This window comes from Nisaea sp., from assembly GCF_034670185.1.
In the GTDB taxonomy this organism is placed as follows: Bacteria; Pseudomonadota; Alphaproteobacteria; order Thalassobaculales; family Thalassobaculaceae; genus Nisaea.
Genome location: NZ_JAXMNY010000003.1, coordinates 517,438 through 607,064, shown reverse-complemented (window position 1 = coordinate 607,064; position 89,627 = coordinate 517,438). Strand labels below are relative to the sequence as shown.

At 60.7% G+C, this 89,627-nt stretch carries 80 protein-coding genes and 1 tRNA gene (1 of these 81 running past the window's edge); 35 read left to right on the top strand and 46 right to left on the bottom strand.

The window, feature by feature from the left end; genetic code table 11:
- The first annotated feature begins 525 nt into the window (after positions 1-525).
- A complete protein-coding gene (locus VOI22_RS16355; protein WP_323797516.1) occupies positions 526-1,029 on the top strand; it encodes a hypothetical protein in 504 nt (167 codons plus the stop codon).
- Between the two features lie 28 nt (positions 1,030-1,057).
- On the opposite strand, the gene VOI22_RS16350 is transcribed toward VOI22_RS16355, so the two are convergent.
- The 15 genes from VOI22_RS16350 to VOI22_RS16280 all read right to left on the bottom strand — a co-directional run bounded on the left by VOI22_RS16350 (position 1,058) and on the right by VOI22_RS16280 (position 15,996).
- Complete coding sequence (locus tag VOI22_RS16350; protein ID WP_323797515.1) at positions 1,058-1,501, bottom strand: DUF1489 domain-containing protein; 444 nt, start codon at positions 1,499-1,501, stop codon at positions 1,058-1,060.
- A gap of 49 nt (positions 1,502-1,550) precedes the next feature.
- On the bottom strand, positions 1,551-2,945 hold the full coding sequence (locus VOI22_RS16345; protein WP_323797514.1) for an SLC13 family permease: 1,395 nt from the start codon (positions 2,943-2,945) through the stop codon (positions 1,551-1,553).
- Between the two features lie 53 nt (positions 2,946-2,998).
- Complete coding sequence (locus VOI22_RS16340) at positions 2,999-5,020, bottom strand: acetyl-CoA carboxylase biotin carboxylase subunit (RefSeq protein ID WP_323797513.1); 2,022 nt, start codon at positions 5,018-5,020, stop codon at positions 2,999-3,001.
- A complete protein-coding gene (locus VOI22_RS16335) occupies positions 5,020-5,826 on the bottom strand; it encodes an enoyl-CoA hydratase/isomerase family protein (RefSeq protein WP_323797512.1) in 807 nt (268 codons plus the stop codon). Before VOI22_RS16335 ends, VOI22_RS16340 begins: the two co-directional genes overlap by 1 nt.
- 3 nt (positions 5,827-5,829) lie before the next feature.
- Entirely contained in the window at positions 5,830-7,437 is a 1,608-nt protein-coding gene (locus VOI22_RS16330) for a carboxyl transferase domain-containing protein (protein WP_323797511.1), read from the bottom strand.
- Between the two features lie 10 nt (positions 7,438-7,447).
- Positions 7,448-8,068: a 2-hydroxychromene-2-carboxylate isomerase gene (locus VOI22_RS16325; RefSeq protein ID WP_323797510.1), complete on the bottom strand. Its 621-nt coding sequence runs from the start codon at positions 8,066-8,068 to the stop codon at positions 7,448-7,450.
- 28 nt (positions 8,069-8,096) lie between these two features.
- Positions 8,097-8,771 (bottom strand): SDR family oxidoreductase, encoded by a 675-nt coding sequence (locus VOI22_RS16320; RefSeq protein ID WP_323797509.1) that lies wholly within the window; start codon positions 8,769-8,771, stop codon positions 8,097-8,099.
- An 11-nt stretch (positions 8,772-8,782) separates the two neighbouring features.
- Complete coding sequence (locus VOI22_RS16315; RefSeq protein WP_323797508.1) at positions 8,783-9,184, bottom strand: RidA family protein; 402 nt, start codon at positions 9,182-9,184, stop codon at positions 8,783-8,785.
- A 32-nt stretch (positions 9,185-9,216) separates the two neighbouring features.
- Positions 9,217-9,828, bottom strand: a complete 612-nt coding sequence (locus VOI22_RS16310; RefSeq protein ID WP_323797507.1) for a DNA-3-methyladenine glycosylase I — start codon at positions 9,826-9,828, stop codon at positions 9,217-9,219.
- A gap of 14 nt (positions 9,829-9,842) precedes the next feature.
- Positions 9,843-11,015 carry an isovaleryl-CoA dehydrogenase gene (locus VOI22_RS16305; RefSeq protein WP_323797506.1) on the bottom strand — a complete coding sequence of 391 codons (1,173 nt, stop codon included), beginning with the start codon at positions 11,013-11,015 and terminating at the stop codon, positions 9,843-9,845.
- A gap of 32 nt (positions 11,016-11,047) precedes the next feature.
- Complete coding sequence (locus VOI22_RS16300) at positions 11,048-11,509, bottom strand: PaaI family thioesterase (protein WP_323797505.1); 462 nt, start codon at positions 11,507-11,509, stop codon at positions 11,048-11,050.
- A 22-nt stretch (positions 11,510-11,531) separates the two neighbouring features.
- On the bottom strand, positions 11,532-11,924 hold the full coding sequence (locus tag VOI22_RS16295; protein WP_323797504.1) for a MerR family DNA-binding transcriptional regulator: 393 nt from the start codon (positions 11,922-11,924) through the stop codon (positions 11,532-11,534).
- A 44-nt stretch (positions 11,925-11,968) separates the two neighbouring features.
- Positions 11,969-13,501 carry a magnesium transporter gene (gene mgtE, locus VOI22_RS16290; protein WP_323797503.1) on the bottom strand — a complete coding sequence of 511 codons (1,533 nt, stop codon included), beginning with the start codon at positions 13,499-13,501 and terminating at the stop codon, positions 11,969-11,971.
- A gap of 4 nt (positions 13,502-13,505) precedes the next feature.
- On the bottom strand, positions 13,506-15,794 hold the full coding sequence (locus tag VOI22_RS16285) for an NADP-dependent malic enzyme (RefSeq protein ID WP_323797502.1): 2,289 nt from the start codon (positions 15,792-15,794) through the stop codon (positions 13,506-13,508).
- Between the two features lie 115 nt (positions 15,795-15,909).
- Positions 15,910-15,996: transfer RNA gene (locus VOI22_RS16280), tRNA-Leu, on the bottom strand.
- Between the two features lie 156 nt (positions 15,997-16,152).
- Here VOI22_RS16280 and lipB point away from each other — a divergent pair.
- A complete protein-coding gene (gene lipB / locus VOI22_RS16275; protein ID WP_416366257.1) occupies positions 16,153-16,836 on the top strand; it encodes a lipoyl(octanoyl) transferase LipB in 684 nt (227 codons plus the stop codon).
- A gap of 117 nt (positions 16,837-16,953) precedes the next feature.
- Complete coding sequence (locus VOI22_RS16270; protein ID WP_323797501.1) at positions 16,954-17,235, top strand: hypothetical protein; 282 nt, start codon at positions 16,954-16,956, stop codon at positions 17,233-17,235.
- 18 nt (positions 17,236-17,253) lie between these two features.
- Here the strand turns inward: VOI22_RS16270 and VOI22_RS16265 are convergent, their stop codons facing one another.
- Both VOI22_RS16265 and VOI22_RS16260 read right to left on the bottom strand, forming a co-directional pair.
- Complete coding sequence (locus VOI22_RS16265; protein ID WP_323797500.1) at positions 17,254-17,676, bottom strand: hypothetical protein; 423 nt, start codon at positions 17,674-17,676, stop codon at positions 17,254-17,256.
- A gap of 7 nt (positions 17,677-17,683) precedes the next feature.
- Positions 17,684-17,980, bottom strand: coding sequence for an acylphosphatase (locus VOI22_RS16260; RefSeq protein ID WP_323797499.1), 297 nt, complete (start codon positions 17,978-17,980; stop codon positions 17,684-17,686).
- Between the two features lie 267 nt (positions 17,981-18,247).
- On the opposite strand from VOI22_RS16260, the gene VOI22_RS16255 reads away from it, so the two are divergent.
- From VOI22_RS16255 to rpmG, 8 genes are all read left to right on the top strand, one after another.
- Entirely contained in the window at positions 18,248-19,231 is a 984-nt protein-coding gene (locus VOI22_RS16255; RefSeq protein WP_323797498.1) for an aspartate carbamoyltransferase catalytic subunit, read from the top strand.
- On the top strand, positions 19,228-20,556 hold the full coding sequence (gene pyrC, locus VOI22_RS16250; RefSeq protein ID WP_323797497.1) for a dihydroorotase: 1,329 nt from the start codon (positions 19,228-19,230) through the stop codon (positions 20,554-20,556). The genes VOI22_RS16255 and pyrC overlap by 4 nt, the downstream gene beginning before the upstream one ends.
- A complete protein-coding gene (gene plsY, locus VOI22_RS16245; RefSeq protein WP_323797496.1) occupies positions 20,549-21,178 on the top strand; it encodes a glycerol-3-phosphate 1-O-acyltransferase PlsY in 630 nt (209 codons plus the stop codon). The genes pyrC and plsY overlap by 8 nt, the downstream gene beginning before the upstream one ends.
- A 61-nt stretch (positions 21,179-21,239) precedes the next feature.
- The gene (gene dprA, locus VOI22_RS16240; protein WP_323797495.1) at positions 21,240-22,382 is read left to right on the top strand and encodes a DNA-processing protein DprA; all 1,143 of its coding nucleotides are present in this window, start codon (positions 21,240-21,242) and stop codon (positions 22,380-22,382) included.
- Positions 22,383-22,444: 62 nt separating this feature from the next.
- Positions 22,445-25,120 carry a type I DNA topoisomerase gene (gene topA, locus VOI22_RS16235; RefSeq protein WP_323797494.1) on the top strand — a complete coding sequence of 892 codons (2,676 nt, stop codon included), beginning with the start codon at positions 22,445-22,447 and terminating at the stop codon, positions 25,118-25,120.
- 13 nt (positions 25,121-25,133) lie between these two features.
- Positions 25,134-27,398: a ribonuclease R gene (gene rnr, locus VOI22_RS16230; RefSeq protein ID WP_323797493.1), complete on the top strand. Its 2,265-nt coding sequence runs from the start codon at positions 25,134-25,136 to the stop codon at positions 27,396-27,398.
- Between the two features lie 178 nt (positions 27,399-27,576).
- Positions 27,577-29,058, top strand: a complete 1,482-nt coding sequence (locus VOI22_RS16225) for a S41 family peptidase (RefSeq protein WP_323797492.1) — start codon at positions 27,577-27,579, stop codon at positions 29,056-29,058.
- Between the two features lie 98 nt (positions 29,059-29,156).
- Positions 29,157-29,324 (top strand): 50S ribosomal protein L33, encoded by a 168-nt coding sequence (gene rpmG / locus VOI22_RS16220; protein ID WP_028467442.1) that lies wholly within the window; start codon positions 29,157-29,159, stop codon positions 29,322-29,324.
- An 81-nt stretch (positions 29,325-29,405) separates the two neighbouring features.
- Here the strand turns inward: rpmG and VOI22_RS16215 are convergent, their stop codons facing one another.
- Positions 29,406-30,803, bottom strand: coding sequence for a PleD family two-component system response regulator (locus VOI22_RS16215; RefSeq protein ID WP_323797491.1), 1,398 nt, complete (start codon positions 30,801-30,803; stop codon positions 29,406-29,408).
- Between the two features lie 6 nt (positions 30,804-30,809).
- Positions 30,810-31,193, bottom strand: coding sequence for a response regulator (locus VOI22_RS16210; RefSeq protein WP_281169439.1), 384 nt, complete (start codon positions 31,191-31,193; stop codon positions 30,810-30,812).
- A 147-nt stretch (positions 31,194-31,340) separates the two neighbouring features.
- Here VOI22_RS16210 and VOI22_RS16205 point away from each other — a divergent pair, with 147 nt between their 5' ends.
- Entirely contained in the window at positions 31,341-32,267 is a 927-nt protein-coding gene (locus tag VOI22_RS16205; RefSeq protein ID WP_323797490.1) for an ROK family protein, read from the top strand.
- A 39-nt stretch (positions 32,268-32,306) separates the two neighbouring features.
- Positions 32,307-33,653 carry a DNA polymerase IV gene (locus VOI22_RS16200; RefSeq protein WP_323797489.1) on the top strand — a complete coding sequence of 449 codons (1,347 nt, stop codon included), beginning with the start codon at positions 32,307-32,309 and terminating at the stop codon, positions 33,651-33,653.
- Positions 33,654-33,673: 20 nt separating this feature from the next.
- Here VOI22_RS16200 and VOI22_RS16195 read toward each other — a convergent pair whose 3' ends face one another.
- Positions 33,674-34,483: an EipB family protein gene (locus VOI22_RS16195; protein WP_323797488.1), complete on the bottom strand. Its 810-nt coding sequence runs from the start codon at positions 34,481-34,483 to the stop codon at positions 33,674-33,676.
- A gap of 240 nt (positions 34,484-34,723) precedes the next feature.
- On the opposite strand from VOI22_RS16195, the gene VOI22_RS16190 reads away from it, so the two are divergent.
- Together VOI22_RS16190 and VOI22_RS16185 are read left to right on the top strand one after the other, a co-directional pair.
- Positions 34,724-35,455 (top strand): GGDEF domain-containing protein, encoded by a 732-nt coding sequence (locus VOI22_RS16190; RefSeq protein ID WP_323797487.1) that lies wholly within the window; start codon positions 34,724-34,726, stop codon positions 35,453-35,455.
- 228 nt (positions 35,456-35,683) lie between these two features.
- Positions 35,684-36,013: a DMT family transporter gene (locus tag VOI22_RS16185; protein WP_028467437.1), complete on the top strand. Its 330-nt coding sequence runs from the start codon at positions 35,684-35,686 to the stop codon at positions 36,011-36,013.
- Positions 36,014-36,079: 66 nt separating this feature from the next.
- Here VOI22_RS16185 and VOI22_RS16180 read toward each other — a convergent pair whose 3' ends face one another.
- A complete protein-coding gene (locus VOI22_RS16180) occupies positions 36,080-37,045 on the bottom strand; it encodes an SPOR domain-containing protein (RefSeq protein WP_323797486.1) in 966 nt (321 codons plus the stop codon).
- Between the two features lie 189 nt (positions 37,046-37,234).
- On the opposite strand from VOI22_RS16180, the gene rnd reads away from it, so the two are divergent.
- A complete protein-coding gene (gene rnd, locus VOI22_RS16175; protein WP_323797485.1) occupies positions 37,235-38,383 on the top strand; it encodes a ribonuclease D in 1,149 nt (382 codons plus the stop codon).
- 17 nt (positions 38,384-38,400) lie between these two features.
- Here the strand turns inward: rnd and VOI22_RS16170 are convergent, their stop codons facing one another.
- The 6 genes from VOI22_RS16170 to VOI22_RS16145 all read right to left on the bottom strand — a co-directional run bounded on the left by VOI22_RS16170 (position 38,401) and on the right by VOI22_RS16145 (position 46,225).
- Positions 38,401-39,930: a Ppx/GppA family phosphatase gene (locus VOI22_RS16170; RefSeq protein ID WP_323797484.1), complete on the bottom strand. Its 1,530-nt coding sequence runs from the start codon at positions 39,928-39,930 to the stop codon at positions 38,401-38,403.
- Between the two features lie 3 nt (positions 39,931-39,933).
- Positions 39,934-42,078: an RNA degradosome polyphosphate kinase gene (locus tag VOI22_RS16165; RefSeq protein ID WP_323797483.1), complete on the bottom strand. Its 2,145-nt coding sequence runs from the start codon at positions 42,076-42,078 to the stop codon at positions 39,934-39,936.
- A gap of 176 nt (positions 42,079-42,254) precedes the next feature.
- Positions 42,255-43,037: an SDR family oxidoreductase gene (locus tag VOI22_RS16160; protein WP_323797482.1), complete on the bottom strand. Its 783-nt coding sequence runs from the start codon at positions 43,035-43,037 to the stop codon at positions 42,255-42,257.
- Positions 43,038-43,081: 44 nt separating this feature from the next.
- Entirely contained in the window at positions 43,082-43,798 is a 717-nt protein-coding gene (locus tag VOI22_RS16155; RefSeq protein WP_323797481.1) for an HdaA/DnaA family protein, read from the bottom strand.
- Positions 43,799-43,828: 30 nt separating this feature from the next.
- The gene (locus VOI22_RS16150) at positions 43,829-44,908 is read right to left on the bottom strand and encodes an AI-2E family transporter (RefSeq protein WP_323797480.1); all 1,080 of its coding nucleotides are present in this window, start codon (positions 44,906-44,908) and stop codon (positions 43,829-43,831) included.
- Positions 44,909-44,956: 48 nt separating this feature from the next.
- The gene (locus VOI22_RS16145; protein ID WP_323797479.1) at positions 44,957-46,225 is read right to left on the bottom strand and encodes a DUF2066 domain-containing protein; all 1,269 of its coding nucleotides are present in this window, start codon (positions 46,223-46,225) and stop codon (positions 44,957-44,959) included.
- A gap of 143 nt (positions 46,226-46,368) precedes the next feature.
- Between VOI22_RS16145 and purM the strand changes: the two genes are divergently transcribed.
- The 3 genes from purM (at position 46,369) to VOI22_RS16130 (ending at position 48,348) form a co-directional block, all read left to right on the top strand.
- Positions 46,369-47,451 carry a phosphoribosylformylglycinamidine cyclo-ligase gene (gene purM / locus VOI22_RS16140; protein WP_323797523.1) on the top strand — a complete coding sequence of 361 codons (1,083 nt, stop codon included), beginning with the start codon at positions 46,369-46,371 and terminating at the stop codon, positions 47,449-47,451.
- Positions 47,448-48,116: a phosphoribosylglycinamide formyltransferase gene (gene purN / locus VOI22_RS16135; RefSeq protein ID WP_323797478.1), complete on the top strand. Its 669-nt coding sequence runs from the start codon at positions 47,448-47,450 to the stop codon at positions 48,114-48,116. The genes purM and purN overlap by 4 nt, the downstream gene beginning before the upstream one ends.
- Before the next feature lie 94 nt (positions 48,117-48,210).
- Positions 48,211-48,348: an aa3-type cytochrome c oxidase subunit IV gene (locus VOI22_RS16130; protein ID WP_084608429.1), complete on the top strand. Its 138-nt coding sequence runs from the start codon at positions 48,211-48,213 to the stop codon at positions 48,346-48,348.
- A gap of 101 nt (positions 48,349-48,449) precedes the next feature.
- Here VOI22_RS16130 and ndk read toward each other — a convergent pair whose 3' ends face one another.
- The 4 genes from ndk to VOI22_RS16110 form a co-directional block, all read right to left on the bottom strand.
- Positions 48,450-48,872 (bottom strand): nucleoside-diphosphate kinase, encoded by a 423-nt coding sequence (ndk, locus tag VOI22_RS16125; RefSeq protein ID WP_323797477.1) that lies wholly within the window; start codon positions 48,870-48,872, stop codon positions 48,450-48,452.
- Between the two features lie 169 nt (positions 48,873-49,041).
- Positions 49,042-50,259: a MalY/PatB family protein gene (locus tag VOI22_RS16120; RefSeq protein ID WP_323797476.1), complete on the bottom strand. Its 1,218-nt coding sequence runs from the start codon at positions 50,257-50,259 to the stop codon at positions 49,042-49,044.
- A gap of 40 nt (positions 50,260-50,299) precedes the next feature.
- The gene (locus tag VOI22_RS16115) at positions 50,300-50,749 is read right to left on the bottom strand and encodes a DNA polymerase III subunit chi (RefSeq protein ID WP_323797475.1); all 450 of its coding nucleotides are present in this window, start codon (positions 50,747-50,749) and stop codon (positions 50,300-50,302) included.
- A 20-nt stretch (positions 50,750-50,769) separates the two neighbouring features.
- Positions 50,770-52,257: a leucyl aminopeptidase gene (locus tag VOI22_RS16110; protein WP_323797474.1), complete on the bottom strand. Its 1,488-nt coding sequence runs from the start codon at positions 52,255-52,257 to the stop codon at positions 50,770-50,772.
- A 240-nt stretch (positions 52,258-52,497) separates the two neighbouring features.
- Between VOI22_RS16110 and lptF the strand changes: the two genes are divergently transcribed.
- Genes lptF through rsmA form a run of 6 tightly spaced genes read left to right on the top strand, consistent with a single transcriptional unit; the run spans position 52,498 to position 60,150 of the window.
- Positions 52,498-53,622, top strand: a complete 1,125-nt coding sequence (gene lptF, locus VOI22_RS16105; protein WP_323797473.1) for an LPS export ABC transporter permease LptF — start codon at positions 52,498-52,500, stop codon at positions 53,620-53,622.
- Complete coding sequence (lptG, locus tag VOI22_RS16100; protein ID WP_323797472.1) at positions 53,619-54,713, top strand: LPS export ABC transporter permease LptG; 1,095 nt, start codon at positions 53,619-53,621, stop codon at positions 54,711-54,713. The genes lptF and lptG overlap by 4 nt, the downstream gene beginning before the upstream one ends.
- A gap of 3 nt (positions 54,714-54,716) precedes the next feature.
- Positions 54,717-56,933, top strand: a complete 2,217-nt coding sequence (locus VOI22_RS16095) for an LPS-assembly protein LptD (protein WP_323797471.1) — start codon at positions 54,717-54,719, stop codon at positions 56,931-56,933.
- 57 nt (positions 56,934-56,990) lie between these two features.
- Positions 56,991-58,274 carry a peptidylprolyl isomerase gene (locus VOI22_RS16090; protein WP_323797470.1) on the top strand — a complete coding sequence of 428 codons (1,284 nt, stop codon included), beginning with the start codon at positions 56,991-56,993 and terminating at the stop codon, positions 58,272-58,274.
- Positions 58,275-58,283: 9 nt separating this feature from the next.
- A complete protein-coding gene (gene pdxA, locus VOI22_RS16085) occupies positions 58,284-59,312 on the top strand; it encodes a 4-hydroxythreonine-4-phosphate dehydrogenase PdxA (protein ID WP_323797469.1) in 1,029 nt (342 codons plus the stop codon).
- Positions 59,305-60,150 (top strand): 16S rRNA (adenine(1518)-N(6)/adenine(1519)-N(6))-dimethyltransferase RsmA, encoded by an 846-nt coding sequence (gene rsmA, locus VOI22_RS16080; protein WP_323797468.1) that lies wholly within the window; start codon positions 59,305-59,307, stop codon positions 60,148-60,150. Before pdxA ends, rsmA begins: the two co-directional genes overlap by 8 nt.
- A gap of 71 nt (positions 60,151-60,221) precedes the next feature.
- On the opposite strand, the gene VOI22_RS16075 is transcribed toward rsmA, so the two are convergent.
- Positions 60,222-62,870: an Rne/Rng family ribonuclease gene (locus VOI22_RS16075; RefSeq protein ID WP_323797467.1), complete on the bottom strand. Its 2,649-nt coding sequence runs from the start codon at positions 62,868-62,870 to the stop codon at positions 60,222-60,224.
- A gap of 581 nt (positions 62,871-63,451) precedes the next feature.
- On the opposite strand from VOI22_RS16075, the gene VOI22_RS16070 reads away from it, so the two are divergent.
- The 4 genes from VOI22_RS16070 to VOI22_RS16055 all read left to right on the top strand — a co-directional run bounded on the left by VOI22_RS16070 (position 63,452) and on the right by VOI22_RS16055 (position 69,212).
- The gene (locus VOI22_RS16070; protein ID WP_416366256.1) at positions 63,452-64,693 is read left to right on the top strand and encodes an N-acetylmuramoyl-L-alanine amidase; all 1,242 of its coding nucleotides are present in this window, start codon (positions 63,452-63,454) and stop codon (positions 64,691-64,693) included.
- Between the two features lie 133 nt (positions 64,694-64,826).
- On the top strand, positions 64,827-67,268 hold the full coding sequence (locus VOI22_RS16065; protein ID WP_323797465.1) for a penicillin-binding protein 1A: 2,442 nt from the start codon (positions 64,827-64,829) through the stop codon (positions 67,266-67,268).
- A 43-nt stretch (positions 67,269-67,311) separates the two neighbouring features.
- Positions 67,312-68,434, top strand: a protein-coding gene (gene prfB, locus VOI22_RS16060; RefSeq protein ID WP_323797463.1) for a peptide chain release factor 2 whose coding sequence is annotated in 2 segments (ribosomal slippage) — positions 67,312-67,380 and positions 67,382-68,434 — 1,122 coding nt in all. Because the reading frame shifts where the segments join, the coding sequence is not laid out codon by codon here.
- A gap of 52 nt (positions 68,435-68,486) precedes the next feature.
- Positions 68,487-69,212, top strand: coding sequence for a spermidine synthase (locus VOI22_RS16055; protein WP_323797462.1), 726 nt, complete (start codon positions 68,487-68,489; stop codon positions 69,210-69,212).
- Positions 69,213-69,222: 10 nt separating this feature from the next.
- On the opposite strand, the gene VOI22_RS16050 is transcribed toward VOI22_RS16055, so the two are convergent.
- Genes VOI22_RS16050 through VOI22_RS16040 form a run of 3 tightly spaced genes read right to left on the bottom strand, consistent with a single transcriptional unit; the run spans position 69,223 to position 72,019 of the window.
- Positions 69,223-70,092, bottom strand: a complete 870-nt coding sequence (locus tag VOI22_RS16050) for a phosphatidylcholine/phosphatidylserine synthase (protein WP_323797461.1) — start codon at positions 70,090-70,092, stop codon at positions 69,223-69,225.
- A gap of 40 nt (positions 70,093-70,132) precedes the next feature.
- Positions 70,133-70,843, bottom strand: a complete 711-nt coding sequence (locus VOI22_RS16045) for a phosphatidylserine decarboxylase (RefSeq protein WP_323797460.1) — start codon at positions 70,841-70,843, stop codon at positions 70,133-70,135.
- Positions 70,844-70,858: 15 nt separating this feature from the next.
- Positions 70,859-72,019 carry a LysM peptidoglycan-binding domain-containing protein gene (locus tag VOI22_RS16040; RefSeq protein WP_323797459.1) on the bottom strand — a complete coding sequence of 387 codons (1,161 nt, stop codon included), beginning with the start codon at positions 72,017-72,019 and terminating at the stop codon, positions 70,859-70,861.
- A 123-nt stretch (positions 72,020-72,142) separates the two neighbouring features.
- Between VOI22_RS16040 and VOI22_RS16035 the strand changes: the two genes are divergently transcribed.
- From VOI22_RS16035 to VOI22_RS16020, 4 genes are all read left to right on the top strand, one after another.
- Positions 72,143-72,727: a TIGR00730 family Rossman fold protein gene (locus VOI22_RS16035; RefSeq protein WP_323797458.1), complete on the top strand. Its 585-nt coding sequence runs from the start codon at positions 72,143-72,145 to the stop codon at positions 72,725-72,727.
- Positions 72,728-72,857: 130 nt separating this feature from the next.
- A complete protein-coding gene (locus tag VOI22_RS16030; RefSeq protein ID WP_323797457.1) occupies positions 72,858-74,072 on the top strand; it encodes an NADP-dependent isocitrate dehydrogenase in 1,215 nt (404 codons plus the stop codon).
- Positions 74,073-74,194: 122 nt separating this feature from the next.
- Positions 74,195-74,545, top strand: a complete 351-nt coding sequence (locus tag VOI22_RS16025) for a DUF6614 family protein (RefSeq protein ID WP_323797456.1) — start codon at positions 74,195-74,197, stop codon at positions 74,543-74,545.
- Positions 74,546-74,547: 2 nt separating this feature from the next.
- On the top strand, positions 74,548-75,288 hold the full coding sequence (locus VOI22_RS16020; protein ID WP_323797455.1) for a sulfite exporter TauE/SafE family protein: 741 nt from the start codon (positions 74,548-74,550) through the stop codon (positions 75,286-75,288).
- Here the strand turns inward: VOI22_RS16020 and VOI22_RS16015 are convergent.
- Positions 75,285-75,710, bottom strand: coding sequence for a VOC family protein (locus VOI22_RS16015; RefSeq protein ID WP_323797454.1), 426 nt, complete (start codon positions 75,708-75,710; stop codon positions 75,285-75,287). The genes VOI22_RS16020 and VOI22_RS16015 overlap by 4 nt on opposite strands.
- A gap of 69 nt (positions 75,711-75,779) precedes the next feature.
- Here VOI22_RS16015 and VOI22_RS16010 point away from each other — a divergent pair, with 69 nt between their 5' ends.
- Entirely contained in the window at positions 75,780-76,388 is a 609-nt protein-coding gene (locus VOI22_RS16010) for a TetR/AcrR family transcriptional regulator (protein ID WP_323797453.1), read from the top strand.
- Positions 76,389-76,402: 14 nt separating this feature from the next.
- On the opposite strand, the gene VOI22_RS16005 is transcribed toward VOI22_RS16010, so the two are convergent.
- The 5 genes from VOI22_RS16005 to VOI22_RS15985 all read right to left on the bottom strand — a co-directional run bounded on the left by VOI22_RS16005 (position 76,403) and on the right by VOI22_RS15985 (position 83,536).
- Positions 76,403-76,993 carry a putative glycolipid-binding domain-containing protein gene (locus VOI22_RS16005; RefSeq protein WP_323797452.1) on the bottom strand — a complete coding sequence of 197 codons (591 nt, stop codon included), beginning with the start codon at positions 76,991-76,993 and terminating at the stop codon, positions 76,403-76,405.
- A gap of 46 nt (positions 76,994-77,039) precedes the next feature.
- Positions 77,040-80,378: an error-prone DNA polymerase gene (locus tag VOI22_RS16000; RefSeq protein ID WP_323797451.1), complete on the bottom strand. Its 3,339-nt coding sequence runs from the start codon at positions 80,376-80,378 to the stop codon at positions 77,040-77,042.
- 15 nt (positions 80,379-80,393) lie between these two features.
- The gene (locus VOI22_RS15995) at positions 80,394-82,001 is read right to left on the bottom strand and encodes a DUF6504 family protein (protein WP_323797450.1); all 1,608 of its coding nucleotides are present in this window, start codon (positions 81,999-82,001) and stop codon (positions 80,394-80,396) included.
- A 91-nt stretch (positions 82,002-82,092) separates the two neighbouring features.
- The gene (locus VOI22_RS15990; RefSeq protein ID WP_323797449.1) at positions 82,093-82,575 is read right to left on the bottom strand and encodes a PilZ domain-containing protein; all 483 of its coding nucleotides are present in this window, start codon (positions 82,573-82,575) and stop codon (positions 82,093-82,095) included.
- 154 nt (positions 82,576-82,729) lie between these two features.
- The gene (locus tag VOI22_RS15985) at positions 82,730-83,536 is read right to left on the bottom strand and encodes a hypothetical protein (RefSeq protein ID WP_323797448.1); all 807 of its coding nucleotides are present in this window, start codon (positions 83,534-83,536) and stop codon (positions 82,730-82,732) included.
- 45 nt (positions 83,537-83,581) lie between these two features.
- Between VOI22_RS15985 and VOI22_RS15980 the strand changes: the two genes are divergently transcribed.
- Complete coding sequence (locus VOI22_RS15980) at positions 83,582-84,028, top strand: PaaI family thioesterase (protein WP_323797447.1); 447 nt, start codon at positions 83,582-83,584, stop codon at positions 84,026-84,028.
- A gap of 105 nt (positions 84,029-84,133) precedes the next feature.
- On the opposite strand, the gene VOI22_RS15975 is transcribed toward VOI22_RS15980, so the two are convergent.
- From VOI22_RS15975 to VOI22_RS15955, 5 genes are all read right to left on the bottom strand, one after another.
- Positions 84,134-85,786 carry an ABC transporter ATP-binding protein gene (locus VOI22_RS15975; protein ID WP_323797446.1) on the bottom strand — a complete coding sequence of 551 codons (1,653 nt, stop codon included), beginning with the start codon at positions 85,784-85,786 and terminating at the stop codon, positions 84,134-84,136.
- Positions 85,783-86,676, bottom strand: coding sequence for an ABC transporter permease (locus VOI22_RS15970; protein WP_323797445.1), 894 nt, complete (start codon positions 86,674-86,676; stop codon positions 85,783-85,785). Before VOI22_RS15970 ends, VOI22_RS15975 begins: the two co-directional genes overlap by 4 nt.
- The gene (locus VOI22_RS15965; protein ID WP_323797444.1) at positions 86,676-87,620 is read right to left on the bottom strand and encodes an ABC transporter permease; all 945 of its coding nucleotides are present in this window, start codon (positions 87,618-87,620) and stop codon (positions 86,676-86,678) included. The genes VOI22_RS15970 and VOI22_RS15965 overlap by 1 nt, the downstream gene beginning before the upstream one ends.
- Positions 87,621-87,738: 118 nt before the next feature.
- The gene (locus tag VOI22_RS15960) at positions 87,739-89,319 is read right to left on the bottom strand and encodes an ABC transporter substrate-binding protein (RefSeq protein WP_323797443.1); all 1,581 of its coding nucleotides are present in this window, start codon (positions 89,317-89,319) and stop codon (positions 87,739-87,741) included.
- A 176-nt stretch (positions 89,320-89,495) separates the two neighbouring features.
- Positions 89,496-89,627 carry the 3' portion of a cation transporter gene (locus VOI22_RS15955; protein WP_028467399.1) on the bottom strand. Its footprint extends 498 nt past the window's final position, so 132 of the gene's 630 nt are visible here — the last part of the coding sequence; its start codon lies beyond the right edge, outside the window — the gene reads right to left on this strand; it ends in the stop codon at positions 89,496-89,498.

Below are 89,627 nucleotides of genomic sequence, written 5' to 3'. Positions count from 1 at the left end.
GCACAAGAGCTTCTGTGTTAACTTTAGCTCAGGATGCTCAAGATCAATCATTATGATCGAAAACCGGCAAACCAATTCAGGCCCGCCGCCTGCGCATCCCTTTCCTATATCTACAATGTCAAAGAGCATCCCCTCCGAAGAGGAGAGACAACGAAACCCTGTTCCGCCTAACCGGCGGCCCGGATATTCCCCGTCTGTGGAAGCCGCGAAGACGATCAACGTTTCGCGAAACCTGAATGTAGGCGAGGCCGCTGCTGGATGCAAGCCCCTTTTTCGAGAGGCGTGTCAGCGCTGCGGCGCCGCGAAGTGGGCCGGTGTATAGGACCTCGGGCCGGGGCGTGTCAACAGCGAAAAAGCCTGACAGCCTCCGAAATTGATGGCACTATATATAGCATAAATATGGCGCAAAAAAACATTCTATAGGGTGTTTCGAGGAAAATAAGCGCCATAACTCGGGTTTCTGAACTGGATAAAACTGAGATGCAGAGACAGCGTCGCGGCGGAAGAATAAATTCTGCGCTTCCAATGGCTGTAATTGTCACCACATTGGCGCTCAGCGCCTGTGTTCCACAGGGATTCGCCTCATTCGGACAGTCGACGAAAACCGGCGCGCCGTCTGACAAGGATGCGGGACAGCCCGGCGCTCAGACCCAGGATCGCAGTAACGGCCCGCAATTCGCCGAATTCAGGGATGTGCCGATTCCGGCCAATGCCGAGATCGACTTCGATAATCTTCTGGTTCTCGGTGCCGAGGATGGATGGATCGGCCGGTTGGCCCTGACGTCCGGCTACAAGATGCCGGACATGTATGCCTTCTATGAGCGGGAAATGCCGCGTTTCGGCTGGATCAAGATCACCAGTGTCCGCTCGGCGATAAGCACCATGACCTATTCCCGCGGCGAGCGGATCGCGACCGTAACCCTGCATAGCCGGACCATAGGCGGCACTGCGATCGACTTTACGGTGGCACCGGCCAATCCGCTTGCGAACAGGGGCGGTCTCCCCACCATAGGCAGCGCCAAAAACTGATATCGAGACCCGAAATTCACAAAATATCTTAGAGAATACCGAGTCGCCGGAGTTCAGCCTGCATTTCATCCGGCATGGCGGCGTCAATATCACCGCCCGCCTCATAAAGATCCTGCGGCGCACTCGCCTGTTCCAGATAGCGCCAGCCCTGAAAAGCGCGGTGTGGGCGCGGCACAACCCGGACAACATTAGGATCGAGGACGATGCCGCAGTGCGGTCGCCCCCCTTCCGCCATTTCGACCTCGTCCAGGCGCTCGATCCGCTGCCGGGCCCGGACTTGCCCCTTGATGACCCAATAGAGCGAGCCGCCTTCCAGAATCTCTTCCGCCCGGCGCGGAAAGGATCGCGTGCGGTGTATGCTGACCGGCTCCACACTGGACGCTTCCGCCTGCCGGACTTGCTCGGCGCGATATTGCTCCAGCTGCTCCACCGTCTCTATCCCAACGCAGAGCTTAATCAGATTAAGGGGCATGGCTGTCGTCCGCTGGGTCCGGGCCTCGGTGTGCGACGGTCATATCGACCTAACCAAACATACCGAGCAGCCACCACCAAGCGAAGTCCAGCGGCAGGATAAGGCCAAGCGATGCAATGGCCAGAAGGCCACAGGCACGCGCACCGACCCGAATCGGCACGTCTCCTAGCTGCATACCGATAATGAATGGCGGCACCTGGTACGGCAGGATCACGGTCGAGAAACCGACCACGATCAGATTGAGCACGAGAAATACCGGAAGGCCGCTTGCCTCTGCCACCTGGTCCGCGAGCGGGGCCAGGACAGCCGGCACGGCCGGCATGGTCGAGATCATGCCCATCAGGGTGCCGATACCGGCAATGGTCGCGAAATTCTGCGCCGATTGCCCAGGTGCTAACCCAGCTGTCGCGATCAGCTTTTCGCCAATCCAGCTCCCGAGTCCCGACTGCGAGACGAGTGCCCCGACAGCGAGAATACCGGCGATATAAATCAACGGATTAAGAGATATCTTCTGCCGGTAGACCTCGGCCGAAACCAACCCCGCCCCAGGCATCAGGCAAAGCACTCCTACCCCCAGCGAAACCCAGGCGGCCGAAACACCGTGAACTGCATCCGTCGCCCAGAAAACCAATGCGGCCGCGAGATAGAGCGCCATCTTCCGCTCCGCAATGCTCATGCCCGACCAGTTACCGCGTGTGTCTTCAAGCTCCGCCGCATCGGCATGGCCCGGCTCCCTGAACATCCAGGTCAGCAACACCGCGATCACCACCGCCTTCACGGCGCCAAGCACCGGGAAATGCAGCAGCAGGTAGTCGAAATAGCGGATATGCACCCCGTGGGCGGTCTCCGCCGCGCCAACCAGCACATTGTTCGGCACGTTCGCCGGAAGCACCCCGACGGAACAGAGGTACGAGGTCAGGATCATCGCCAGCACCATGCCGTTCCGTCCCTTGCTGCCCGCCGGATAGCCCAGGCGATCCGCCAGAGCCGTCATGATCGGCATCAGCAGGACGATTCGCGACAGGGTCGACGGCATCAGGAAGATCAGCGCAACGGAGACGATGACGATCCCGGTAATCACCGATCCATATCCGCCGGAGATCCGCGCGGTAATGGATCGGGCCAGGCGCTTACCAAGCCCCGTGACGTCAACAGCAGCCCCGATGATCAGACCACCGAGAACAAGCCAGAAAGCACCTGAGGCAAAGCCGGAAAATACGACATCCGGCGGCGCCACGGAAAACACCATGGCGAGGAAGAAAAGCAGCATTGCCACCAGATGCTCAGTGATCGCTCCGGTCGCCCAGAGCCCGATACACAACACAACCAGAGCACCGGCAGGCGCCGCACCGTCCGGCATTCCCTCAGGCGGGAGCAGGGCCAGCCAACCCGCGAGGGCGAAAACCGGCAGGAGAATCAGGTGGCGGGGCTGCAAATGCGACATTGGAACAAACTCTTCAACTCAACAGGCGAGAAAGCGATCAAACGGCCAGCCGGTCAATCAGCGATACGCGTCTCGAAGAGCAGCAAGTCCGCTCCCTCCTCAACCTGATCGCCGGGTCCGTAATGCAATGCCGCGATAACGCCGTCATCCGGGGCCCTGATCACATGCTCCATCTTCATGGCTTCGAGCACCATCAATGGATCGCCCTTGGCGACTTCCGCACCTTCGGCAACATGGACCGCGATCAGTTTGCCGGGCATCGGCGCGGCGACGTGACCTGAATTTTCTCCGGCCTCGGCTCCGGAAGCCAGTGCCGTTTTCAAAACATAGCGATGCGCCGTACCACCGTAAAAGACGGTAATGGCGTCACCTTCGAAAGCGGCCTCGGCATGAATGGAAATCCCGTCCAGCCGTGCATCCAGACGCCCGTCTGCATGAAGCGAGACGCCAATCCGGACCTGCTTTTCCTCTTGTTCGAAGACATAAGTCCCGGCCTCAAGGCGGTAGGGCAGTAACAGCTCGTCCGCACCGCGCAACAGCGTCAGCCTATGCTGGGGATTGTCATTCAGGCGCCAGCCATACGCCATTGCCCAGGGTGAATAGGGGTCGCCGCCAAGGCGGGCTTGCCGCACCACGTCCAGACGCTCCGCTTCCAGAAGAGCTGCAGCGGCCAGCAGCGGCATGCTTGCCGCCTCCCCGGCGCCACCGGAGGCAAGATCCGCGCGATAGGTCTCGATAAACCGCGTATCGACCCCGCCCGCGATAAAAGCCCGATGTTCAACGATTCGCTTCAGGTAAGGGACATTGTTCGCCAGTCCGGCAATCCGGACCTCCCCGAGAGCCCGCGACATGCGACGCAACGCTTCGGCCCGGTCCCGGCCATGGGTGATCAGCTTGGCGATCATCGGATCGTAATGAACGCTGACCGAATCGCCCTCGACCACGCCGGTGTCGATGCGCACCCCGTCCATATCCTCAGGAAAGGCCAGACGGCTCAACCGTCCGGTCTGCGGCAGGAATTCACGCTCCGGGTCCTCAGCATAGATCCGCACCTCAAGTGCGTGGCCCGACGCAGAAATCTGATCCTGCGTGAGCGGCAGTGTTCCACCTTCGGCCACCCGGATCTGCCAGGCGACGAGATCCTCGCCGGTGATAGCCTCGGTCACCGGATGCTCGACCTGCAGGCGCGTATTCATCTCCATGAAATAAAAGGCACCGTCCTCGTCCATGATGAACTCGACAGTGCCGGCGCCGACGTAGTCGATGGCTTTCGCCGCATCGATCGCCGCTTTCGCCATGGATGTGCGCACAGTCTCGTCGAGCCCAGGCGCCGGAGCTTCTTCGACGACCTTCTGGTGACGGCGCTGAACCGAGCAATCCCGCTCGAAGAGATGCACAGCGTTGCCGTGCCGATCCGCGAAAACCTGAACTTCCACATGACGCGGCCGGGTCAGGTATTTTTCGATCAGCAGCCGGTCGTCACCGAAAGCAGCGGCGGCCTCGCGCTTGGCGCCGGCGATACCGTCTGCCAGATCCTCCGCCCGCTCGACCACGCGCATGCCCTTGCCGCCACCGCCGGCACTCGCCTTCAGCAGCACCGGAAAGCCGATATTCTCTGCGGCTTTTTCCAGCGTATCCGCGCCCTGGTCCGCGCCGTGATAGCCCGGCACAAGAGGAACGCCGGCTTTCGCCATGATATCCTTGGCGGCCGCTTTCGAACCCATCGCCTCGATTGCCGGAACGTCTGGGCCGATGAAGAGGATATTCGCTTCGGTACAAGCTCTTGCCAGCTCAGGGTTCTCGGAGAGAAAGCCATAGCCCGGATGAATGGCGTCCGCCCCCGTCGCCTTGGCCGCCTCAATCAGCCGGTCGATCCGAAGGTAGGAGTCCGCAGCCGGCGCCGGGCCGATTGGACAAGCCGTATCGGCGGCAGCCACATGCAAAGCGGCCGCGTCCGCTTCCGAATAAACCGCGACAGTGCGGATGCCCAGCGAACGGGCCGTGCGGATGATCCGGCAGGCAATCTCGCCCCTGTTGGCAATCAATAACGTTCGGATAGTGCGCATCTCCGTCATCAGGCGATCCAGTCCGGCTTGCGTTTTTCCAGGAATGCCGACAGCCCTTCCCGACCTTCCCGCGTGGCCCGTTGACCGGCAATCCGTTGGGCAGTCTCCCGCCGGGTCGTGTCGTCAAGCTGGCGTCCGGCGACCTCCCGCAGCAGGGTTTTCGAGGCCCGGATAGCGTCCGGGCTGCCTTTCTTCAACTCGCGCAGGATGGCGTCGACCGCCTCCTCCAGCGCGTCGGGAGCACAGACCGCGTGCAGCAATCCCATGCGCAAAGCCTCCGCAGCGACGAACCGCTCACCGGTCTGGAACCAACGGTGCGATTCCCGGATACCGATGGCCTGGATAACATAAGGGCTGATCACGCCCGGAATGATGCCGAGACGGACTTCGGACAAGGCGAATTGCGCAGGATCCGCCGCCACGGCGATATCGCAGCAGGCGCAGAGCCCGAGCCCGCCGCCCATCGCCGTGCCGTTGACCTTGGCGATCGTGGTCATCGGCAATGCGTAGAGCGCATCCATCATGTTCGAAAGCCGCATCGCGTCCTCGAAATTAGCGTGCTGCGTATGGTCTGCCGCCCGCTTCATCCAGTTGAGATCCGCTCCGGCGGAAAAGCTCTCGCCGGCACCGGTCAAGACAACGGCAAGAAGATCCGCCCGATCCGACAGCGAGCGAAACAAGCGGTGCAGATCATCGATCAGGATCTCGTCGAAGGCATTGTGGACGTCCGGCCGGTTCAGCGTGACGGTGAGGATACCGTCCGCGTCCTCGACAATCAGGCTTTCCGGGCGTTTTGGTGTGTATTCACTGTGCATCTGTTACATCCGGAAAATGCCGAATTTCGTCGGCTCGATGTCGCGGTTGAGCGAAGCGGAAATGGAGAGGCCCAGAACGGTGCGCGTATCGGCGGGATCGATGATTCCGTCGTCCCAGAGCCTTGCGCTGGCGTAATAAGGGTGCCCTTGTGTCTCGTATTGATCGCGGATCGGCGCCTTGAAGGCCTCCTCCTCGTCTTCAGGCCAGCTTTCGCCGCGTGCTTCCAGACCGTCCCGGCGCACCTGGGCCAGAACGCTCGCCGCCTGCTCACCGCCCATCACTGAAATCCTGGAGTTCGGCCACATGTAGAGCATGCGGGGACCGTAGGCGCGGCCGCACATACCGTAATTCCCGGCACCGAACGAGCCGCCGATAATGACCGTGAATTTGGGCACTCGGGCTGAGGCAACCGCTGTCACCAGCTTGGCCCCGTCCTTGGCGATACCGCCAGACTCGTACTTCCGGCCCACCATGAAGCCGGTGATGTTTTGCAGGAACACGAGCGGAATGCCGCGCTGGCAGCAGAGCTCGATGAAATGAGCGCCTTTCAGCGAGGACTCAGAGAACAGAATCCCGTTGTTGGCGATGATGCCGACCGGATAGCCCCAAAGATGGGCAAAACCGGTGACCAGTGTGGTGCCGTAGAGCGGCTTGAATTCATCAAACTCGGAACCATCGACAATGCGGGCGATGATCTCCCGCACGTCATAGGGCGTCCGGGTATCCTCCGGCACAACGCCATAGATCTCTTCCGCATCGTAAAGCGGCTCTACCGGCTCGCGCATGGCGAGGGTTGGCCGCTTCACACGATTAAGATTGCCGACGATCCGGCGCGCAAGCCCGAGCGCGTGGGTGTCGTCCCGGGCGATATGGTCGGTCACGCCCGAGATACGGGAATGCACATCCGCGCCGCCCAGATCCTCTGCGCTGACGACTTCACCAGTTGCCGCTTTCACGAGCGGCGGGCCGCCGAGGAAGATGGTGCCCTGCTCCTTGACGATGATGCTTTCGTCAGACATGGCAGGCACATAGGCGCCCCCAGCCGTGCAGGAGCCCATCACCACCGCGATCTGCGGGATACCGTCCGCCGACATGTTGGCCTGATTGTAGAAGATCCGCCCGAAATGATCCCGGTCGGGAAAGACTTCATCCTGCTCCGGCAGGAAGGCTCCACCGGAATCCACCAGATAGATGCAGGGCAATCCGTTCTGCCAGGCGATTTCCTGAGCCCGGAGATGCTTCTTCACGGTAATCGGAAAATAGGTTCCGCCCTTCACCGTCGCATCGTTGGCAATGACCATGACTTCCTGGCCCATCACCCGGCCTATGCCGGTCAATAAGCCGCCGGAGGAGATGTCACCGCCATACATGCCGTGGGCCGCGAGCTGGGAGAATTCGAGCCACGGCGCACCCGGATCGAGCAAGGTCCGGACCCTGTCTCGCGGCAGTAACTTTCCGCGGCTGACATGCCGTTCCTGGCTGCGAGCACCGCCGCCCAGCTTGACGCCGGCAACCTGCTCCTGCAGATCCGCGACAAGCGCTCGCATCCGGTCTGCATTGCGCCGGAAAGTTTCGTCTCGGCCCGCGAGGGCGGTCTTGATAACCGTCATTGGAAAACCCTTACCAGCCGCCGGTGCTGAGCCACCGCTCGACATGATCCAGCCGGTCGGCGCCCCAGAACGGCTCGCCATCGACAATAATGAACGGTGCGCCACAGACCCCGGCCTCAATCGAGGCATCGACCTCGGTCTTCAGCTTTTCCTTTACGTCCGCATCGTTGAGAGCAGCGCGAAGCTCGTCAGGATCCACACCGTTCGCGGCGGCAATCTCGATAACCGCCTCGGCATTGTTGATCGCTTTCATCTCCTGAAAGGCCGCATTGAAGAAAGCCAATGCAACTTTCTGCGCGAGGGCCTCGTCCTTGCCTTTCAGCCACCAGGTTGCGCGCGCCGCCGCTACGGAAAGAAACGGGAAGCTCTCCGGAAAGCTCAGAGGAAGCCCCATCAGACGGGCACAGCGATCAAGGTCGCGGCGGGAATACGCACCCTTCAGCGGTTGATCCATCAGCGGTGCATTGCCATTCAGCTTGAAGACCGCGCCGAGCAAAGTCGGACGCCAATCGACAGTACGGCCATAAAGCTTGGCCAGATCGTTGATCTTGTGTGCCGCCAGATAGGCGAATGGCGAGGAATAGTCGTAATAGAAAATAATCGGACTACCGTCCGCACCGTTCTCGGTCATTGTTTTGCTCCCTTAACTCCGTGGCCGGTCACCACGGCAATTCCGTTCCGTCGTAGTTAAAGAACCGCCCATTGTCAGACGGACTCAACCCGTCGATCACCGATTTGATACCGGTTGCACTTTCCACCGGCAGAACCGGGGCCGACGCGCCGCCCATATCCGTGCGCACATGGCCCGGATGGAACATCACTGCGGTGAGCCCGTTTCCGGCGAATTCCAGAGACAGGCATTTGACGGCCATGTTGAGGGCGGCCTTGGAGGACCGGTAAATATAGGACCCGCCGGTACATTCCGCGAGCGAGCCCATCTTCGAGCTGATGAAGGCCATCTGTTTGCGGTCACTGGACAGCACATTGTCTTTCATCGCCTCGGCGATACGGATCGGTCCGAAGAGGTTGGTTTGCATCGTGTCGGCCCAGGCCGCGTAATCGATCTCGGCCAGCATGCCGCGCCCGCCAATGATCCCGGCATTATTCAGCAAGACATCGACCGGACGGCCCTTATAGCGTTCCGCCATGGCCGCTATGCTGGCCGCGTCGTTCACATCCAGTGGGCAAAGCTCAACACCCTCAATGGCCGCGAGATCCGTGGCCCCGTCCGGATTGCGGCAGGCGCCGATCACAGACCATCCATCCGTCGCGTAAGCACGCGCCAACTCCAGACCTATTCCCCGGTTTGCCCCGGTAATCAGAACTGTCGGCATTTTCGCCTCCCTCAGCGTTCGTTGCCAGGCCGCACCATGGCTTTCGCCGTCACCTCGACCTCGACACGCATCTGCTCTTCGGCAAGATCGCAGATGATCGTCGTGTTCGCCGGACGGGCGGCATCGCAATATTTCTTGATGATCGGCTTGATCCGGTCGAACTCTTCCCGGCTGGCGACAAAGACCCGGACGCGGAGCATGTTTTCAAGGTTGCTGCGCGCCTGAAGCAGCGCCCGCTGAATGTTCAGGAAACAGAGCTCGGCCTGTTCCTCGACCGAATCCGGGAAGCTCATGCTCTCCGGATTGAAGCCCGTCGTGCCGGAGACATAGACCATATCGCCATCGACAACGGCACGGGCATATCCGGCCATTTCCTCGAACGGCGATCCTGAATAGATGCGCTTTCCGATCATAATTCCTCCTTCCGGCTCCTCTTGGTCGCCCCTTACCGTCGTTCCCCGACAGTAACGTGACAACCCTCGACATGATCATCGACCATGCCCATGGCCTGCATGAAAGCGTAGCACGTGGTCGGGCCGACGAAGCTCCAGCCGCGTTTTTTCAGATCTTTGGAAAGCCCCGTCGATTCCGGTGTGGTTGCCATGGTCTGCAGTGTCGCAAAGTCGAGCCGCTCCGGTCCGCGATGCTCCGCTCTGAAACCCCAGACATAGTCTGAGAGGGAGCCTTCCTTCTCGATCAGCTCAATGGCCCGCTTTGCGTTGTTGATCGTCGAGACGATCTTGCCCCGGTGCCGGACGATCCCGGCATCCTGCAGGCAGCGCTCGATATCCGCATCGGTGAAGGCGGCAACCTTCTCGATCTCGAAATCAGCAAAGGCCGCGCGGAAGTTCTCCCGCTTGCGGAGGATCGTCAGCCAGGAAAGTCCGGACTGGAAGCCCTCAAGACAGATTTTCTCAAACAGCGTGCGGTCGTCCCGCGCCCGCTGCCCCCACTCGGTGTCGTGATAGTGCCGATAGAGATCGTCTCCGGCGCACCACCAGCAGCGCGGTTTACCGTCAGCCTCATGGATCAGGCCGTTTTCATGGTCGATGGCCACGGTGGCACTCCCGGTCAGGCAGTTTCCTTGAAAAGCTCGCGGCCGATCAGCATCCGGCGAATCTCGCTGGTACCGGCACCGATCTCGTAGAGCTTGGCATCCCGCAGCAGCCGACCCGTCGCGGTGTCGTTGATATAGCCGTTGCCGCCGAGGCATTGAATCGCTTCGAGCGCCATCCAGGTTGCCTTTTCGGCAGCGTAGAGAATTGCGCCGGCGGCGTCCTTCCGGGTGACCTCTCCCCGGTCGCAGGCCTTGGCCACGGCATAGACATAAGCCTTGGCCGAATTCATCGTTACATACATGTCGGCGATCTTGCCCTGCATGAGCTGGAACTCGCCGATCGACTTGCCGAACTGTTTACGCTCATGAATGTAGGGCACAACGATATCCATGCAGGCCTGCATGATACCGAGCGATCCGGCGGCCAGCACGGCGCGCTCGTAATCGAGCCCACTCATCAGCACCCGGGCACCGCCATTCAGTTGGCCGAGCACATTCTCCTCCGGCACCTCGCAGTTCTCGAACACCAACTCGCAGGTGTTCGAGCCGCGCATACCGAGCTTGTCCAGCTTCTGCGCTGTCGAGAATCCCTTGAAGCTCTTCTCGATCAGGAAAGCGGTGATGCCATGCTGGTGCGCCTCGGGATCGGTCTTGGCATAGACCACCAGCGTATCCGCGTCCGGGCCGTTGGTGATCCACATCTTGGTGCCATTCAGGACGTAACGGTCACCCTTCTTTTCCGCCCGCAGTTTCATTGAAACGACGTCGGAGCCGGCACCGGGTTCGCTCATGGCCAGCGCGCCGACATGCTCCCCGGAGATCAGCTTCGGCAGATATTTCTGCCGCTGTTCCTCTGTCCCGTTCAGCCGGATCTGGTTCACACAGAGATTGGAATGGGCGCCGTAGCTCAGCCCCACCGATGCGGATGCCCGGCTGATTTCTTCCATGGCGACAGAATGTTCGAGATACCCCATCCCGGCACCGCCGTACTTTTCGTCCACCGTAACGCCGAGCACACCGAGAGCGCCAAGCTTTGGCCAGAGATCCATCGGGAATTCGTTCGACCGGTCGATCTCCGCCGCACGCGGCGCGATCTCGTCCGCCGAGAAAGAACGCACCGCATCGCGCAGCATGTCCGCGGTCTCGCCCAGATCGTAGTTCAGCGAGGGGATATCATTCGGGATCATTCTCGTTTCCTCCGCTTTGCATTTTCACGGCGTCAGTTGCCGCTCCGGTCGTCTTCGCGACCATGCATGAGCATCATTGTGGCAAGCGCTGTCGCCGCCAGTTTTTCCGTATCGTTCTTCACCGCAATAACATCGCACCGGCAGACCACGAGCGAGCGCCCGGGCCGCACGACTTCAGCCCTGGCAACCAGCCGTTCCCCGTCACCGGGCGAGACGATATTCATCTTGTATTCGACGGTCAGGATGCTGGCATCCGCCGGCGCCAGCGTAAAGGCGGCATAGCCGCAGGCATTGTCCGCAAGCGTGCCAATAATGCCGCCATGGAAGAAACCATGCTGCTGTGTCAGCTCCTCCCTGTAGGGAAGACCGATCTCGCAGCGCCCAGGCGCGACTTCGGAAAGCACGGCGCCGATATGCGTCATGAAGGCCTGCCGGGCAAAGCTTTCTCGCACACGGCCGGCAAAATCGAGGTTGGGTGTCTGAAATCTGGGCATCGGACTTTCATTGACGTTCACGTCAATCATTCCCGTCTTTGGCAAGATCCGTCAACGACTCAATGCAACTCGCCTCGACGGCATCGAGCTCGTCCAGGATCAGGGTCATCTCCCGGACCTGTTCCTGCAGCTTCGAACGCCGCGCCCGGAGCTTTCCCAGAAGCAACAGGATCTGCCGCTCTTCGCCACGTTCGGCATCATAGAGGTCAATGATTTCACGAATTTCTTCGAGAGAAAGGCCGAGCCTCCGGCCTCGCGCGATGAGACCGACGCGCACCTTGTCCCGTAGGCTGAAAATCCGTGTCCGGCCGCGCCGGGCCGGGCAGATCAGACCCAATGCCTCATAGTGCCGGATTGCCCGCGTTGTCAGATCGTATTCGCGGGCAAGATCCGCCGTGGTGATTTCCTTCAGCATCGAAAAAGGAAATCACCGATTGACGCGTACGTCAATCAATCCAGTTACATCAGGAACAGCGCGGCAAGCCCGAGGAAGGTGAAAAAGCCGACCACATCCGTCACTGTGGTGAGAAACACCGTGGAGGCGACGGCCGGGTCGATCTTGAACCGCTCGAGCGTGATCGGGATCAAGGTCCCTGAAAGACCGGCAACAAACAGGTTGATCATCATCGCCGACGCCATCACTGCAGCGATCTGCGGATCCCCGAACCAGGCCCAACAGGCGCCGGCGGCAATCAACGCAAACATTATCCCGTTCAGCGAGCCCACCGTCATTTCCTTCATCACGAACTTGAAGGCATTGGTGGAACTCAGCTCGCGCATAGACAGCGCCCGCACGGCGACGGTCAAAGTCTGGGTTCCTGCATTGCCGCCCATGGAGGCGACAATCGGCATCAGCACCGCGAGGGCAACGATCTTCTCGATCGTGGTCTCGAAGGCACCGATCACGCCAGAGGCGACAATCGCCGTCACCAGGTTGACCGCCAGCCAGGAGAACCGGCTGCGGGTGGTGCTCAACAGACTGCCATGCAGATCATCATTCGCCACACCGCCGAGACGCAGGATGTCTTCCTCCGCCTCCTCGTTCATGACATCGACCACGTCATCCACCGTGATCATACCGATCAGCCGCTCGTCAGCGTCCACTACCGGCGCGGAAACAAGCCCGTATTGCCGGAACATCATGGCGACGTCTTCCTGGTCCATCACGAGCGGCACCTTGTGGAAATCCGTACTCATGACGTCAGCTACCCGCACCGGACGCTTGCTCCGCAGCAAGCGGCTGAGCGACAGTTTCCCAAAAGGATGATGAGCCGGGTCGACAACATAGATATCGTAAAAATAATTCGGCAGCTGTTCCGTGGTGCGCAGGAAGTCAATGGTTTGGCCGACAGTCCAGTGCTCCGGAACCGTCACCATCTCACGCTGCATGAGACGACCGGCACTGGCCTCGTCGTAGGCCAGCCCCTCCTCGACCATCGCGCGTTCGCGATCGGGCATGGTGTCAAGCAGACGCGCCTGTTCGTCGTCGTCCAATTCCCCCAGAATCTCGACAGCATCGTCGGATTCCAGCATGTGCATGGCGTTCCTGAGAACCTCCTCGTCAAGCAGAGGAATCACTTCCTCACGCACCTTGTCGTCGAGGTAGGTCAGGGTCTCGGGGTCGAAATAGCGCCCCAGAACGACAACCAGCGCTTCCCGGTTACGTCCCGAATAACGCTCGATCAGGTCGGCATGGTCGGCGGCGTGCAGCGGACGCACGAGCCGGTAGAGCTGGCGCGGGTTATCTCCAGCCAGCGCCTGCGCGACTTCCTTTTCCAGCTCCGGCGTAAGCCCATAAAGCTTCGAGGCAGCAACGCTGTCATAAACGGCGAGCTCTTTCTCCAGAGACCGGATCCGCCGCTTCAGCTTCTTCTTTTTCCGCTTGGCCCGCGCCTTGCGCTGGATGACCGCCGCTTCATCGCCGGGAAGCTTCTCGGCGCCGACAGACTCCACTGGCTCCTGCACTGGATCGTTGGGACCATCGACGCTCACCGGCTCACCCCTTTTTGGCACGGATGCGGTGATGCTCCTGTGCGTCGACAACAGCAACGGCCGCCATGTTGATGATGCCGCGTACGGTAACCGACGACGTCAGGATATGCATCGGATACGCCGTGCCGAGCAGGATCGGCCCGACCGACAGGCCGCGACCGAGCGTCTTCAGCAGATTGAAGGAGATATTGGCAGAATCGATCCCCGGCATGACCAGCAGGTTCGCGGCCCCGGTAAGGCCTGCGCCCGGGAAAGCCCGGTCACGAGTCGCCTCGCTGAGCGCCGCATCGGCATGCATCTCCCCCTCGATCTCGATATCTGGATAGGCCTTTTTCAGCGCGGGAATCGACTCCCTCATCCGGACTGCAGACTCCAGATTTGATGAGCCGAAGTTGGAATGCGACAACAGGGCGACCTTCGGCTCGATGCCAAAGCTGCGTACTTCCGTCGTTGCAAGCCCGACCATTTCCACCAGATCCGAGGCACTCGGCGTCGGGTTTACGTGGGTGTCGAGAATGAAGATCGGTCCCTGCGGCATGATCAGAAGACTGAGAGCCGTGCAGCGATGCACACCCGCACGCGGGCCGATGATATCAATGACTTCGACCAGATGATCGCGCCAGCGGCCAATCGCGCCGCAGATACCGGCATCCGCCTCACCCTGACACACCATGATCGACGAGATCGCGGTCGGCCTGTTGCGCATGATCTGCCGCGCCCGGTCCGGCGCAACCCCGCGCCGGGCCATCATCTTGTGATAGGTCGCAGCGAAGGAATCGAGCCGATCGTCATTCTGCATATCAACGATCTCGATATCCTCGTCCGGCTTCAAGCGGAGATGCAGATCCTCGATCTTTCCGGCGATTACATCGCGCCGGCCAATCAGCAACGGACGTGCAATGCCTTCATCCACGATGCTCTGGGCGGCGCGCAGGATCCGGTCCTGCTCGCCTTCCGCAAAGGCAATACGTTTCGGGTCCTGCTTGGCGGATAGCACCACCGGGCGCATCACCTGACCGGAGCGGTAGACGAACTGGCTCAGCTTCTCGTGATACCAGTCGAAATCCTCCATCGGCATGGTGGCGACGCCGCTGTCCATCGCGGCCTTGGCGACGCGCGGCGCAATCTCCAGGATGAGGCGTGGATCGAACGGCTTCGGAATCAGATATTCCGGACCAAAGGAAGGAGCCTCTCCGCCATAAGCGCTCGCGACAACGTCGGAGGCTTCCTGCTGGGCCAGATCGGCGATGGCTTCGACCGCGGCGATCTTCATTTCCTCGTTGATCGTCGTCGCCCCGACATCAAGCGCGCCACGGAAAATATACGGGAAGCAGAGAACGTTGTTCACCTGGTTCGGATAATCCGAACGGCCGGTACAGATCAGCGCATCGGGGCGAACCGCGCGCACATCTTCCGGCGTGATTTCCGGGTCCGGATTGGCAAGAGCGAGAACCAGCGGGTCCTTCGCCATCTTCTTGACCATGTCCTGCTTCAGCACGCCCGGCGCGGAAAGACCAAGGAAGACGTCGGCACTATCGATGACCTCTCCCAGAGTGCGGGCATCGGTTTCCTGGGCAAACGCTTCCAGGTGCGGGTTCATCGCGGCGCGGCCCTTGTAGACCACACCATCAATGTCCGTGACGGTAACGTTCTCGTACTTCACACCCATTGAGACAAGCAGCTTCAGGCAGGCAAGCGCCGCAGCGCCGGCACCGGAGGTGACCAGTTTGATGTCTTCCAGCTTCTTGTCGACGCAGCGAAGACCGCTGAGGATTGCCGCCGCGACAATAATGGCCGTGCCGTGCTGGTCGTCATGGAAAACCGGGATGTTCATCCTGGCGCGAAGCTTTTCCTCGATTTCAAAGCATTCCGGCGCCTTGATATCTTCGAGATTGATACCGCCGAAAGTCGGCTCCAGTGAGGCTACGACATCGCAGAACTTGTCGACATCGAGCTCATCGACCTCAAGGTCGAACACGTCGATATAAGCGAACTTCTTGAAGAGGACGGCCTTGCCTTCCATCACCGGCTTGGAGGCGAGCGGTCCGATATTGCCAAGGCCAAGTACCGCGGTCCCGTTCGTGATCACGCCGACGAGGTTTCCGCGGGCCGTCATGTTCCGGACTTCGTTCGGATCTTCCACGATGGCCATGCAGGCGTAGGCAACGCCCGGAGAATAGGCAAGAGAGAGATCACGCTGGGTCGCAAGCGGCTTGGTCGCTTCGACCGTCAGCTTCCCCGGCCTCGGGTACTTGTGAAAATAAAGTGCCGCTTCCTTCAGTTCGTCAGCCACGATGGCTCTCCCCGATCACATCCGCATCCGGTCATTGGATAGACCGCATAGCCCTATAACGCCACAGCAGATGTGGCGCCGAGAGGCAATTAAGTCATTATGATACTGAGAGAGATGGTGCGGTCGAGAAGACTCGAACTTCCACCCTGTTTCCAGGACAGCGACCTCAACGCTGCGCGTCTACCAATTCCGCCACGACCGCACATGTGGTGACATCTGAAGGCTTGCGCCTTCGGGATGCGGGGGAGTAGCAAATCCCTTTAACGGGATCAAGTAGCATTGTGCGGAAAAGAGCATGGATGCGAAAAAACTTTGACCCGGCCAGGAGAGAGATGACGATGCCAGGAACAAAATCACCATGACGGTTGAATGGCGGATATCCGATAAACCGGTCGCCTATCCGGACGCGCTTGCTGAAATGGACGCCCGCGCGGCGGCCATTCGCGACGGGACTGCGCCGGAACTCGTCTGGCTTCTGGAACACCCTCCCCTCTATACAGCCGGCACCAGCGCGAACCCGGACGATCTGCTGGAAACCGACCGTTTTCCGATCTTCCAGACCGGCCGCGGCGGCCAATACACCTATCATGGCCCCGGTCAGCGAGTGGCCTATGTCCTGCTCGATCTGAAATCACGCAAACAGGATATCCGTGCTTACGTCTGCGCCCTGGAAGACTGGATCATCCGCACGCTCTCGGCCTTCAACGTCAAGGGAGAGCGGCGCGACGGCCGGGTCGGTATCTGGGTGACACGTGGCGATATCGGCGCCCCCCTGCGGGAGGACAAGATCGCCGCCATAGGCGTGCGCCTGAAACGCTGGGTTTCCATGCACGGCGTTTCGATCAACGTAGAGCCGGAGCTCTCCCATTTCGAGGGGATCGTACCCTGCGGCATCAGTGAGCACGGCGTCACCAGCCTGCACGACATGGGTCAATTGGTTTCAATGGCGGAAGCTGACATCGAACTGCGCGCCGCGTTTGAGACCGTTTTTGGGCCGGGACAACAATTCTGCCGTCAGGACGAAACCGGCTCCGTCGCATAAAGCAAAAGCTCGAAAACGCACAATCGGTAAAATGTATTTTAAAGAAATTTCGCATTAACTTAACGGTATTGAGTCGATACTATATGGAGACATTCATCTGAACGATCTGGTTTTCGAATGACGCGCCACCAGACCAACATAGCCGAAACCGTTCGTACAATGTCGCCGGACGAGTGTGAGGTATTCGACCTGATTTTGGACGGTTACAATCCGTCGAAACCGGAAGATGTCGGAGAATTTGTTGCCCGCATCGACACCCCGATTGCAGATCTTCTTCTCGGTCTTCTCGAAAAACGCCTGCTGCAGAAAATAGAGATCAAGGGCCGTATGTCTCTGCAGGCGAACCCTGCTGCCGTCTGGTTCCTCGCCGAGCCGGAATATCGCACCTTTTCGCGATAGGGCTCTCACGCCGCCCGGCTAAAGTGCCGTCACCGCTTTCACCATAAGCCCGATTGCGCGGCGTGCTTCCTGCTCAAGAAGCCGGCCATCCTGCTGCAGATCCGCAACAGTCACGGCCGGACGCGGATCGTCCGCGTGGAGAAGATGATTCCGCCGATTACGCAGCCAGAGATAGTCGGCTCCGAACCGAGCCTCGTTCTGAACCAGCCCGTCAACGTCCCCCTGATACAATTCAGCATCCAGCGCCGCCTGTGCGAGCACGAGTGCCGCCAACCAGGCTCCGGCAGCAAAGCACCGGCTCATCTCGTCAAAAAGCGCCTCGGCCTGCGGCGAGAGATCCAGCCCCTCGCCATCGCTCTCCCGATCAATCAGCCCTCGGATCCAGTCAAGTCTACGGAGCATCTCGCTGGAAGATGGCAAAGCCTGTCCGAAAGTCTGCATTTTGATCTCAGAGAGTCGGCCGCTGATGGAAGCCGGAATGGCCGGGCGGATCGGCATCGTCGAAACACTCAATGCCGGACACCTTGGCTGCAGGCGGACCGCTGCGGCAGGCTTCGATCATCGCATTCACACTATCGGACGAGCCGGAAAAGACCGCTTCGACCGTACCGTCGCTCCGGTTCCGCACCCAGCCGTCAAGGCCGGCCCCGCTCGCCTCGCTCACAGTCCACCCGCGATACCAGACACCCTGGACGCGACCGGAAATCACGACCCGTATCGTTGTCCGCGGAACATGTTCGCTCATCAATGGCCGCCCGTCAGTTGGCGATGGATCTCCTGGAACAGAGTTAGCCAATGCATCGGCAATTGTATAGGGTGGGAACCGCCTGGCCGCCCCCAATCACACCCGATTCCCTCGCACGGTCAGGAGCGCAATACCTCCGGCACACTTAAATCTCCAGACACGCACACTGTTGTTCGACAGGAGATCCGCCGCCTCCACGCTAAAAGACAAAAGTCCACACGATCGTCCTTGCCGGGTCAGGGGGGCGATGCGTATAACGGGCCTTTAATGACTAGCACTCAGCCCACGCCCCAAAGTGACGCGCCCACGCTCCGACTCCGACACCTGCTCGGCATCGAAGGCCTATCGCGCCCCGACATTGAAGCGCTCCTGGATCTTTCCGACCGCTATGTCGACATCAACCGCCGCGCGGACAAGAAAATGTCGAGCCTGCGCGGCCGCACAATCATCAACCTTTTCTTCGAGAACTCGACCCGAACGCGCACCAGCTTCGAGCTGGCAGGCAAGCGGCTCGGCGCCGATGTGCTCAATATGTCGGTCGGCACCAGTTCGGTGAAAAAAGGGGAAACCCTGATCGACACAGCCGTCACTTTGAACGCCATGCACCCGGATGTGCTGACCATCCGGCACGGCGACTCAGGCGCCGTGCACCTGCTGGCGCAAAAGGTGAACTGCGGCGTCATCAATGCCGGAGACGGCACCCACGAGCACCCGACCCAGGCCCTGCTCGATGCGCTGACGATCCGGCGCCGAAAAGGCGATCTGACGGGCCTGCAGGTCGCCATCTGCGGCGACGTCGCCCACAGCCGGGTTGCCCGCTCCAATATCCATCTGCTCTCGATCATGGGCGCCCGGGTCCGGGTCTGCGCTCCGCCGACCCTGATCCCGCCGGGCCTCGAACGTCTTGGTGTCGAAATACATCACGACATGCGCACCGGGCTTGCCGACTGCGACATCGTGATGATGCTGCGGCTGCAGAACGAGCGCATGGAAGGCAGCTTCGTGCCGTCCGTCCGTGAGTATTACCGTCTGTTCGGCCTCGATCATGAAAAGCTCTCGGTCGCCAAGCCGGACGCGCTGGTCATGCATCCGGGACCGATGAACCGGGGTGTCGAGATCGACTCCGACGTGGCCGACGACATTGACCGCAGCCTTATCCGCGAGCAGGTCGAAATGGGGGTCGCCGTCCGCATGGCATGTCTCGAAGTCCTGGCGGAATCGCAGCTCGAACCATGGGCGAAGAACCAGTGAGCCGTACTCTTTTCAAGAACGCCCGCCTGCTCGACCCGGAGTCCGGTCTGGATACGCAGGGAGCCATGCTGGTGGATGGGGCTCGTGTCCTCGATATCGGCCCGAACGTTTTTGTCGATGCCGTCCAGGAGGATGTGCATGTCGTCGACTGCAAGGGCCTCTGCCTCGCCCCAGGCCTGGTCGACATGCGGGTCTCCACCGGTGAGCCGGGGAACGAGCATATCGAGACCCTGGCAACGGCAGCCCAGGCCGCGGTTGCTGGCGGTGTGACCACCTTCACCTGCCTGCCGAATACCGATCCCATCGTCGACGATGTCGCGGTGCTGGAATTCGTCGAGCGTCTGGGACGCGATGTCGGGCTGGTGAATATCCATTCCTATGCCGCCGCCACCAAAGGGCTCGGCGGCAAGGTAATGACTGAACTCGGCCTGCTGCATGAATCCGGCGCGGCCGGTTTCACCGACGGCGGCAAGGCCATTGCGCACCCCCTGGTGATGCGCCGCCTGCTGTCCTACGCGCAGCTGTTCGATACCGTAATCATCCAGCATCCCGAAATGCCGGAGATGGTCGGCAGCGGCGTGATGAACGAAGGCGAGACGGCAACACGGCTCGGCCTGCCGGGTATCCCGGCCGCGGCCGAAGTGATGATGATCGAGCGGGATCTCCGGCTGGTCGAGTTGACCGGTGGCCGGCTGCACTTTTCCTGCCTTTCCACCGCTGCGGCAGTCGATGCCGTGCGCCGGGCCAAGGCATCCGGATTGCGGGTAACAGCGGACACTGCACCGCCCTATTTCTCGCTGACCGAATCCGCCGTGATCGGGTACCGGACCTTCGCCAAGCTATCCCCGCCCCTGCGCACCGAAGAGGACCGCAACGCGGTGATCGAAGGCATTGCCGACGGCACCATCGACGCCATCGTCAGTGCCCACATCCCGGGAGACCGGGACCAGAAGCGTCTGCCCTTCACGCAAGCCGACTTTGGCGGCGTCGGACTGGAAACGCTTCTCTCTGTGTCTCTGGAGCTGGTGCATAACGATCAAGTGCCGCTGCTGACGGTCCTGAAAGCCTTGACCCAGTCTCCCGCCGATCTGCTGAAACTTCCGGCTGGAAGGCTGCGCAAGGGACATCTCGCGGACTTCATCCTGTTCGATCCGAACCGGGCCGTGCGGATCGACAGGGATGAGTTGCGCGGTAAATCCAGAAACACGCCGTTCGACGAGCGCCCCGTGCAGGGCCGCGTCGAGCGCACCTATCGGGCCGGCAATCTGGTTTTCGATATCGAGACCTCACCTGTGCCGGAGCGACGGAGATTCCCCGATGCCTGACCTTCTGGGACCTCTTGAATATACGTGGCCGTTCTATTCCTGCGCTCTCGCAGCCTATCTGCTCGGCTCCATCCCCTTCGGGCTGGTCCTGACACGGCTCGCCGGGCACGGTGACGTCCGTGCCATCGGCTCCGGCAGTATCGGCGCAACCAATGTGTTGCGCACCGGTAGCAAGGGATTGGCAGTGGCGACGCTGATCTGCGACAGCGGCAAAGGCGCTGCCGCCGTGCTGCTCGCCTCCCAATACGGGCCTGATATGGCCGTTATCGCCGCGGGTGCCGCGATGCTCGGCCATTGTTTTCCAATCTGGCTGAAATTCAATGGTGGCAAGGGCGTAGCAACCGCTTTCGGTATCCTCCTCGCGCTGGCTCCCTTAGTCGGCGGGCTGACGGGCCTTACCTGGCTCGCGGTCGCAGTGACTTTCCGAATTTCCTCGCTCTCCGCCCTCGTCGCGGCTTTAGCGGCGCCGTTCTATATGGAATGGCTCGTCGACCGGCAACATGCGGAACTCGCGCTCTTCATGGCAGTGCTCGTTGTCTTCCGCCATCACGCTAATATCCGCCGCCTGATCAAGGGTGAGGAAAGCCGGATCAATTTCTCCAAAGGCAAGCCGAAGAGCTAAAACCGGCTCCTCCACTCAGAAATCCTCCCGTCCCGTCCATGGCTGAGACAGGAGGATTACCATGGCCAAAGGACACCAGACATCTGCAGCACCGGATGCAGCCGAAAGGCTCGCCCGTCTTCGTCTGATACGCACGGAAAACGTCGGACCGGTCACATTCCAGCATCTGCTCGCCCGCTTCGGCTCGGCTCGAGCTGCGCTGGAGAAATTGCCGGATCTCGCCCGCCGGGGCGGCAGGCGAGCGAAACTGAAGATCCCGCCGCTGGCGGAGGTCGAAAAGGAAATCGCGGCAAACGAGCGGGCCGGGGGCCGGCTGCTGGTAATAGGAGAGCCGGACTATCCGGCGATGCTCGCCCAGACAGAGGGCGCACCGGCTGCGATATCCCTCTTCGGTCATGCCCACCTGTTTCTGGAGCCGTCAGTTTCCATCGTCGGTGCCCGCAACGCTTCCGGCAATGCCGTGCGGTTCACTGAAAAACTGGCCCGTGACCTCGGAGCGCATGGGGTCATCGTGATTTCTGGCCTGGCCCGAGGCATCGACACAGCGGCGCACACGGGTGCCCTCGAAACCGGCACCGTCGCGGTTGTCGCCGGTGGCGCCGATGTCATTTATCCGCCTGAGAATGCCGCGCTTCATGCCCGCATCCTCGCCGAAGGCGCCCTGATTGCCGAAGCGCCTATCGGCACGCGGCCGCTGGCCCGCCATTTCCCCGCCCGGAACAGGATCATAGCGGGGCTGACCCGCGCCACGCTCGTCGTGGAAGCGGCAAAGCGCTCCGGATCGCTGATTACCGCCAGGTTTGCCGCCGATCAGGGCCGGGAGGTTTGCGCCGTGCCCGGATCGCCAATGGACCCGCGCTGTGCCGGAAGCAACGGATTGCTGCGCGACGGCGCCCATCTGATCGAGCGGGCGGAGGACATATTGAGTCTGCTGCTGCGCGGCGGCGTCCGGGAAGAACCGGCGATCGCCGACCTGTTCGGCATCTCCGGTTTTACCCCTCAACCCGCCGACGAGATTGACGATAAAGCGCGCACACGGGTGCTCACCATTTTGGATGCAACGCCGCTAGCGGTTGACGAAATCATCCGCCAATGCCAATTGTCACCGCCGGTGGTCCTAACCATCCTGTTGGAAGCAGAGCTGGCCGGTGAGGCTGAGCGGCATCCAGGGAATCGAGTGGCGAGACGCTATAACCCTCCGTAATCTGGAGGATTTTCGACGCCACGACCGGGCCACCGCCACAAGGAAAGGACTTCCGGTAGCCCATGAAAGTCGTCGTTGTCGAATCGCCGGCCAAAGCCAAAACGATCAATAAATACCTTGGCAGTGATTACAAGGTGCTGGCCAGCTACGGGCATATCCGGGATCTGCCCTCGAAGGACGGATCGGTCGATCCGGACGCCGATTTCGCCATGATCTGGGAAGCCCAGCCCCGGGCGGAAAAGCAGATCAAGGAAATCGCCAACGCTGTCAAAGGCGCCGAAAGCCTTTTTCTCGCAACTGACCCGGATCGCGAAGGTGAAGCGATTTCCTGGCATGTGCAGAACGTGCTTTCAGAACGCAAGGCCCTGAAAGGCGTCGATGTGAAGCGCGTGGTCTTTCATGAGATCACAAAGCGCGCCGTGCTGGATGCCATCGATAATCCGCGCGAACTAGATCAGGATCTGGTCGACGCCTATCTGGCCCGCCGCGCCCTCGACTATCTGGTTGGGTTCACGCTGTCGCCGGTGCTCTGGCGCAAGCTGCCCGGATCCCGGTCCGCCGGCCGGGTGCAGTCTGTTGCCCTGCGTCTGATCTGCGAACGGGAAGCCGAGATCGAGGCCTTCCGGTCAGAGGAATACTGGACCATCGATGCGGCGTTCCGGACCAAGGAGCGCAAGAATTTCACTGCCCGCCTGACCCACCTCGACGGTGAGAAGCTACAGAAATTCTCCATCAATACCGAGGCAGCGGCGAAAGCCGCCGTGGAGCGCATTCAGGGCGGGGCCTACGCGGTCCGCTCTCTGGAAAAGAAGCAAACCAAGCGCAACCCATACCCGCCATTCACCACCTCGACATTGCAGCAGGAGGCCTCGCGCAAGCTCGGCTTCGGTGCGTCGCGCACCATGCAGCTCGCGCAGAAGCTCTATGAGGGTATCGATCTCGGCGGCGAGACCGTCGGCCTGATCACCTATATGCGTACCGACGGCGTGCAGCTCAGCCAGGATGCCGTCTTCGCCATCCGCGACGATATCGGCAAGAACTTCGGCGACCGCTATCTGCCGAACAGCCCGCGGATGTACAAGAACAAGTCGAAGAACGCACAGGAAGCCCACGAGGCGATCCGGCCGACCGATGTGCGCCGGCATCCGCGCGAGATGGCAGCCCGGCTCGACAAGGATATGGCCCGGCTCTACGAGCTGATCTGGAAGCGCACCGTCGCCTGCCAGATGGCCAGCGCCGAGCTGGACCAGACCATCGTGACGATCCAGGCCGCCGACAGCCGCGCTGAATTCCGCGCCACCGGCTCCATCATCACCTTCGACGGCTTCCTCAAACTTTATCAGGAAACCCGGGACGAGCCCGCGCAGAGCAGCGAGGAAGACGAGGACGGACGCCTGCTGCCTGCCGTGAAGGAAGGCGAAGCGCTGGCCCATGACGAGCCCAAGGCGGAACAGCATTTCACACAACCGCCGCCGCGCTACAGCGAAGCGAGTCTGGTGAAAGGGCTTGAGGAACTCGGCATCGGCCGGCCCTCGACCTATGCCAGCATCCTGCAGGTGCTGCAGGACCGGAACTATGTTGTCCTCGACAAACGCCGTTTCATTCCGGAAGATAGGGGGCGGCTGGTCACCACCTTTCTGTCCAACTTCTTTACCCGCTACGTGCAGTATAACTTCACGGCCGAGCTGGAAGACGCCCTCGACAATATCGCCGAAGGCACGGTCGCCTGGAAAAAGGTCCTCACCGATTTCTGGAAGGCCTTTCACGAAGCGGTCGACAAGACCAAGGACCTTAAAATCTCCGATGTGCTGACCGCCCTCGACGAGGAACTCGGCCCGCACTTCTTCCCGGTCGACGAAAGCGGCGAAACCGTCCGGGCATGCCCGACCTGCAGCGATGGCCGTCTCGGCTTGAAGCTCGGCAAATTCGGCGCATTCATCGGCTGCTCGAACTATCCGGAATGCAAGTTCACCCGGCAGATGACTCAAGCCGGCGACGGGAGCGAGGACGGAACTGCCGATCTTGCGAACGGCCCGAAAATTCTCGGCAAGGATCCGGCGACCGGACTTGATGTCTCGATACGCAAGGGCCCGTACGGAACCTATGTACAGCTCGGTGAGAAGACAGACGATGTGCCGAAGCCAAAACGGGCATCGCTGACCAAGGGCATGGTTCCGTCCGAAGTCACCCTGGAAACCGCACTGGGTCTCTTGGCCCTGCCGCGTGAGGTTGGCCCGGATCCGGAAAGCGGTGAGGTCATCCTTGCCGGTATCGGACGCTACGGCCCCTATCTGAAGATCGGCAGCACCTATGTTTCGATCCCCGCCGGGGACGATGTGCTGACCATCGGCATCAATCGCGCAGTCGACCTGATCGCGAACAACCCGAAGAAAAAGAGCCCGGGACGTGAGCTCGGGGAATATGACGGCAAACAAATCACCGTCGGCGCCGGCCGTTTCGGGCCCTATGTGAAGCACCTTAAAATCTATGCGACGATTCCGAAGGCGATCACGCCGGAAGAGATCACGCTGGAGCAGGCTATCGAGCTGATCAAGGCCAAGGCGGAGAAATCCGGTGCCGCGAAGAAGGCACCCGCCAAAAAGGCTCCAGCGAAGAAAGCGACGGTAGCCAAAAAACCGGCAGCGAAGAAGGCGACAGCCAAGAAAGCACCGGCAAAAAAGGCGGCTGCTAAAAAGCCTGCCGCGAAGAAGCCGGCCGCGGCGGCCGGCAGCGACTAGGCCGGCGGCGCGCGTGGCACCACGCAAAATGCCGCCCGGCTTGCCCAGCCGCGAGGCCATACTCGAATTCATCCGTGACAGCCCAACGCCGGTCGGACGCCGGGAAATCGCGCGCGCCTTCAACATAAAAGGCGCTGACCGCATTCCGCTGAAAGCCATGCTGAAAGATCTGGCGGTGGAAGGCCAGATCGATCTCGGCCGTCACAGGCGCGCGGCGGCACCCGGCACATTGCCGGAAGTAACCGTGGTCGCCATCACCGCTATCGACGATGACGGCAATGCGTCCGCACGCCCGCTTACATGGCGGGAAGAAAACGCCCCGCCGGCCATCACCATCCCTCTCTCCTCCCGAACACCGTCTGTCGGCATCGGGGACAGGGCGCTGGTCAAGCTGGAGCGCACCGATAAGGACCAGTATCGCGGCCGCATCATGCGCCGCCTGGAGAGCTCGGGAGAGCGTGTCGTCGGACAGTTGCGTAAAGAAGGCAAAGGCTACCGGATCGTCTCGTCTGACCGCAGGGCCCGCAGTGATTACGTGGTGGAACCGGGAGATCTCTCGGAGGCAAAACCGGGCGAGCTGGTCGTGGCCGAGATCCTGCCGCGCGGGCGGATGGGGCTCCAGCATGTCCGGATCACCGAAGTGCTGGGTGACGCCAATGCTCCGCGCGCCGTCAGCCTGATCGCCATTGCCGAGCACGAGATACCGGCTGTTTTCCCCGATGCCTGCACGGTCCAGGCCGAGACGTCGAAGCCTGTTACCCTCGGCAAGCGGACCGACCTTCGGAATATTCCCTTCGTCACCATTGACGGCAGCGACGCGCGCGATTTCGACGATGCGGTCCATGCCGAAGTCGACACCGATCCAAAAAACAAGGGCGGGTATCGCATCCTCGTCGCCATCGCGGATGTTGCACACTATGTCCGGCCCGGCGATGCGCTGGACACCGAAGCGCGCAAACGCGGCAATTCGGTCTATTTCCCTGACCGGGTTGTGCCGATGCTGCCGGAGGCCCTCTCGAACGGGCTCTGCTCACTCCGGCCGAACGAAGACCGCGCCTGTCTCGCGGTCGAGATGGTGATTGATTCCCGTGGCCATAAGATGAGCCACAAATTCATGCGCGGACTGATGCGTTCCACAGCGCGCCTGACCTATGAACAGGTGCAGGCTGAGGCTGACGGCACGACCGATACCGATGTTGTACCGGACGGTATCACCGCGCCTCTCTATGGTGCGTTCCGTCTTCTGCTCGCCGCTCGTGAAAAGCGCGGCGCTCTTGACCTTAACCTGCCGGAACGCAAGGTGGTGCTAGGGGACGATGGCAAAATCGCATCCATTGAACCTCGGGAACGGCTCGACAGCCACCAACTGATCGAAGAATTCATGGTGCTGGCGAACGTCGCGGCCGCCGAAACGCTGGAAGCGAAAAAGCGGCCTTGCATGTACCGGGTCCATGAAACACCTGATCCGGAAAAGGTCGCCGCACTGACCGAGTTTCTCAAGGGGCTCGAGATCCCGTTCGGCACATCCGGCGTGATCCGGCCGCAAACCTTCAACGAATTGCTCGCCAAGGTGCGCGGTGAGGTTCACGAAACCGCCGTGAACGAACTGGTACTGCGCAGCCAGAGCCAGGCTGTCTACAGCCCCGAAAACCTCGGCCATTTCGGCCTCGGCCTGAGACGCTATGCCCATTTCACATCCCCGATCCGGCGGTATTCCGATCTACTGGTGCACCGCGCTTTGATCGACGCCCATGGCTTTGGCAAAGACGGTTTGGGCGATATTGAAGCCGAAAGCTTCTTCGAGACCGCAGCGCATATTTCGATGACCGAACGGCGGGCCGCCGCCGCCGAGCGCACGGCGATCGCCCGCTATGTCGCCGCCTTCCTGAGCGAGCAGATCGGCAATACTTTCGAGGCACGTGTCTCCGGCATCGCTTCGGCCGGGATGTTCATGGCGCTTGCCGGTGTTGGTGCCGACGGGCTGCTCCCCATGAAGCGCCTGCCCAACGACTTCTATGATATCGATGAGCACCGTCACTCCCTCTACGGTCGCGCAACCGGGCTGAGCTTCAAGATTGGCGAAACGCTGGTCGTCAAACTGGTCGACGCCGATCCGCTGACGGGTGGTGTTCTGCTGGACTATGTCTCGGGCGGCACCCCCGGTGTGCCTGCCGGGCGCCGCGGAGCGGGACGACAGGGCCCAAAACGGAATCAGCGGTCGGGACCGGCAAAACGCCATCGCGGAAATGCGAAAGGGCGCGCCAAGAAGCCCCGCTGACGTATGCGGTTTTTACGCCTATAGTGGCTATATGGACGATAAGTCATTGAGCCAAAAGACGCAGTGGGGACAGATCCCCCCGACACGGCGGGCAAGAGCCCGGGCCGTCGTCGCCGTTTGCGGCCTTCTCCTGACTTTGCTTGCCGCCTGCGCCTCGCCTCGCGCTCCATCAGACCCCATGGCATTCAACCGTGACGACGCGGCAGAGGTCTTTTCAGCTGGCTTCGAGGGCATTACCAGCTTCTATCTCGAAGAAACAGATCTGCCCTCACTCGCCGTCGCCGGCCTCTCCGGGTTGAAAACCTTGGACGACACCATCACCGTCACTGATCGTGGCGAGTTGATTGTGATCGGCCGCAACGGGCATGAAGTCGCCGCCCTCTCCGTCCCCGATGCCGACGATGTGGCGCGCTGGAGCATGTTGATGGCAGCCGCGGTCGATAGCGGACGCCAGCTCTCCCCCACGCTCCGGGAAGCACCGCCCGAGACCCTCTACGACGCGATCTTCAAAGCCGCCCTGCAAGACCTTGACCGATTCTCCAGATATACGACAGCGACAGCGGCCAATCGGAACCGGGCACACCGTCGCGGATATTCGGGAATAGGCATCCTGCTGTTCGAAAATCACGGCACCATCTACATCGAAGAAGTCTACGAAGACGGTCCCGCAGCTCAGAGTGGCCTCCAGGTGGGAGACAGTATCGTCGCGATCGATGGCGAGACCGTCGACGGACTTGATGCCGTTGCCGTCTCGGATTTGCTGCGCGGACCCAGTGGCAGCGAGGTTCGAGTGACGACATCCAGCGACGAGATCCACAGGACAGCTGTTGTCACACGCGCACCGGTGATCGAACAGACCGTGTTCTCGAGCGGCAAGGGCGATACCGCGTATTTCGAAATCCGCAGCTTCAATGAAGACACAGCCGCCAGCCTTTCCCGCAAGGTTGGGCAAATGGCGGCAAAGCTCGGGCCGTCAATGAACGGCATTATCCTCGATTTCAGGAATAATCGAGGCGGCGTTCTGCGCGATGCGATCTCCATCGCAGACCTCTTCATCGAGAACGGCCGCATCCTCCTGACCAAGGGCCGGCACCCGCGTTCGGTAAAGGAGTTCAAGGCACACAATCCCGACATCGCCGTCGGCATGCCGCTGATCGTGCTGATCAACCATGATTCTGCATCAGCCTCGGAAGTTGTCGCCGGTGCCCTGCAGGATAGCGGGCGCGCCGTCCTGATCGGCGGCCGGACCTATGGTAAGGGCACAGTGCAGATGATCGTCCACCTGCCGAATGAGGGCGAGCTGATCATCACCTGGGCGCGCATGTATACGCCGTCGGGATATCCGATCGGCCCCTTCGGGGTCTATCCGACCATCTGCACTGACGAAATCAAAGACCCGTCGCTGCAGCATGTTGCCGGGACGGCCCGCACAGCGGCCATACGCGCCCGTGAACTCCTCCGGCTACGCCGCATAGCACAGGACCTTGACGACAGCATTCAGGAAGCCTTGCTCGGCCGCTGTGGCGACCGGGCGCCCGCCACAGACGGGAATGACCTGGATCTCGCGCTTGCTTTGAAATTATTGGGACAGCGCAGTCTGTTCGACCGTGCTTTCGAAGCCTCACTGATAGCATCGCAATGGCCGTCGAAAGCCCAATGAAGGCGCTTGAAAATGGCCCGCTGATCTCCGCTTGACAGAGCCTGTTATATGGATATGTTTGCGGCCTTCTAATTCACTTTGACCGATGGGGAACGGCTATGGCCAAGCCCGCGACAGTTCTGATCAAGCTCGTCAGCTCCGCTGACACCGGATACTTCTACGTAACGAAGAAGAATCCGCGTACGCAGACCGAGAAACTTCAGCTCAAGAAGTATGACCCGGTCGTACGCAAGCACGTGCTTTTCAAGGAATCCAAGATCAAATAAGTTTATCTTATTGTGGTTTCTTGAACGGGTCGCCTTGGCGGCCCGTTTTGCATTTCAGACATAAAAACGGAGATTGCGGACTTAGCTAACTTCCGGGCCAACTTCCGGAATGTCGGAGACGACTCGGTTTCGACCAGCATTCTTCGCCCCGTAAAGCGCCTTGTCCGCACGCTTCATCAGGTCCTCGACGGTCTTGTCTTCGCCCGTGCGCATGGTCAGACCGATGCTGATGTTTACCGAGACTGGCTCTTCAACCCCTTCGCAGGAAACATTGGTCTCAGAGACGCGGCGACGCAACCGCTCGGCCACAGCCTCGGCGAATTCTTCCGAGGTATCGGGCATAACCACCACGAATTCCTCGCCCCCGATCCGCGCGATCATATCGACGGATCTGAGGCTGTTGATCAAAGCTTCCGCGACCGCCTTCAGGACCTTGTCGCCGACGATGTGCCCGTGGGTATCGTTGACCGCTTTGAAATGGTCGATATCCAGCATCAGGAGCGCCAGCGGCTTGCGGCGCTCGACCGCGTTGTCCATCAGGCCTTTCAGATAGGTTTCCAAGTAGCGCCGGTTATAGAGCCCTGTGAGGCTATCGATCAGCGCCATGGACAGGGAGCGCTCATAACTTTCGCGCAGCCGGTCCTGGAAGCGCCGGCGGCGGATCTGGGTGCGGGAACGCGCAGCGAGCTCGTTCTTGTCCAACGGCTTCATGATATAATCGTTCGCGCCGAGATCGAGCGCTTTCGCAAGCTTGTCGATCTGGTCTATTTCGCCGGTCATCAATATGGGGATCTGCCGCGTCCGTTCCGTCGACCGGAACTGGGATACAAGCCGCAGCGCGTCTTCGTCCTCCAGATTGAGACTACAGACGATCAGTTCGATATCTTCACCCGCAGCGATTTCCCGCGCCTGCGCGGCCCCCGGGCAGGTGAAAACCATGTTTTCATCCCTGCTCAGAATTTTCTGCGTATTGGTTGCGTCAATGGGATTGTCTTCAATCAGGAGAATGCGCCCGGCCCGATAGTCCATAGCCAAGCCGTTCGCACCGGTTTCCAGTACGCCGAAATGAGCTGAAGTCTGCTCCCTCAGCAACCACTCATCGATCATGACCTTCAGACGCAGCAGGGATCGGACCCGCGCAAAAAGAGCGGTATCGTCGACCGGTTTTGTCAGGAAATCGTCCGCCCCGGCTTCAAGGCCCCGAACCCTGTCGGAAGGATCGCTGAGAGCTGTTACCATAACGACCGGGAGATGTGCGGTTGCCGGGTTGCTGCGAATTCTCTTGCAGACCTCGAAGCCGTCGATGCCAGGCATCATAACATCGAGCAGCACGATGTCAGGCGTATCCGACTGGATCATTTCCAGGGCATCGGGGCCATTTGTAGCCGTTCGAACATCGAAATACTCGCTCATCAGCTTGGCTTCGAGCAGCTTGATGTTCGGCAGGACGTCGTCGACGACGAGTACGCGTCCGGGCATCGCGGTCTATCCGAGGAATTTCTGGACGGTCTCCAGGAAATGGCTCACCGAAATCGGTTTAGCAATATATGCCTCACAGCCGCCTTCCCTGATCTTCTCCTCATCGCCCTTCATGGCAAAAGCCGTGACGGCGATAACGGGAATGGAATTCAGATCGTCGTCTTCCTTGATCCATTTCGTGACTTCCAGACCCGAAACCTCGGGCAACTGGATGTCCATCAGGATGAGGTCTGGACGCTTCTCACGCGCAATCTTCAATGCTTCCATGCCATCGCGCGTACCGAGGATATTGTACCCGTGCGCCTCCAGCAGATCGTGAAACAGTTTCATGTTGAGCTCGTTATCCTCAACGATCAGCACTGTTTTTTCGACCGACGTTTCTGCCGTCACTACGTCCTCCATCCGACCCGCTGATCGGGCTTCCTGCCCGGTTATCCTGTATGCCACAGGCACAGGATAAAAAAGAATATCTTACAAATGAATAAACAGTCTAAACCCTTCCAGCGCAAGTGACCAATGAACTAAGCGGAGCTGGGCATGAGGCAGTTAGAGCCATCCGGTTTCAGGATCGGGATTGATCTCGGCGGAACGAAAACCGAGGCCGTCGCACTCAGCCCTTCCAGCGAGGTTGTCGCGCAGGAAAGAGTGCCGACCATCAAGGGCGACTACGCGGCCACGATCTCGACCATTTCCGGCTTGGTGAACCGCACCGAAAAGCAAATTGGGCAGACATGCACGGTCGGAATCGGCATGCCTGGCGCAGCGTCGCGGGAAACCGGGCTGGTGAAGAACGCCAACTCGACCTGGCTGATCGCAAAGCCCCTCCAGAAGGATCTCGAAGAGGTCCTGAAGCGCCCCATTCGACTACAGAACGATGCGAACTGCTTTGCCGTGTCAGAGGCCATCGACGGCGCCGGCAAGGACGCCGAGATTGTGTTCGGGGTCATCCTCGGCACCGGCGTCGGAGCCGGGATTGCAATTCGTGGCGAATGCCTCGAAGGCTGCAACGCGATCGCCGGGGAATGGGGGCACAATCCGCTGCCCGCCCCCATGGACGACGAACGCCCGGGGCCGCTCTGCTATTGCGGCCGGCACGGCTGCATCGAGACTTTCCTCTCAGGCCCGGCATTCGAGCGGCAATATGCCGAAGCCTGCGGCACGGAGATTGGCGCCCATGAAATTGAAACGCTGGCAGCCTCCGGGGACACGCGCGCGGACGCCATCATGAGACGATATGAGGCGCGGCTCGCAAGGGCCCTCGCCTCTGTCATCAACATCCTGGACCCTGACGTCATTGTACTTGGAGGCGGCCTGTCCAATATCCGCAGGCTCTATGACACTGTCCCGACGCTATGGGAGCCTCACGTGTTTTCGGATAGTGTGAGAACGAGATTGAGCCCTCCCATGCATGGCGATTCGAGCGGTGTCCGGGGAGCTGCGTGGCTTTGGCCGCCCTCGCTTTAGGAAAGGGCCGGCCGCGATGGCTGCGACGGGACAACGAGCATGACCGAGCAGGCGCCCGATAGCCCGATTTTATGCCGGGATTGTTTTGCGTGGCTGCCAGAAACAGCCACGCACGGAGATGCACGCTGCCCGAAATGCGGCTCGCCCCGCATGGTCAGCCACCCCGAGCTCCGCGCCCTTGCCATCGCCCATATCGATTGCGACGCGTTTTATGCCACCGTGGAGAAGCGCGACAATCCGGAACTCCGCAGCAAACCTGTGATCGTCGGAGGCGGGCGCCGCGGTGTTGTCTCCGCCGCCTGTTATGTCGCGCGAACCTACGGTGTCCGCTCCGCAATGCCGATGTTCAAGGCGCTCAAGGCATGCCCCGGCGCCGTTGTCATCAAACCGGACATGCAGAAATACAGTCGTGTCGGCAAACAAATCCGCGAGCTGATGCTTTCCGTCACCCCGATGATTGAGCCAATCTCAATCGACGAGGCGTTTCTTGATCTCACCGGGACCGAGAGACTGCATCATGCCCCGCCATCGGAAACCTTGTGCCGGCTGGTAGCCCGGATCGAAGCCGAGACCGGGATCACCGCTTCCATCGGGCTCAGCTACAACAAGTTTCTCGCCAAGGTGGCGTCCGATCTCGACAAGCCTCGAGGCTTTGCTGCCATCGGCCAGGAAGAGGCTACCGCATTCCTGAAAAACCGCCCCGTGACCACCATCTGGGGCGTGGGCAAATCCCTGCATGAGAAATTACGGAGTGATGGCATCGAAACGGTCGGCCATCTGCAGGGCATGGAAGAAGCCGCCCTGATCCGCCGCTATGGCGGCATCGGCATGCGCCTGGCCCGCTTCTCCCATGGCCGGGACGACCGCAAGATCGAGCCGCGGTCGCCGGCCAAGAGCGTCTCCTGCGAGACCACTTTCGCGAATGATATCTCGAAACTGGATGCGCTGGATCCCATTCTGTGGCGCCTCTGCGAGGAACTCTCGACCCGCCTGAAAACCAAGGCCCTGAGCGGGAAGACCATTGTCCTGAAATTGAAAACTTCGGATTTCAAGGGCATCACCCGCCAGGTTCATCACCACGGCTCCACCCAGATGGCGGATACGCTCTATCGGGCAGGCAAGCACCTGCTCGAACGCGAAATCGATGGCCGGAAATTTCGCCTGATGGGCATAGGCGTCTCCGATCTGGCCGACCCTGACGGCGCGGACCTACCCGATCTGGCGGACCCAGAAATGGAACATCGCCTGAAAGTGGAACACGCGATGGATGCCGTACGAGCGAAACTTGGCGCGAAGGCGATCGAAAAAGGCCGCGGCTTCAAGAAAGCCGTCGAGAAGCAAGGCATCAGCGCCCGTATTCCTGAGGAAAACGACGGCGAAAGCTAAGCGGACGACGTAGCCCGTACTCAGCAACTGCCCGGCGGTAGCCGTTCAAGGCGCTGCAAGGCAACATCCACGGTGAATTCCTTGAAATGGATCTCAAGCCGGCGAGCGATACCGTTTTCATGCAGGTCGACGGCCAATTCATAATCCGGCGACTCCGTCTTATTTTCCGGCCCGTAGAAAGCCAGCCTGACCGGCCAGTACGGCCCTGAAATCAGCGGCTCCTCCTCCCCCTCGGGGACAATCTCCAGTCCGATCGCGGCAGAGACAAACCCCGCGGGCTCAAACTCCGAGCCATCGAACAGCGATGCCGAAAAGAACTTTTCTCCGGCGGCCATTTTCTTGAGTAGGGCAATCGTGTGCTGGCTCGGAAACATGACATCGGCCGGCAGCTCCATCTCGACCTCGCCCGGCGCCGTAAAGTTGGCCGTTGCCGAGCCCGATGGAGACCGTTGCGCCCGGCCTTCCAAAGCTTCACCACCACCGGCGCCAAAATCCTTGTTCACAATGAACCGAAACGATGAGCCGTCCTTGGCTTCCCAGGTCGTCATCGTGGAATCGACACTGCTCCTCATACCCTCGGCACTTTCCAGGATCATCAGATTGCGCTGATTGATTGCCCAGCCGTCGCATGCATCCCGCCACTCGAAAGCCATCTGGCCACCGACAGCCGCAACATCATTGGTCCCGGGCACACCCTTGAGTGAAAGACGGTAAAGCGCCTTGTGCGGCACGAGCTGGCTTACAGATGCCGCTGCGACTGGAATCGGCATGGCCGATTGCACCGCAATGGCGGCGAAAATCAGCGCAGTCAGTTTCAGAACGGATTTCAAACAGTCCTCCCTCGGCTCAGCAGAGCCTGGTGGTCAATCTCGCGGAAGGCACCCGGCACAGCTTGCCCCGTACCCGGCAATTCCTTCCGCCTATCCAACAATATGGACCTGCGTTTTGAAATTGTAACTGGGCTTAGAGAAAAATATTTCATTAATTTCAATTACTTCCAAGTCACTCCATGAGTGGCATACCCCATGCATTCCCTAGGGAGCGAGAAACAACAACTTAGGTGGTGTGACATGTCGAACCTCATGCACCCGCAGACGCAGGAACTGGAAGACACGAACTTGACGAGCGCTTTCGCAAATCTTGACGTTGGCAATCTCCTCTCCCGCATGCCGGCAGATATCGCGGACCGCGCTTCTCAGATCGTTAAAGATCAGGACCTGAACGACACCGAAATCGCATTGCGTCTTGCCATGATTGCAATGACCGAAGCCGAGAACCGGATCGCACGGCAGGAAAAGCGCATCACTTTCCTCGAAGGTCTGTCCGTCACGGACGAGCTGACGGGGCTGCTGAACCGGCGCGGCTTCAGTGATCGCCTGCAGAGCGCTCTCGCAGCCGCAAAGCGTCAGGGGCTGACCGGCGCACTGTTGCTGATCGACCTCGACAAGTTCAAAGCCGTCAATGACAGCTACGGGCACATGGCTGGCGACGCACTACTGGTGACCGTTGCAAGAATTCTCCAGTCGCGGACCCGCGAAACCGACAGTATCGCACGCCTTGGCGGCGACGAATTCGCAGTCATCATGCCGGGCGCCAACGACGACGAAGCAGCCGCACGGATCGCGGCGCTCGACCAGGAACTGAATACGCGGACCCTGCAGTGGAACGGGTCCTCCATCCATCTTCACGCAAGTGTTGGTCACGACGCCTACGGTCAGGACGACACCGAAACCGAATTGCTCGACAGGGTCGACCGCGCAATGTACGCGCGGAAGCAAAACAGTCCGTTCTCGGCACTGTAATCGCCCCTGCCTTGCAACCTACTTGTCGATACGGGCTTCTGCCTTCTCTGTCGGCAAGCACCCAGAGCAAACCTGAGGGAGCTGAGCAATCAGCTCCCTCTTTTTCTTTCTGCCCCAGCCGCGACCAGGTTGCCCACGCAGATGGAAATGCCTAGGTTTTGCCTGCCTGCGGCACCGAGCGCTCGCTCACAACGTCGCAGCTTCAGCGCATTCACAGGAGCAAGCCACATGGCTTACCTCTTTCTCGCCCTCGCCATCATTGCCGAAGTGATCGGCACGATGGCGTTGAAAGCAACCAACGGCTTCACGGTTATCCTGCCATCGGCCATCGTGCTGGTCGCCTATGCCGCCGCCTTTGTTCTGTTGAGCTTCTGTCTCCGGGAAATTCCCGTCGGCATCGCTTATGGTATTTGGGCTGGCATCGGGATTGTGCTGGTGACCGTGGCCGGCGCTCTAATCTACAAGCAGATCCCGGATCTTCCCGCCATCATCGGCCTGCTGCTGATCGTGGCCGGGGTCACCGTCATTCATCTCTTCTCGAAGAGCACCGGGCATTAAAAAACACCCGGCTCGAAAACCGGGTGTAATCTTACTCAATCAGGAACGGCCACGCAGGCCGCCAGGTCAATTCGTTAATTTGGCTGCCCAGGGCTGTTTGCCGGAAACCGGTCCAATCGCGGAAGCCATTTGCAGTGCGTCCTTGCCGGTGAAGGGTCCGACGGCGACCCGATGCCACAGACTGCCTCTGACATGCACCGACATGATGACCGGCGCCGAGCCGATAGAGTCCGGCGCCGTTTCTTTCAGGTGCTCCGCCCGTTTCTTGTCACGGAAGGAGCCGAGCATCACGAAATGGTCCGCAGGCTGCGCTTTATCCGACCCCATTGCAGCACGATGGATCGGCCGCTGCACCGGAAGAATCGTCATTTCCGCCGCGCTATCACGGCTTATGCTTCGCTTGTGCTCGGTAAGACCCTCATCAGGCGATACTTTCCAGCTCGTCATGGAAGAGATCGGCAGGGCAAGTTGGTCATCTTTCGAAACAACACTTTTAAGCTCGATCGGCTCCAGCGCATGTCCGGGATCGATCGGAGCAAACCCGGCGACAGTCAAATCGTTGAGCGGCGAGAGGCCCGCGCTGATGGAGGATGGAACGGCACTCCCCCCATCGTCGCCAAAGATCATCTTGGAAAGCGAAGTTCTGGAGGCTGTGACGTCTGGGCTCTGCACATCGCGCTCTCCATCAACGAACACCGTCAGGATCGTCTCTCCCGAGACCGTTCCCTCGGGAATTGAATTCTGATCGATCCAGTCGTCGGAATCCCCCGGGTAGTACGCCACGAGTTCTGTCAGAGGCTTCGTGTTATCGCCATCGTAGGTACGGCACGGGTCATCGCCGAAAACCACGCGCAGCATCGAGCAGTCTTCATCCGCTGCGGCGGAAATGACGTGGTCGGCAGTGGTTTTTCCGGTGGTAAGGAACGCGAGACCGGATAATCCGGTGGTGGCAAGGCTGATTGCCGGCGGGATCGCAGGAAGGCAACCACCCAACAAAAGCGGTAACACCGCAACCACAAGACCTCGCCTCATATCGATTCCCCCGCAAGAATCAACGACTTATTCTGTTTTATTTTAGCGGAATCTCAAAAATAGGCAAGCCTCGCAGTTTATCTAAATTTATCACGTCTCCGCCCGACCGCTTATAGCGTTGAAATCAGGAGACTGTTTTGGCTCAAAGGCAGCATTCCGCTGCGCGTGTTTTCCGTGTATGAGAACCCTATGACCGTTATTACCGATACCGCTGCGCTCTCCGCCGTCTGTGCCGAGTTCGCGACCGAAGACTTCGTGACAATCGACACGGAGTTCATGCGCGAGAAGACCTACTACCCCCAGCTTTGCCTGGTTCAGTTAGGGAACGACGAGAAGGCTGTCGCCATCGACACCCTCGCGGACGGGCTCGACCTTGCCCCGCTTATCGAGCTGCTGAAGAACAAAAATGTTCTGAAGGTCTTCCATGCGGCACGCCAGGATCTTGAGATATTCTACCATCTCTGCGGAGAGCTCCCGGCGCCGATTTTCGACACGCAGGTCGCCGGCATGATCTGCGGCTTCGGGGATTCTGTTTCCTACGACAAGCTGGTGCAGAGCCTGACTGGCGTTCATCTCGATAAAAGCTCACGTTTCGCGGACTGGTCCCATCGGCCTCTCAGTGAGAAGCAGATCGGCTACGCGCTTGCCGATGTCATCCACCTTCGCCCTGTCTATCGCGCCCTGGTGGAAAGCATCGAGAAATCCGGCCGTATGGACTGGATTGCGGACGAGGTCGCTAAAATGGCGGACCCGGCGATTTACGACCCCGATCCTGAAACCGTCTGGCAACGCCTGAAAGTCCGCAGCGGGAAACCCAGGTTTTTGGCCGTTTTGCAGCAGATCGCGGCCTTCCGTGAACGCGAGGCACGGCAGCGGGATGTGCCGCGTAATCGTATCCTGCGCGATGACGTGCTGATGGATATCGCCGCACACGCACCGAGCACACCGGAAGAACTGGCCCGCACCCGGACCTTCAACGCACAGGTGGCGAACGGCCGGCTGGGTCAGGAAATCATCAAAGTCGTCAACAAGGCCCTCGCGATACCGAACGATGCCTGCCCCAGGCTTCCGGCAAAGGACGACAGGCGCGAAGCGCCCGGCCCGATTGTCGAGTTGCTAAAGGTGCTGCTGAAAATCCGCTCGGACGAGGAAAAAGTCGCCGCCCGCCTGATCGCAAATGCGGCCGACATCGAGTCCATCGCGCTGGACGATGATGCGGATGTTCCTGCTCTGACGGGCTGGCGCCGCGATCTGTTTGGCGCCGATGCAGTCAATCTGAAACACGGACGCATCGGACTGACCGCCGAAGCCGGGAAAATCAAGCTGATGCGGCTCTGACGGAGCCGCATCACTTTTTAATATTCGATCCGGATTTCCTGACCCAGCGCTTCTGACAGCGCTGCGATTCTCCGCGTAACCACGTCACCGCCGAGCCCGCCCTGGTGGCCGTGCATGCTGATGACAAAGCCGCGCTCTCCCACCATGTCACGCTCACGCTCAAGCCGGGCGCTCTCCAGAAGCTCCGTCGCACCACCTGACAGCGTCAGCGCAAGCCGCAGGGCAAGTCCGACCTTGTAGGCCAGATCGCGCCGGCGGATCGACAACAGCTTACGGACCCGATGGGTCCCCTCTTCTTCAATACTGCCGGTGTAACGAGCCAGGATCGCATAAGCCAGAAACACCCGGTCGGCATGGTTCAATCCGACGACCGGCAGGCGCAGAACCCGGATGAAGGCATGCTCGCCACGATAGCTCGGATGCTCGCCCCAGGCGAAATCACTGAGAATGCACGCCGTCCGGATCAGGCGTTGTTCCGCAGCAGGAACGCCCTCGAAAAATGGTGCAATCCAGCGTTCAAGAACCTCCGGGTGCGGGCTGAAACGGCTGCTCTTGCGGGCAATATCCATGCAACTGTCGACCAGCGGATCGCGCGCCTGCTCGCCCTGCGGCAGCCGGTCATAGAGGCACCCTTCGCGCAATCCGAAAGACGAAAACACAACCTCGCGCGGACGACCGAGTTCAATCACCCGTTTCAGAACCAGAGCCGTAACGGGCAGCTTTTCCACGCGGCGTTTTGAAACCGCATCGAGAGCACGCAGATCCTTCCGGCCCGTCCGGGTAATTTCATCGAGGAAACGGACAGCTTCCTCGGCCCCAATTGCATAGTGATGGATCACCGCCAAAGGATAGTCGGTCAATTCCATATGCGCGCGCGCAAGGCTGCGCCAGGCGCCGCCGACAGAGAACAGGTCACGGCCTGACATGGCGTCAAGCCAAAGCACGCCGTTCAGAATGGAGTCGATCCTGTCCGTCAACTCGTCCCGGTTCTGCCGGGTGAGTTCGCCGAGCCGGAGCGGCCCTAGGGGCGTGGTCTCGAAACGGCGCGCCTTGCTGTTCTGGACATCGACAAGCTCGAGGCTGCCGCCACCAAGATCGCCGACCACACCATCAGCCTCCGGGAAAGCACTGATCACCCCGAGGGCGGACAGGCGGGCCTCTTCATCTCCCGACAACACCATGACACGGGCACCGAACCGGCCTTCGACGGCCGAGACGAACTCATCCCCGTTCCGGGCATCGCGGACAGCTGCCGTTGCCAGCACACGGACCTCGGAAACGCCCATACCCTTGGCGATCGTGAAATAACGCTCCAGGTTCTCCATTGCCGAGCGGACACCCTGCTCGGACAGATGTCCGGTTTCCTGCAACCCCGTGCCGAGGCCGCAAAGCGCTTTTTCATTGAACAACGGAATGGGCATCCGCCCATCGCCTTCGAAAACGACGAGACGGATAGAGTTCGATCCAATATCCAGCACTCCAACGAGGCCGCTGTGGTCGGGCCCGTTATTGGAGATCCAGCCGTCTTGAGAAAAGGGAACTGACAAACGTTATTCCGTGCCGCTCAGCTTCTTGGGCATTTCGTTCGACCGCTTCAGAGCACTGCCGCGGCCGGACAGGCTTGGATTGGTCATGAAATATTTATGTGCCGAGAACGCTCCCGCACCGGCAGCAACCCGGACAAAGCGACCATCCGGCTCCGCGATCCAGGAATTCGTCTCGTCCTTCAGGTTCGCCACCATGATCTGGTCCAGAACCTGGCGGTGCACCGTCCGGTTTTCGATAGGCACGAAATGCTCCACCCGGCGATCCAGATTACGCGTCATCCAGTCAGCGGACGACATGTACACTTTCGCCTGATCGGAGGGAAGCTTCCGACCATTGCCGAAACAGAATATCCGCGAATGCTCAAGGAACCTGCCCACAATGCTCTGCACATGGATGTTCTCCGATAAACCCGGCAATCCTGGCCGCAGGCAGCAGATACCGCGGATGACCAGTTCGATCTTCACGCCCTCGTTCGAGGCCCGGTACAACAGATCAATCAGGTCCGGATCGACCAGAGAATTCATCTTTGCCCAGATTGTTGCCGGCTTGCCCTGCCGGGCAAATTCGATCTCGGTATCAACAAGCTCGTGCACCTTCTGGCGCATGGTCAGCGGCGAGAGCGACAGCTTGTCCATCTGCTGCGGCGTGGCATAGCCGGTCATGTAGTTGAACATGCGCGCGGCATCCCGACAGAGCACCGGGTCGCAGGTGAAGAAGGAAAGGTCCGTATAGATCTTCGCCGTGATCGGATGATAGTTGCCGGTCCCAAAATGCACGTAGTTCCTGAGGCCGTTGCCCTCGCGCCGGACCACCAGAGAGATCTTCGCGTGGGTCTTCAGATCCACAAAACCGTAGACGACCTGGACGCCGGCGCGTTCCAGGTCACGGGCAAGACGGATATTCGCCTCCTCATCGAAGCGGGCTTTCAACTCGACCATGGCCGTGACCGACTTGCCGGCTTCCGCCGCTTCGATCAGGGCATTGACGATCGGGCTGCCTTTGGACGTTCGGTAAAGCGTCTGCTTGATCGAGACCACCGCCGGGTCCGCCGCCGCCTGACGCAGGAACTGGACGACGACGTCGAAGCTCTCATAGGGGTGGTGGACAACAATGTCCTTGGCGCGGATCGCCGCCAGGCAATCGCCGCCGAAATCACGGATACGCTCCGGGAAACGCGGATTGAACGGTTTCCAAAGCAGGTCCGGGCGCTCGCTGACAATCAGCTGCGACAGATCCGCAAGGCCAACCATCTCGTCCAGGGTGAAGAGATCCTCTTTCGCCACCTTCATCTCATCGACAACAAAGTTCCGGAGATCTTCCGGCATGTCCTTGTTCATCGAGAGGCGAATAACGTTACCGCGCCGCCGACGCTTCAGGGCCGACTCGAACGACAGGACGAGATCTTCGGCTTCTTCATCCACTTCCATTTCACTGTCGCGCAGGACCCGAAAGATACCGTGTCCGGCAACGGTGAAATTCGGGAACAGCTGGTCGACATGCTCGATGATCACCTGCTCGATAGCGATGAAACGGATATCCTTGCCCGGCAGGCGGACAAAACGGCCCACCTGCGCCGGAAGCGGGAGCAAGGCTTCCATATCGATGGCGTTGGAGGCATCCGTGAGCTGCATGGCGAGGCAGACGCCGCCGTTCGGAAGGAACGGGAACGGATGCGCCGGATCGATTGCGAGCGGGGTCAGCAGGGGGAATACCTGATCGATGAAATGGCCCTCGAGCCACTTCCGTTCTGCGGTAGTGAGGTCAGCTGCGGTGATCAGATGAAACCCGGCCGTGCGCAGCTCGCCAAGCAGCATGGCAAGATACTGCTGCTGTACGGCGATCAGTTCAGCGGCCTTTTCCGAGATAGCGACAAGCTGGTTCGTCGGAGAGAGACCATCCGCGCTCGGCGTGGTCACGCCGGCATTCACCATGCCTTTCAGACCGGCCACCCGGACCGTGTAGAACTCGTCGAGGTTCGACGCTGAAATGGATACGAACCGAAGTCGTTCCAGCAACGGGTGCGCGGGATTGTTCGCTTCTTCGAGAACGCGGGCATTGAAGCCGAGCCAGGACAGTTCCCTGTTGAAAAACCGCTCGGGCGATGTCGCGTCAATACGCGTCGTGCTTTCCGCCTGACTCTCGCTCACGGGGTCGTCTCCTCGTCATGACTATCGTGTGGACCTCGCAGCGCCAACAGCGCTTCTCGCTGTCATAACACAGGTCGGCCCGGGATATGGAATATCCCGGGCCGGACCGTAAGCCTGTCATGTTTCAGTTCGATGACGGTATTCGCCATATATGGCGAATACCGCCACCCAGCCTCTTACATGGTGCTGCGGAAGGCTCCCCCATCCATCAGCACGTTCTGGCCGTTGATATAGCCGGCATGCGCGCTGCACAGAAAAGCGCAGGTCTGGCCGAACTCATCCGGATAGCCGAACCGGCCGGCAGTATGCTGTGCGGCTTGCTCCGCATAGAAGGTCTCGAAATCGACGCCGGCCTTTTCCGCCTGCAGCTTCATGTTGCCACGCAGCCGGTCGGTGTCGAACGGGCCGGGCAGCAGACCGTTGATGGTGACGCCGTCCTTGGCGACTTCACGGGCGATACCGGCACAAAAACCGGTCAAACCGGTACGGGCACCGTTCGAAAGCCCAAGAATCGCGATGGGCGACTTCACGGCACCGGAGGTAATGTTCACGATACGGCCGAACTTGCGCTCGATCATGCCGTCGATGGTCGCCTTGATCAGCTCAATGGCAGTCAGCATGTTGGCGTCTACAGCCTTGATCCAGTCGTCACGCGTCCAGTCCCGGAAGTTGCCTGGCGGCGGGCCACCCGCATTGTTTACCAGGATGTCGAGCTTGCTGTCGAACGGTGCCAGCGCCTTCGCACGGCCTTCCTCGGTTGTGATATCGCATGCAATGGCGTGCACGGTCGCACCGGTCGCCGACCGGATTTCCTCGGCCGTTGCCTCGATCGCTTCCGGCGTCCGCGAGCAGATCGTCAGATCCGCACCGTTCTGAGCGAGTGCCATCGCCGACGCCTTGCCGAGACCTTTGCTCGACGCGCAGACGAGCGCTTTCTTTCCTTTAATTCCCAGATCCATGGATAGTGCTCCGTTTGTTTGTTTTTTCGTTGTCAGTCCCGGTGCTATCCCGCAGCCCGCGCGTCCAGCGCGCGACGAGCGAGTGGCAGCGTGATCCGGCGCCCCTCGGCAAGCGACATGGCATCGATGTATTCGACCAGCGCCCGCGCTTCCGAAAACGATCGTTCCATGCGTCCGACCAGAAAGGCCAGAACCTCTTCAGCAACGAACAATTGCCGGTCGCGAAAGAGTTTGTCCATGATTCCCGAAATCAACGCGTCATCGGGATCGCTGATCGCCACTGCAGGAAGTGCGGCGAAGCGCGATTTCGCATCCGCCGGATGCAGCGCCATGCGCGAGACCGGCGTTCTGGACAACACCAGCAGAGCGCCCCGACGCTCGACAATCATGTTGTAGAGATGAAAGGCGGGAACGCCCGGCAGGCTCTCATCGACATTGTCCAGTACCACATAGCCCGCGTCGCCGAGCAACGTCGGAAGCCGCTCCGCATCCAGATCCGCGGGACGGAGCATGATGGCGCCCGCCTTCCGTGCCCAGACTTCCGCCAGATGGCTTTTCCCCGAGGCTTCGGGGCCGTGCACGTTCAATCCCCAGGTCGCATCGGGCCAGGACGGCCAGGAATCGATCCAGGCCGTTGCCGCCTCATTGCAGACAGAGACAAGATATTCTCCCCGGTCAAATGCCGGACGATGCTCCAACAACAATGGCAACTGACCGCCCTCGCTGCCGATCCGGCGCGATCCGGTGTTCCGTTCACTCATAATGTGCCCGCCGATCCTGTCTCAATGTCTTTAAGCGTCAGTCTCATCGTCCGATGGCGGTATGCCATGAAGATGGAGCGGGCTGGCGAGATAACGCGCCAGGGCAAAGCGGGTGAGCACCCCGATCACGGCCGCTACCGGTACAGCGATCAGAATGCCAAGAAAACCGAACAGCGCGCCGCCTGCCAGCAAGGCGAAGATCACCCAAACCGGATGCAAACCCACTGCCTCGCCGACAAGGTTGGGCGTCAGGAAGTTCCCTTCGATAGCCTGTCCCGCGACGAAGATGGCGGCGACGATTGCGATCGGCGTCACGGTATCGAACTGCATGGCGGCAAGTCCGATGCTCAGCAGGCCGCCAAAGATCGAACCAACAAAAGGCACGAAGGAAATCAGGCCGGAAAACAGGCCGATGATCACACCGAAATCGAGGCCTGCGAACGTCAGGCCGACGGCATAAAATCCGCCGAGAATCAGACAGACCGATCCCTGCCCGCGTACGAAGGAAGCAAGTGTTTCGTCGATGATCCCAGCCTGCTCCCTGATCGTCTTCGCCTGTGCACGCGGCAGCCAGCCATCCACCGCAGCCACGATACGATCCCAGTCCCGCAGCAGATAGAAGGCGACTATCGGCGTGATAACCAGAAGCGACAGAAGATTGGCCAGCGCCGCACCACCGCTTAGAACCTGCCCGGCAACGGAAATCAGCCACTCGCCAGCCTTCGCCGCGATAGCGGAGAGATTGAGCTCATCCGCCCCACCATTGCCAAGCCAGGTTCTGGCCATGCCAACTACCGGATCGGCAAACGCGAGCAATCTTTCAAGATAACCGGGGAGCGTTTTAGCAAGTAGAACGGCCTGAGCCTGAACCAACGGCACGAGTAGAAGCATGATTCCGAGCCCGGCACAGAAGAAGCCGAGCAATACGACCGTGGTGCCCGCGGTCCGGGACATTCGGAGCCGCTCGCAGCGGTCCACAAGGGGATCGAGAAAATACGCGATCGCCATCCCGGCGACGAATGGCACCAGCACCCCCTTCAGCACGTAAAGAGCGATGACAAGAGCGATCAGAAGCGCGCCCCAGAATGTCAGGCGTTCACGCTGTGTCATGACACTCCCCGTTTCCGGCACGATCTCGAAATGAAATTACTGAGGGCATCACTGCACCAGCGGCGGCAGGACGAGCGGCGCAACGCTGGCGGGCGGCGTGACCGGCTCCGCGTCCTGCACCGGCGCGACGAGCGGTGCTGAAAGATATCTCTCCGGTAGCTCGGTTCCCTCTTTGTAGAGCAACCAGCCGTTTTGTGTTTCCGTCAGGAGGAAATCCTTCTGCTTCAAAGCCAGCGCGAGCTGGTTCGCGTCACCATTGATCCAGACATCGATCAGCGCTTCATTACGTGAAATTCGCAATAATTCGCGCCGCGATACCGACGAGATCTGATCCAGTCCCTTGCGGACTTCGAGCCAATTGTCGAAAGAGGCAATCGGCACGATGACGGTGACACTTGTCTCGAATCCCGGACTGATCAGATTTTCCGACTTCCAGGCTTCCTGGATCTCCGACGTCGATGTTCGTGCCGCGACCGACAGCAGATCCGCCTCAGGGTTGCCCGGATCGGGCGTGACGGTCCGTACCAGGGATCGGCCGTCCGCAATGCCGCCAACATAAGTCAGGTTGAGCTCAATGGCCTGCCCCGCCGATTCGATGGAGATCGGTCGGGCGTTTACGACAACCGCCTGCTCCGCGCCGTAGCGCGCGGCTATTGTCATAATCGCTTCGCGATCCGCCAGAACGGCTTGAACCGCGGTGATATCGCGAATATCCGCAAGATCCCCATACGGCACCGCGATCGGCACCAGACCGCTCGCATTGGCCCGGTCCAGCCATGCCGCAAGCCATGGGCTTTCCTCATCCCAGAGCAGCGGCTTGCTGCCGTTATTGTAGACCGGGAGGATCAGCACGGGTTGGGAGGCTACCTCGGCATAGGCGACACCAAGAGACGTGAAATATTGCCGCACTGCCACCGGATTGAAGCGGAAGTTCAGCGACCCGAGATAACGGACATCGGAGGTCCGTTCCCGTGCGACTTCATATCCGACCGTCAAACCGACAAGCAAATCGTCGGACAGTGGCGGCAGGCCCGCGGCCTGCGCCTTCGGCACCAGGCGATCGATCAGACGGCGCCACGCCTCGCGGCGGCCTTCCCCGATAGCCTGGGCCTGAGCCTGGGCTGCAGTAGCGGCCTGCGCATCCACCGAAACGCCGCGCACCTCGAAAACTCGACTCGCATCCGATTGTGCCCGGGCGTTGCTCCCCGAGAAAGTGACGGCCAACAGCATGATTACAAACAGCATAAGACGGCAGGCAGCCGGCATTTCGGCTGTCCGTTCCGTATCCCGCGCGCGGTTTCCAGCCCCAATACCCATCAGCACGTTCTTCCCTGAACTATGTTGCCGTCCGCCAAATACGCTTGCGGTCCCGGCCCCTGCGTCTTACACCCTGATCCGGGCAGAACAATGGCACCGCGGACACTGCCCGCCCCTTATACCGGAAGGCTGAGGAGGAGACCATATCAGCTCCCGATAGACCCAACCGCCCCCTTACCTACAAGGAAGCGGGCGTTGACATTGATGCGGCGGACCAACTGATCGAATTCATCAAGCCTCTGACCAAGTCAACGGTCAGGCCTGGCGCCGATGGCGCGATTGGCGGCTTTGGTGGTGTCTTCGATCCGAAAGCCGCCGGGTTCAAAGACCCGGTCTTCGTTGCCGCGACAGATGGCGTCGGAACGAAACTCCGCCTTGCCATCGATACCGGAAACTATTCCGGTGTCGGCACCGATCTTGTCGCCATGTGTGTGAACGATCTGGTCGTGCAGGGCGCCGAGCCGCTGTTCTTCCTCGATTACTATGCCACTGGCAAGCTCGATGTCGAAGCGGCCCGCACGGTCGTTGCAGGGATCGCCGAAGGTTGCCGCCAGTCCGGAGCCGCCCTGATCGGCGGCGAGACGGCGGAAATGCCGGGCATGTACACGGACGGCGATTTCGACCTCGCCGGATTCGCCGTTGGCGCGGCGGAGCGCGAGAATCTGATCCTGGAGCCGAAGGCCGAAGCCGGTGACGTGATTCTCGGTCTTGCCGCCTCGGGCGTGCATTCGAACGGCTTCTCGCTGGTGCGCCGGATCGTCGACCGCTCCGGTCTCAGCTGGGGTGACGATGCTCCCTTTGCAAAGGGGCAGAGCCTCGGCGACGCGCTGCTGACGCCGACCCGGATCTATGTGAAGTCCTGTCTGGCAGCTCTCGCAAGCGGCGGCGTCACCGGCCTCGCCCATATCACGGGCGGCGGTCTGCTGGACAATCCGCCGCGTTCCTTCGCGAAGCATCTTGCTGCCGAGATCGATGTCGAAAGCTGGACGCTTCCGCCGGTCTTCAGATGGCTGGCAGAAACTGGCGGCGTACCGGCAGAAGAACTGGCCCGGACCTTCAATTGCGGCATCGGCATGACCCTGACCGTTTCGGCGGACCGGGCGGATGCTGTAACCGAAATCCTGGCAGAGGCCGGCGAAACTGTCTTCCGGATCGGCAAACTGACCGATCGGGCAGACGGTGCACCGTCCGTCACACTGCAAGGACTCGGGACCTGGCCCGCGTGAGCAAAGGAAAACTAAAGGTCGGCGTTCTGGTCTCGGGCAGCGGCAGCAATCTGCAGGCACTGATCGATGCCTGCGCCGCCCCTGACCATCCAGCCGAAATCGTCACAGTGATCTCGAACCGTCCGGGCGTTCGTGCCCTAGACCGAGCAAAGGCGGCAGGCATTCCAGCTGTTGTCTTCGATCACAAGAACTACGCGGACCGCGCCAGTTTCGATGCGGACATGCAGAAAGCACTCGACGCGGCTGGCGTGGAATTCATCTGTCTTGCCGGCTTCATGCGGCTTCTGACGACCGCGTTCGTCGAACATTGGAGCGGGCGGATGATCAACATCCACCCGTCCCTGCTGCCGTCCTTCAAAGGGCTTAACGTCCAACAGAGGGCTATCGACGCAGGCGCGCGGTTCGCCGGATGTACGGTGCATTTCGTCACACCGGAAATGGATGTCGGCCCAATCATTCAGCAGGCAGTGGTGCCGATTCACCAGGACGATACCGGTGATACGCTGGCCGCTCGCATTCTGGTGCAGGAACACCGGATCTATCCCGCTTGCCTTAAATGGGTGGCGGAAGGCCGGGTGCGCATCGAGGGCGAGCGGGTGTTCCTCGATGGGGCCAAATACCCTGATGCCGCCCTGCATAACCCGTCATCTGAACCAACCGGCTGACGATAGAGGCTTGGCGCCTCGGGCCCGCTGAATTATACAGTTTGCAGAGTTACGAACCGGGTTCAGCCCGGCATGACATTTCTACGGAGGCGATATGGCTGCGAGCAACGGATCCACGGACAGCAATTATCCGGAATACAAGAATAATTACGAGTGGTTCATCGGCATGCTGAAATGGTCGACCGTGAGTGTCATCATTCTGCTGATCCTGATGGCCATCTTCCTGGTCTGACCCCTCTTGGTCTGACCGGTGGACCAGTCAAACCAGCCGCAAGGCGGAATCAAAAAGGGCCGGTCAGTTGACCGGCCCTTTTTCTATTCGGCAGCAATAACTCAGCCGACGATTTCGTTGCCGCTGAAGAACTGGGCGATCTCGATCACGGCGGTTTCCTCGGCATCGGAACCGTGCACGGTGTTCTCACCGATGGACTTGGCATAGGCCTTCCGGATGGTGCCTTCGGCTGCTTCGGCCGGGTTGGTGGCGCCCATCACGTCGCGATAGGTCGCGATGGCGTTTTCGCCTTCCAGAACCTGTACGACAACCGGAGCCGAGATCATGAACTCGACGAGCTCGCCGAAGAACGGACGCTCGCTATGCACGGCGTAGAAGGTTTCAGCCTGCTTCTGAGTCATCTGGATGCGCTTCTGCGCGACAATGCGCAGGCCCGCTTCTTCGATCATTTTGTTGACGCCACCGGTCAGGTTACGCTCGGTTGCGTCCGGCTTGAGGATGGAGAAAGTGCGCTGAATGGCCATCGTGTCTCTCTTCTGGTTCTGCTGGACGGCCGGAGCCACCCGCGAAATTCGATTGAAAAAGCTAAGCGGGCGCAAAAGCGCCCGGCGCGCGCCTTATAGCGGTGCGGGCGGTACGGGGCAAGCCACCCAATGACATGCCCCGCCCCGAACTTTTACCCCGAACGCCTGATCAGGCGCGGCGTTTCGCCACCGCGGCCTCGATCCGCTCCAGCGCATCGGTCAGGATAGAGCGCGGGCAAGCGATATTGATGCGCTCGAAACCCTCGCCCTCGACGCCGAAGACATAGCCCTCGTCGAACAGGACTTTCGCTTCTTCATGCATCAGGGCTTCAAGCTCCAGCTTGTCGAGGCCAAGCCCCCGGCAATCGAGCCAGACCAGATAGGTGCCTTCCGGATGCACCACCTTGATCTCCGGAATACGCTCGGCAATGAAGCTTTCAAGGTAGTTGGCGTTTTCGCTCAGGTAATCGAGCACCTGTGCCAGCCACTCCTCGCCTTCGTTGTAGGCAGCCATGGTGGCAACCAGACCAAAGCTGTTCATGCCGCCGATGCCGGAGGCAAAAATCTCCTTGTTCAGCGCCTTCCGGTAAGCCTCGTTCGAGACGATCATGTTGGACGTGTGAAGGCCTGCCAGATTGAAGGTCTTCGACGGTGCCGTGCAGACAACCGCATTGTCCATCATGTCCGCTCCAAGCGTTCCAAACGGCACGAATTTGGAGCCGTTCAGCATCAGGTCGCCATGGATCTCGTCGGCAATGACGACAACACCGTTCTTTTTGCAGATTTCGCCAAACCGCTTCAGTTCCTCCTCAGTCCAGACCCGGCCAACCGGATTGTGCGGACTGCAGAAGACGCAAAGCTTCACCTTTGGGTCCGCCGTCTTGGCTTCAAGATCGTCGAAATCCATCCGGTAGACACCGTTCTCCATCACCAGCGAGTTGGAGACAACTTCACGACCGTTATTCTCGATCGCGTAGGTGAAGGGATAATAGACCGGACGCTGGATCAGTACCTTGTCGCCCGGTTCGGTCAGAGCCCGGACCAGCAGATTGAGGGCCGGCACCACGCCCGGCGTATTGACGATCCATTCCGGATCGACCTTCCAGCCATGGCGCCGTTCCATCCAGCCGGTAATCGCTTCGTTATAGTCCGGCGTACGGACCACATAACCGAAGATCGGATGATCGATGCGCGCGCGCATGGCCTCGCGGATCGGCTCCGCAATCTGGAAATCCATGTCGGCGACCCACATGGGCAAGGTCCGCTCGGCGCCAAGATCAGGGTCCGTGCCTTCCCACAGCTCCCGCTTGTCGCCGCGCCAATAGATCTGCCACTTGACGGAATTCGTCCCGGTCCGCCGGATCTCCTGATCGAAATCGTATTTCACCTGTTACTCCAGGGTTCGCTAATTTCATCCATGACCGGACTCAGCCAGCCTTCTCCCAACCGCCGCTTTCGGTCTGCCGCCAGTAGGCGAGCGTATGACCGGCAGCCTTGTAATCCTTCCAGCGGGCCCGTGCTGCTTTCACCGCTTCGTCGTTGCGGCCGTCGAACAGCTCGAACACGCGCTCGTAATCGCTCACATGCTCCGAGGTCGCGCCATCCGTCAGAAACAGAAAGCGCGCCTCGTTCGGGTTTTCGTCCGCAATCGTCAGCCAGATCGGCTGCAATTCCGCGTTCCCGTCCTTTTCGCTGCCATGAGGCAGCCAGCTATCCTGATCGAACGCCCAGAGATGGGCATTGAGGTCGGCGACGCGCTCCTCGCTCGACGCCATCACGACGACGCGGGCCTCCGCCTGAAGCGACTTTTCAAGAAGCTTCGGCAGAGCCCATTCCAAGGGACGCGCCGTCAGATGGTAGAAGTTGATGTCTGTCATCACAAGGAGCGCCGTGCCGGTCAGGCTTCGTAATTCGCCTGCACCAGCTCATTGAGCAAACGCACGCCCCAGCCGGTTCCGCCTTTCGGCACCGTCGAGGACGCCTTGGAAGCCCAGGCCATGCCGGCGATGTCCATATGCACCCACGGCAGGTCGTTGACGAACCGCTCAAGGAAGCAGGCGGCGGTGATGCTGCCACCCCAGCGCGCGCCGGCGTTCTTCATGTCGGCAATGTCGCTGTCCATCATCTTGTTGTATTCCTCGCCGAGCGGCATCCGCCAGATCTTCTCACCAGCGGTTTTCGAGGCGACCTCAAGCTTGCCGGCCAGTTCGTCATTGTTTGCGAAGAAGCCGCAATTGACCTGACCGAGTGCGACCATCATGGCGCCGGTCAAGGTCGCGAGATCGACCATGAATTGCGGTTTGAAGCGGTCTTGCGTGTACCAGAGCGCGTCGGCCAGAACGAGACGGCCCTCAGCATCGGTATTGATGATCTCGATGGTTTGACCGGACATGGACGTAACCACGTCGCCCGGCCGCTGGGCATTGCCGTCCGGCATGTTCTCGACCAGGCCGACAACGCCGATCACGTTGGCTTTTGCCTTCCGCCCTGCCAGCGCCTTCATCAGGCCGACCACGGTTGCGGAGCCACCCATGTCCCACTTCATGTCTTCCATGCCACCCGCCGGCTTCAGGGAAATGCCGCCGGTATCGAAGCAGACCCCCTTGCCGACAAAGGCAATCGGCTGCTGCTTCTTCGGCCCACCGTCCCAGCGCATAATGACCATCCGGCTCTCGCGCTCGGAGCCCTGGCCGACACCGAGCAGCGCGCCCATGCCGAGCTTGGTCATCTGCTTTTCGTCCAGCACCTCGATCTTCACGCCGAGCTCTGACAGCTCCTCGATACGCTTGGTGTAGGAAGTCGGGTAGAGCACGTTCGCCGGCTCGCTGACCAGATCGCGGGCCATGAAGACACCGTCCGCAACGGCATGCAGCCCGGCAAAGGCTTTCTTTGCCGCCGTCGCTTCATCGGTCAGAACCGTCAGCTTCTGCAGGACAGGCAGGTCTTCCTTTTTCTGCTTGGTCTTGTACTTGTCGAAACGATAAGTGCGCAGCAGGCCGCCGAACGCCAGCCGGGCAGCCCGGGCAGCCGCGCCTTCGTCTGCCGTGCCGTCCGGAGCGTGCGACTCGAACAACACAGCCGCTTCCTTGTCGCCCGCATCGAGCAGAGCGCCGACGATGGAGCCGCCTGCATTCTCGGCCCAAAGCTCGTCGATCTTGCTGCCGTCACCGAGGCCATACAGGAGCACCGTGCCCGTCGCACCGAACACGGAGAGGGTCTGGTTTGACTTGCCGGTGAATTTGCCGGCCTTCATTGCCCGCGACAGCAGGCCGCCGAGTTGCTCGTCCAGTGTGGCGCCAAGCGGCAGCAGGACATTGTCTTCCATCACTCCGACAACCACTGCGCCCTTGGTCGGCAAGGCCAACTTCTGAAACCCAATTTTCATTCCGATTCTCCCTCTGAGCAAAGGTTCGCGCCGATCAGGCGCATGCGTGCCTGGTGTGCCGACCGGAAGATTTCCGCGGGCGCTGTGTCGCCGGGTAGCCCTGCATGCGCGGGTAACGAACCTGTGCTGCTCGCATCCTGATTAAGTTCGTGATTGGAAACACTTGAAACATCGCTATCATGCGCTCTTCGAAGCGGGTTGCGCAAGAACCCGCCTGGGCACGACCAGCCAAACGGGATCATGAGGATCGACCGCTACGTCATTCGCCAGATAGTGGCCGCGATGATCATTGTTGTGGTCTCGCTGACCTGTGTCATCTGGCTGAGCCAGTCCCTGCGTTTCATCGACATGATCGTGAACCGGGGCCTACCGCTCGCGACATTCATCTACTTCACTGTTCTGCTGATGCCGACCTGGCTATCGCTGGTGCTGCCCATTGCCTGTTTCGCCGCGACGATGTTCGTCTATAGCCGGATGGCAAGCGATCGCGAACTGGTCGTGCTCACCGCGTCCGGCCTCGGGCCGCTGGGGCTTGCCCGCCCGGCCATAATCGTTTCCATCATTGTTACTCTGCTCGGCTATCTGCTGAGCCTGTATCTGGTCCCGGTCTCTTACCGCGGCTTCAAGGAGCTGCAGTTCCAGATCCGGCACAATTACACCAACGTGTTGCTGCGCGAGGGTGTCTTCAATTCTATCAGCGACGACGTGACGGTTTTCGTGCGCGCCCGCCAACCGGACGGAGAGCTTGCCGGGATTATCGTCCAGGATGATCGTGACGAGAGCGAGTCGGTCACCCTGCTGGCCGAACGAGGGGCGCTGATTCTCGATGGCAATGATCCGAAAGTCCTGATGGTGAACGGCAACCGGCAGGCACGCGAAAATGCGACTGGGCGTATCAATATTCTCTATTTCGATCGCTACACTGTCGATCTTGGCGGCCTGGGCGAAGCGGGTCAGCGTACGGCGCGCGACCAAAACGAGCTTTTCGTCGACGAGTTGCTCAACCCGACGGAGCAAATCACCCAGCCCCGCAATTTCCTCAAATACAAGGCTGAGGGGCATAGCCGCCTGGTCACGCCACTGCTCGGTCTCGCCCTGCCATTGATCGGGCTGGTCGTCATTCTGAAGGGGGAATTCTCCCGCCGGGGCCAGAGCCGCCGCCTGATTGTCGCGGTCGTTCTGGTCGGCCTGGTGCAGGCGGCAGTTCTCGGCTCGAAATACGCGGCGGCCAAGGAGTTCGGATTGCTGCCGCTGATGTATGGCAGCGCGATCGCACCAATACTGATCTGCCTGATCATTCTGGCCCGTCAGAAGCTGCGCCGGCCACGCTCTCCGTCCGCACCGGTCGAAGGGTCGCCCGCATGAAATTGTCGGGGACGCTCTCATTTTATTTCGGCAAGCAGTTCCTTTTCTGGGTGCTCGGCACGTTCTTCGCGATCATGGGGATTGTTTATCTGCTCGATGCCATCGAGTTGCTGCGACGGGGGTCTGACAAAGAACTCGCAACCCTGACCCTGATGCTGCAAATGGCTGCACTGAAAGCTCCCCAGATGGGGCAGACCATCCTGCCATTTGCCACCCTGTTCGGCGCCATGCTGGCCTTCACCCGGATGACGCGTTCGAACGAACTTGTGGTGGCGCGCGCGGCCGGTGTTTCGGTCTGGCAGTTCCTGCTGCCGGCCCTGATGATCGCGTTCCTGATCGGGGTCTTCAAGATCACCGTCTTCAATCCGGTCGCCTCCGTGATGACGGCCAAATACGAAGCGCTCGAGAACAAGGTCCTGCGGGATAAGGGAAACTTCATGGCGCTGACAGATGGTGGTCTGTGGCTCCGGGAGCAGAACAGTACCGGCCATTTCGTCCTGCATGCCACTGGCGTGGCGGCCGACGGCGCCAGCCTGTCTGGCCTGACCGTGCTGTTCTTCGAAGGAGAAGACAACTTCGACGCCAGGGTCGACGCCGCAGAAGCAACATTGAAATCCGGCTTCTGGCAGATGAATAACGTCATCCTGACCACCAAGAACGCCATTCCGGAAACCCGCTCTGTTTATCGCCTTCCAACAGCACTCACGCTCGAAAACATCCAGGACAGCTTTTCTCCACCGGAGACCATGTCGTTCTGGGAGCTGCCTAAATTCATCTCTATTCTGGAGAGCGCAGGCTTTTCCGCGGTCCGGCACAGGCTCTACTGGCACGCTTTGCTCGCTTCACCGCTGCTGCTTTGCGCGATGGTCCTGATAGCGGCCACCTTCTCGCTCCGCCTGACCCGGCGCGGCGGGACCATGGTCTGGGTCAGCGCCGGCCTGTTCACCGGATTTTTTCTTTATTTCGCGTCCGACCTAGTTTTCGCTCTGGGATTGTCCGCCCGGATTCCAGAAGTGCTTGCCGCCTGGACACCGGCGACCGTGACCGCGCTGCTCGGCTGCGCCAGTCTGCTTCACCTTGAGGATGGTTAATCCATGATCCTGGGCCTTCATTTCTGGAACCGGACACGCCGCCATCTCGAGACAATCTGCTGCAATGTCCTGGTCGCCGCTGTCTGCTTTAGTGTGCAGGCCACCCAGTCCAGACCTGCAAGCGCCCAGGAGAGCGCCATCGGCGATGCGCCGGTGCTGATGGTCGCCGACGAGCTGGTGCACGACGAAACCCTTGGCACCATCACCGCTCGCGGCAATGTGGAACTCTCGCAGAACGACCGCGTTCTGCTGGCCGACAGCGTCACCTACAATCAGCGCGAAGATACCGTGATCGCCAGCGGCAATATCTCCCTGCTGGAGCCGACGGGAGAGGTCATCTTCAGCGACTATGCGGAACTGCAAAACGAACTGAAAACGGGCCTCATCAATAATCTTCGCCTGCGCCTGACGGATGGCTCCCGCCTCGCCGCGAACCGGGGAACGCGCACCGCGGGGCAGCGCAAGATATTGTCCCGTGCTGTCTTCACGCCTTGCGACAGCTGTAAGGAAGACCCGTCACGGGCTCCTCTGTGGCAGATCAAAGCGCGGAAGATCGTACATGACGAGGTCGCCAAGGACATCATTTACAACGATGCGACCCTTGAGATGTTCGGCGTCCCGGTGCTCTACACCCCCTATCTGGCGCATCCAGACCCGACGGTGGATCGGCGCAGCGGTTTCCTTGCGCCTCTGATCGGCACCTCGGACGAACTCGGCTTCATCTATGGCCAGCCCTACTATCAGGTGATTGACGAGTCCAAAGACCTGGAGCTCATGCCTATCGTCTATTCCGAAGACGGCGGCATACTGAAGGCCAGATACCGGCAAAGGTTCGCCGATGGGCTGATCGATTTTCAAGGCACAGCCGGGCTGCTTGATCAGCGCGACAACAACATAGAAACCGGCGAGCAGGATCCCGAAGGCAGCGTGGATCTTGAGGGGCGCTTCGATTTCGACCGGACATGGCGCGGCGGCTTCGACCTGGAGCAATCCAGCGGCCGTACATACCTGCGCCGCTATCGCCTCGACAGCCGCGAGGTCCTGACCTCCCGGGCGTACGCCGAAGGCTTCAGGGGCCGCAATTACACCTCCGTTCAAGCGTTGAAATTTCAGGGCCTCAACCCGGGTGATTCCAGAGACAAGTCCCCGACGGTCGCGCCGCTTTTCGAATATAGTTTTGTCGGCGAACCGGATCCGGCAGGTGGACGTTTCCAACTGGATGCAACCGCCATGTCGCTGACCCGGGAGACCGGCGCGGACAGTCGGAAAATAGCCATACGCAGCGGCTGGTCCCTGCCCTATATCGCTCCGGCCGGGGACATTTACACCCTGACCGCGACACTCGACAGCGACTTCTACCAGACCGACGACCTTGCGAACGGCGAGGGTGGAGACACCGGGCGGCTGTTCCCCCAGGTCGGGATGAACTGGCGCTATCCGCTGGCCAGGGCTGGAGAAAACTACCACCAGACCGTCGAGCCGATCGTCAATCTCGTGCTTTCCCCCAACGGCGGGAATCCGGACGCGATCTCCAATGAGGACAGTCAGTCCTTCCTGTTCGATGACACTAACCTGTTTCGCATGAACCGGTTCACCGGAAGCGATCTGGTGACGAGTGGCAGCCGCGTCGACTATGGTTTCAAAACGGGTGTCTATGGCAATGGAGGCGGCTCCTCCACCTTGCTCTTCGGCCAGAGTTACCAGTTCTTCGGGGATGGCCCGTTCGAGGCCGGATCAGGCCTTGACGACGATCTCTCGGACTATGTCGGCCGGGTGCATATCAGTCCGAGCCAAGATCTCGACTTCCTGTTGCGGTTCCGGCTCGACAAGGATGACTTCACCCCGCGTCGCAGCGAGATCGGCATGCGTTATCAGCATCCCCGCTTCTCGATCAACGCTGACTATGTGCTCCTCGACGACGAAACCAATCCCGATGATATTGCGGGTGAGACCAATTTCCTGAAACGGGAACAGCTCGATATCTCCGGCTCCTTGAAACTAAGCGAGTTCTGGAGCGCGAACGGACGGATCGTGCAGGACTTCTCAGATGGTGCCAACCGCACCCTGATCGCATCTTCCGGGCTGGTTTATGCCGATGAGTGCTTCACATTCGGCCTTGTCTATGAAAGAAGCGAGCTGGAAGACGACGATATCGAACCGGAACAAACCGTCATGTTGCGAATTGCCTTCAAACATCTCGGCGGCTTCTCCAGCAACTAACGCATACAAACCACGGGTACACATCGAACCAAAATGGCGAGATCTGGGTTGAGTTTCATGAAGTGGCATTTTCCGACTCTGTTGCGGATCGCCGTCACGGCATTTGTTCTGACAGCTGGTGCATCTTGCCTGGGCGGCACGAAAGTCCTGGCGCAGGACGCGCTAAGGATTGCCGCCATTGTCAATGACGACATCATTTCGGTCCGGGATCTCGACGCGCGCGTGCGGATGGTCATCACCGTCTCGAACCTGCCGCGCAACGCCCAAACCTTTCAACGCATCTGGCCACAAGTCCTGCGCAGCCTGATTGACGAGAAGCTGAAGCTTCAGGAAGCCAAGCGGCTCTCAATCGATGTCAGCTCCGACGAGCTGGAGCGCGCGAAGCGGTCAATGGAGCAGCGCAACAAGCTGGCGCCGGGATCGTTCGACCGCTCTCTTCGGAGTCAGGGCATCCAAAGCGAGACGGTGCTGGACCAGATGCGAGCCGACATCGCCTGGGTGAAACTGGTGCGCCGGCGGTTCCAAAGCACCGTCGAAGTCACGACCGACGAAATCGACGATGCGCTGAACCGGTTGGAGCGCAACAGGGGCGAGCCCCAGTTCCGGATCCGTGAAATTGTCCTCGATTCAAACGATCCCTCCGTAAATGACGAGGAAGTCGCCGAGCGGCTGGTCAATCAGTTGCGGTCCGGGGCCGAGTTCGATGCGATTGCGCGTGAATTCTCCCAAGGCGCAACGGCGGCTACCGGTGGCGATATCGGCTGGACCACCAGAGAACAGCTCGGTGACGAGGTTGGAGCTGCTGTAGATGACTTACAGCCCGGCGAGATCAGCGATCCGATCAAGACGATATTCGGCTACCAGATTATCCAGCTGGAAGAACGACGGATCCTGAGCGCCCCCAACCCGGCAAAGGCCAAGGTCACCCTAAAGCAGGTTTTCGTTCCAGTGCCGCCCAGTTCCTCTCCGGAAGCTGAAGCCAGCCAGAAGAGCATTGCGACAGCCGTGTCCGAAACCGCGCAAAACTGCGAAGATATGGACCTGCTCGCGGCCGAGCTGAATTCGCCGGCGGGAACCGATCTTGGAACACTGGAAATCGGTCAATTGTCCGCGCAGCTTCGGGAGGCCGTGATCGACCTCAAGGTTGGCGAGCTCTCCGAGCCGGTGCGCCTGCCGTCCGGTTTCAGCACCATCATGGTCTGCGCCCGCGAGGAGCCGGAGAGCGATCTGCCCGGCCGAGAAGAAATTGCGAATCAATTGAGGGCCATCAAGTTCGAGACCTTTGCGCAGCGCTATCTGCGTGATATCCGCCGGGACGCATTCATCGATACCCGCGTCTAGGTCGGGACCATGACAACCAGATCCAGTCTCTCCGACATCCCTCCTCTCGCGGTCACTCCGGGAGAGCCGGCGGGCGCCGGTGCGGAGATCACCCTCAAAGCCTGGTCTTCGGCCCGCACGCGCCTCTCCCCGTTCTTCCTGCTGGATGATCCGGAGCGGCTGGAGAGGCTTGCACGACTGATCGGTGCGGATGTCCCGGTCAGGGTCATAGACAAGCCAGAGGACGCGGCCGACGTCTTCGAACGGGCTCTCCCGGTTCTGCCCATCACGTTCTCGACGCCCCCGGCTCCCGGCAAGCTCGATCCGGCAAATGGCGGCGCGGTCATCGAGGCGATAGAACGCGCCGTGCAATTCACCTGCGACGGACAATCCTCCGGCGTGGTGACCAATCCGATCCAGAAAAGCGTGCTATACGAGGCAGGCTTCAAGTATCCCGGTCATACCGAGTTTCTGGCTGCACTTGCCGGCCCGGACGTGACACCCGTGATGATGCTGGCAGCGCCTGCGATACGCGTTGTTCCGATTACCATCCACATCCCGCTGAAGCAGGTCCCGGAGGCTCTCACAACCGAGATGATCGTCACCAAGGCCCGGATTACTGCCGAAGCCCTGAAGCGGGATTTCGGCTGCAAAGCCCCGCGATTGGCGATCGCCGGACTTAACCCTCATGCCGGAGAGGATGGCACCATCGGAACCGAGGACCGGGACATCATCGTACCAGCGGTACAAGCCCTGAGAGCCGACGGCATCGCTGCCTTCGGCCCCTTGTCCGCCGACACCATGTTCCATGCCGAGGCGCGCGAGAGCTACGACGCGGCAATCTGCATGTATCACGACCAGGCATTGATCCCGATCAAGACCCTCGATTTCTGGGGCGGCGTGAATGTGACGCTCGGCCTGCCCTTCATCCGCACATCGCCGGACCACGGCACCGCGCTGGAGCTGGCCGGCACGGGACGCGCTCATGCGGACAGTATGATAGCCGCGCTGACCATGGCGGGCGATATGGCGCGCACCAGGGCGAAGCATCATGACTGATCCGATCATCGCCGCTGTCGAGGCCCTGCCCCCGCTGCGCGACATCATCGCACGCTTCCAGCTTTCGGCCCGTAAATCGCTCGGCCAGAATTTCCTCTTCGATCTCAACCTGACCCGGCGCATCGCCCGCGCAGCCGGCAATCTTGCCGAAGGCACCTGCATCGAAATCGGTCCGGGGCCAGGAGGACTGACCCGCGCGCTGTTGCTGGAAGGCGCCCGCAAGGTTATCGCCATCGAGCGGGACCGCCGCTCCATCGAAGCCCTGCAGGACCTTGTCGATGCCGCTGACGGCCGTCTGGAGGTTATCGAAGCGGACGCGATGGACATCGATCTCACAGCTCTGGGAGACGCCCCGCGACGGGTTATCGCGAACCTGCCCTACAATGTCGGTACACCGATGCTGCTGAGCTGGTTGAAGCGAGCCGAAGCTTTCGAAAGCTTCACACTGATGTTCCAGAAAGAAGTGGCGGAACGGATCTCGGCATCACCGTCCACATCGCAATACGGACGGCTCAGTATAGCCGCACAATGGCGGGCAGAGGTCTTCCCGCTGTTCGACATCCCACCGCGTGCCTTCACGCCCGCGCCGAAAATCATTTCTCAGGTCGTCCGGCTTAAACCGCGTCCGAAGCCGCTGGCCGAAGCGGACCCGGACCTGCTCGAACAGGTCACTGCCGACGCATTCTCTCAGCGCCGTAAAATGCTGCGCGCATCCCTGAGGAGCTATGGCGGCGCCGAGTTCCTGGAAGCCATCGGAATTGACCCGACAGCACGCCCGGAAACACTCACCGTCGAGGAATTCTGCGCCCTTGCCCGTGCGGTAGCCGCTCAGCGCTGAGATCCGTCATCCGGAAACAAAAACGGGGCGCCCGACAGGCGCCCCATTTTCTTATGATTTCGATTGCCGTCTTAGGACGGAATCAACCGGTTCCACCAGCCACGGCGCGTCTTGCCCTCTTTGGCAGGACTGTCGGCATCGGCGGCCGTACCGCTATCTGCAGGCGCTTTTTTCGGCTCTGACGGAGCGGCTTCAGCGATCTTGTCAGCTCCGTTCCCGGAAGAAACTTCGGCAGCGGCCGGGGCCTCTTTCACCGGAGCCGCATCTGCTTTCGGCGCCTCGTCAACAGCCGCGGCTTTCTTGGCCCGGCTACGGCGACGCGGTTTCGCAGGCTTTTCTTCGGCCTTCTCTGCCTTCTCGTCGCTTTCGGCTGCGGGAGCGGCTTCGGTATCAGCGGCCTTCTTGCGCCGGACACGCGGCTTGCGCTTCGGCTTTTCTTCCTCGGCGGCCGGGGCGTCAACACTCGCAGCGGCCTCAACCGCTGCAGTTTCCGATGCAACGTCCTCGACTTTGGCCGGAGCCTCCATCACCTCAGGAGCGGCAGCATCAGCTTGTCCATTCTGATCGGCAGACGCAGCCTGACTATCCTGGCCTTCGGATGCATCCTCACCGGTCTGCTCCCCGCTTTCGCCATTCTCGTTCGCTGCAGCGCCTTCTTCACCATTGCCACGACGCGACCTGCGGCGACCGCCGCGCTTGCCCCGACGGCGGCGCTTCTTGTTGCCATCCTCATCGTCACCGGACGCAGCTTCTCCGTCGGCCGCAGCGGGAGCAGAGCTTTCGTCGCCCTCTTCCGCCGCCTCTTCGGAAACGCTCTCACCCTGATCCTGCTGCTCGGCAGCGCGTTTTTCACCACCACGGCGGCGGCGACGGCGGGACCGCTTGGGACGACGCTCCTCGTCACGCTCTTCCGTATCACCCTCGACCTCGGCATCGGCCTCAGTTTCGACCTCTTCATCATCCTCCTCGACGTGCGGGGCGATGATAGGTGCCGCGAGATCGATCCGGTCGCTGGCCGATTTCGGCAGCAAACGCTCGATGCGCATATCCGGCGTCACAAGGCTGTCGTCGGCTTCCAGGAAGACCAGGAAACCGTATCGTTCCTCGATAGTCGCCAGCGCTTCACGCTTCTTGTTCAGGATGTAGAAGCCGACCTCGGAAGGCACGAAGACGGAAATCTCGCTTGCCTTCTGCTTGATTCCTTCTTCCTCAATCGCGCGGAGCACATGCAGGGCCGTCGAGTCCGTGGAACGGACGCGGCCGCTGCCGGCGCATTGCACGCAGACCTGGGTCGAGGCTTCGAAGACACTTGGGCGCAGCCGCTGACGGGACAATTCCATCAGTCCGAAATGGCTGATCCGGCCGAGCTGGATACGCGCCCGGTCGTTCTTCATCGCATCCTTCATGCGCCGTTCGACGGCATGCTGGTTGCGCGGCTCGTCCATGTCGATGAAATCGATGACCACAAGGCCGGCCATGTCGCGCAGCCGAAGCTGGCGCGCGACTTCGTCCGCCGCCTCGAGGTTCGTCTTCAGCGCGGTTTCCTCGATGTTCCTCTCGCGCGTGGCGCGGCCGGAGTTCACATCGACAGCAACCAGCGCTTCGGTCTGGCTCATCACCAGGTATCCGCCGGATTTCAGCTGCACGACCGGATTATGGATCGCGTCGAGCTGACCTTCGATCTGATAGCGGTGGAACAGCGGAACAGTCTGTTCCTTGTAGGGCTGCACGCGCTTGGCGTGACTAGGCACCAGGGTACGCATGAAGTCCTTGGCGATCCGGTAGCCATCCTCGCCCTCGACCAGAACCTGGTCGATATCGCGGGTGTAGAGATCCCGGATTGAGCGCTTGATCAGGTTGGCTTCCTCGTAAATCAGACAAGGTGCCGAGGAGGTCAGTGTCTTCTCACGGATCTGGTCCCAGAGCCGGAGCAGATACTCATAATCGCGCTTGATCTCGGTCTTGGTGCGCTGGCTACCGGCCGTCCGGACAATCACCGCCATGCCCTCGGGCAATTCCAGCCCTTCGACAATCTGCTTCAGACGCTTGCGATCCGCGATATTGGTGATCTTGCGGGACACCCCTCCACCACGCGCGGTGTTCGGCATCAGTACGCAATAGCGGCCAGCCAGAGACAGGTAAGTGGTGAGCGCCGCGCCTTTATTGCCGCGCTCTTCCTTGACCACCTGCACCAGCATGATCTGGCGCCGGGTGATGACTTCCTGGATCTTGTATCGGCGGCTGATATTTTTCCGCGGACGGACATCATCGTCGTCACCGTCCGTATCGTCGCCGCCAATGCTTTCCGGCGGCGGGGCGGGCGGGCCGTCCTCGTCTTCGTCTCCGGCCGTGTGACTGGCCCGGGCCTCTGCCCGCTCTTCCGGAGTTGGCGCTGGAGCGTCATCTCCAGCTGCGGCAGCAGCGACCGCGTCCTCCGCCCGCTCTTCGGCGAGCAGGGCTTCGCGATCCTCGACCGGGATCCGGTAATAATCGGGATGAATTTCGCTGAAGGCGAGGAAGCCGTGACGGTTCCCGCCATATTCAACGAAAGCAGCCTGCAGGGACGGCTCAACCCGGGTTACCCGGGCGAGATATATGTTTCCCTTAAGCTGCTTGCGAGATTCTGTCTCGAAGTCGAAATCTTCGACACGATTGCCACTCAGAAGGACCACTCGGGTCTCTTCCGCCTGTGTGGCGTCGATCAACATGCTTTTTGACATTAAAAGTAGACTCCTGGGCCACGCGTGTCGCGCGCCGTACGTCGGGATTCAATCTTCCGATGCGTACAGGCGCCGCGTCCGCGGGCATGTTCTCTGAGAGCGAAACGGGGGTAAGAGCGCAATGGCCACCAACGCCGCGTTTCCGTTCGATAGCAGGAACCCTGTCCGTTCGATCCGTTCTGAATAGCCCGTTCACGATCTCACCACACGGAGCCGTCAGGCGGCTCGGCGCAGGAATAATCGGATTTGAACCAGCGTGGATCACGATCGGAGCATGTCCCGTTGTGTAGAATATGGGCGCATTCCCGCGCCATTAGGGGCGCCCCGCGACCACGTTTCCGAAAGCTACGGGGCAGAAATCTGCGCTGTCCGATATGGACCGGCACCCGCGTAACATAGTCACTTTGGATTTTAGGAACAATGATTTCCTTCAATCCACGCACAACCCCAGCAAAAATTAATGTTACGCTCAAGAAACCCCGTTCAAAAGGCTGATTCGTAGAGATTTTATTGCAATGCGAATCGGCAATGGTTAAAAATGGTTGAGATTGCGGTATGGACGCAGATGCGGGCGCGGACCGGTGCAGATATTGAAAAGACGGATCACGACACTTCTGCTTGTTCTCTGTGGCATCCTCGGCGCCACACCAGCCGCCATGGCCATAGACGGGACGGTTGAAGATATCCGCATCGGCCAGCATCCGGACAAGATCCGGTTCGTCATGGATCTCTCTCGCCCACTCGATTTCAAGGTTTTCAGTCTGGCGGACCCTTACCGGGTTATCGTTGATTTGCCGGAAGTCACCTTCTCCCGCGACGCGCACCCGGAGAACCGGCGCCCGAAAGCAATTAAGGGTTTCCGTTTCGGTCTGTTCCGTCCCGGCACGTCACGCGTGGTTATCGACACCGCACAACCCTATTCCATCGCCTCCGCCTTCTCTCTTCCCGCCAAGGGAAATCAGAGCGCACGCATCGTGCTCGACCTGAAACCGACGACCAGAGCTGCATTCCTGACGGAATCCGCCAAGTCCGTGGCGGCAGCACAGGCAGCAAGACGCCCCATCCTGACCGCGCCCAAACCGGCAGCCCCGCCCTTGTTGACCCGGCCCCAGCGCCGGGCGAATGAAAAAGTCCTGGTGGCGATTGATGCCGGCCATGGCGGCGTCGATCCCGGCGCCATCGGGGTCTCCGGCGTCTATGAAAAGCAGATCGTCCTGAATGCGGCCCGCGTGCTGAAGAGCGAGCTGGAGCGCACCGGGCGCTACAAGGTGCTGCTCACCCGGGATCGTGACGTGTTCCTGCGCCTGCGAGAGCGGATTGCCATCGCCCGCAGCGCCGGGGCCGATCTTTTCGTCTCCCTGCACGCGGATTCGATCCCCAACCGCAAACTGCGCGGTGCCTCCGTCTACACGCTTTCCGAAAAAGCCTCGGACAAGGAAGCGAACCTGCTGGCGGTGAACGAAAACAAGTCGGACATCATCGCCGGCATGGATTTCGGCACGGAAACGCCTGAAGTCACCAGCATCCTGATCGACCTCGCCCAGCGCGAGACCATGAACCACTCCGCCCGCTTCGCCGGCATGCTTGTCCGCGAGATGCGCGGCGAAGTCAAACTGCTTCGGACGGCCCACCGGTTCGCCGGATTCGCCGTCCTGAAAGCTCCGGACATCCCTTCTGTTCTGGTCGAACTTGGTTTCCTCTCCAACAATCACGACGAGAAACTGCTGCGCTCCAATGCGCACCTGAAGCGTGTCGCCGGCGCACTACGCAGGTCCATCGACAATTATTTCGATCTCGTTCAGTCAGCGGCTCGCGCGAACTAATTTCAAAAACGCCCGTGATTCTCCTTCACGCGATAGCCACATGACATCGCGCACAATTATGTCACATTGAAAGTGGTATTCTGCGCTTGGCATGCAGCCCAACGGCTGCGCAACCGGAGGCATCAATCGGCGCATGCGCTGGGTTTTAGTTCTGTTCTCGACGTTTCTGATCGGCTGCGTGATTGCCGTTGGCGGCGTGCTGTGGGGCTTGCACCATTTTGGCCGCGGGCTGCCGGATTATAAGCAACTCGCCGATTACGAGCCTCCGGTCATGACCCGGGTACATGCGGGCGATGGGCGCCTGCTCAGCGAGTATGCCCGCCAGCGCAGGGTTTTCGTGCCTATCGACGCGATGCCGCGCAGGGTCATCAAGGCCTTCCTCTCGGCCGAGGACAAGAATTTCTACAGCCACCCCGGCATCGATTTCATCGGCCTTGCCAAGGCAGTGATCGACAATGTGCGAAATCTCGCCCAAAACCGGCGCCCCCGAGGGGCCTCGACCATCACTCAGCAGGTGGCAAAAAACTTCCTGCTGACCAACGAGGTTTCCATCGAACGCAAGGCCAAGGAAGCCATTCTGGCGCTGCGGATCGAGCGCGCGATCAGCAAGGACCGGATCCTCGAACTCTATCTGAACGAAATCTATCTGGGCCTGCGCTCCTATGGAGTGGCGGCGGCAGCCCTGAACTATTTCGACAAGAGCCTGGACGAGTTGAGCATCGCCGAGTCCGCCTATCTGGCAGCGCTTCCGAAGGCCCCGAACAATTACCACCCGGAGCAGGATCACGACGCCGCGCTTGCCCGGCGTAACTGGGTGATCGGTCAGATGCTGGAAAACGGCTTCATCACCGCCGAGGATGCGGAGATGGCAAAAGGCGAGCCGCTCACCACGCAGACACGGACGGTGACCGAGGTCGCGCAGGCTGATTATTTTGCCGAAGAGGTCCGGCGCTGGCTGGTCGACCGGTTCGGCGAAGACGGCCTCTATGAAGGCGGCCTCTCCGTGCGCACCACGCTTGATCCGAAGCTGCAACGCATCGCGGATGAGGCCCTGCACTGGGGATTGATGCATTACGACCGCCGCCACGGCTGGCGCGGTCCTCTCGGGCGGATCGACGTCGTGGCCGGCTGGGGAGATGCGCTCGGGGAATTTCAGGTGTCGGAAAGTGCGCTGCCTGACTGGCGCAAAGCGCTTGCCCTGATCGTCGAAGACAAGCAGGTGCAGATCGGCTTCGAGGACGGCTCCTTCGGCACGATTCCCCTCGGCGAAATGACCTGGGCACGGGAATGGCAAGAGAAGCAGAGGGTTGGCCGCAGCGTGAAGAAAGCCTCCAACGTCCTGACACCGGGCGACGTGATCTTCGTCGAACCCGTCACCAAGGACGACGAAGGTAAGGAATATCCGCCGAGTACCTATACCCTGCGTCAGGTTCCGAATGTCGAAGGCGGCCTTGTCGCCATGGACCCGCATACAGGCCGCGTGCTGGCGCTCAGTGGCGGCTGGAGTTTCCGCGACAGCCAGTTCAACCGGGTAACCCAGGCCGAACGGCAACCCGGGTCCGCCTTCAAACCTTTCATCTACCTGGCGGCGCTCGACAACGGTTATACCCCGGCGACCCGGATCCTGGATGCGCCCTTCGTGATCGACCAGGGACCCGGTCTCGGGAAATGGAAACCGGCGAACTACACGAAGAAATTCTATGGCCCGAGCCCGATGCGGCTGGGTATCGAGAAATCCCGGAACCTGATGACGGTGCGTCTGGCGCAGACCATCGGCATGGACCTCGTGACCGACTATGCCCGTCGTTTCGGCATTGATGATGCCATGCCGAAACACCTCTCCATGGCGCTCGGCGCCGGGGAGACCACGCTGATCCGAATGACCACGGCCTATTCCATGCTGGTGAATGGGGGCAAGCGCGTCGTCCCGACCCTGATCGACCGGGTGCAGGACCGCAACGGCCGCACCATCTTCCGACATGACGCACGGAATTGTAACGGCTGCATCACCCCCCGCTGGCGGATCGAACCGGTGCCGGCAATTCCGGATACCCGCGAGCAAGTCGCCGATCCGGCTTCGGCCTATCAGATGGTCAGTATGCTGGAAGGCGTTGTACAGCGCGGTACTGGCCGGCGAATATCCACCATCGGAAAGCCGCTCGCCGGCAAGACCGGGACGACGAACGACAATGTCGACACCTGGTTCATCGGCTTTACGCCTGACCTTGCGGTCGGCGCCTTTGTCGGCTTTGACCAACCCAAAACGCTGGGACCGCGGGATACCGGCTCCAATGTCGCCGCACCTCTCTTCAAGCATTTCATGGAGAAGGCGCTGGCCGATCAGCCTTCCATCCCCTTCCGGATTCCGCCGGGTGTCCGCAAGGTCCGGATCAACGTTGCAACCGGCGCCCTCGCCCTTCCGGGTGACCGAGATGTCATGGTGGAGAGCTTCAAGAGCGGCACTGAGCCGACCGGCGAAAGCGAGATCGTGTTCGGCGGGGATACCGCCGGATGGGGTTCTGCCGGTCCCGGCAACACGGCCCCGGTTGCGGGACGCGGCTCCGGGCTATATTAAGAGCGCCCACCTCTTTCCAATCCAACCAGGGAGTGCGTCGGCCATGCGTGCCGAGATCACCGCAACAGCCGAAGAGATCAAGCAGTCGATAGAGCTGCTGAGGAGGCATCTTTGACTGGGATGTTTCCCATGTCCGCCTTTCAGAGCTGAACGCCCTCGTCGAGGATCAGAGCCTCTGGGACGATGCCGACCGCGCTCAGAAACTGATGCGCGAACGGACCCAGCTTGAGAAGAACCTGAACGACGTCACGCAACTCGAACAGGACCTCGCCGACGCCATCGAGCTTATCGAACTTGGTGAGATGGAAGAGGATACCGATATCGTCGCCGAAGCCGAGGCAACGATCCTCAACCTCAAGGAAGTCTGTGAAAAGCGCCAGATCGAGAGCCTGCTCTCCGGCGAGGCGGATGGCTTCGACTGCTATCTTGAAGTCCATGCAGGCGCCGGCGGCACGGAAGCCCAGGACTGGGCCTCGATGCTGCTGCGCATGTATACGCGCTGGTGCGAGAGACACGGCTACAAGGTCGAGTGGCTGGAAGAAAGTGCCGGTGAAGAAGCCGGGCTGAAATCCGCCACGATCAAGGTCAGCGGACATAATGCCTATGGCTGGTTGAAGACAGAGAGCGGCGTTCATCGTCTGGTGCGGATCTCGCCCTATGACAGCGCCGCGCGCCGCCATACCAGCTTTTCCAGCATCTGGGTCTATCCCGTGATCGATGACAGCATCGAGATCGTGATCGAGGACAAGGACATCCGGGTCGACACCTACCGGGCCTCTGGCGCCGGTGGGCAGCACGTCAACCGGACCGATTCGGCCGTCCGTATTACCCACCTCGAGACCGGTATCGTCGCGCAGTGCCAGAACGACCGCTCCCAGCATCGCAACCGGGCAACCGCCATGGACATGCTGAAAGCGCGTCTCTACGAGGCGGAGCTACAACGGCGCGAGGATGAGGCGACCGAGATCGAGGCCGGAAAATCCGATATCGGCTGGGGCCACCAGATCCGCTCTTACGTGTTGCAGCCCTATCAGATGGTGAAGGACCTGCGGACGAACGTGGAGACCTCTGCGACACAGGCCGTGCTCGATGGCGATATCGACCAGTTCCTGGAAGCCTCACTGGCTCAGAAACTCGGCGACGGGAACGCCAACACGCCGGATTAATCCAGTCAGGTCAGGCAAAAGAGCCGATGGCTCCGAGGAGGTTCGCGAGCCCATGAGCTTGTATTTCGAAGAACTGGACTATCGGCCCACGCCGATCGGCCCCATCAGTCTCCGGCGACGGCGCGAGCTGTCGCTCGGAGTCGATGTCTTCGAGATCATGCTCGGCGACGAGCACCTCATGTCCAGCCTGTTCACAGCCTCGGAGATCGCTCTCGCCAATCTGGGGCTTGCTGCGGTCACCGGTGACAGGCTCGACATCCTGGTCGGCGGCCTCGGCCTCGGATACACGGCCAAGGCCGTCCTGGAGCATGACAGCGTCGGCTCGCTGCTGGTGGTCGACATGCTGGAGGCGGTGATCGACTGGCATCGTGCCGGACTGCTCCCACTCGGCACGGCGGTAGCGGACGACGCCCGCTGCAAGCTGGTCCAGGGAGACTTCTTCGCCGGCGCCGGTAGCAAGGCCGGTTTCGATCCCGACGCCCCCGGCCGCCGGTTCGATGCCATACTGGTGGATATCGACCATTCGCCCGAAGCTCTGCTCGACGACCGCAGTGCCGGGTTTTACGGCCCCGAGGGCCTGAGGGCGCTGACCTCTCATCTAAAGCCCGGCGGCATCTTCGGACTCTGGTCGGACGACGACCCCGATCCGTCCTTCACCGAGAGGCTTTCAGACGTCTTCGCCGAAGCCTGGGCGGAGCCGGTGACCTTCCACAACCCACTTCAGGACCGCCCCTTCACGCAGACGGTCTATCTTGCGCGCATGGCGGTAGCGGGCTAGGGCGGAAGCCTTAGGGCTTCGCCTTGCCGATCGGCATCACGTTGGCAGGATCAGCGTCCGAGCTGTCTTTCGGCGACTCGTCGGCTTTGTTCTCGGGGGACGCGTCAGACGGGACGTCATCGCTTTCGTCCACTTTCCGCTGCAAACGCAGATAAGAGCGGTAGCTGAGCGGAAGTGACAGCAGGTAGGTGGTGATAAAAGCCGCAAAGAACTGCCAGGGAGCGCTGACCAGCCAGGCAACACAGCCGCCAACCACGATCAGAAGCGGTAGCACCAGTTTCTGCGGTACCCGGACGCCTTTGAAGGAATAGGTCGGGACCTGCGAGACCATCAGCAGGCCGACAACAACCTGCCAGATCGCGAGGAAGTGCGGTTGGTGCAGGAAGCCGAAATCCACCTCGAAACTCAGGATAAGAGGCAGCAGCCCCAACCCGGCGGCGGCCGGCGCCGGCACCCCGGTAAAGAAGCGGTAGGTGAAGGGCGGCAGGGTCGGGTCGTCCGTCTTCGTGTTGAAGCGGGCCAGACGGAGCGCCATGCAGGTGGCGAAGAACAGGGCCGCCATCCAGCCGAAACTCTTCAGTTCCTGGGTCGACCAGAGGAACAGGATCAGCGCCGGCGAGACACCGAAGCTGATGAAGTCGCCGAGCGAGTCGAGCTCGGCGCCAAACTTGCTCTGGCCCTTCAGCAGGCGCGCCATACTGCCGTCGAGCGTGTCCAGAATAGCAGCGACAGCGATGGCGCCGACAGCCAACGTCCATTGCTCGTTCAGGGCGAACCGGACCCCGGACAGCCCGGCGCACAACGCCATGACCGTAATCATGTTCGGGATCAGCTTGCTGATCGAAATCACCGGAAGCCGGCGCCGTCTGCCCCTGATCATGGTGCTTTTATCCGTGTCCAGTTGTCGGAACCGCCAGTACCTAGCGGATCTCGCCCTTACGCGCCGCCTCGGCGGAATTCAGATCGGCAATCACTGTCTCGCCCGCAACCGCGCGCTGCCCAACCGTAACCAGCGGATTGACACCTTTCGGAAGATAGACATCGACCCGACTACCAAAGCGGATCAGGCCGAACCGCTCACCGGCCTGCACAGCCTGATCTTCCTGAAGATAACAGATGATGCGACGCGCAACCAAACCGGCGATCTGGACGAAGGCGACCTTGCGGCCATCCTTCATCTCGACCGCGACCAGTTGCCGTTCGTTCTCTTCACTCGCCTTGTCGAAAGCAGCGTTCACGAACTTGCCCGGCACATACGCCAGTTTGGAGACCTTCCCGTCGACCGGGATACGGTTCACATGGCAGTCGAACACATTCATGAAGACGCTGACCCGGCACATCGGCTCGTCGCCCATGTCGAGCTGCTTCGGTGGCGGCGCATCGACGATCATCTGCACAACGCCATCGGCGGGCGTGATGACCAGTCCCTCGCGGCTCGGGGTCACCCGGTCCGGGTTACGGAAGAAGTAGATGCACCACATTGTCAGCACCAGGCCAACAAAGCCAAGCGGCTCCCAGACGGCGTAGAGCAGCAGCGTCAGCACCGCAAATGCGGCAATGAACGGGTAGCCTTCGCGTGCCACGGGAACCAGTACGCCCTTCAGAACGCCATCGTCCTGCTGATTTAACATGTGTTTTCCGTCCGGTTAGTTGACTGTCGGCAACCCGAAGACCTGGCCCGGATAGATCAGGTCGGGATCGCGGATCTGGTCGCTGTTCGCCTGATAAATCTCGGTATAGCGGAAGCCGGAGCCATAGACCCGGCTGGCGATCCGCCAGAGGTTGTTGCCCGGCTGTATAATCACGACCGAGTCTTTCGGCAATCCCATGATCGGCACGGCCCGAATGAAGGGCAACTCGATCCGCGCCACCACCTGGCCGCTTGCGGTTACTTTGTCGACTCGCACCTGATGGGTTCCAGCTTCGATATTCTGCTCCGGCTTCGCCGACCAGTTTCCATCGGCATCGGATGTTGCGCGCGCCGCCAGGGCATTGTCGACATAGACCTGAACTTCGGTATCGGGCGCGGTCTTGCCACTGAAAACGACAGCGCCTGAGTCATCATAATCGATCACGTCGAGCGTCACATTGGTCTCGGAACTCGCGGAGGCAACTCCCTCCTCCTTTGCCGTCGCGGTCTCGGGGAAGGACTTGACCTTCGGCGCCTCTGCGGTCGGCTCTACCGGCTCAGGTTTCGGTGCCGGTGCCTGCAAGACCTTGGTCGGCGCACTGGATGCCTGATCGCGCGGCACCACCATTGCCAGCGGCTTTTCCGTCGCTTTGCTCGCACGCCCTGCGATGTCCTTGCCCTTTTCCGGGATGACGACGACAACCGCATTCTCGGACTTGGACGGAGTGTCTGCATCCTTGCCGGTATCGCTTTCAAGAGTCAGCACACTGCTGCCCGAGGGTAGTTTTTTCTCCGGCAGGAAGACCCAGTCGCCCTTATCGTCGGCCTGCACCTCGCCGATTTTCCTCTCGCCGTCCATGATCCGGACATTCGCGTTCGGCTTCGCCTTACCCGCTATGACCGTGTTGCCTTCCGGGTCCACGCGGACGACATCGAAGCTCGGCTCCGCCAGATCTGCTTTCACGGCTGCCGGCTCCGGCGCCTTGGCGGTTGCAGGAGTGCTCGTCGTGCCTGGCGCTTTAGCAGCGGGCGCAGGCGCGACCGTCGGATTTGGCGTGCTCGCGGTCTGCACCGGAAGCGGCAAACCGCCTTCTTCCTTGGTCCAGTAAAAAAGCCCCCCCGCCAAGACGAGTACCAAGATTCCGGCGGCGCCGATCAGATACGGCTTCGATAACATGCTCTGGGACTCCATCACGCGGTCGGATGACAATAAACCCTTACAATCGCGGGCGCAATGCAGCGGAAAACTGTGATTTCATGCGACTTGACCGAACCTTTGCAGGGTGAGATAGACGAACGTATGAAAGAGAAAAAATCCATCTGCGTATTCTGCGGTTCCTCCGGGAGAGTCGATGAAGCCTACCGGCAGGCCGCAACCCAGTTCGGCACCCTAGTCGGCGAGAAAGGATTCGATCTCGTCTATGGCGGTGGCCATGTCGGCCTGATGGGGATAGCCGCGGACGCCGCGCTCGCTGCTGGCGCGTCTGTCCTTGGCGTGATCCCGAAGTTCCTCCAGGAGTATGAAGTCGGTCATGACGGGCTGAACGAGCTGATCGTCACCGACAACATGCATGACCGTAAGCGGATCATGTATGAGCGCTCCGACGCGTTCGTTATCCTGCCAGGCGGCCTCGGCACCATGGACGAGACCTTCGAGGTCGTAACATGGACGCAGCTCGGTCTGTCCTCAAAACCGGTGGTAATTGCCAATATCAACGGGTTCTGGGACCCGCTGATAGCGCTTGTCGATCATCTGGTCGAAACAGGGTTTGCACGGGACGAGAACAGGTCGATCCTGCAAATCGCGGACAGTGTCGAGGATGTTTTCCCGAAGATTGCGGCCGCCCCGGTAAGCCACGGGAAAGTGGACTCAAAGTGGGTCTAACCGCCCCTGAAATCCTGCTTTAGACTAGTACATCGGCGGCAGGCCCCTAGCGCGCATCTTGCATTGCGCTGCCTAGCTGATATTTTGCCGCCGCAGCTCAAAAGAATCCATCCACAAGGGAGCCAGCTAGATGGCGAAGATCAAGGTCAAAAATCCTATCGTCGAGCTCGACGGCGACGAGATGACCCGGATCATCTGGGAGATGATCAAGGAAAAACTCATCCTTCCGTACCTCGATGTCGATCTCAAATATTACGACCTCGGTATGGAAAAGCGCGACGAGACGAACGACCAGATCACCATCGACTCCGCGAACGCGATCAAGGAATACGGCGTCGGCGTCAAGTGCGCGACCATCACGCCGGACGAAGATCGGGTTAAGGAATTCGGCCTGAAGAAGATGTGGCGCTCGCCGAACGGCACCATCCGAAACATCCTCGGCGGCACCGTGTTCCGTCAGCCGATCATCTGCAAGAACGTGCCCCGGCTGGTTCCGGGCTGGACGCAGCCGATCGTCATCGGCCGTCACGCCTTTGGTGACCAGTATCGCGCCACCGACATGGTGGTGAAGGGCCCCGGCAAGCTGACCATGACTTTCCAACCGGCCGACGGCGGCGATGCCATTACCCACGAAGTGTTCGACTTCCCGGGCGGCGGTGTTGCCATGTCCATGTACAACCTGGACGACTCGATCCGCGGTTTCGCGCGGGCCTGCCTGAATTACGGTCTCGATCTCGGCTGGCCGGTCTATCTCTCGACCAAGAACACCATCCTCAAGGCATATGACGGTCGCTTCAAGGATCTGTTCCAGGAAGTCTTCGAGGAAGAGTTCGAGTCGAAGTTCAAAGCCAAGGGCATCATCTACGAGCACCGCCTGATCGACGACATGGTCGCGGCCGCGATGAAATGGTCCGGCGGTTTCGTCTGGGCCTGTAAGAACTATGACGGCGACGTGCAGTCCGACACCGTGGCCCAGGGCTTCGGCTCGCTCGGCCTGATGACCTCCGTGCTGATGACCCCGGACGGGAAGACTGTCGAAGCGGAAGCCGCCCACGGCACCGTGACCCGTCACTATCGCCAGCATCAGCAGGGCAAGGAAACCTCGACCAATCCGATCGCCTCGATCTTCGCCTGGAGCCGTGGCCTCTCCTACCGCGCCAAGTTCGACGAGACGCCGGAAGTCGCGAAGTTTGCCGAAGCTCTGGAAAAAGTCTGTGTCGACACAGTCGAGTCCGGCGACATGACCAAGGATTTGGCGCTGCTGATCAGCCCGGACCAGCCTTGGCTCACCACCCAGCAGTTCCTGTCCAAACTGGACGAGAACCTGCAGAAGGCGATGGGCTAACAGATCTCCGGCACTGTCGGACAAGCGGGCCGCCTTCGGGCGGCCCGTTTTCGTTTTGGGCGAATTTTCTGGCCAAGCCTTGGCCGGGAACGCTTTAGTCGATTTCGGGGAGAGTGGGACCGATGGATTTCTATCATATTTACTGTGACCTGAAGCCGGGCGTGTCGGACGTGGATTTTGCCGATTCCGTTCAGAGCTATTTCGCGCACCTTAAGCAGGAGGGCCTGATTGAAGGCTCCCGCATCACACGGCGCAAGCTCGGCCTCGGCCCCGCCGACGGCACCGAGTTCCATATGTGGCTGGAGACCCGCGATCTGGCACAGCTCGATGCTGCCTTCAATCATGTCTCGACCCGCAGCGAGCCGGTTGAGAGCTTTCATCATGCGGTGAATTCGAAGGTCCAGAACGTCCGCTTCACGCTCTACCGCGATTTCCCTGACCCGCAGCGCCAGCGCGGCGAAGAACGGTTCTGATCTTGGAAAGCGAACTCTTCTACTACGGCATCATCGCTCTGGGTGCCTTTGCCGGTGCGCTTGCCTCCGGACTTGCCGGTTTCGCCTTCGCAATCACCTCTCTTGGCATCTGGGCACATGTGCTGAGCCCAGCCGAAGCAGCGCCAATGGTGGTGATCTGCTCTCTGCTGGTGCTGCTCAGCACCTTCGCGGCGATCTGGCGCTCTATCGATTTCCGCTCGGCCTGGGTGTTTATCCTTGGCGGCCTGATCGGTGTCCCCGCCGGCGTCGCCCTGCTGCCATTGGCTGACCCCGGCCCCTTCCGAGTGTTCGTCGGCGTGACGCTGATCCTCTATTGCGGTGGCCTGCTGCTGAGCGGCCGGCTTCCAGCCATCACCGGCAAACATCCCTTTCTGAACGGTCTGGTCGGCGTCGGCGGAGGGGTCATGGGCGGCTTCGCCGGTCTTTCCGGCGTGCTGCCGACCATCTGGTGCAGCCTGATGAAATGGCCGAAGGACAAACAGCGGGCGACCTTCCAGCTGTTCAACGCGGCGATGCACAGCGCTACTTTGACGCTCTACATTCTTCAGGACAGGCTGCCGGACAATGTGCTGACGCTGCTCGGCGCCTCCGCCCCTGCCCTGATCCTCGGCAGCGCCCTCGGGTTTCTGCTTTATCGCCGGATCAATGATGCGCAATTCAAGAAAGTGCTGCTCTGGATGCTCGGCATTTCCGGGATCGGGCTGCTGATTCCGGCCCTCTAGGACGGTACCGCCTCTGGCGTGTATTGCGCCAAAAACTCCGGGCTTGGCGGGATCGGTGTGATGACGTCGATCAGCACTCCGTTCGGGTCCTGCGTAATGAAATGGCGTTGGCCGAACGGCTCATCCCGCAGCGGCAGCAATACCGGCAGCGCCGCCGCCTCGACCCGCGCATATTCCGCATCCACATCATCTACCTCGAAATTGAGGATCAGACCGGTCGAACGGCCACGACCGCTCTCGGGGATCGTCTCATGATCGCCCTGAAGAATGGCGATGTTTACAGCCTCGTCTTCACTTGACTGAAGATGGACGTACCAATCGCTTTCGAAGGCTGGCTCAAAACGAAAGTGCTCCCGATAGAACTGCACTGTTCCGGGAACATCTCCGGTCAAGATGACCGGATAGAACAGCGTACATTTCATCCCTTTCGCTCCTTCTGGCATTTACATACAGTGTGCATGTAAACATCAGTAAACATACAGGCTGTATGTATGCAAGAGAATTCCGGCCATCGTCCCAATCGGGAGCGCACCAGGGAAACCCGCTCGGCCCTGCTCTCCGCGGCTCGAGCCCTCTTCGTCGAGAAGGGCTATGCGGACACCGGCACGCCAGAAATCGTGAAAGTGGCGAATGTCACCCGCGGTGCGCTCTATCACCATTTTCGGGACAAGGAAGACCTGTTCCGTACCGTTATCGAACAAGAGGCGGCCGCGGTGAGCGCGGAAATCGAACACAGCGCCGGCGCCACAGCGCCGCCCCTCGATGCCCTGATATCCGGATCGAATGCCTATTTCGACGCGATGGCCGCACAAGGCCGCGTCCGGCTGCTCTTGCTGGACGGGCCTGCCGTGCTTGGACCAGACGAGATGTCCCGCATCGACAGGGAAACAGGCGGCGGATCGTTGCTTGACGGGCTCGCCGCACTTATCGGCCGGGCTCCAGACCCTGAAATGGAGGCCCTTGCGGATATGCTCTCCGCATCATTCGACCGTGCAGCACTTGCCATCGCGCACGGCGCCCGCCGCGACGACTACGAAAGCGCTATGGCAACATTGATCAAAACGCTCGCCGGACAGCAGCCGGAACGTGATCGGTCATAACGAAGTGGCTGCGTTTAACCGCTGGTCCCGCCGGCAAGTTCGCCCTGCCGGTCAATTGCGGTCCAAAGCCCGGGATAGTCACGAACCAGCCCCGCGTCGTCCAACAGCAACGTCGCGGTGAAGCCATTGGCGGGGGATGCGTACTCAAACCGATCATTCGTCACGCGGCGATAGATCTGACGGAGCGGCTTCAGATTCCAGTCGGCTTCGTCGAGCCAGGCAGCCGTGGTTTCAACGGAAGTGCCCGGAGCGAGACAGTTCCGCCTGACGGCGATAGTGTTGGTTGCCGGGGTAAAACCGAGGTCGATGTCCGACACCCCCATAACGGCCGGGACCGGCTTTGCGTTACAGGTCCAGCCTCCTTCATCGTTCCGCTGGATAATCAGATCGACCCGGCTGCCATCCGCCCATCCGAGCAGACGTACTGTCCGGGTCACCCAATCACTGTCGCAGGCAACGTGATAATCGATCTGCATCGGCGCACCGGCATGGAACCCGGTCGCACTGGCGGTGAGATGCCATGCATCTCCGCTACGGACGATACGGCAAAGATCGGCCCCCGGTTCATCCAGTCGTCGCCAGATGATGTATCGCGTCGCCTTCATACGCCTCCCCATGAACTATCAGGCCCCACTCGGCCAACGCGGTCGGTCAATGGAAATTCCGGCTTATCACCTTCAGGTCCGGTTTCATATTACGGGGGTGAGTGTGCAGTGGTTTTGGCGGACGAATCTGTTCCGGGTTAGGCGCCGGGTGAAGCGGCAATTTCGGGCGCGGCGGTTTCTCTCGGTAATCGTCCTGCGGCCGGGAGACCTCGTCCGCATTGGCAATGGCCCCGTTGAAGCCGGCCTCGTCCACGGTACCGTCTGTCAGCCATCCAAGCCTGTAGGTCAGATCCTCCAGCTTTTCGACCACCACATGGATCACCCGGCCCTCCCGCTGCACCAGACCGGTGACGCCGAGGAACTTTGCGCCGAGCACGATCCGGCGAAACTGCTCGAACCGGTCGGGCCAGACGATCAGGTTCGCAACGCTACTCTCGTCCTCCAGAGTGATGAAGATGATACCCTTTGCCGTTCCGGGCCGCTGACGCACCAGCACCAGCCCCCCAAGCCGAACCCTCTTACCGTCGCGTGTCCGGTCCAGATCCTCGCATCGAATACAGCCATCACCCCTGAGGCTCGGTCGGAGCAGGCCCACGGGATGTGCCTTCAGCGACAGATGAAGCGCGGCATAATCCTCCACTACCTGCTCCCCCAGCGGCGCTGCCGGGAGGTGGACGGCAGCTTCCTGCAGCGTGATATGCGCCTGCTCCCGGACTTCGGCAGCAAGGAAGAGCGGCAGTCCGCCAGGATCCCGATCCGACCGGACCGGGCCGGTCACGGCACGGGCAAGACCACGGACTGCCCAGAACACCTCGCGCCTGGCCAGCCCCATGGAAGCGAAGGCATCGCCCCGCGCCAGCATTTCCAGCACCGCCGGCGTAATCCCAGCCCGGCGCCAGAGCTCACCCGGATCACGGTACCCCTGGCCCCGGCAGGCGGCGATCATCTCAGCATCCCCCTCGCGTATGCCCTTGATCTGCCGAAGCCCCAGGCGGAGCGCGAAGCGGCCAGATCCGTCTGGCTCAAGATCGCAGTTCCAGGCGCTGTGATTGACGTCCGGCGGCAGCACGGTGACGCCATGCTCGCGGGCATCCCGGACGATCTGTGCCGGGGCATAAAAGCCCATCGGCTGCGAATTCAGCAGCGCCGCCGCAAAGACAGCCGGATACCGGCATTTGAACCAGCTGGAGACATAGACAAGCAGGGCGAAACTGGCCGCGTGGCTTTCCGGAAAACCGTAATTTCCGAATCCCTCGATCTGCCGGAAGCAACGCTCGGCAAAATCGCGCTCATACTTCCGCTCCACCATGCCTTCGATCATCTTGTTGCGGAACTGACCGATCTGGCCTGTCTTCTTGAAGGTCGCCATGGCGCGGCGTAACTGATCGGCCTCCGAGGGCGTGAACCCGGCCGCGACAATGGCGATCTTCATCGCCTGCTCCTGAAAGAGCGGGACACCGAGTGTCTTGCCGAGCACGCCGCGCAACTCCTCCGACGGATACTCGACCGGCTCGATCCCGTCGCGGCGGCGAAGATACGGGTGCACCATGTCGCCCTGGATCGGCCCCGGCCGGACAATCGCCACCTCGATGACGAGGTCATAGAAATTGCGCGGACGCAGACGTGGCAACATCGCCATCTGGGCCCGGCTCTCCACCTGGAAGACGCCGAGACTGTCCCCGCGACTGAGCATGTCATAGACCTTTGGATCCTCCGCAGGTACGGACGCAAGATCGTAGTCGAGCCCGTAATGGCGCTCCAGCAGGGCGAACGCCTTGCGCACGCAGCTCAGCATGCCGAGGGCGAGAACATCGATCTTAAGCATTCCCAGCGCGTCGAGATCATCCTTGTCCCATTCGATCACGGTGCGGTCCTGCATCGCCGCATTCTCGATCGGCACCAGTTCGTCCAGGCGCCCACGGGTGATGACAAAGCCGCCGACATGCTGGGAAAGGTGCCGGGGGAAGCCAATCAATTGCCGGGTAAGGTTCATCGCCATGGTGAGCCGCCTGTCCGCCGGGTCGAGACCGACCTCGCGGATACGCTCGTCCTCGACAGCATCCCCATGCCGTCCCCAGACCTGGGATGACAACAGGCCGACAACATCCTCCGACAGGCCCATCGCCTTGCCTACATCCCGCAAGGCGCTGCGGGAACGATAGCTGATCACAGTGGCCGCCAGCCCGGCCCGCTCCCGTCCGTACTTTCGATAGATGTACTGGATGACCTCCTCACGCCGCTCATGCTCGAAATCAACGTCGATATCGGGTGGCTCGCCGCGTGCCTCGCTGACAAATCTTTCAAACAGCAGATCGGTACGCGACGGATCGACGGAGGTGATGCCGAGGCAATAGCAGACTGCCGAATTCGCGGCAGAGCCGCGTCCCTGGCAGAGGATATGCTCACTGCGGGCGAAGCGGACCATGTCATAAACGGTTAGAAAGTAGGGCGCATAGTCGAGCCGGGCGATCAAATCCAGCTCGTGCCGAAGCTGGGTCCGCACCGGTTGCGGGATGCCATCGGGATACCTTTCCGCAGCACCGGCAAAGGTCCGCGCCTCAAGTTCCTCCTGCACCGGCCGGCCGTTCGGCGCAATCTCGTCAGGATATTCATAGGCCAGCTCGTCCAGTGAGAACTGGCACCGGTCGGCAATACGGATTGTTTCGGCGATGGCTTCCGGCCAGTCCCGGAACAGCCGGGCCATCTCTCCCGGCGGTTTCAGGTATCGCTCCGCATTGGCATCGAGCCGCCAGCCCGCGTCGTCGATCCGGCAATGCTCGCGAATGCAGGTCAGCACATCCTGCAACGGACGGCGTTCCGGCAGGTGATAATGCACGTCATTGGTTGCGGCCAGTGGCAGACCGGCCTCCGCAGCTAGCGTTATGAGTGCCTGTAATCTCCGGGCGTCATTTCCGTGATAGAGCATGCAGGCGGCGAGGTGGCAGGCGGCGGGAAAAGCCTCCACCCAAAACCTGAGTTCCGCCGCGTAATCATCCGGAAGGCGCTCTGGCGGCAGCAAGAGAAAGAGCTGCCCTTCTCCATATTCAATCACATCCTGACGGGTGAGCAGGCATTCCCCTTTTGCGGCGCGGCGTTTGCCGACGCTCAGCATGCGGGAAAGCCGGGCATAGGCTGGCCGGTCGGTCGGTAAACAGATCAGACGCGTGCCGTCCTCAAGGTCGAGGCACGCGCCGACGATCAGCTTTATGCCATGTGCCCTGGCGGCAATATGGGCCCGGACCACACCGGCGAGGCTGTTCCGGTCAGCGATGGCAATGGCCGCATGGCCCAGCCGGGCTGCCGTCTCTACCAGTTCTTCCGGATGAGAAGCCCCCCGCAGGAAACTGAAGTTACTGGAGACGTGAAGCTCGGCATATCCGGACATGGGTCCATATGAGCCTCAGGAAAACAGGCCGTGCAGATACCATTGCGGCTTCTCGCCACGCTCTGCCAGCCCTGCGCGATAAAGCCAGAAGCGCCGGCCGTCCTGATCCTCCAGCCGGAAATAGTCCCGTGTCATGGCATCCACCGCCGCCCCGTCTTCGGCATCGGTACGCCACCATTCCGGTGCCAGCCGCTCCGGGCCGGCAGCCTCCGCAACCCGGTACTCTGCGCCACGCCAGCGGAACCGGGCCGGTGGATGATCCGGCAAAAGCGCCGTTGCCTCCACCTGCTCCGGGCGTCGCATAAGCCGCACAGGCCGCGCCCGTTCCGGCGTCAACGGCCGCAGATTGCTCCAGTGAAGCGGCTTGCCGGACGGACGAATATCTCCCCGTCGCTCTGCCCGTTCGGGCCGGTGGCTCTCAGTCGGCTGCAACCGATAGATCGCCTCACCCCCAAGCCGGTTGGCCAGACGGTCGCCAAGATCGGCCACGGCATCGCGGTCCTGTCCGGCAGTAACACCGAGTGCACCCTGCACGCCGCCCGCCATATCGCTTTCGAGAATGTCGGCCACGGCAACATCGATACCGAACCCGGGATCGAGTTTATCGAAATGCTGGACCAGCAAGCGGAACAGAACGTCAGCGTCCCGGCAGGGCCGGCTGGTGCCAACGGTGATTTGCGGCACGGCGCCATCAACACGGAAGAAGCGGATCCGCACCCGCCGGGCGCCGGCCTGTTCGCGTTCCAGACGGCGGCAAAGACCGGCGAGGCACTGCCTGGCCGCACGCTCCAGATCCTCCCGAAGGGCAATAGGCTCCGCAAAGGCCAGCCGTTCCCGGAAAGGCACCTCCGGCAGGCGCATGTCGAGCGCAGCCGGGCGCTGCCCGAGGGCGCGGTCCAGCGCTTCCACCATCGCGGCACCAAAACGGCTGACGAGCGGCGCCCGCGGCTTGCCGATGATCTGGGCAATACGGCGCAAGCCAACCCGATCAAGCGCCTCTACAGTTGCCGGCACGAAGCCGAGTGCCGCGACAGGCAACGGCTCAAGTGCCATGGAGGTCTTCCCCGGCGGCACCAGCGTCAGGGTCGAGGGGGAGAAACGGGCGATGGCACGGGCAGCGTCAGGGGTATCCGCCACCGCGAGCCGGGCTGCAAACCCAAACCGGCTCAAGGCCGCGAGGCAATCGCGCCCAAGCGCCTGTTCCTCCGTTCGCGTGTCTTCTGCGCCGTCCCGCCGGAAGAGGTGCGCGCAACCGGTGATATCGAGGTAGAGGCCAGCGCTGCCGCCTTCCCCGTTGAAAGGCGTCGCGCTGCTGTCCGCCGCGACCATCGGCGTATAGTGCTGGCACCAGGCGGCGAGTTGTTCCAGCCGTTTGCGGTCGGCCCCCATGTCCGCTTCAAGAGCCTTCAGACCAGGCAGCATCGCCCGGGCATCGGCGAGAGAACGCCCGACCTGAATGCCCTGCTGGACGGCGGCACTGTCTGCCGCAGCGATGATTTCAGAACCCGCGACGCGCCGGGTCATGATCAGAGGCCGGTCCCCCGAGGCAAGAGCACTATCGCCGTTGCGGCGCCAGTCGAAAGCAAAGTCCGGAATGAAGAGATACAGAAATCGCCGTGCCATGAACCGTCTCCCCGTGATGAATTGACTTTAGTTGTTCATGTTTTGTTCTCTATGTCAACATGATCAAAAACAGGCTTCGCGTAAAATGGGATCAGTGACCGGAGAGGCCGAACACCCAGAAGAGATAGAGGGCGATCAGCACGCTGCCGCCGACAACGCTCCAGAGGCCAAGCCTGCGGAACAAAATCCGGCGCTCTGCCGAGCGTTGCTGGCTTGCGATGCGCTGGTGGCGTTCCGCTTCGATGGCACTAAGAAAACGCAGCAAACTGTCGATGGATTCGCCAGCCAGGGACTGGAACTGGGCGGCGATACTTTGCCCGTTATGTAGGCGACGGACGATATCCGCACTGAACGGGAATTCAATCAGCTCGTCACGGCCCTTCCAGTAGATCGTGCCTTCAAGAGGGGTATCGATCTCCCGCCCGTCTTCAGGCAGTCGGGCAAGAAAGCCGCCGATTGAAATATCAATGAGCGGAAGCCGACGTCCGTCCACCGAAGCATAGGCGCCCGTCACGGACCACCGTCCGTGCCTGCGTCTTTCCTCAGCGATCACTGTCTCCGCGACAGCATTCATTCCCCGCCCCTTCATCTTTGGCAACAGTGTACACGACTGCTGCCATTTCGGCTGCGGACGATGATCTTTGCGTCAATCAGGCAAAGAACGATCCAGCGCAGCACCAAGCAGTGTGCACAATGTTAACGAGGAATATCAAAAAGTACATATAGGGTTACGCGGCGGCACCCGATGCCGCAAAGGACCGCGTTTCCGGCCGCACGCGCCTCACGCTCGCGCGCTCGTCCGATATGCGGAATCGCCCATCCCGCGCCTCCCAGAACAGTCTCCAGGCGCCGGGCTGCCCCCCGCGCAAACGGTCGAGAGAGAGCGACCAGACCGGCCGCGGATCACCGCCCGAAGGTGCGGCCCTGACGGACCAACGGCTATCCACCGTTCCCGCTGCCGTCTCTCTCGCAACGCTCCGGACCAGAAAACCGGTGACACCGCTTGTTTCCGCCGCGAGCTGCAGGCGCCGCTCGGCGACCCGCGCCGCCTCCCCGGCACGCACCGGGCCAAGCTCGCCGACAACCCCGGCAAGACCGGTACAGCGCAGTCCTTCCTCCATGGCCCAGAGCCGTTGCGCCTCGTCCCGCGCCTCGACGAAAAGAACCCGGCTCATATCGAGTCCGAGTGCCGCCAGCCCCCAGCCATAGGCCATACCGCCAAACATGTTTGCATCCCGGACGCACCAGAGGATATCCCCGCCACGTGCCGCCCCCAGCAGGCGTACCGACATGGCGGCGGCGAAACCGAAGACGCTCGCGTCCCTCACCTCGGCACGCGCTTCACCGGTAATCTCATGGATACGGCCAAGGGCGAGACCACCGCCAAGATGATGATCCAGGGCCTCCAGGCCGAGTGGACAGCGCTTCACCCGATCCCCAGCGTCAGTGCCGCGCTCAATAGCCTGCACCTGCGCACGCAGAGATGCCAAATCGGCCCGTTGCCCCATGCCGTTACTGCGCTTAGGATCGCCCATTCAATCGCCTAAATGTTCCCTGTTTGTTCTAGGATAGATCTTTCCATGAGTCAACCGGCCGACGCTTCCGCATCCGATCAGCCCCAATCCCTCGAGACCATGCTCGGCTTCAATGCTGATCTCGGCTTCCGCCTCACAGAGTGGGCGGACGGCTATGCGAAGCTGGAACTCGACCTGACCGAAAAGCACCTGAACCGCAGCGGCATCCTGCACGGCGGCGTGGTCGCCACGATAATCGACGCGGTCGGCGGCTATTGCGGTGTCTGGGTGCCGGAAGGCGCCGAAAAGAAACGCGCCCTCACCCTGTCGCTGACCACCAGCTTCATGGGGACGACCAAGGAAGGCCGGATCTACGCCACGGCCAAGCGCCGCGGCGGCGGCCGCTCAGTGTTCTTCGCCAGCTGCGAGGTCTACAGCCCCGACGGTACCCTGATCGCCATGGGCGAAGGCACCTACAAGGCACTGGCCAGCAAGGTGACCTCCGCCGGTTAAGCTGGCCTCACGGGCTCATAGCCGCGCCGAGGCATGATAAGCCGATGAAGAGACGCAGAAGCTCCAGGCGGCGGTGCTGTTAGCGCAGAGAAAGCGCTAACAGCATTATTTCGCGAAAGCGATGTCCCGGCCCGGTGCGGCCGCGAGCAGCGACCGGGTGTATTCGTGCTGCGGGTCGGCATAGACCTTCGCCGTATCGCCTTCCTCCACCACGACGCCGTTCTGCATGACCATGATCCGGTCGCAGATCTGCGCCGCGACGCGCAGATCGTGGGTGATGAACAGCATGGCGAGATCGTAGCGCTCGCGCACATCGTCCAGCAGATCCAGCACCTGAGCCTGGACGGAAACGTCCAGCGCCGACACCGCCTCGTCCGCGATCAGCACCTTGGGCTGCATAGCAAGCGCCCTGGCGATACAGATACGCTGACGCTGGCCGCCGGAGAACTGGTGCGGGAAACGGTCAAGCGCATCCGGGCTAAGGCCGACGATGTCCATCAACTCGCGCGCCCGACTGTCCGCCTCGGCCTCGCTCACGCCGAAATTCATCGGCCCCTCGACGATAGACTGACCGACCGTGCGGCGCGGATTGAGCGAGCGGTAAGGGTCCTGGAAAACAATCTGGATATCCCGCCGGTGCGGGCGCATCGCGTTTTCCGAAATAGTTGCGATTTCCGCGCCCTCGACCTGGATATGGCCGGACGTCGGATCCTGCAGACGCACGATACACCGGGCCAGAGTCGACTTACCTGAGCCGGACTCACCGACCACGCCGAGGGTCTCCCGCCGGTGCACGACGAGATTCACATCCTTGTTGGCATGGACCTCACGGCTCTTCCGGAACAGCCCGAAACCGCCATAAACCTTGTTGACCTTCTGCGCGATCAGGGCTGGCGAGCGTTTGTCAATCTCGACCCGGTGGCTTGGTGTCATGGAAGGCACGGAGCCGATCAGCATCTTTGTGTAAGGATGCTGGGGCTTCAGCAGGATCTCATCCCGCGTGCCCTGCTCGACGATCTTGCCTTTCTGCATGACCACGATGCGGTCGGCAATCTCCGCCACCACGCCGAAATCATGGGTGATGAACAACACGCCCGATCCATGCCGGCGCTGGATATCCTTGATCAGATCAAGAATCTGCGCCTGGGTCGTCACGTCGAGCGCTGTCGTCGGCTCGTCGGCGATCAGCAGGCCCGGCTCAAGCGCCAGGGCCATGGCGATCATGATGCGCTGGCGCTGCCCGCCGGAAAGCTGGTGCGGATAGCTGTCATACATCTTCACATGGTCCGGCAGGGAGACGTCCGCCATGACCTCAAGCACACGTTCCCTCTGCTCGGCCGCCGAGAGGGTCGTGTGAATTTCCAGCATCTCGCGGATCTGATCGCCGACCTTGATGACCGGGTTCAGTGCGGTCATCGGCTCCTGGAAGATCATCGCCATCTTCTCGCCGCGCAGGCGGCGCATCTCGGCATCCGATTTTGTCAGAAGATCCTCACCCTGGAGGATGATCTCGCCGCTGACGGCTTTCACTTCCTTCGGGTTCAGCCCCATGGTTGTAAAGGCCGTGACGGATTTTCCGGAACCGGACTCACCGACGACGCAGACGATCTCCCGCGCCCCGACGGTAAAGCTGATATCCTCGACGGCGAACGGACGGTCCGCCCCCTTGGGCAGAGCAACCGAGAGATTGCGGACTTCAAGGACCGGCGTGGCCGTTGCGGCCCCCGTTGTCTCCATTGCGGGTTGTGTATCGGTCATACGCGCATCTTCCGGGCAATACGGGGATCAAGCGTGTCACGCAAACCATCGCCGACGATATTCACGGCAAGGACGGTCAGCGCGAGTGCGACCCCGGGAAAGAAAATGATCCAGGGGGTGAGCTGGAAATAGGTCCGCCCCTCGGACATGATATTGCCCCAGCTTGGGATCTCCGGCGGGATGCCGGCTCCGAGGAAGCCGAGGATGGACTCGGTCAGCATCGCCGCGCCACAGATGTAGGTGGCCTGCACGATCATCGGCGCAATGGTATTCGGCAGGATATGCCGGATCAGAATCGCCGGAAGCCGAGTGCCGGAGGCAATCGCCGCTTCGACATAGGGCTCATCCCGCACCGTCAGCACAACGGCGCGAACCAGTCGGACAACCCGCGGAATTTCAGGAATGGTAATGGCGACAACGACGGTGGCCAGGGTCGCACCTGAAATCGAGATCATGGCAATCGCCAGCAGGATCGCCGGGATCGCCATCAAGCCATCCATGACCCGCATCACAGGCGCATCGAGCCAGCGGACATAGCCGGCGACCAGACCAGTCAACAGACCAATCACGGTGGCGATTGCAGCCACGGAAATGCCGACGACGAGCGAAATCCGCCCACCGTGAACAACCCGGACGAAAATATCGCGCCCCAGAAAGTCCGTGCCAAACCAGAAACCAGCCGACGGTGGCTTCAGTCGACTCATCACATTCTGCTCGGTCGGTGATCCGGTAAAGAGCGGCCATATGATCGCGATTGCCGCCATGATCAGCAGCAAGACGCCGCCCCAGAACACCGACCTGTTCCGCATCATCAGCGCGAAAGTCGACGGCTGCTGCTTTTCCGGAAGAATGTCGTCGTCAGGCATCTGTTGAGGAACTGTCGCTGTCATCAGTACCTGATCCTCGGGTCAAACAGGGTGTAGGAGAGATCGATCAACAAGTTGATCAGAATGTAGATAAAGCTGAAGAACAGGATCAGCCCCTGGATCACCGGGTAATCGCGGGCCAGCACCGCATCGAGCACAAGACGCCCGAGGCCAGGAATATTGAAGACCGACTCTGTCACCACCACACCGCCGATCAGCAGCGCGATGCCAACACCGATCACGGTCACAATCGGCACCGCCGCATTACGTACAGCGTGCTTCATCAGGATTTTCCATTCGGACTGGCCCTTTGCACGAGCAGTCCGGACATAATCCTCTTCCAGAACCTCCATGACCGAGGCCCGGGTCATCCGTGCGATCAGCGAGATGAAGATCACCGAGAGCGCCAGGACCGGGAGCACCATGTGTCGGAGGAAAGTGAGGAGCCCGTGGTCGAACGGCGACTTGTAACCCTGGACCGGCAGGATCTTGAGCTGCATCGCCAGCACATAAATCAGGCAATAGGCCAGCACGAAGACCGGCACCGAGAAACCGCCGACTGAAAAGAACATGACGAACCGGTCGATGAGCGATCCCGATTTCCAGGCCGCGATGGTTCCGAGCGGTACCGCAACGGCGACCGCGAACACAATCGTGCACAAGGAAAGCAGCAGGGTCGGCTCGATCCGCTGACCGATCAGCTCCATCACCGGCTTCTTGGAGAAGATCGCGGTACCCAGATCGCCCGAGGCGAGCTGCAGGATCCAGCGCCAGAGCTGCACGAACATCGGGTCGTTCAGCCCGAGCTGGGTGCGGATGCGCTCGACATCCTCGGCAGTCGCATAATCCCCCGCGATCACCGCAGCAGGATCCCCCGGCGCAAGGCGCAGAAGAAGGAAAACCAGCACGGCCACAATCACCATCACGGGGATGGTCGAGAGCACGCGCTTCAACACATAGGTCAGCATGGAGAGGTAAGCTCCTCAAGGCGTCTGTCGCCAGTACGGGCCTTGGCGGCCGGAGGGCAGAGCATATCAGAGGAGCCGCCCGGATCAGGCGATCCGGGCGGCTTTCCGACGGGCGAGATTACTCGACCGACATGTTCCAGAAGAACTGGACCGGAGACTTGATCAGACCCTTCACATTGTTCCGATAAGCAACCGGAACGAAGAACTGACCAAGCTCGGCGGAGGCTGCGATGCCCCAGACGCGCTCCTGCACCTTCTTGCCAGCGGCGAGTTTCTCGTCCGCCGTTGTCGCTGCAGCGAACTCAGCACGCGCTTTCTCGAGCGCCGCGTCGTCCGGCCAGCCGAACCAGCCCTTGTCCGGATCGCCGGAGAAGGCAATGGACATCGGGTCGATCACGTCCGCACCGATCCACCAGGTATGGAAGATGTTCCAGCCACCTTCGGAAACCGGGTCACGCTTGGCCCGGCGGGAAGTCAGGGTGGACCAGTCCATCGCCTGCAGATCAACCTTGAAGCCAGCCTTGCGGAGCTTCTCGGCGGAGATCAGGGTGAAGGCGGAGAGCACCGGAATGTCCGTCGGGTGCATGATCACGATGGGCGTTCCGTCATAACCGGCAGCCTTCAGGGCAGCGGCGGCCTTTTCGATGGAACCCGTTTTCATGGTCTCGGCCGCCACCTCGGTCGCCAGAGGCGTACCGCAGGGGTAGATCGAGAAACAGGTTTTCCAGAACTCCGGGGCACCGATGGCACCGGCCAGGTAGTCTTCCTGCTTCATGGCCATGGTAGCTGCCTTGCGGATCTCGACATTGTCGAACGGCGGCAGCAGATGGTTGAAGCGGGCAAAGCCGATTGAGCCGAGCGGGTCATTGACTTCGGCAGTCACGTCTTCCGCCGCGGAAAGCAGCGGCATCAGATCGGTGGACGGCTGTTCGAAGAAGTCGATTTCGCCGGCGATCAGAGCGTTCATTGCGGTCGTCTGATCGGGGAAGTAGGTCCAGATCACCTTGTCGACCTTGGCGATCTTGCCGCCAGCGGCAGCAGACGGTGCCTCGGAGCGAGGGACATAGTCCTCGAACTTCGTATAGACCACGGTCGAACCCGGAACCCACTGGTCCGCCTCGAACTTGAACGGGCCGGAGCCGATATGCTCGGGGATCTGCTCGAACGGATCGGTCGCGGCAATACGGGCCGGCATGATGAACGGCACGTTGGAGGAGATCTTGCCGATCGACTCCAGCACCAGGCCGTACGGTGCTTTCAGCTTGAACTGGAAGGTCTTGTCGCTGACAGCGACCATCTCTTCCATCTGTTCCATGAGCTTCTGGCCCATGCCGTCACGGGCACCCCAACGCTTCAGCGAAGCGATGACATCCGTGGAAGTGACCGGTGCACCATCGTGGAATTTCAACCCGTCGCGCAGGTTGAACGTCCAGACCTTACCGTCGGAAGAGGTCTCCCAGGTGTCGACCATCTGCGGCTGCGGCTTGAAGCTCTCATCCATCGCGAAAAGCGTGTCATAGATGAGATAGGCATGGTTGCGAGTGATGTAGGCCGTCGTCCAGATCGGATCGAGGTTCTTCAGGTCCGCGTGCGGAATTACCCGCAGAACCGTTTCGGCGCTCGCCAAAGTCGGGGTCCCTACCAAAGGCAGGGCCACGACCGCGAGAGCCATTAGGCTGCGTCGTGTCCAACGAATCATATCAATATCCCTGTTCCGAATTATTAGGTGAGATGCGAGGTTGACCTCGTCTATTACCTAGTTTGGAGTGAGTATTTTTTGCACCGCACCATGTGCGAGTCAATGAATCCACATCGTGGAACAAGAAAGATTATCGTAATGAAGGCGCACTAATCACGTGGGCCGGCTGCTCGCAATCAGGTTGCAGAGACAGCCCGCATCTCCCCGAGACCCTGACGGATAATCTGGAAAGAGGACCAGCAGAACAGGCCCGCCATTACCCCGGCAACGGCAAGATCGGGCCAGCCGGTTCCGGTATACCAGACACC

Bases quoted from the DNA above. Each gene is read 5' to 3' on its own strand.
- VOI22_RS15990 (WP_323797449.1), bottom strand. From the start codon at position 82,575: ATGAATGCTGTCGCGGAGACAGTGATCGCTGAGGAAAGACGCAGGCAC.
- VOI22_RS16305 (WP_323797506.1), bottom strand. From the start codon at position 11,015: ATGATCCCGAATGATATCCCCTCGCTGAACTACGATCTGGGCGAGACC.
- VOI22_RS16330 (WP_323797511.1), bottom strand. From the start codon at position 7,437: ATGACGGTTATCAAGACCGCCCTCGCGGGCCGAGACGAAACTTTCCGG.
- VOI22_RS16205 (WP_323797490.1), top strand. From the start codon at position 31,341: ATGAGGCAGTTAGAGCCATCCGGTTTCAGGATCGGGATTGATCTCGGC.
- VOI22_RS16185 (WP_028467437.1), top strand. From the start codon at position 35,684: ATGGCTTACCTCTTTCTCGCCCTCGCCATCATTGCCGAAGTGATCGGC.
- VOI22_RS16295 (WP_323797504.1), bottom strand. From the start codon at position 11,924: ATGCTGAAGGAAATCACCACGGCGGATCTTGCCCGCGAATACGATCTG.
- rpmG (WP_028467442.1), top strand. From the start codon at position 29,157: ATGGCCAAGCCCGCGACAGTTCTGATCAAGCTCGTCAGCTCCGCTGAC.
- VOI22_RS16270 (WP_323797501.1), top strand. From the start codon at position 16,954: ATGACGCGCCACCAGACCAACATAGCCGAAACCGTTCGTACAATGTCG.
- VOI22_RS16180 (WP_323797486.1), bottom strand. From the start codon at position 37,045: ATGAGGCGAGGTCTTGTGGTTGCGGTGTTACCGCTTTTGTTGGGTGGT.
- VOI22_RS16190 (WP_323797487.1), top strand. From the start codon at position 34,724: ATGTCGAACCTCATGCACCCGCAGACGCAGGAACTGGAAGACACGAAC.
- VOI22_RS16345 (WP_323797514.1), bottom strand. From the start codon at position 2,945: ATGTCGCATTTGCAGCCCCGCCACCTGATTCTCCTGCCGGTTTTCGCC.
- VOI22_RS16110 (WP_323797474.1), bottom strand. From the start codon at position 52,257: ATGAAAATTGGGTTTCAGAAGTTGGCCTTGCCGACCAAGGGCGCAGTG.
- lptF (WP_323797473.1), top strand. From the start codon at position 52,498: ATGAGGATCGACCGCTACGTCATTCGCCAGATAGTGGCCGCGATGATC.
- VOI22_RS15975 (WP_323797446.1), bottom strand. From the start codon at position 85,786: ATGACCGATACACAACCCGCAATGGAGACAACGGGGGCCGCAACGGCC.
- VOI22_RS16115 (WP_323797475.1), bottom strand. From the start codon at position 50,749: ATGACAGACATCAACTTCTACCATCTGACGGCGCGTCCCTTGGAATGG.
- VOI22_RS16055 (WP_323797462.1), top strand. From the start codon at position 68,487: ATGAGCTTGTATTTCGAAGAACTGGACTATCGGCCCACGCCGATCGGC.
- VOI22_RS16005 (WP_323797452.1), bottom strand. From the start codon at position 76,993: ATGAAGGCGACGCGATACATCATCTGGCGACGACTGGATGAACCGGGG.
- VOI22_RS15960 (WP_323797443.1), bottom strand. From the start codon at position 89,319: ATGATTCGTTGGACACGACGCAGCCTAATGGCTCTCGCGGTCGTGGCC.
- VOI22_RS16155 (WP_323797481.1), bottom strand. From the start codon at position 43,798: ATGAGTGAACGGAACACCGGATCGCGCCGGATCGGCAGCGAGGGCGGT.
- VOI22_RS16160 (WP_323797482.1), bottom strand. From the start codon at position 43,037: ATGGATCTGGGAATTAAAGGAAAGAAAGCGCTCGTCTGCGCGTCGAGC.
- VOI22_RS16315 (WP_323797508.1), bottom strand. From the start codon at position 9,184: ATGATCGGAAAGCGCATCTATTCAGGATCGCCGTTCGAGGAAATGGCC.
- VOI22_RS16025 (WP_323797456.1), top strand. From the start codon at position 74,195: ATGGATTTCTATCATATTTACTGTGACCTGAAGCCGGGCGTGTCGGAC.
- ndk (WP_323797477.1), bottom strand. From the start codon at position 48,872: ATGGCCATTCAGCGCACTTTCTCCATCCTCAAGCCGGACGCAACCGAG.
- VOI22_RS16075 (WP_323797467.1), bottom strand. From the start codon at position 62,870: ATGTCAAAAAGCATGTTGATCGACGCCACACAGGCGGAAGAGACCCGA.
- lipB (WP_416366257.1), top strand. From the start codon at position 16,153: ATGACGGTTGAATGGCGGATATCCGATAAACCGGTCGCCTATCCGGAC.
- pdxA (WP_323797469.1), top strand. From the start codon at position 58,284: ATGACAACCAGATCCAGTCTCTCCGACATCCCTCCTCTCGCGGTCACT.
- VOI22_RS16095 (WP_323797471.1), top strand. From the start codon at position 54,717: ATGATCCTGGGCCTTCATTTCTGGAACCGGACACGCCGCCATCTCGAG.
- VOI22_RS16030 (WP_323797457.1), top strand. From the start codon at position 72,858: ATGGCGAAGATCAAGGTCAAAAATCCTATCGTCGAGCTCGACGGCGAC.
- VOI22_RS15980 (WP_323797447.1), top strand. From the start codon at position 83,582: ATGAGTCAACCGGCCGACGCTTCCGCATCCGATCAGCCCCAATCCCTC.
- VOI22_RS16225 (WP_323797492.1), top strand. From the start codon at position 27,577: ATGGCATTCAACCGTGACGACGCGGCAGAGGTCTTTTCAGCTGGCTTC.
- rsmA (WP_323797468.1), top strand. From the start codon at position 59,305: ATGACTGATCCGATCATCGCCGCTGTCGAGGCCCTGCCCCCGCTGCGC.
- VOI22_RS15995 (WP_323797450.1), bottom strand. From the start codon at position 82,001: ATGGCACGGCGATTTCTGTATCTCTTCATTCCGGACTTTGCTTTCGAC.
- VOI22_RS16215 (WP_323797491.1), bottom strand. From the start codon at position 30,803: ATGCCCGGACGCGTACTCGTCGTCGACGACGTCCTGCCGAACATCAAG.
- VOI22_RS15985 (WP_323797448.1), bottom strand. From the start codon at position 83,536: ATGGGCGATCCTAAGCGCAGTAACGGCATGGGGCAACGGGCCGATTTG.
- VOI22_RS15965 (WP_323797444.1), bottom strand. From the start codon at position 87,620: ATGCTGACCTATGTGTTGAAGCGCGTGCTCTCGACCATCCCCGTGATG.
- VOI22_RS15970 (WP_323797445.1), bottom strand. From the start codon at position 86,676: ATGACAGCGACAGTTCCTCAACAGATGCCTGACGACGACATTCTTCCG.
- lptG (WP_323797472.1), top strand. From the start codon at position 53,619: ATGAAATTGTCGGGGACGCTCTCATTTTATTTCGGCAAGCAGTTCCTT.
- VOI22_RS16260 (WP_323797499.1), bottom strand. From the start codon at position 17,980: ATGAGCGAACATGTTCCGCGGACAACGATACGGGTCGTGATTTCCGGT.
- VOI22_RS16355 (WP_323797516.1), top strand. From the start codon at position 526: ATGGCTGTAATTGTCACCACATTGGCGCTCAGCGCCTGTGTTCCACAG.
- VOI22_RS16320 (WP_323797509.1), bottom strand. From the start codon at position 8,771: ATGCCGACAGTTCTGATTACCGGGGCAAACCGGGGAATAGGTCTGGAG.
- plsY (WP_323797496.1), top strand. From the start codon at position 20,549: ATGCCTGACCTTCTGGGACCTCTTGAATATACGTGGCCGTTCTATTCC.
- VOI22_RS16010 (WP_323797453.1), top strand. From the start codon at position 75,780: ATGCAAGAGAATTCCGGCCATCGTCCCAATCGGGAGCGCACCAGGGAA.
- VOI22_RS16200 (WP_323797489.1), top strand. From the start codon at position 32,307: ATGACCGAGCAGGCGCCCGATAGCCCGATTTTATGCCGGGATTGTTTT.
- VOI22_RS16090 (WP_323797470.1), top strand. From the start codon at position 56,991: ATGAAGTGGCATTTTCCGACTCTGTTGCGGATCGCCGTCACGGCATTT.
- VOI22_RS16265 (WP_323797500.1), bottom strand. From the start codon at position 17,676: ATGCAGACTTTCGGACAGGCTTTGCCATCTTCCAGCGAGATGCTCCGT.
- VOI22_RS16015 (WP_323797454.1), bottom strand. From the start codon at position 75,710: ATGAAATGTACGCTGTTCTATCCGGTCATCTTGACCGGAGATGTTCCC.
- VOI22_RS16130 (WP_084608429.1), top strand. From the start codon at position 48,211: ATGGCTGCGAGCAACGGATCCACGGACAGCAATTATCCGGAATACAAG.
- topA (WP_323797494.1), top strand. From the start codon at position 22,445: ATGAAAGTCGTCGTTGTCGAATCGCCGGCCAAAGCCAAAACGATCAAT.
- VOI22_RS16045 (WP_323797460.1), bottom strand. From the start codon at position 70,843: ATGTTAAATCAGCAGGACGATGGCGTTCTGAAGGGCGTACTGGTTCCC.
- dprA (WP_323797495.1), top strand. From the start codon at position 21,240: ATGGCCAAAGGACACCAGACATCTGCAGCACCGGATGCAGCCGAAAGG.
- rnd (WP_323797485.1), top strand. From the start codon at position 37,235: ATGACCGTTATTACCGATACCGCTGCGCTCTCCGCCGTCTGTGCCGAG.
- VOI22_RS16065 (WP_323797465.1), top strand. From the start codon at position 64,827: ATGCGCTGGGTTTTAGTTCTGTTCTCGACGTTTCTGATCGGCTGCGTG.
- VOI22_RS16335 (WP_323797512.1), bottom strand. From the start codon at position 5,826: ATGCACAGTGAATACACACCAAAACGCCCGGAAAGCCTGATTGTCGAG.
- VOI22_RS16340 (WP_323797513.1), bottom strand. From the start codon at position 5,020: ATGACGGAGATGCGCACTATCCGAACGTTATTGATTGCCAACAGGGGC.
- VOI22_RS16000 (WP_323797451.1), bottom strand. From the start codon at position 80,378: ATGTCCGGATATGCCGAGCTTCACGTCTCCAGTAACTTCAGTTTCCTG.
- VOI22_RS16350 (WP_323797515.1), bottom strand. From the start codon at position 1,501: ATGCCCCTTAATCTGATTAAGCTCTGCGTTGGGATAGAGACGGTGGAG.
- VOI22_RS16040 (WP_323797459.1), bottom strand. From the start codon at position 72,019: ATGTTATCGAAGCCGTATCTGATCGGCGCCGCCGGAATCTTGGTACTC.
- VOI22_RS16325 (WP_323797510.1), bottom strand. From the start codon at position 8,068: ATGACCGAGAACGGTGCGGACGGTAGTCCGATTATTTTCTATTACGAC.
- VOI22_RS16035 (WP_323797458.1), top strand. From the start codon at position 72,143: ATGAAAGAGAAAAAATCCATCTGCGTATTCTGCGGTTCCTCCGGGAGA.
- VOI22_RS16050 (WP_323797461.1), bottom strand. From the start codon at position 70,092: ATGATCAGGGGCAGACGGCGCCGGCTTCCGGTGATTTCGATCAGCAAG.
- VOI22_RS16255 (WP_323797498.1), top strand. From the start codon at position 18,248: ATGACTAGCACTCAGCCCACGCCCCAAAGTGACGCGCCCACGCTCCGA.
- VOI22_RS16300 (WP_323797505.1), bottom strand. From the start codon at position 11,509: ATGCCCAGATTTCAGACACCCAACCTCGATTTTGCCGGCCGTGTGCGA.
- VOI22_RS16145 (WP_323797479.1), bottom strand. From the start codon at position 46,225: ATGGGTATTGGGGCTGGAAACCGCGCGCGGGATACGGAACGGACAGCC.
- VOI22_RS16150 (WP_323797480.1), bottom strand. From the start codon at position 44,908: ATGACACAGCGTGAACGCCTGACATTCTGGGGCGCGCTTCTGATCGCT.